The organism is Ornithinibacillus contaminans (genome assembly GCF_001038425.2).
Classification (GTDB): domain Bacteria; phylum Bacillota; class Bacilli; order Bacillales; family Amphibacillaceae; genus Ornithinibacillus; species Ornithinibacillus contaminans.
Genome location: NZ_LDPV02000036.1, coordinates 57,672 through 173,014 on the forward strand (window position 1 = coordinate 57,672; position 115,343 = coordinate 173,014).

Annotated in this window: 129 protein-coding genes, 2 pseudogenes and 3 riboswitches (1 of these 134 only partly in view); of the genes and pseudogenes, 24 read left to right on the plus strand and 107 right to left on the minus strand. The window is 37.0% G+C overall.

What is annotated here, in order from left to right; translation table 11 throughout:
- Nucleotides 1-29: 29 nt before the first annotated feature.
- From JF53_RS09005 to prsW, 12 genes are all read right to left on the minus strand, one after another.
- On the minus strand, nucleotides 30-290 hold the full coding sequence (locus JF53_RS09005) for a stage VI sporulation protein F (protein ID WP_047980037.1): 261 nt from the start codon (nucleotides 288-290) through the stop codon (nucleotides 30-32).
- A 63-nt stretch (nucleotides 291-353) separates the two neighbouring features.
- Nucleotides 354-1,391: an NAD(P)H-dependent glycerol-3-phosphate dehydrogenase gene (locus JF53_RS09010; protein ID WP_047980036.1), complete on the minus strand. Its 1,038-nt coding sequence runs from the start codon at nucleotides 1,389-1,391 to the stop codon at nucleotides 354-356.
- 14 nt (nucleotides 1,392-1,405) lie between these two features.
- Nucleotides 1,406-2,716: a ribosome biogenesis GTPase Der gene (der, locus tag JF53_RS09015; RefSeq protein WP_047980035.1), complete on the minus strand. Its 1,311-nt coding sequence runs from the start codon at nucleotides 2,714-2,716 to the stop codon at nucleotides 1,406-1,408.
- 119 nt (nucleotides 2,717-2,835) lie between these two features.
- The gene (locus JF53_RS09020; RefSeq protein ID WP_047980034.1) at nucleotides 2,836-3,021 is read right to left on the minus strand and encodes a capping complex subunit for YIEGIA; all 186 of its coding nucleotides are present in this window, start codon (nucleotides 3,019-3,021) and stop codon (nucleotides 2,836-2,838) included.
- A gap of 5 nt (nucleotides 3,022-3,026) precedes the next feature.
- Nucleotides 3,027-3,914, minus strand: coding sequence for a YIEGIA family protein (locus tag JF53_RS09025; protein WP_047980033.1), 888 nt, complete (start codon nucleotides 3,912-3,914; stop codon nucleotides 3,027-3,029).
- Nucleotides 3,907-4,512: a YphA family membrane protein gene (locus tag JF53_RS09030; protein ID WP_157052486.1), complete on the minus strand. Its 606-nt coding sequence runs from the start codon at nucleotides 4,510-4,512 to the stop codon at nucleotides 3,907-3,909. Before JF53_RS09030 ends, JF53_RS09025 begins: the two co-directional genes overlap by 8 nt.
- A 114-nt stretch (nucleotides 4,513-4,626) precedes the next feature.
- On the minus strand, nucleotides 4,627-5,760 hold the full coding sequence (gene rpsA / locus JF53_RS09035; protein ID WP_047980031.1) for a 30S ribosomal protein S1: 1,134 nt from the start codon (nucleotides 5,758-5,760) through the stop codon (nucleotides 4,627-4,629).
- A 139-nt stretch (nucleotides 5,761-5,899) separates the two neighbouring features.
- Nucleotides 5,900-6,571, minus strand: coding sequence for a (d)CMP kinase (gene cmk / locus JF53_RS09040; protein WP_047980030.1), 672 nt, complete (start codon nucleotides 6,569-6,571; stop codon nucleotides 5,900-5,902).
- Nucleotides 6,572-6,645: 74 nt separating this feature from the next.
- Entirely contained in the window at nucleotides 6,646-7,305 is a 660-nt protein-coding gene (locus JF53_RS09045) for a flagellar brake protein (protein ID WP_047980029.1), read from the minus strand.
- Nucleotides 7,306-7,427: 122 nt separating this feature from the next.
- Nucleotides 7,428-8,771, minus strand: a complete 1,344-nt coding sequence (ypeB, locus tag JF53_RS09050; RefSeq protein WP_047980028.1) for a germination protein YpeB — start codon at nucleotides 8,769-8,771, stop codon at nucleotides 7,428-7,430.
- A gap of 15 nt (nucleotides 8,772-8,786) precedes the next feature.
- A complete protein-coding gene (gene sleB, locus JF53_RS09055) occupies nucleotides 8,787-9,683 on the minus strand; it encodes a spore cortex-lytic enzyme (RefSeq protein WP_047980027.1) in 897 nt (298 codons plus the stop codon).
- Between the two features lie 198 nt (nucleotides 9,684-9,881).
- A complete protein-coding gene (prsW, locus tag JF53_RS09060) occupies nucleotides 9,882-10,514 on the minus strand; it encodes a glutamic-type intramembrane protease PrsW (RefSeq protein WP_047980026.1) in 633 nt (210 codons plus the stop codon).
- A gap of 102 nt (nucleotides 10,515-10,616) precedes the next feature.
- On the opposite strand from prsW, the gene JF53_RS09065 reads away from it, so the two are divergent.
- On the plus strand, nucleotides 10,617-11,588 hold the full coding sequence (locus tag JF53_RS09065; RefSeq protein WP_047980025.1) for an asparaginase: 972 nt from the start codon (nucleotides 10,617-10,619) through the stop codon (nucleotides 11,586-11,588).
- An 88-nt stretch (nucleotides 11,589-11,676) separates the two neighbouring features.
- Here the strand turns inward: JF53_RS09065 and JF53_RS09070 are convergent, their stop codons facing one another.
- From JF53_RS09070 to JF53_RS09100, 7 genes are all read right to left on the minus strand, one after another.
- Nucleotides 11,677-12,654, minus strand: coding sequence for a YpdA family putative bacillithiol disulfide reductase (locus JF53_RS09070; RefSeq protein ID WP_047980024.1), 978 nt, complete (start codon nucleotides 12,652-12,654; stop codon nucleotides 11,677-11,679).
- A 94-nt stretch (nucleotides 12,655-12,748) separates the two neighbouring features.
- Nucleotides 12,749-14,029 carry a Glu/Leu/Phe/Val family dehydrogenase gene (locus tag JF53_RS09075; protein WP_047980023.1) on the minus strand — a complete coding sequence of 427 codons (1,281 nt, stop codon included), beginning with the start codon at nucleotides 14,027-14,029 and terminating at the stop codon, nucleotides 12,749-12,751.
- Between the two features lie 194 nt (nucleotides 14,030-14,223).
- Nucleotides 14,224-14,802, minus strand: coding sequence for a genetic competence negative regulator (locus JF53_RS09080; RefSeq protein WP_047980022.1), 579 nt, complete (start codon nucleotides 14,800-14,802; stop codon nucleotides 14,224-14,226).
- Nucleotides 14,803-15,033: 231 nt separating this feature from the next.
- Nucleotides 15,034-15,351 (minus strand): hypothetical protein, encoded by a 318-nt coding sequence (locus tag JF53_RS09085; RefSeq protein WP_047980021.1) that lies wholly within the window; start codon nucleotides 15,349-15,351, stop codon nucleotides 15,034-15,036.
- Nucleotides 15,352-15,354: 3 nt separating this feature from the next.
- Nucleotides 15,355-15,924 (minus strand): CPBP family intramembrane glutamic endopeptidase, encoded by a 570-nt coding sequence (locus JF53_RS09090; protein WP_047980020.1) that lies wholly within the window; start codon nucleotides 15,922-15,924, stop codon nucleotides 15,355-15,357.
- A 1-nt stretch (nucleotide 15,925) separates the two neighbouring features.
- Nucleotides 15,926-17,461 (minus strand): RecQ family ATP-dependent DNA helicase, encoded by a 1,536-nt coding sequence (locus JF53_RS09095; RefSeq protein ID WP_047980019.1) that lies wholly within the window; start codon nucleotides 17,459-17,461, stop codon nucleotides 15,926-15,928.
- Nucleotides 17,454-18,524, minus strand: coding sequence for a helix-turn-helix domain-containing protein (locus JF53_RS09100; RefSeq protein ID WP_047980018.1), 1,071 nt, complete (start codon nucleotides 18,522-18,524; stop codon nucleotides 17,454-17,456). The genes JF53_RS09095 and JF53_RS09100 overlap by 8 nt, the downstream gene beginning before the upstream one ends.
- Nucleotides 18,525-18,659: 135 nt before the next feature.
- Between JF53_RS09100 and JF53_RS09105 the strand changes: the two genes are divergently transcribed.
- Complete coding sequence (locus JF53_RS09105) at nucleotides 18,660-18,914, plus strand: ferredoxin (protein ID WP_047980017.1); 255 nt, start codon at nucleotides 18,660-18,662, stop codon at nucleotides 18,912-18,914.
- Nucleotides 18,915-19,004: 90 nt separating this feature from the next.
- Here JF53_RS09105 and JF53_RS09110 read toward each other — a convergent pair whose 3' ends face one another.
- The 13 genes from JF53_RS09110 to JF53_RS09170 form a co-directional block, all read right to left on the minus strand.
- Complete coding sequence (locus tag JF53_RS09110; RefSeq protein WP_047980016.1) at nucleotides 19,005-19,529, minus strand: ECF transporter S component; 525 nt, start codon at nucleotides 19,527-19,529, stop codon at nucleotides 19,005-19,007.
- 5 nt (nucleotides 19,530-19,534) lie between these two features.
- Complete coding sequence (locus JF53_RS09115; protein ID WP_047980015.1) at nucleotides 19,535-19,960, minus strand: DUF4430 domain-containing protein; 426 nt, start codon at nucleotides 19,958-19,960, stop codon at nucleotides 19,535-19,537.
- A gap of 158 nt (nucleotides 19,961-20,118) precedes the next feature.
- Nucleotides 20,119-20,299: riboswitch (cobalamin riboswitch) on the minus strand.
- Between the two features lie 46 nt (nucleotides 20,300-20,345).
- Entirely contained in the window at nucleotides 20,346-22,115 is a 1,770-nt protein-coding gene (locus tag JF53_RS09120; protein WP_083443594.1) for an ATP-binding protein, read from the minus strand.
- Entirely contained in the window at nucleotides 22,115-22,831 is a 717-nt protein-coding gene (locus tag JF53_RS09125) for a response regulator transcription factor (protein ID WP_047980013.1), read from the minus strand. The genes JF53_RS09120 and JF53_RS09125 overlap by 1 nt, the downstream gene beginning before the upstream one ends.
- A gap of 138 nt (nucleotides 22,832-22,969) precedes the next feature.
- The gene (ccsB, locus tag JF53_RS09130; RefSeq protein WP_047980012.1) at nucleotides 22,970-24,163 is read right to left on the minus strand and encodes a c-type cytochrome biogenesis protein CcsB; all 1,194 of its coding nucleotides are present in this window, start codon (nucleotides 24,161-24,163) and stop codon (nucleotides 22,970-22,972) included.
- 20 nt (nucleotides 24,164-24,183) lie between these two features.
- Nucleotides 24,184-25,902, minus strand: coding sequence for a cytochrome c biogenesis protein ResB (resB, locus tag JF53_RS09135; RefSeq protein ID WP_047980011.1), 1,719 nt, complete (start codon nucleotides 25,900-25,902; stop codon nucleotides 24,184-24,186).
- A gap of 19 nt (nucleotides 25,903-25,921) precedes the next feature.
- Nucleotides 25,922-26,497, minus strand: coding sequence for a thiol-disulfide oxidoreductase ResA (gene resA / locus JF53_RS09140; RefSeq protein ID WP_047980010.1), 576 nt, complete (start codon nucleotides 26,495-26,497; stop codon nucleotides 25,922-25,924).
- A 50-nt stretch (nucleotides 26,498-26,547) separates the two neighbouring features.
- Nucleotides 26,548-27,291, minus strand: a complete 744-nt coding sequence (locus JF53_RS09145; protein ID WP_047980100.1) for a pseudouridine synthase — start codon at nucleotides 27,289-27,291, stop codon at nucleotides 26,548-26,550.
- Nucleotides 27,292-27,507: 216 nt separating this feature from the next.
- On the minus strand, nucleotides 27,508-28,038 hold the full coding sequence (locus JF53_RS09150) for a spore maturation protein (protein WP_047980009.1): 531 nt from the start codon (nucleotides 28,036-28,038) through the stop codon (nucleotides 27,508-27,510).
- A 1-nt stretch (nucleotide 28,039) separates the two neighbouring features.
- Nucleotides 28,040-28,624, minus strand: coding sequence for a nucleoside recognition domain-containing protein (locus JF53_RS09155; RefSeq protein WP_047980008.1), 585 nt, complete (start codon nucleotides 28,622-28,624; stop codon nucleotides 28,040-28,042).
- Nucleotide 28,625: 1 nt separating this feature from the next.
- Complete coding sequence (locus JF53_RS09160) at nucleotides 28,626-29,738, minus strand: D-alanyl-D-alanine carboxypeptidase family protein (protein WP_047980007.1); 1,113 nt, start codon at nucleotides 29,736-29,738, stop codon at nucleotides 28,626-28,628.
- 239 nt (nucleotides 29,739-29,977) lie between these two features.
- The gene (gene scpB / locus JF53_RS09165; protein ID WP_047980006.1) at nucleotides 29,978-30,577 is read right to left on the minus strand and encodes an SMC-Scp complex subunit ScpB; all 600 of its coding nucleotides are present in this window, start codon (nucleotides 30,575-30,577) and stop codon (nucleotides 29,978-29,980) included.
- The gene (locus tag JF53_RS09170) at nucleotides 30,567-31,310 is read right to left on the minus strand and encodes a segregation/condensation protein A (RefSeq protein ID WP_047980005.1); all 744 of its coding nucleotides are present in this window, start codon (nucleotides 31,308-31,310) and stop codon (nucleotides 30,567-30,569) included. The genes scpB and JF53_RS09170 overlap by 11 nt, the downstream gene beginning before the upstream one ends.
- A gap of 171 nt (nucleotides 31,311-31,481) precedes the next feature.
- On the opposite strand from JF53_RS09170, the gene JF53_RS09175 reads away from it, so the two are divergent.
- Nucleotides 31,482-31,571, plus strand: coding sequence for a YjcZ family sporulation protein (locus JF53_RS09175; protein ID WP_047980004.1), 90 nt, complete (start codon nucleotides 31,482-31,484; stop codon nucleotides 31,569-31,571).
- 134 nt (nucleotides 31,572-31,705) lie between these two features.
- Here JF53_RS09175 and JF53_RS09180 read toward each other — a convergent pair whose 3' ends face one another.
- The 20 genes from JF53_RS09180 to JF53_RS09275 form a co-directional block, all read right to left on the minus strand.
- Nucleotides 31,706-32,065: a GNAT family N-acetyltransferase gene (locus JF53_RS09180; RefSeq protein WP_047980003.1), complete on the minus strand. Its 360-nt coding sequence runs from the start codon at nucleotides 32,063-32,065 to the stop codon at nucleotides 31,706-31,708.
- A gap of 266 nt (nucleotides 32,066-32,331) precedes the next feature.
- Nucleotides 32,332-32,781 (minus strand): site-2 protease family protein, encoded by a 450-nt coding sequence (locus JF53_RS09185; protein WP_047980002.1) that lies wholly within the window; start codon nucleotides 32,779-32,781, stop codon nucleotides 32,332-32,334.
- Nucleotides 32,782-32,805: 24 nt separating this feature from the next.
- On the minus strand, nucleotides 32,806-33,243 hold the full coding sequence (locus tag JF53_RS09190; protein WP_047980001.1) for a peptidylprolyl isomerase: 438 nt from the start codon (nucleotides 33,241-33,243) through the stop codon (nucleotides 32,806-32,808).
- Nucleotides 33,244-33,320: 77 nt separating this feature from the next.
- On the minus strand, nucleotides 33,321-34,628 hold the full coding sequence (gene lysA / locus JF53_RS09195) for a diaminopimelate decarboxylase (protein ID WP_047980000.1): 1,308 nt from the start codon (nucleotides 34,626-34,628) through the stop codon (nucleotides 33,321-33,323).
- Nucleotides 34,629-34,743: 115 nt separating this feature from the next.
- Nucleotides 34,744-36,225: a spore germination protein gene (locus tag JF53_RS09200; RefSeq protein ID WP_047979999.1), complete on the minus strand. Its 1,482-nt coding sequence runs from the start codon at nucleotides 36,223-36,225 to the stop codon at nucleotides 34,744-34,746.
- A gap of 5 nt (nucleotides 36,226-36,230) precedes the next feature.
- The gene (locus tag JF53_RS09205) at nucleotides 36,231-36,659 is read right to left on the minus strand and encodes a stage V sporulation protein AB (RefSeq protein ID WP_047979998.1); all 429 of its coding nucleotides are present in this window, start codon (nucleotides 36,657-36,659) and stop codon (nucleotides 36,231-36,233) included.
- Entirely contained in the window at nucleotides 36,637-37,257 is a 621-nt protein-coding gene (locus JF53_RS09210; RefSeq protein ID WP_047979997.1) for a stage V sporulation protein AA, read from the minus strand. Before JF53_RS09210 ends, JF53_RS09205 begins: the two co-directional genes overlap by 23 nt.
- A 225-nt stretch (nucleotides 37,258-37,482) precedes the next feature.
- Nucleotides 37,483-38,238: an RNA polymerase sporulation sigma factor SigF gene (sigF, locus tag JF53_RS09215; protein ID WP_047979996.1), complete on the minus strand. Its 756-nt coding sequence runs from the start codon at nucleotides 38,236-38,238 to the stop codon at nucleotides 37,483-37,485.
- A gap of 12 nt (nucleotides 38,239-38,250) precedes the next feature.
- Nucleotides 38,251-38,694 carry an anti-sigma F factor gene (spoIIAB, locus tag JF53_RS09220; RefSeq protein WP_047979995.1) on the minus strand — a complete coding sequence of 148 codons (444 nt, stop codon included), beginning with the start codon at nucleotides 38,692-38,694 and terminating at the stop codon, nucleotides 38,251-38,253.
- A complete protein-coding gene (gene spoIIAA / locus JF53_RS09225; RefSeq protein ID WP_047979994.1) occupies nucleotides 38,691-39,044 on the minus strand; it encodes an anti-sigma F factor antagonist in 354 nt (117 codons plus the stop codon). Before spoIIAA ends, spoIIAB begins: the two co-directional genes overlap by 4 nt.
- A 103-nt stretch (nucleotides 39,045-39,147) precedes the next feature.
- Nucleotides 39,148-40,329, minus strand: a complete 1,182-nt coding sequence (locus tag JF53_RS09230) for a D-alanyl-D-alanine carboxypeptidase family protein (protein WP_047979993.1) — start codon at nucleotides 40,327-40,329, stop codon at nucleotides 39,148-39,150.
- Nucleotides 40,330-40,545: 216 nt separating this feature from the next.
- Nucleotides 40,546-41,850 carry a pyrimidine-nucleoside phosphorylase gene (locus JF53_RS09235; RefSeq protein WP_047979992.1) on the minus strand — a complete coding sequence of 435 codons (1,305 nt, stop codon included), beginning with the start codon at nucleotides 41,848-41,850 and terminating at the stop codon, nucleotides 40,546-40,548.
- Nucleotides 41,851-41,863: 13 nt separating this feature from the next.
- A complete protein-coding gene (locus JF53_RS09240; protein WP_047979991.1) occupies nucleotides 41,864-42,691 on the minus strand; it encodes a purine-nucleoside phosphorylase in 828 nt (275 codons plus the stop codon).
- A gap of 17 nt (nucleotides 42,692-42,708) precedes the next feature.
- Nucleotides 42,709-43,884, minus strand: coding sequence for a phosphopentomutase (gene deoB / locus JF53_RS09245; RefSeq protein ID WP_047979990.1), 1,176 nt, complete (start codon nucleotides 43,882-43,884; stop codon nucleotides 42,709-42,711).
- A 97-nt stretch (nucleotides 43,885-43,981) separates the two neighbouring features.
- Nucleotides 43,982-44,875, minus strand: coding sequence for a site-specific tyrosine recombinase XerD (gene xerD / locus JF53_RS09250; RefSeq protein ID WP_047979989.1), 894 nt, complete (start codon nucleotides 44,873-44,875; stop codon nucleotides 43,982-43,984).
- Nucleotides 44,876-44,879: 4 nt separating this feature from the next.
- Nucleotides 44,880-45,086 carry a DUF4227 family protein gene (locus JF53_RS09255; RefSeq protein ID WP_053071841.1) on the minus strand — a complete coding sequence of 69 codons (207 nt, stop codon included), beginning with the start codon at nucleotides 45,084-45,086 and terminating at the stop codon, nucleotides 44,880-44,882.
- Between the two features lie 196 nt (nucleotides 45,087-45,282).
- Entirely contained in the window at nucleotides 45,283-45,744 is a 462-nt protein-coding gene (gene fur, locus JF53_RS09260; RefSeq protein ID WP_047979987.1) for a ferric iron uptake transcriptional regulator, read from the minus strand.
- Between the two features lie 95 nt (nucleotides 45,745-45,839).
- Complete coding sequence (spoIIM, locus tag JF53_RS09265) at nucleotides 45,840-46,487, minus strand: stage II sporulation protein M (protein WP_047979986.1); 648 nt, start codon at nucleotides 46,485-46,487, stop codon at nucleotides 45,840-45,842.
- A gap of 92 nt (nucleotides 46,488-46,579) precedes the next feature.
- Nucleotides 46,580-47,752 (minus strand): endonuclease Q family protein, encoded by a 1,173-nt coding sequence (locus JF53_RS09270; protein WP_047979985.1) that lies wholly within the window; start codon nucleotides 47,750-47,752, stop codon nucleotides 46,580-46,582.
- Between the two features lies 1 nt (nucleotide 47,753).
- Complete coding sequence (locus JF53_RS09275; RefSeq protein ID WP_047980099.1) at nucleotides 47,754-48,299, minus strand: NUDIX domain-containing protein; 546 nt, start codon at nucleotides 48,297-48,299, stop codon at nucleotides 47,754-47,756.
- A gap of 131 nt (nucleotides 48,300-48,430) precedes the next feature.
- Here JF53_RS09275 and JF53_RS09280 point away from each other — a divergent pair, with 131 nt between their 5' ends.
- Nucleotides 48,431-49,342, plus strand: a complete 912-nt coding sequence (locus JF53_RS09280) for an aldo/keto reductase (protein ID WP_047979984.1) — start codon at nucleotides 48,431-48,433, stop codon at nucleotides 49,340-49,342.
- Between the two features lie 197 nt (nucleotides 49,343-49,539).
- Here JF53_RS09280 and JF53_RS09285 read toward each other — a convergent pair whose 3' ends face one another.
- Genes JF53_RS09285 through JF53_RS09295 form a run of 3 tightly spaced genes read right to left on the minus strand, consistent with a single transcriptional unit; the run spans nucleotide 49,540 to nucleotide 51,614 of the window.
- Nucleotides 49,540-49,857: an iron-sulfur cluster biosynthesis family protein gene (locus tag JF53_RS09285; RefSeq protein ID WP_047979983.1), complete on the minus strand. Its 318-nt coding sequence runs from the start codon at nucleotides 49,855-49,857 to the stop codon at nucleotides 49,540-49,542.
- 13 nt (nucleotides 49,858-49,870) lie between these two features.
- Complete coding sequence (locus JF53_RS09290; RefSeq protein ID WP_047979982.1) at nucleotides 49,871-50,665, minus strand: SDR family NAD(P)-dependent oxidoreductase; 795 nt, start codon at nucleotides 50,663-50,665, stop codon at nucleotides 49,871-49,873.
- Nucleotides 50,655-51,614, minus strand: a complete 960-nt coding sequence (locus JF53_RS09295) for an MBL fold metallo-hydrolase (protein WP_047979981.1) — start codon at nucleotides 51,612-51,614, stop codon at nucleotides 50,655-50,657. Before JF53_RS09295 ends, JF53_RS09290 begins: the two co-directional genes overlap by 11 nt.
- 161 nt (nucleotides 51,615-51,775) lie before the next feature.
- On the opposite strand from JF53_RS09295, the gene JF53_RS09300 reads away from it, so the two are divergent.
- The 4 genes from JF53_RS09300 to JF53_RS09315 are packed head-to-tail and all read left to right on the plus strand — an operon-like array spanning nucleotide 51,776 to nucleotide 55,876.
- Nucleotides 51,776-52,531: a glycerophosphodiester phosphodiesterase gene (locus JF53_RS09300; protein WP_330218283.1), complete on the plus strand. Its 756-nt coding sequence runs from the start codon at nucleotides 51,776-51,778 to the stop codon at nucleotides 52,529-52,531.
- Between the two features lie 11 nt (nucleotides 52,532-52,542).
- The gene (namA, locus tag JF53_RS09305) at nucleotides 52,543-53,559 is read left to right on the plus strand and encodes an NADPH dehydrogenase NamA (protein WP_047979979.1); all 1,017 of its coding nucleotides are present in this window, start codon (nucleotides 52,543-52,545) and stop codon (nucleotides 53,557-53,559) included.
- A gap of 9 nt (nucleotides 53,560-53,568) precedes the next feature.
- Nucleotides 53,569-54,501 carry a ribonuclease Z gene (gene rnz, locus JF53_RS09310; protein ID WP_047979978.1) on the plus strand — a complete coding sequence of 311 codons (933 nt, stop codon included), beginning with the start codon at nucleotides 53,569-53,571 and terminating at the stop codon, nucleotides 54,499-54,501.
- Nucleotides 54,502-54,505: 4 nt separating this feature from the next.
- Nucleotides 54,506-55,876: an aldehyde dehydrogenase gene (locus JF53_RS09315; RefSeq protein WP_047979977.1), complete on the plus strand. Its 1,371-nt coding sequence runs from the start codon at nucleotides 54,506-54,508 to the stop codon at nucleotides 55,874-55,876.
- A 44-nt stretch (nucleotides 55,877-55,920) separates the two neighbouring features.
- Here the strand turns inward: JF53_RS09315 and JF53_RS09320 are convergent, their stop codons facing one another.
- From JF53_RS09320 to JF53_RS09345, 6 genes are all read right to left on the minus strand, one after another.
- The gene (locus tag JF53_RS09320; protein ID WP_047979976.1) at nucleotides 55,921-57,168 is read right to left on the minus strand and encodes a DNA polymerase IV; all 1,248 of its coding nucleotides are present in this window, start codon (nucleotides 57,166-57,168) and stop codon (nucleotides 55,921-55,923) included.
- A 123-nt stretch (nucleotides 57,169-57,291) separates the two neighbouring features.
- Nucleotides 57,292-57,606: a putative quinol monooxygenase gene (locus tag JF53_RS09325; protein ID WP_047979975.1), complete on the minus strand. Its 315-nt coding sequence runs from the start codon at nucleotides 57,604-57,606 to the stop codon at nucleotides 57,292-57,294.
- Between the two features lie 198 nt (nucleotides 57,607-57,804).
- Nucleotides 57,805-58,929: a M20/M25/M40 family metallo-hydrolase gene (locus JF53_RS09330; protein WP_047979974.1), complete on the minus strand. Its 1,125-nt coding sequence runs from the start codon at nucleotides 58,927-58,929 to the stop codon at nucleotides 57,805-57,807.
- 24 nt (nucleotides 58,930-58,953) lie between these two features.
- Nucleotides 58,954-60,510, minus strand: a complete 1,557-nt coding sequence (locus tag JF53_RS09335) for an acyl-CoA carboxylase subunit beta (protein ID WP_047979973.1) — start codon at nucleotides 60,508-60,510, stop codon at nucleotides 58,954-58,956.
- Nucleotides 60,491-61,324 carry a methylmalonyl-CoA epimerase gene (mce, locus tag JF53_RS09340; protein ID WP_047979972.1) on the minus strand — a complete coding sequence of 278 codons (834 nt, stop codon included), beginning with the start codon at nucleotides 61,322-61,324 and terminating at the stop codon, nucleotides 60,491-60,493. Before mce ends, JF53_RS09335 begins: the two co-directional genes overlap by 20 nt.
- Nucleotides 61,325-61,347: 23 nt before the next feature.
- Complete coding sequence (locus JF53_RS09345; RefSeq protein WP_047979971.1) at nucleotides 61,348-63,000, minus strand: acyl-CoA mutase large subunit family protein; 1,653 nt, start codon at nucleotides 62,998-63,000, stop codon at nucleotides 61,348-61,350.
- A 176-nt stretch (nucleotides 63,001-63,176) separates the two neighbouring features.
- On the opposite strand from JF53_RS09345, the gene prli42 reads away from it, so the two are divergent.
- A complete protein-coding gene (prli42, locus tag JF53_RS17465) occupies nucleotides 63,177-63,320 on the plus strand; it encodes a stressosome-associated protein Prli42 (protein ID WP_157052488.1) in 144 nt (47 codons plus the stop codon).
- A gap of 52 nt (nucleotides 63,321-63,372) precedes the next feature.
- On the opposite strand, the gene JF53_RS09350 is transcribed toward prli42, so the two are convergent.
- From JF53_RS09350 to bcd, 7 genes are all read right to left on the minus strand, one after another.
- On the minus strand, nucleotides 63,373-64,353 hold the full coding sequence (locus JF53_RS09350) for an aromatic acid exporter family protein (protein WP_201777902.1): 981 nt from the start codon (nucleotides 64,351-64,353) through the stop codon (nucleotides 63,373-63,375).
- A 137-nt stretch (nucleotides 64,354-64,490) separates the two neighbouring features.
- Nucleotides 64,491-64,922, minus strand: coding sequence for a BrxA/BrxB family bacilliredoxin (locus JF53_RS09355; protein ID WP_047979969.1), 432 nt, complete (start codon nucleotides 64,920-64,922; stop codon nucleotides 64,491-64,493).
- Nucleotides 64,923-65,004: 82 nt separating this feature from the next.
- Nucleotides 65,005-66,273, minus strand: coding sequence for a dihydrolipoamide acetyltransferase family protein (locus JF53_RS09360; RefSeq protein ID WP_047979968.1), 1,269 nt, complete (start codon nucleotides 66,271-66,273; stop codon nucleotides 65,005-65,007).
- A gap of 20 nt (nucleotides 66,274-66,293) precedes the next feature.
- On the minus strand, nucleotides 66,294-67,277 hold the full coding sequence (locus JF53_RS09365) for an alpha-ketoacid dehydrogenase subunit beta (RefSeq protein ID WP_047979967.1): 984 nt from the start codon (nucleotides 67,275-67,277) through the stop codon (nucleotides 66,294-66,296).
- Nucleotides 67,278-67,289: 12 nt separating this feature from the next.
- Nucleotides 67,290-68,282, minus strand: coding sequence for a thiamine pyrophosphate-dependent dehydrogenase E1 component subunit alpha (locus JF53_RS09370; RefSeq protein WP_047979966.1), 993 nt, complete (start codon nucleotides 68,280-68,282; stop codon nucleotides 67,290-67,292).
- A 36-nt stretch (nucleotides 68,283-68,318) separates the two neighbouring features.
- On the minus strand, nucleotides 68,319-69,740 hold the full coding sequence (gene lpdA / locus JF53_RS09375) for a dihydrolipoyl dehydrogenase (RefSeq protein ID WP_047979965.1): 1,422 nt from the start codon (nucleotides 69,738-69,740) through the stop codon (nucleotides 68,319-68,321).
- Nucleotides 69,741-69,753: 13 nt separating this feature from the next.
- Nucleotides 69,754-70,848 (minus strand): branched-chain amino acid dehydrogenase, encoded by a 1,095-nt coding sequence (bcd, locus tag JF53_RS09380; protein ID WP_047979964.1) that lies wholly within the window; start codon nucleotides 70,846-70,848, stop codon nucleotides 69,754-69,756.
- A 368-nt stretch (nucleotides 70,849-71,216) separates the two neighbouring features.
- On the opposite strand from bcd, the gene JF53_RS09385 reads away from it, so the two are divergent.
- Together JF53_RS09385 and JF53_RS09390 are read left to right on the plus strand one after the other, a co-directional pair.
- Complete coding sequence (locus tag JF53_RS09385) at nucleotides 71,217-71,450, plus strand: DUF2627 domain-containing protein (protein ID WP_047979963.1); 234 nt, start codon at nucleotides 71,217-71,219, stop codon at nucleotides 71,448-71,450.
- Nucleotides 71,451-71,483: 33 nt separating this feature from the next.
- The gene (locus JF53_RS09390; RefSeq protein ID WP_047979962.1) at nucleotides 71,484-72,836 is read left to right on the plus strand and encodes an aspartate kinase; all 1,353 of its coding nucleotides are present in this window, start codon (nucleotides 71,484-71,486) and stop codon (nucleotides 72,834-72,836) included.
- A 53-nt stretch (nucleotides 72,837-72,889) separates the two neighbouring features.
- Here JF53_RS09390 and spo0A read toward each other — a convergent pair whose 3' ends face one another.
- From spo0A to JF53_RS09515, 25 genes are all read right to left on the minus strand, one after another.
- On the minus strand, nucleotides 72,890-73,672 hold the full coding sequence (spo0A, locus tag JF53_RS09395; protein WP_047979961.1) for a sporulation transcription factor Spo0A: 783 nt from the start codon (nucleotides 73,670-73,672) through the stop codon (nucleotides 72,890-72,892).
- Between the two features lie 370 nt (nucleotides 73,673-74,042).
- Nucleotides 74,043-75,332, minus strand: coding sequence for a SpoIVB peptidase (gene spoIVB, locus JF53_RS09400; RefSeq protein WP_047979960.1), 1,290 nt, complete (start codon nucleotides 75,330-75,332; stop codon nucleotides 74,043-74,045).
- 354 nt (nucleotides 75,333-75,686) lie between these two features.
- Nucleotides 75,687-77,402, minus strand: a complete 1,716-nt coding sequence (recN, locus tag JF53_RS09405; protein WP_047979959.1) for a DNA repair protein RecN — start codon at nucleotides 77,400-77,402, stop codon at nucleotides 75,687-75,689.
- A 19-nt stretch (nucleotides 77,403-77,421) separates the two neighbouring features.
- Entirely contained in the window at nucleotides 77,422-77,871 is a 450-nt protein-coding gene (gene ahrC / locus JF53_RS09410; protein WP_047979958.1) for a transcriptional regulator AhrC/ArgR, read from the minus strand.
- 112 nt (nucleotides 77,872-77,983) lie between these two features.
- Nucleotides 77,984-78,811, minus strand: a complete 828-nt coding sequence (locus JF53_RS09415) for a TlyA family RNA methyltransferase (RefSeq protein ID WP_047979957.1) — start codon at nucleotides 78,809-78,811, stop codon at nucleotides 77,984-77,986.
- Between the two features lie 28 nt (nucleotides 78,812-78,839).
- Entirely contained in the window at nucleotides 78,840-79,724 is an 885-nt protein-coding gene (locus tag JF53_RS09420) for a polyprenyl synthetase family protein (protein WP_083443596.1), read from the minus strand.
- Nucleotides 79,724-79,960 (minus strand): exodeoxyribonuclease VII small subunit, encoded by a 237-nt coding sequence (locus tag JF53_RS09425; RefSeq protein WP_047979956.1) that lies wholly within the window; start codon nucleotides 79,958-79,960, stop codon nucleotides 79,724-79,726. The genes JF53_RS09420 and JF53_RS09425 overlap by 1 nt, the downstream gene beginning before the upstream one ends.
- Entirely contained in the window at nucleotides 79,953-81,302 is a 1,350-nt protein-coding gene (xseA, locus tag JF53_RS09430; protein ID WP_047979955.1) for an exodeoxyribonuclease VII large subunit, read from the minus strand. The genes JF53_RS09425 and xseA overlap by 8 nt, the downstream gene beginning before the upstream one ends.
- Nucleotides 81,299-82,150, minus strand: a complete 852-nt coding sequence (folD, locus tag JF53_RS09435; protein ID WP_047979954.1) for a bifunctional methylenetetrahydrofolate dehydrogenase/methenyltetrahydrofolate cyclohydrolase FolD — start codon at nucleotides 82,148-82,150, stop codon at nucleotides 81,299-81,301. Before folD ends, xseA begins: the two co-directional genes overlap by 4 nt.
- 18 nt (nucleotides 82,151-82,168) lie before the next feature.
- Complete coding sequence (nusB, locus tag JF53_RS09440; protein ID WP_047979953.1) at nucleotides 82,169-82,549, minus strand: transcription antitermination factor NusB; 381 nt, start codon at nucleotides 82,547-82,549, stop codon at nucleotides 82,169-82,171.
- A 122-nt stretch (nucleotides 82,550-82,671) separates the two neighbouring features.
- A complete protein-coding gene (locus JF53_RS09445; protein ID WP_047979952.1) occupies nucleotides 82,672-83,067 on the minus strand; it encodes an Asp23/Gls24 family envelope stress response protein in 396 nt (131 codons plus the stop codon).
- A gap of 32 nt (nucleotides 83,068-83,099) precedes the next feature.
- On the minus strand, nucleotides 83,100-84,470 hold the full coding sequence (accC, locus tag JF53_RS09450; protein WP_047979951.1) for an acetyl-CoA carboxylase biotin carboxylase subunit: 1,371 nt from the start codon (nucleotides 84,468-84,470) through the stop codon (nucleotides 83,100-83,102).
- Nucleotides 84,471-84,484: 14 nt separating this feature from the next.
- A complete protein-coding gene (gene accB / locus JF53_RS09455) occupies nucleotides 84,485-84,979 on the minus strand; it encodes an acetyl-CoA carboxylase biotin carboxyl carrier protein (protein WP_047979950.1) in 495 nt (164 codons plus the stop codon).
- 224 nt (nucleotides 84,980-85,203) lie between these two features.
- Nucleotides 85,204-85,749: a SpoIIIAH-like family protein gene (locus tag JF53_RS09460; protein WP_047979949.1), complete on the minus strand. Its 546-nt coding sequence runs from the start codon at nucleotides 85,747-85,749 to the stop codon at nucleotides 85,204-85,206.
- 13 nt (nucleotides 85,750-85,762) lie between these two features.
- Nucleotides 85,763-86,386: a stage III sporulation protein AG gene (gene spoIIIAG, locus JF53_RS09465; protein ID WP_047979948.1), complete on the minus strand. Its 624-nt coding sequence runs from the start codon at nucleotides 86,384-86,386 to the stop codon at nucleotides 85,763-85,765.
- The gene (gene spoIIIAF / locus JF53_RS09470) at nucleotides 86,383-87,018 is read right to left on the minus strand and encodes a stage III sporulation protein AF (protein ID WP_047979947.1); all 636 of its coding nucleotides are present in this window, start codon (nucleotides 87,016-87,018) and stop codon (nucleotides 86,383-86,385) included. Before spoIIIAF ends, spoIIIAG begins: the two co-directional genes overlap by 4 nt.
- 10 nt (nucleotides 87,019-87,028) lie before the next feature.
- Complete coding sequence (gene spoIIIAE, locus JF53_RS09475) at nucleotides 87,029-88,204, minus strand: stage III sporulation protein AE (protein WP_053071840.1); 1,176 nt, start codon at nucleotides 88,202-88,204, stop codon at nucleotides 87,029-87,031.
- Nucleotides 88,205-88,243: 39 nt separating this feature from the next.
- Nucleotides 88,244-88,636, minus strand: a complete 393-nt coding sequence (gene spoIIIAD, locus JF53_RS09480) for a stage III sporulation protein AD (protein WP_047979946.1) — start codon at nucleotides 88,634-88,636, stop codon at nucleotides 88,244-88,246.
- 6 nt (nucleotides 88,637-88,642) lie between these two features.
- Entirely contained in the window at nucleotides 88,643-88,849 is a 207-nt protein-coding gene (gene spoIIIAC / locus JF53_RS09485; RefSeq protein ID WP_010093209.1) for a stage III sporulation protein AC, read from the minus strand.
- Nucleotides 88,850-88,867: 18 nt separating this feature from the next.
- Nucleotides 88,868-89,380, minus strand: coding sequence for a stage III sporulation protein SpoIIIAB (spoIIIAB, locus tag JF53_RS09490; protein WP_047979945.1), 513 nt, complete (start codon nucleotides 89,378-89,380; stop codon nucleotides 88,868-88,870).
- Nucleotides 89,316-90,302, minus strand: a complete 987-nt coding sequence (gene spoIIIAA, locus JF53_RS09495) for a stage III sporulation protein AA (protein ID WP_047979944.1) — start codon at nucleotides 90,300-90,302, stop codon at nucleotides 89,316-89,318. The genes spoIIIAB and spoIIIAA overlap by 65 nt, the downstream gene beginning before the upstream one ends.
- Before the next feature lie 164 nt (nucleotides 90,303-90,466).
- Entirely contained in the window at nucleotides 90,467-90,955 is a 489-nt protein-coding gene (locus tag JF53_RS09500; RefSeq protein ID WP_053071839.1) for a CBO0543 family protein, read from the minus strand.
- 271 nt (nucleotides 90,956-91,226) lie between these two features.
- Nucleotides 91,227-91,784, minus strand: a complete 558-nt coding sequence (gene efp, locus JF53_RS09505; protein ID WP_047979943.1) for an elongation factor P — start codon at nucleotides 91,782-91,784, stop codon at nucleotides 91,227-91,229.
- Between the two features lie 30 nt (nucleotides 91,785-91,814).
- On the minus strand, nucleotides 91,815-92,876 hold the full coding sequence (locus tag JF53_RS09510) for a M24 family metallopeptidase (RefSeq protein ID WP_047980095.1): 1,062 nt from the start codon (nucleotides 92,874-92,876) through the stop codon (nucleotides 91,815-91,817).
- Nucleotides 92,877-93,031: 155 nt separating this feature from the next.
- Nucleotides 93,032-93,553: a YqhR family membrane protein gene (locus tag JF53_RS09515; protein ID WP_047979942.1), complete on the minus strand. Its 522-nt coding sequence runs from the start codon at nucleotides 93,551-93,553 to the stop codon at nucleotides 93,032-93,034.
- Between the two features lie 234 nt (nucleotides 93,554-93,787).
- On the opposite strand from JF53_RS09515, the gene JF53_RS09520 reads away from it, so the two are divergent.
- Entirely contained in the window at nucleotides 93,788-94,162 is a 375-nt protein-coding gene (locus tag JF53_RS09520) for an SA1362 family protein (RefSeq protein WP_047979941.1), read from the plus strand.
- Between the two features lie 12 nt (nucleotides 94,163-94,174).
- Here JF53_RS09520 and JF53_RS09525 read toward each other — a convergent pair whose 3' ends face one another.
- The 7 genes and pseudogenes from JF53_RS09525 to JF53_RS09550 all read right to left on the minus strand — a co-directional run.
- Nucleotides 94,175-95,065: a patatin-like phospholipase family protein gene (locus JF53_RS09525; protein WP_047979940.1), complete on the minus strand. Its 891-nt coding sequence runs from the start codon at nucleotides 95,063-95,065 to the stop codon at nucleotides 94,175-94,177.
- Nucleotides 95,066-95,139: 74 nt separating this feature from the next.
- The gene (mntR, locus tag JF53_RS09530; protein ID WP_047979939.1) at nucleotides 95,140-95,556 is read right to left on the minus strand and encodes a transcriptional regulator MntR; all 417 of its coding nucleotides are present in this window, start codon (nucleotides 95,554-95,556) and stop codon (nucleotides 95,140-95,142) included.
- A gap of 121 nt (nucleotides 95,557-95,677) precedes the next feature.
- Entirely contained in the window at nucleotides 95,678-96,286 is a 609-nt protein-coding gene (locus tag JF53_RS09535; protein WP_047979938.1) for a YdcF family protein, read from the minus strand.
- A gap of 35 nt (nucleotides 96,287-96,321) precedes the next feature.
- Nucleotides 96,322-96,981, minus strand: coding sequence for an HAD family hydrolase (locus JF53_RS09540; protein WP_047979937.1), 660 nt, complete (start codon nucleotides 96,979-96,981; stop codon nucleotides 96,322-96,324).
- Between the two features lie 127 nt (nucleotides 96,982-97,108).
- Nucleotides 97,109-97,714 (minus strand): annotated as a pseudogene (locus JF53_RS09545) (vitamin B12-dependent ribonucleotide reductase); the annotation flags it as partial.
- Between the two features lie 67 nt (nucleotides 97,715-97,781).
- Complete coding sequence (locus JF53_RS18060; protein ID WP_083443600.1) at nucleotides 97,782-98,036, minus strand: HNH endonuclease; 255 nt, start codon at nucleotides 98,034-98,036, stop codon at nucleotides 97,782-97,784.
- A 416-nt stretch (nucleotides 98,037-98,452) separates the two neighbouring features.
- A pseudogene (locus JF53_RS09550) lies at nucleotides 98,453-100,402 on the minus strand (vitamin B12-dependent ribonucleotide reductase); the annotation flags it as partial.
- A gap of 384 nt (nucleotides 100,403-100,786) precedes the next feature.
- On the opposite strand from JF53_RS09550, the gene JF53_RS09555 reads away from it, so the two are divergent.
- Nucleotides 100,787-101,161: a rhodanese-like domain-containing protein gene (locus JF53_RS09555; RefSeq protein WP_047979935.1), complete on the plus strand. Its 375-nt coding sequence runs from the start codon at nucleotides 100,787-100,789 to the stop codon at nucleotides 101,159-101,161.
- A 42-nt stretch (nucleotides 101,162-101,203) separates the two neighbouring features.
- Here JF53_RS09555 and gcvPB read toward each other — a convergent pair whose 3' ends face one another.
- From gcvPB to gcvT, 3 genes are read right to left on the minus strand one after another with little or no spacing between them, the layout of a single operon-like run.
- On the minus strand, nucleotides 101,204-102,664 hold the full coding sequence (gene gcvPB, locus JF53_RS09560; protein ID WP_047979934.1) for an aminomethyl-transferring glycine dehydrogenase subunit GcvPB: 1,461 nt from the start codon (nucleotides 102,662-102,664) through the stop codon (nucleotides 101,204-101,206).
- On the minus strand, nucleotides 102,657-104,006 hold the full coding sequence (gene gcvPA, locus JF53_RS09565; protein WP_047979933.1) for an aminomethyl-transferring glycine dehydrogenase subunit GcvPA: 1,350 nt from the start codon (nucleotides 104,004-104,006) through the stop codon (nucleotides 102,657-102,659). The genes gcvPB and gcvPA overlap by 8 nt, the downstream gene beginning before the upstream one ends.
- An 11-nt stretch (nucleotides 104,007-104,017) precedes the next feature.
- On the minus strand, nucleotides 104,018-105,133 hold the full coding sequence (gene gcvT, locus JF53_RS09570; RefSeq protein ID WP_047979932.1) for a glycine cleavage system aminomethyltransferase GcvT: 1,116 nt from the start codon (nucleotides 105,131-105,133) through the stop codon (nucleotides 104,018-104,020).
- A 73-nt stretch (nucleotides 105,134-105,206) separates the two neighbouring features.
- A riboswitch (glycine riboswitch) is annotated at nucleotides 105,207-105,294 on the minus strand.
- A 3-nt stretch (nucleotides 105,295-105,297) separates the two neighbouring features.
- Nucleotides 105,298-105,399, minus strand: a riboswitch (glycine riboswitch).
- Between the two features lie 149 nt (nucleotides 105,400-105,548).
- On the opposite strand from gcvT, the gene JF53_RS09580 reads away from it, so the two are divergent.
- A complete protein-coding gene (locus JF53_RS09580) occupies nucleotides 105,549-107,216 on the plus strand; it encodes a DEAD/DEAH box helicase (RefSeq protein ID WP_047979930.1) in 1,668 nt (555 codons plus the stop codon).
- Nucleotides 107,203-107,982 carry a YqhG family protein gene (locus JF53_RS09585; protein ID WP_047979929.1) on the plus strand — a complete coding sequence of 260 codons (780 nt, stop codon included), beginning with the start codon at nucleotides 107,203-107,205 and terminating at the stop codon, nucleotides 107,980-107,982. Before JF53_RS09580 ends, JF53_RS09585 begins: the two co-directional genes overlap by 14 nt.
- Nucleotides 107,983-108,010: 28 nt before the next feature.
- Here JF53_RS09585 and JF53_RS17250 read toward each other — a convergent pair whose 3' ends face one another.
- Entirely contained in the window at nucleotides 108,011-108,196 is a 186-nt protein-coding gene (locus tag JF53_RS17250) for a YqzE family protein (RefSeq protein WP_047980093.1), read from the minus strand.
- Between the two features lie 20 nt (nucleotides 108,197-108,216).
- On the minus strand, nucleotides 108,217-108,747 hold the full coding sequence (locus tag JF53_RS09595; protein ID WP_047979928.1) for a shikimate kinase: 531 nt from the start codon (nucleotides 108,745-108,747) through the stop codon (nucleotides 108,217-108,219).
- Nucleotides 108,748-108,857: 110 nt separating this feature from the next.
- Here JF53_RS09595 and comGA point away from each other — a divergent pair, with 110 nt between their 5' ends.
- From comGA to JF53_RS09635, 8 genes are all read left to right on the plus strand, one after another.
- Entirely contained in the window at nucleotides 108,858-109,868 is a 1,011-nt protein-coding gene (gene comGA, locus JF53_RS09600; RefSeq protein WP_047979927.1) for a competence type IV pilus ATPase ComGA, read from the plus strand.
- Nucleotides 109,831-110,883 carry a competence type IV pilus assembly protein ComGB gene (gene comGB / locus JF53_RS09605; protein WP_047979926.1) on the plus strand — a complete coding sequence of 351 codons (1,053 nt, stop codon included), beginning with the start codon at nucleotides 109,831-109,833 and terminating at the stop codon, nucleotides 110,881-110,883. The genes comGA and comGB overlap by 38 nt, the downstream gene beginning before the upstream one ends.
- 15 nt (nucleotides 110,884-110,898) lie before the next feature.
- Complete coding sequence (gene comGC / locus JF53_RS09610; protein ID WP_047979925.1) at nucleotides 110,899-111,222, plus strand: competence type IV pilus major pilin ComGC; 324 nt, start codon at nucleotides 110,899-110,901, stop codon at nucleotides 111,220-111,222.
- Nucleotides 111,209-111,637: a competence type IV pilus minor pilin ComGD gene (gene comGD, locus JF53_RS09615; protein WP_047979924.1), complete on the plus strand. Its 429-nt coding sequence runs from the start codon at nucleotides 111,209-111,211 to the stop codon at nucleotides 111,635-111,637. Before comGC ends, comGD begins: the two co-directional genes overlap by 14 nt.
- Nucleotides 111,624-111,965 carry a type IV pilus modification PilV family protein gene (locus tag JF53_RS09620; RefSeq protein ID WP_047979923.1) on the plus strand — a complete coding sequence of 114 codons (342 nt, stop codon included), beginning with the start codon at nucleotides 111,624-111,626 and terminating at the stop codon, nucleotides 111,963-111,965. The genes comGD and JF53_RS09620 overlap by 14 nt, the downstream gene beginning before the upstream one ends.
- Nucleotides 111,949-112,362, plus strand: a complete 414-nt coding sequence (locus JF53_RS09625) for a competence type IV pilus minor pilin ComGF (protein WP_047979922.1) — start codon at nucleotides 111,949-111,951, stop codon at nucleotides 112,360-112,362. Before JF53_RS09620 ends, JF53_RS09625 begins: the two co-directional genes overlap by 17 nt.
- Nucleotides 112,334-112,729 (plus strand): hypothetical protein, encoded by a 396-nt coding sequence (locus tag JF53_RS09630; protein WP_047979921.1) that lies wholly within the window; start codon nucleotides 112,334-112,336, stop codon nucleotides 112,727-112,729. The genes JF53_RS09625 and JF53_RS09630 overlap by 29 nt, the downstream gene beginning before the upstream one ends.
- Before the next feature lie 123 nt (nucleotides 112,730-112,852).
- Nucleotides 112,853-113,095, plus strand: a complete 243-nt coding sequence (locus JF53_RS09635; RefSeq protein WP_047979920.1) for a DUF2626 domain-containing protein — start codon at nucleotides 112,853-112,855, stop codon at nucleotides 113,093-113,095.
- Nucleotides 113,096-113,158: 63 nt separating this feature from the next.
- On the opposite strand, the gene JF53_RS09640 is transcribed toward JF53_RS09635, so the two are convergent.
- Complete coding sequence (locus JF53_RS09640) at nucleotides 113,159-113,782, minus strand: MBL fold metallo-hydrolase (RefSeq protein ID WP_047979919.1); 624 nt, start codon at nucleotides 113,780-113,782, stop codon at nucleotides 113,159-113,161.
- Nucleotides 113,783-113,936: 154 nt separating this feature from the next.
- On the opposite strand from JF53_RS09640, the gene JF53_RS09645 reads away from it, so the two are divergent.
- On the plus strand, nucleotides 113,937-114,122 hold the full coding sequence (locus JF53_RS09645; RefSeq protein ID WP_047979918.1) for a DUF2759 family protein: 186 nt from the start codon (nucleotides 113,937-113,939) through the stop codon (nucleotides 114,120-114,122).
- A gap of 42 nt (nucleotides 114,123-114,164) precedes the next feature.
- Here JF53_RS09645 and JF53_RS09650 read toward each other — a convergent pair whose 3' ends face one another.
- Nucleotides 114,165-115,343: the 3' portion of an LTA synthase family protein gene (locus JF53_RS09650; protein WP_047979917.1), read on the minus strand. The gene runs 702 nt beyond the window's last position; only the last 1,179 of its 1,881 coding nucleotides appear in the window; its start codon lies beyond the right edge, outside the window; it ends in the stop codon at nucleotides 114,165-114,167.

Genomic DNA, 115,343 nt, shown 5'->3' on the forward strand with positions numbered 1-115,343 from the left:
GGTTGTATCCTCACCTGCCCAGCCTAAAGCTATTTTTTAAATAACTGATTCAGCGAGTTAAAATCTGCTGGAACTTTATTATTTGTGATAGACTTTACTATTTTGTCCTCTTTCTCTTTTGTGATAGGTTTATTAGCCATTTTTGCTAATTGCCGTACGAGCCTTCGAACGGTTTTTTCATCCGAAAAATCGGCATTTTTAACCGAATCAGCAACTTTATAAATATCGCTTGGACTAATACCTGCGTTTTGTTGAATTTTGTCAAAAGGATTATTGCTTTTATTGCTCACACGCTCGCCTCCTTGCTGCTATGTTAGTTCAACATAGTATATGCAAGGTTTTTTGGTAGTGTGTTACCGGGTATAACGGTTCTTCAATAAAGAGGCAAGATCATCCATTTCCTCACGCTTGTCACGGTTCATGAGTTGTTCAACTACCTCTTTTGGTTTCTTTACATGATGAATAATATCATATATACCAGAGGTAATCGGCATTTCTACTTGTTCTGCCTTGGCAAACTGATAAGCTGCTTCTGCTGTTCGTACCCCTTCAACAACCATGCCCATTTGCTCAAGAACTTCGTCTAAATTTTTACCCTTTCCTAGTAGATTGCCTGCCCGCCAGTTTCTACTGTGGACACTCGTACAAGTAACGATTAAATCGCCAACACCCGGTAACCCTAAAAAGCTAAGTGGGTTTGCACCTAGATGTGTTCCTAATCTAGTTATTTCAGCAAGTCCACGTGTAATTAAAGCGGCTTTTGCATTATCACCATAGCCTAGCCCATCCGAAATACCCGCACCAAGTGCAATAATATTTTTGAGTGCTCCACCCAATTCAATACCAATGACATCATTACTTGTATAGACTCGAAAAACCTCATTGAAGAAAAGATCTTGACTAATCTTTGCATTCACTTCATTTATCGATGCAACGGTAACGGTTGTTGGTTGTCGTTGAGCAACCTCTTCCGCATGACTTGGTCCAGATAAAACAACGATATCTTCATAGCTATAATTATCCATTTCTTCGGCAATCATTTGTGTCACCCGCTTAAGTGATCCGGGTTCAATTCCCTTTGTTGCATGAATAATTACTGGATGATGATTTAACAAAGCATTTAAATCTTGTGAAACCTCTCGAATCGCTTTTGTTGGGACGACAAGTACAATGACATCAACATCCGCAACAGCAGCCTTTAAATCGTGATAGGCTTTAATTTGTTCTGGAATCATTATTTCCAAATAACGCTCATTTTTATGGGTTGCATTGATGATATCTGCCTGTTCTTTTCGATGTGTCCAAAGCCTTACCTCATGTTTATTATCTGCAAGTACAATGCTTAACGCTGTTCCCCAGCTACCTGCACCTATAACAGCAACTTTACTCAACTTGTACTCCTCCCCTAATTCCGTCTACGTGCAAATATTTTAATTGGTGTACCTTCAAAACCAAATGCATCACGAATTTTATTCTCTAAAAATCGTTGATATGAAAAGTGCATTAATTCTGGCTCATTTACAAAAATAACAAAACTAGGTGGTTTCACGGCAACTTGTGTTGCATAAAGCACCTTCAAGCGTTTCCCTTTAACAGTAGGAGTTGGATTCATTGCAATTGCATCCATAATGACATCGTTTAGGACATTTGTTGGAATGCGTTTTGAATGATTTTCACTTGCTATTTGAACCATTGGTAGTAATGTATGCATCCGTTTTTTAGTTTTAGCAGACAAAAATACGATTGGTGCATAATCTAGAAATTGAAAATGCGCTCTAATCTTATCTTCATACTCTTTCATAGCCTTCTCATTCGTCTCGATTGTATCCCATTTATTCACTACGATTACAATCCCTCTACCGGCATCATGCGCATAACCAGCAATCTTCTTATCTTGTTCTCTTATACCCGTCTCAGCATCGATTAAAACGAGAACGACATCTGAACGTTCAATCGCTCTTAAGGCACGTAAAACACTATACTTTTCCGTTGTTTCATAAACCTTCCCGCGCTTTCTCATCCCAGCGGTATCAATAATAACATAGTCTTGTCCATCACGAGTTAAAGAAGTATCAATTGCATCACGTGTCGTTCCTTCGATATCGCTTACAATCACTCTTTCTTCATTTAATAAAGCATTTACTAAGGATGATTTACCAACATTAGGTCGGCCGATTAAACTAAAATAGATGGTGTCTTCGTCTGCTTCTTCTTGTTCAAACTGTGGAAAGTGTTTTACCACTTCATCCAATAGATCACCTAATCCAAGTCCATGTGCTCCTGAAATTGGAAATGGTTCACCGAATCCAAGGGAATAATATTCATATATTTCATCTCGCATTTCAGGATTATCAACTTTATTGACAGCAAGCACAACTGGTTTATTAGATTTAAATAATAATTTAGCTACTTCTTCATCCGCTGCAGTAATTCCTTCTTTAGCATTGACGATAAACACAATAACATCTGCTTCATCAATGGCAACCTCAGCTTGTTGGCGCATTTGTACTAATAATGGTTCATCCCCAATTTCAATTCCACCCGTATCAATTAAATTGAACGTAGTATTTAACCATTCTGCCTGTGAATAAATTCTATCCCTTGTCACTCCAGGAATATCTTCAACAATTGAAATTCTTTCGCCCACTAATCTATTAAAAATCGTTGATTTTCCTACATTTGGTCTGCCTACAATGGCAACTACAGATTTCCTCATCGAAAGGAACATCCTCTCTCTATTCGCTATTTTGGTCTATGTATAAAAGAACCCTACTCAATTTATTAGGATTCCATAACTTTATTCATTCTAGCAAAAGAAATCCAGATTAACAATGGTTAATGTTTTACGATGATAAAAACTTCATCACTTAATGCATGTGCAATTCCGTCCATGATAGCTTCTAAATTTGCGGCTGTTTTATGTAGCTCTTCCTGACTTTCACAAATAAATATTGGTGCGCCACCATCTACCTTCTCTTTATTTGTTGTAATGATGGCTAAAATAGACTTTTCAATAACCATGTTTTTTAACCCTCCTTGTGAAAGGCGTTAGAACGTGAAGGCATACGAATTGCCGTTTCAAGCACTGGAACGGCACCAATGATTGTTTTCGCTTTTTCAATATCTCTAATTTGTGGCAAAATAAAGACCCCGATTCGACCATCATCTAAATCACGCTTGATTAATGGCACAAGTGCGGGTGTGCCGGAGTCACGAAATACACCTAATGAGACAGACACATCATGTAAAATAGCTTGGCGCTGACCTAGGTGAGCAATTGTATTAACGACATTAATATTTTTCGGTGATAATACGAATCCCATTCCATATTTCAATATTTCTGCTTGTCTTTCTGGAAGTCCGATATTCATAATGTAAATATTATCGACATATAGACCAGCCCCTTCAAAATGTGGTTGAGCATACTCTATATTTACAATTTCCTTAATGGTTGAGCCGCTTTGCAATATTTTACTAATGATTAAACATAAGATGGCACCAGCCAGTGCCACATAGATATTCCAAATTAAATAAAATAACGTTCCAACAAATGATGTTAGGATTACTAAATAATTCCTACTCTCAAACGAAATAGCTATCCCTTCAATATAAGCCTTCCCTCGCGATACAAGCTCATAGCTATCAATTTCTGTTAGTGTATTTCTCTCCATATTTCGCACTTCACGAAACTGTGTAGCGGCTACAGTTAAAAAGGTAACAGCAGTAAACTCCATTTCCATAATAGCCGGGACTGCAACCGCACCAAGTGAAGCAGCGATAAAACCTAATGCAACATGAATAATTTTCCCATGTAAATAGGTTGGGTATTGGCGATAATCTGTTTTTAACATCATAATTCTTGCGATAGTACCAATGATAACACCGAATACAATTGGCATCGTATATTCATTCATTTTGCCACCTCAATTGTTGTTTGTATGCTTGTAAAGTTGAAACCATTTTCCCGCGTCCCTTTCGAAGTAATTCCATCAAAACTAACAGAAATAACATAACCAATAGCGTGTCTAAGAAAACAAATTCACCGATTGTCTGTTGAATAGAAAAATTTGCTAGTAAAACACTGTATAATAATTCGCCACCACATAGTCCTAGTGTGCTTATGATCAATCGGCTGATCATTGTTGATGAAATAATACTTACTAAAGCTACACAAATCATGGGAATTAGTAATAGTCTAGGCATAAATAGCCAAACTGGAGCATGAGTTTCCCAAATCAGAATACTCGTATATCCAATCATTATCGTAAATCCTGAAAAGATATGTAATCCCACTCGATTATGCCTAGCTAATGAAATAAACGCACCAGTAAAGATGATTAAGTAAGTAACCGAAAAGGCTAATGATCCAATCGTGACATAAAGATTGGAAAAGATTATTGCTACTAATAGCCACAGCGCTAAAATCGTTCGACGTTTTCCTTTGGGCATTAAAAATGTAACAATCACCCAAAACACCCAACTAAACCAATAAAAATAGATTCCATCCATCATGCTCTCACCCATCATTTATTATTGGTTTCCAATGGTTTTTTAAACCTTTAAAGGGGTTTAGGCATAAAAAAACTTCCTCCTATTCAAGGAAGAAGTTATTTAGAAAAAGATATGTTATTGTTTGAATTTATTTAATTTATCTCCGATTAGATCACCAAACTGGAAGCTTGATTGCTCTTCATCTTTTTCATATTGTTTAAATTCTTTTGCCTCTTGCTCCTGTTCTATTTCACGGATACTTAAGGATATTCGTTCATCAGATTTACTAACATCTAACACTTTGACAGTCACCTGTTGGCCAACTTCTAGCACTTCTTGTGGTGTACTAATATGTCTGTTGGCGATTTGAGAAATATGAACTAACCCTTCAATATTAGGTAAAACCTCTACAAACGCCCCGAAATTCACTAAACGCTTCACCGTACCTTCAACGACTTGACCGGGCTTGATTTGATCCTCAATATTTTCCCATGGTCCTGGTAATACTTTTTTTCGTGAAAGTGAAATTCTTTCATTATCACGGTCAACAGAAAGAACTTCTACCTTCACCTTATCACCTTCTGAAACGACTTCGGTAGCATTTGATACGTGCTCATGAGAAAGCTGGGAAATATGGACTAATCCATCCATTCCGCCAATATCCACAAATACACCAAAATCCGTAATACGTTGAACAGTTCCTTCTAATACTTGACCAACCTCAATTGATTGAAGGATTTGATTCTTCTTGCTTGCCTGTTCAGCTTCCACAACTGCTCGGTGTGATAAAATAACACGATGTTGTTCTTTGTCTAGCTCTGTAATCTTAACCGATAATGTACGATCTTGATAACTTGCAAAATCATCGACGAAATATGTTTCTACTAAAGATGCTGGAATGAATGCTCGTACGCCGATATCGACTACTAACCCACCTTTTACAACTTCTTTAACCTGTACGTCAAATACATCACCACGTTCGAATTTCTCTTCCAGCTCACCCCAAGCAAGCTCGCGATCTACTGTTTTTTTCGAAAGAACTACTTCATCATCTTCCACTTTCTTAATCGATAATGTTAATTCATCACCCACCTGAACAACTTCATGTGGGGTTTCAATATGTAAATTCGATAATTCACTAATCGGGATGATACCTTCTGTTTTAAAACCAAAATCAACTAGAACATGGTTATCCTCAATTTTAACAACTGTTCCTGTGACGGTATCTCCTACATTCACATTTAAATTCTCTTGATTTGTTTCGCTCATATCATTTCCTCCTTAACCAGAACAAGAAAGTAGCTTTTATAATTTCTGAAAAAACCTTCTTTTTAATAACTTCTAATATTTACATTTATTTGTCAAGTAAAGTAAATTGAAATTGTCGCGAATTACTGCTTTTTATTGTTTAAATAAAACGATTAACTTCTTCTAAAATACGATCAGCGACTTCCTCTATCGATAGAGATGTTGTATCAATTTCAATAGCATCGTCCGCCTTGACTAGTGGAGATGCCTCTCGCTCTGAATCAATTAGGTCACGCTTTTCGATTTCTTTCTTTAATTCTTCCAAGTCAGATTCGAAGCCTTTTTTGATATTTTCTATATGGCGTCTAGTGGCGCGTTCTTCAACCGACGCAATTAAAAATATCTTCACTTCTGCATCGGGAATTACCTTTGTTCCAATATCTCGTCCGTCCATAACAACACCACGTTTGGCGGCTAGGGACTGTTGTCTTGAAACCATTTCTTCTCGTATTAAACGATGCTGCGCAACGTATGATACGTTGTTTGTAACCTCATTGGTTCGAATTGCTAAGGTAACGTCACGACCATCTAAAAGCACGCGCTGGCCTTCATCCGTTTGAACTAATTCTATTTTGGTTGATGTTAACAATGAAACTAACGTATCCTCATTATTCACATCGGATTTCTCTTCTAACGCTTTTAACGTAATCGCCCGATACATTGCACCAGTATCGATGTAAATATAGGCTAGCTTGCTGGCAACGATTTTTGCCACCGTGCTTTTTCCAGCTGCTGCCGGTCCATCAATTGCAATTGCGATCTTGTTGTTCATAAAACTCTCATTCCTCTCATTTGTCCATCAATGTTGCACTATTATCATATCACTTACTAACTAATTGTTAAAATTTATTTCATTTCCTTTTGTCTTGCTTCTCGTTGTTTTTCGAAACAGTACCGAATTATTTCTTGTTGCTCTTGGGAGTCGATTGACAGTAATTTAACGGAAGCAGTCCGTGCTTTTCGCTCATCCTCGATAATTCGAACTACCTTTCCAGATAATGTTAAATATTGATAGTCGCCAGAATGCATATGCAATACAACATAAAGCGTAACATTCACATCTTCATTCAATTGCACACCTTTTGGTACAACAATTGATAGTCCACCACCACTGATGTCAACTGTCACAGTTGAAAATGGGGCAAACGCATCATCAGTACTATGGATCGCAACATCAACCGCCGTTTCTACCCGGACATATTGTCTGCGCTGAATTCGTTGAATCTGTTCCTTTTCTGGCAGTCTTAAAGCAAGTGCAGGTATTTTCCCCTTACGCTTTTCTTTAATAATTGTGTTAAAACGATAAATCGATTGATCCTTTTCTATGTACTCTGCAGATAGATAAGTTCCAATTGTAAAAACCTGTGTCCGCTTCGTTTTTACATGGACAGGATAATCGATGAACAAGTATTTCTTATTTTTATCGATTATCTTACAGCGATACATTTCATTTGCGCCACTTTCCGCATTAAATACTTCCAGTGTAAGAAAAGCACCTATTTTCATGTTTATCCCCCGTTTTAAGCCTCATTTGTCTGACACTTTCATTGACATCGAGATTTGTGCCAACCCTCTACTAGTTATTATCACAAAAAAAAAGAAAAAGGGAAAGGTCTAAAACCCTTCCCTTACGAAATTCCCGCGTAATTTATTTCTTTTCCGTTCAGTTTTTCTACTTTTTCCTCTGTACCATCCATCGCATTAATAAAGATACGGTATGTGTCATTTCCTAGTAATCCTAAATATTCATAGGTTAGCACTTCTTCCCCTAAATCATTATCGATTACCGCTAAAAATTCTTCTTGAATTTCTACATTAGGATTCACAAATTCTCTTGCATCTTCCATTGTAAGCTTTGGCTTCGGGAGTTCTCTTTCATGATGATTCATAAAATAATTATTGGCTGTTAGTCCTAGAATATCGCCATTATCAAGTGCTACTTTTACTTCTATCGCATCTGAGAATACCCGAACACCATCCTGGTCGTAAATAAACGAATACATGCCAACATTATCAAACTCACTACTATCTAATAAGATCATGCTTTCAAAGTCATGTTCCTGTATATATTTTTCCGCAATTTTGTAGCCATCGTTTAAGCTTAGTTTTTTCTCGCCAACAGGTCGGTCTACTAATAATGTTATCGGATGACCACCCTTTTCGGTTACATCAAGATAGGCGCTTTTGTTGCCCTCGTTATAAGATACGCTATAGAGCGGAATATCTGCTCCTTCACCAGTTTTCGTAACGGTTATGTTCTTATCATTTTTTATATTAAACAAATCCTGACTATACTGTACTACTTTTGATTCGGATAATTTATTACCGGAAACATTTTCGTATTTGTGATTTGCTGATGATGTGCCAATAATCGAGGAGTCAACATTACTCTCAGAAAATCCTTCTACTTTTTTCTCGACTGTTTTAAAGCCATCGATAATCGTATTGTCTGCTTGCTCATCCTCTGTTGCCAAAGCAAGCTGTACATCCATCCAGCGAAGGTTATTCTCCATTGCGGTATGCTGCACCTGTCTTAGTTCATCCTTTATATCACCTGCTTGTTGATATAGATTTTCTAACGTTTTTACTTCATCATCCGATAAAGGGTCCTTCTCTAAATCTCTAATGGCAGTTCGATAAGTAAAATCACCAATGTTTGAGAGAAATTCTTCAGTTTTATTAAATGGCAAAAGCGTTAATGGGAGTTGCCCTACATTTGATAAGGCTTCTGATGTCAATCGCCAAATCTCCGCAAGTTGTGGTGATAAGCGCTCTCTCGAATTCATCGCAATTGCTGTCCCGATTTTATCATGCATCAGATCTACATTGTATGTTAATTCGTGAAAGGAACGCTGATATGTGTTTTCCGCCTGAATTAGGATTGCGTTTTTTTCTTGATGCTCTTTATAGCCCCAAGCCGCAGTTCCTGCCACGCCTACTGCTAATACTGCTATTGCTATCCAACGAATCATAATTTCCTCACCTCTCTATTTACAGAAGATATGTTTACCGATTTGTTTAATTTGAGGTCTTCCCCAAATCCAGCTTGATGTCGCGGTATCTGGGTTAAAATAATAGATTGCTTCACCTGTAGGATCCCAGCCATTAATTGCATCTAATACCGCCTCTTTTGCTTTTTGATTTGGTGTTAACCAGATTTGACCATCTGCAACGGCAGTAAATGCTCGCGGTTCAAAAATAACACCAGCCACTGTATTTGGAAATGTCGCACTTTCTACACGATTTAAAATAACGGAAGCTACTGCTACTTGACCCTCATACGGTTCACCTCTTGCTTCACCATACACGGCATTTGCCATTAGATTAATATCGTTTTGTGAAAATCCTTGTGGAACGTTAACAGCTGCAGTTGTTCGTTCGGGAGCTGCTTGTTGTGTGTTATTTGCCGTATTCTGTGTATTTGTACTTGGCTGTTGTTTTGCTGGAGCTGTGTTTTTTGGTTGTTGATTTTTTGGTTGTTGATTTTTTGGTTTCGTTTGCTTAGTTAAATCCGTACCACCATAGTACGTAAAATCATTCCCTTTACGAATTTGCTCATGTACCCATTTCGCATCAAATTTTGACGCTTTATGCAACTTGTTTTTTGTTTTAACACCAGCTAAACCATCTATTTTTAGTCCAAAAGCTTTTTGAAAATTACGAAGTGCCCAGTATGTTTCCCATCCAAATACACCATCAATTTTACCTTTGTAATAGCCAACATATTGCAAACGCGCCTGTAACTCAATTACATCATCACCCATTGCACCTCGCTGAATCACTTGGTTTGTAAAGGCATCTACTTCTTTAGGATTATATGTTTCTTGAAGTCCTATCGTAAATAGACATATAATAATTAAAAAGAAGCTTTTTTTCCATGTCATGTTGAGTCCTCTCGCTTTCTTCATTATCTAGTAGTATCTATTTTTCGATGAAATGGTTTATTTATGCATGAAATTCACGATTAATTTTTAGAAAACAAGTTTCAAAAATCAAGCTTTCCATTACTACTAGAGAGGAAATTTAACATAAAAAAACCACTTATTGCGTTATAAGTGGTCTACAAATGATACAATATTAGTTTAATGTGTGGCTTTTCGCGTACGATGCAAACCGAACCACCAAAGGATAATCATGAACGGTATGATAACAAACGCCCATTTATCGGTGACGGATAGCATGAAATTATAACTACCATGTAGCGTAAGTGGAATCAGTAATGCAAGTATGATATTCCAGTAAACATATCGGTTATTCATTTTAGCTTTACCGAAATGGTAGCCCATAATGACCCCAAATAAAGCATGTGATGATACGGGGAATAACGCTCTCGTAAATGCGTATTCGATCCCATTTGCAAACAAATAAAGAATGTTTTCTACCGTTGCAAACCCTAAACTGATGGAGACCGCATAGACTATCCCGTCATAATGCGCATCAAATTCTGTGTGCTGATAGATTACATAGCGAAAAATAAACCATTTGAAAAACTCTTCTAAAAAAGCAACAACAAAAAAGGATTGGATAAATACATTCCCTAAATGGCCACTTTCATCTATTGCATATTGAATAAACATAATAGGAAATACGATTAAACTTCCATAGATAAATGTACGAACAATAAGTGTAATTGGCTCGGTGATTTTATCTTTTAAATAAAAAAATGACATAAGTGCTAACGCAGGAGCAACTCCAGCAGTAATAATTGCAAGCATAAAGATACCCTTTCATTTAAGAACTACCTTAATCGTAACACTTAACCCTATAGTTGAAAATAGAGAAATTTTTAAAGAAATTAATTGAATGCAGGTGACAATATGAAAAAAATAATCATTATTCATACCGGTGGAACAATCTCGATGCTCGAAAATAAAGAAACAGGCGAAGTAAATACGGTTACCGATCATCCGTTATCTAACATACCCTATCAATTTAAAGAGGACGTAGTAATTGATGAACATATTGAATTTTCACTACCATCTCCTCATATGACACCAAATCATATGTTAACATTAGCCAAAACCGTAACACGCTTTATTCAACAATATGATGGTATTGTCATAACACACGGGACAGATACACTAGAGGAAACGGCTTACTTTCTAAATAGTATATTAGATACCGAAAAGCCCGTCATTTTAACCGGTGCAATGCGTTCCAGTAACGAAATTGGATCTGATGCATTATACAATTTGATAAGTTCCATTCGGGTTGTTTTGTCTAAAGATGCTTATAAAAAAGGTGTATTAGTTGTAATGAATGATGAAATTCACAGTGCAACTAATGTAACAAAAACATCAACGAGTAATATTGCGACCTTCCAAAGTCCACAATATGGACCTATTGGAATTGTAACAAAGGAATCAATTATCTTTCATCACCAGCTAATTAGTAATATTACTTTGCCTATTGATACGATAACGAAGAACATATTTCTATTAAAAGCGTATGCAGGAATGGATAAACAAATAATTGAAGCAATTCATGCCGGAAAACCAGATGGGTTAGTTATTGAAGGACTTGGTCAAGGGAACCTGCCAAAAGAAACGATTGAACCAATCCAAAAGATGCTTGCTGATAATATTCCAATAGTCTTAGTATCTAGGTGTTTTAGAGGAACTGTACAACCAACTTATGCTTATGAAGGTGGAGGGAAACAGCTAAAAGAAATGGGTATCATTTTTACCAATGGACTTACAGGACCAAAAGCGCGCTTAAAGCTATTAATTGCTTTAGAATATACTTCCGATCTAGAACAAATACGGAACCTATTCGAGAATGATTATTAATCAATAAAATAGACAAGGATGGTGTAAGCTTAAATGACAAGCCGACACCATCCTTGTTTCCTATTCATCAATATGGTAACAAGAGGAATTACCTACTTGCAATGACTTTCGCAATTTTTTCCCCATGGAATCTTCCGTTTTCAATAAATATTTCATTATTATTATTTCCGGAAGCAACAACACCTGCAACGAAGACCCCTTTAACATTCGTTTCATAAGTATCTTCGTTATATACTGGTTTTCCATTCTCCGGAACAACCGAAACTCCTATTTCATTAATTAACGTATAATTAGGTCGGTAGCCTGTCATCGCAAATACAAAGTCACTGGCAATTTCTTTCTCATTGCCATCTACTGTATAATATAAAGCATCCTCAGTAATTTTTGACACTTCTGCTTGAAATTCCATCTTGATAATTTCTTTTCGAACTAGCGAATCAAAGTCAGGTAAAATCCAAGGCTTGATACTCTTAGAGTAAGTTTTACCTCGGTACAATACAGTAATTATTGCACCTGCCTTATGTAGCTCTAGTGCCGCATCAACAGCTGAGTTTTTTCCACCTATGACAACAACATTCTTCTTGTAATATGGATGGCCTTCTTTAAAGTAATGCATTACGTGCGGTAATTCTTCACCTGGTACATTCATCCTATTCGGTTGATCATAGTAACCGGTAGCGATAATTACATTTTCTGCTGAATACTGTACTTTTTCGCCCGAGAACTTTTCTGTTGAAATTAGAAAGGTGCCCTCTTCTGATTTTTTTACTGACATAACGTTTTCAAATGAATGAATCCTTAATTGCTTACGTTCAGCAACATTACGGTAGTAAGCTAGCGCCTGATTTCTAACTGGCTTCTGTCTTTCGGTTATAAATGGAATATCCCCAATCTCAAGCTTATCACTTGAGCTAAAAAAAGTTTGGTGTGTTGGATAATGATAAATCGCATTGGCAATATTACCCTTCTCAATAATTAATGCATCAATACCTTGTTCTTGAAGTGCTATACAACAGGCAAGTCCGCATGGACCAGCCCCAATAATAATTACTTTTTCTTTCTGCAATCTACGTACACATCCTTCATCAATCTATAACTAAAACCAAAAAACCCTTATCGTTTCGCGTGATAAGAGTTATAAGATTAGACCATAAGCAAAATTAAACCCAGCCACGGAAGCGTGATGCTTCTGCCATTTTTCTAACACCGACCATATAGGCGGCTAAACGCATATCGATTCTTCGCGTCTGTGCCGTGTCAAAGATGGTGTTAAACGACTTGGTCATGGTTGATAGAAGCTTCTCGTCAATTTCCTCTTCGGTCCAATAATACCCTTGATTGTTTTGTACCCACTCAAAGTAAGAAACAGTTACTCCTCCTGCAGAAGCTAATACATCAGGGACTAACAAGATTCCTCTGTCTGTTAATATTTTCGTTGCTTCCATTGTAGTTGGGCCATTGGCTGCTTCTACAACTATACTTGCTTTGATTTTATGCGCATTCTCTTCTGTTATTTGGTTTTCCACCGCAGCCGGAACGAGAATATCGCAATCCATTTCTAATAATTCTTTATTGGAAATTGTATTATTAAATAATTTCGTCACTGTACCAAAACTATCTCTTCGGTCCAGTAAATAGTCAATATCCAATCCTTCAGAGTCATAAAGCGCTCCATATGCATCTGAGATTCCAACCACTATTGCCCCAGCATCATGTAAGAACTTGGATAGAAAGCTACCCGCATTACCAAATCCTTGCACGATAATCTTAGCGCCTTTCACGTCAATATTTCGCTTTTTAGCTGCTTCATTGATACATATTGTAACACCTTTTGCCGTTGCAGATTCTCGACCATGGGAACCACCTAACACAATTGGTTTCCCGGTTATGAAACCTGGACTATTAAATTCATCAATTCTGCTATATTCATCCATCATCCATGCCATAATTTGTGAATTAGTAAATACATCCGGTGCAGGTATGTCTTTTGTCGGTCCAACAATTTGACTTATTGCTCGGACATAACCACGACTTAGTGCTTCTAATTCACGAAATGACATTTCACGAGGATCACAAATAATACCGCCTTTACCCCCACCATATGGTAAATCAACAATTCCAGCCTTTAAGCTCATCCACATGGATAATGCTTTTACCTCTGTTTCGGTAACGTCAGGGTGAAATCGTATCCCACCTTTTGTAGGACCAACCGCATCATTGTGTTGTGCACGATAACCAGTGAAGATTTTAGTTGAACCATCATCCATCCGAACAGGAATACGAACTGTCATCATACGGAGTGGCTCTTTTAACAACTCATAAACTTCATCAGGGTAACCCAACTTCTCCAGTGCATTTTTTACAACAGTTTGAGTGGAACTCAGTACGTCCAATTGCTTCTTCTTTTCTTTGGTAGAATCTGCTGCTTTATCGGCTACCATGAATTTACCTCCTAAAGATCTTATAAATATTTATAAATAGCTATTCTCAGAGATTAGTATACACGTTCAATATAAATATGCAATAAATAAACGTGTATTTTTACATTTAAATTAAGTTTCATGTAAGCGCTTTACTAGCATATCATTTTTTGTCGTATATTGTCATCTAGCAGTTAAAAAATAGTTAGAAATACTCATGAGAATTTTTCGTTTATCGTTTCAATTGCATTAGCGTGTATAATCACTTTGCCGTATTCTTTTAAACGATGTGACGTTACGATACTCGGGCTAGAAAACTCTGACATTAATGCAATAATATTTTCTTTGTGATTTCCATTTAATTCATTTCGGTTTAGTAGCATGTAATATCGATTTTCCATATAAAACACTTGCCCACCTAGTACTTGAAGCGAATTTAAATAGGCCGAAACCTGTATAATATTTTCGAAATCATTAAATGAAAAAATTAATTCTTTACTCTCATCAAGTGTCACTTTCATTTCAATGAAATCCTCATCCCAATCTATTTGATCACAATTCTGGGTAACAATTACATGCATTCCTTGTGCCTGCATTAAATAAACATGGACATAGAGTTTGCCTTCAAGCTCAAATCCAAGTTCTGAGCTTGCTTCATACATAACATCTGTAAAGAGATTTTGAATGCTGGTTGCATCGTACCATATGTCCTCTTTTGTGAATCCGCGCTCAACTAAATCATCAAATGTCAAAAATATCGTAAATTGACTACTGGACACCCTCTCAATACGCACATAGCATCCTCCTCAAAATAGCAATGACAATCCAATTACATGGAATCACTTCCATTTTCGACCATATACGATAGTTTCTTATTGATAGTATATGCCGATTTTAAAATTGTTGAACGGTATACAAGTTTAATCTTACCGTACCATTTTTATACAACATGTTTACGAAGTTCAACTGTGTGAGCTTGCAAAAGCATTGTAACCAATTTATGCCCTTACGAGACATCGTATAACTTAGAAAGAAACTAATCCAATATCAACTAAATAAATAAATAGCGCCACTACTAGCAAACAAATAGCAACCATCGATAGTCGAATGAACGGTTTCCTTATTTTTAGTCGCGTTCTCTTCTTCTTTATTCCATGAACTTCACTTCTCGGAGGGAGATTTAGTATGTTCATTGGATTAGCGGTGCTTGAATTGATGCTTTCAGAATAGATCTCCTGTGATTCGCTGCTAACCTTTTCTTCACTTTCATTCGATTGAAGCTCTTGTAATATTTCTCTAAGCTCTTTCGCTTGATCGTGATGAATATTTTTCTTTTCTTCCATTACCTATTCCCCCTTCAGTTTTATAAATAAGCCTAGTAAAAAATCAACTATGAAATGACAACTCATCGTCACGAATACGTTCTCTGTTACTTCAAATATATAGCCTAATAAAAAGCTTACTGCCATGATGGAAACGAATAAAACTGGCTTTTTCAAATAACGAAAATGGATTAGCCCAAATAGTAAGCTGGCAACAATATAACCGAAGGAGCTTTGTATGACACCTCGAAAGAATAACTCTTCTGAAACGGCAACTAGCAATGTCAGTAAAAACAGCTTACCAACACGTAAATTAGAAAATACTCTTCTGTTAATTCCGCCATCGTCATAATAGTCATTTGGTAGTAGCCTGGTTAGTAGTAGGTCAATCAGTACGATTGCTATTCCTGGAATAATCCCCCAAAATACGATTTGAGAAACGGAGAACTGGAAGAGCCGTGTCCAGCTATTCCAGTCTTCAAATAGTATTGAACCAGATATAATCGCTAGCGCAATAAACATAAGCTGTGTATAAATGACAGACATTCGCAGTTCCTCATCTGTTATACGTGCAAGTAGCTCTTCTTGTTTCATATTACTCCCCTATAGCAAGCAGTTGTTTTAATTTCTTTTCCCAATTTAATTCTTCTTTTTCTCTAATGGTACTTTCAGGAGTAAATTCTTGTAAATTAATACCGCAATTACTACAGCATACACTAGATGCCGTGTAATTTTCCTGAAATTTTGTATAGAGCTTTTCTCTTAAACAGGTTTCGGTGTGAATCCAAGTTAACATATCTTGTAACTTTGTTTGTTTAATATCCATCCGTTCATTCCTGATTTGTTTTAATTGCTCGATGATTTCATCCCATTTACCTTTGTCATAGTGTAAACCATTTTCTAGCTTCCCGCTATATTTTTCTATATTGGCAGTGATAAAGCGCCATTGTGTTTCACTTATTTCCAATGTCGTTTGAACCTGCGTGGCATTATTAGTTAATAACGCTTTAGGATCAGCATCACTTGCAAATAGTTGGCAAACACGCTCAATGTCATGATTAGATGGTAGCTCGCTTTGAATTAACTGCTTCGGTAAAAATTCATCCTGTTTTAAATAAAGTAATACACTAACACTTCTCCTGCCATCTCTACCCGCCCTGCCGATCTCTTGTATATACGATTCCAATTGACCTGGTAAATGATAATGAAAGACAAATCGAATATTTTCCTTATTAATTCCCATTCCAAATGCACTCGTACAACAAACAACATCTAGCTGATCATTCATAAACTGTTGCTGGATCGTAATTCGGTCCATTTGTTCCATACCACCATGATAAAAGGCAATTCGATGATTAGGAAGTCTTTCTCTAAGCTGGTGCGAGACTATTTCAGCAGCTGTTTTTGAAGAGAAATATACTAACGAAGGCACCTTATGATTAGCTAACATATTCTCGATAATTTCTAGCTTCTCCTCGTTATCCATTACTTCCTGTACCGATAGCACAATATTACTTCGGTCCATTGGGTAAATATGCTTTTGAATATTCGGTTTATGAAGTGATGTAAGAATATCTTCTTGCACATCTTTCGTAGCTGTAGCGCTTAACGCAAGCACTGTCGGGCTACCTAGTTGTTCGATTACAGTATGCAATCTCTGATAGTCAGGTCGAAATTCGTGTCCCCATTGCGATATACAATGTGCTTCATCAATTACAAATAAACGAATTGTTAATTTAGCTAAATAAAACTGTAATTCCTCTTGTTGTAATATTTCAGGAGAAACATAGATTAGTTTATAGTGATGCAGGTTCTTATAGACATCTTTTCTTCGCTCATAATCCATGAAGCTATTAAGCGCAACCACATCCTTGAATCCCGTTGCCTTCAGTTCCTTTACTTGGTCAATCATTAAGGAAATCAGAGGTGAAACGACAATGGTGGTCCCTTCCAATAGTCGCGCAGGTAATTGATAGCATATCGATTTACCCGAACCGGTTGGTAGAATTCCTAATACATCCTTACCCTGCAATACATCGGAGATAATTTCCTTTTGGCCAGTACGAAACGTTGCATAGCCAAAATGCCGCTTCAGCATATCTTCTAATGGTATTCGTTCTGATTTAGACATATATCTCATCCTCGAGTAAATAATCATTTAATTTTGCTATCACAAGTCTAATTTGAAAATAGTCAATGGACGGTGGGCAATTCGATTTAATCGTCTTTAACTTATACGTTTTATACGTACGTATCACATCTACTATGGTCTCTCTTGATTCCCTACTCACATACAAATCAATCTGAAATTCATCGTCATACAACGCGATTTCAACAATATGATCGTAAATGGTATTTAATTTTAGATTTCTCTTTTGCGCAATAGTAGCTGGTGTTAGGTTATGTTTGAGTAAGTGATACGTTTCATTTGCGGTTTTCGTAATAAATTTATTTTCATAATTTCCTATTGTGAGCAAATACAGTAATGGGTAGCTCGCCTGATCATGTTGTATTAATGTCAAGAAGCGATGTGTTATTCCTGTTAAATAGAAATAGACATCCAGCAATTCTAAGCCATGTTTTTCGGCTAATTGATTCAAGCTCATTCCATAATGCCTATAACCTGTTAGCCTGTTTACAAATAGTTCAGCCTCTAGATTAGGAAACTGTTTTAGAAGTTGACTTAATTCACCGTGTAGAGCAACTGCAGGATTGACTTCCTGCTTTATTTGTTTTAGAAATACCTTCTTTATCCAATCTGTTACAACTGGATTATCAACAATTGGAATAAACGAACGCTCGTTCATTTGTAAGTTCGATATTAGCTGAAATACTAAATAAAACCGCTCTTGAAACAAGCTATCTTTTCCGGTATACCGTAACCCATTAAAATACGATATGGGATAGCGTAAGGATAGCTTTGTCAAATAGCTTCTTCCATCCTCTGTCAGACGACAGAATCCATCTGAATCACTTATCAGATACCCGCTTTTCATTAACTGATCGATAAAGCTATTGTAATATGATTTTGATAAAGATGGACATATTCCGTAATACGTTTCAAGTTGAAAAATCCTTGCATCCTGAACGGATTGAATTGACTTTTTTCCCGTTATCATATGATAAATTCCTGCGATAGAACGATTTTCATTAATCCGACCGATACAATCTAGTAAAATCGCTTCAAAAAACACGATGAATCTCCTCTTTTCATTTACTATCTTAATGATACCATTGATTGCAAGAGTTGAATTATACTATTTTTCAAATTAAAATAGATTTAGGTCCATCTTTTAATCAGTATGGAGCAGTTAGGAGTAATTAAAATAATGCGAGTGAAATATACAATAGTGGATAAAGATACATGTATTGCTTGTGGAGCCTGTGGTGTTACGTGTCCCATTGTTTTTGATTATGATGATGAGGGACTTGCCTATGTGCAACTCGATGATAATTATGGTAGTAAGGAACTTCCACAAGAACTTGAAGATGATGTATTCGACGCTTATGAGGGTTGTCCTAGTGACTCAATAAAAATTGCTGAGCAACCATTTTACGGGAATCCGTTACGGTTTGAAGATTAATAGAGGGAAATTATTTTTCAAATGATCACTATAAAATTTTTTAAGGAGGAGTCTCCGACGTGTATTTATGTACATGTGGAGACTCCTTTATTACTTCTTTGGGCTACTCATATAGGCTAAATGATTTTTCCGATAGCGGTCAAACAAATAAGAAATTGTCGGGTATAAAATAACCATAAACACCGCATTACCGATTGCGTGATTCGTATCAAATGGTAATCCGATTAGATAATATGCCAAAAATCCTTGTCCGGTAATTTGATAATTCGTTAACGAAACAATAAATCCGTACAGGTAGCCACTAAGGATTGCAAGGATTATAACGACATAAAATGGCGGCTTTGGTCTATATTTCCCAACTATTCCGCTTAAACAGCCAATTATCGCCCAGGAGACAATTTGCCAAATTGTCCAAATACCTGTGCCTAACACCATATTGGATAAAAAAGTAACTAAGAATGCTAGAACAATTCCTGCAGTTGGTCCTAAAAATATACCACAAATAATTATAATCGACGTGACAGGCTGGAAATTAGGAATGAAATTAAACACTAACCTTCCAACGATCGCAAGGGTAGCAAGTAAGGCTAGTATTGTAACTTTATAGACACTCACTTACATCATTCCCATGATTGAAAATCAAATAAGACTTCATCACCATCTGAAAGTTCTGTTTCTGAAGCACCTTTTGAAGCAAACTCACCGTTTATATAAAACAACCAAGCTTTTTTAAGTTCTCCAGAATCATCATTAATTCCTTCAATTGACGTAATATAGCCATCTGTTTCCTCTATCTCAAAATTTTGCTTCATCACGTCTAATAGGATTGCACCTGATTCAACTTCAACTTGCTTATCCTCTACTACTTCCGATTCCTTATCAAGCGATACCTTTAGTTGAATTGTAATGGTTTCTTGCTGCTCTGTTTCTACTTCTTGATTTGGGCTATTTTCTTGCTTGTTTTCAGTTGCTTTCTCGTCTGTACAACCAACCAATAGAATAAGACCAACTACTAAAATCCCAATCAAATGTAAATACTTTCTCATTTCCTCATCCTCCATTTACAGTAATTCTGAGAACAGGAAGACAAAAAAGAGTTAACCTCCGATAAGGTTAACTCTTTAGACATCTTAATTAGCATAAATAAGCATATGGAATACTTTTTATGTACGAAAATGTCTCAATTGTCCTATCCTCGGGATCATTGATACAACTGATAATTGGCAGGTCTACTGACTTGTGATTACAAACCTACTTTAAGCCCTTCCCGTATTATTCATACAGTGGATATGCTTATTTCGTCATCACTTACAGTTGCGAGGACAGCTCTAGATTTTCACTAGATTCCCTATTAAGCGAAATGCACCAACATCAACTTTAATGTATTCAATTCTAATCACTATACTAACACACCATACAAGAAAAACAAGATTAACTTTCTTTATTCTGCGGAAGTTTAAAATGAAATGTCGTTCCAACTTGTAACTTACTTTTGACGGTAATCGTACCATTATGTGATGTTACGATATTTTTAGCAATCGATAGTCCAAGACCTGTTCCTTTTACATGCTTCTGCCTTGTACGTGATTTATCCGCCTTGTAAAATCGTTCAAATACAAATGGTAAATCATCTTCAGGTATTCCACTTCCACTATCTTCAATCGATACTTCAAATGCCGCTGGATCATTATGTACATGTACTTTTACAAATCCACCTTGATTCGTATGGCGGATTGCATTATCAATCAAGTTGGTAAATACTTGTTCCATTCGATCCGGGTCAAAACACGCATAGGATTCGGTAATGTTGTTCACCAACATAAATTCAATCTCATTTTCATCAGCAATCCCTTTAAATTTACGATAAATGCGTTCTACATATGGTGTGATCTCAACTTTTTCAAGTTTAAGTGACAAATGCCCTGCTTCCATACTAGCTAAATCAAGTAGTTCGTTTACAAGTCGACTTAAACGCAGTGATTCCTCGTAAATAATTTGTGCTAATTCATTTTTCTCTTCTTTTGATTCGGCGATATCATCAACGATAGCCTCACTATAGCCTTGTAGCATTGATATCGGTGTTCGTAATTCATGTGAAACATTGGCAATAAAATCTTTCCGCAACTTGTCTAATCGACGTTCTTCTGTCATATCACGCATTACGGCCACTGCACCACGAATATAAGCTTGATCATATAATGGTGTCATAATCATTACCCAGGTCCGACCCTGTATGCTTATTTCCTCTAATACTTCTTTTTCCCCATCAATTACGGCTTGCAGCAGCTCATAAAGTTCATTGGGAAGCTTTTGTTTGCCATCAGACTGAACAATATTCTTCTCAAAATACCAATCTTCAATAAATCGCTCGGCAGGTCCATTGGTCGCAATAATATCCCCGTTGCGACTTAATGTAATAACACCATCTGCCATGGAATTAACAATACTTGATAGTTGCTCCTTCTCCTGTCTTAAGGCGTTAATATGAAACTTAAGCTGTCTACCCATATGATTAAACGCCATAGCTAGTTCGCCAATTTCATCATGTGTTAAGATAGGTACCTTCGTATTAAACTCGCCTCTTGTTAAATCAAAGGCAGCCTCACGCATCTTAATTAATGGTGATGTAATACGAGTAGATAAAAAGAACGCAAATATCGTCGTTAATACTATTGCAACACCAGCAGCTCCTAAAATAATTTTCGTCGTTTCAGATTTTGTTTTATCTACTACCGACAGTGACTGGTAAACCAATACAGCTGCATCTGTGTTTGGTACTGAAATACCAACAAGCATTACCCCTAAGTCTTGATTAGGAATTTGAATTTGTTTTTTTACTGGCTCTGTATTTGTCAATACTTCAGAAATGGCCGAATTATCCATAAACCATTCTTCATTTAAATTGGATAATTCTACATCTTCCGTATCAGAAGCCCATGTTGTCCCATCAGAAAAAACAATCAGAACTTTACTTTGTGGGTCTTTTACTCGATCAGTTGTTTCGTAAATAAGTGAATTGTCTTCGTGATTTTCTACCATGACCGATAGCTTGATGGCAGTTTGTGCCAAATCTTCTTCTGCTTCTTGGATATGAAAGTTCTCGAAGAATTCTAATAGAAAAATTGTCAGTACAAATAATACAAAAGAAACTAGCAACATAATTGTCACTGCTAGTTTCCCAACAACACTACGCCAAAACATTATTCATCATCTACCTCAAACTTGTATCCAACTCCCCAAACCGTAACAATCATTTTTGCGGCTTCTTTGGAAACATTATTTAATTTTTCTCGTAAACGTTTAACATGTGTATCAACAGTGCGCAAATCACCAAAAAATTCATATTGCCAAACATCTTTTAGTAATTGTTCTCGGTTAAACACTTTATCTGGCGATTTAGCTAGATAGCATAATAATTCATATTCCTTAGGTGTTAAGCCTACCTCTTGCCCATCTGCTGTTACGCGATGTGCATCATAATCAATTGTAATATGTGGGAACACTAATAAGTCTTTCGTTTGTCCATTTACTTCACCATATCCTTTTGTAGCTGTTCTTCTTAACAATGCTTTCACACGAAGAACAACCTCGCGAGGGCTAAATGGCTTAACGATATAATCATCAGTGCCAACTTCAAATCCTTGTACTCGATTTGTCTCCTCACCCTTAGCGGTAAGCATAATAACAGGTGTGTTTTTTTCTTTTCGTAATTCCTGACAAACCTCAATACCATCCATTTCTGGCATCATAATGTCTAACAGTATGACATCATATTCATTGTGCAGTGCTAGTTCTAGTCCTTCAACACCATTTTCTGCTTCTTCAACTATAAATTCTTCACGTTCTAAATACATCCGAATTAAGCGGCGGATTCTTTCTTCATCATCAACTACAAGTACCTTTGCACTTTTATTCATTGATATGCTCCCCCTTCAAAAAATTCAACTATATATAATATAGGAATCTACATACTAGTTCCAAGTATATACCATGTAATTAAAAAAGCATAAGAAAACACAACAAAAAAGCGAGTATGTCATGTCTTCTTATACTTGTTATGCGTAGGAATGAAGTCCAGCTAATACAAGATTTACTACAATTAAATTAAACATAATAATAGCAAACCCAACAACAGCTAGCCATGCAGAACGCTCTCCATGCCATCCTCTAGAAAGTCTAAGGTGTAGGTATGCCGCATAAAAGAACCAAGTAATAAGTGCCCAAACTTCTTTTGGATCCCAACCCCAAAAGCGATCCCAGGCTATTTGTGCCCAGATAGAGGCAAAGATTAAGCCACCTAAGGTAAATACAGGGAATCCAATTGCAACAGCCCGGTAATTGATTTCGTCTACTAAATCAGGATTAACGTTCTTCAGTAATGGTTGAATCGCTGCTCCAACTCGCTTCCGAAGTAGTAAACGAACTAATCCATAAATGATACTACCAACTAAAAACGACCAAATAACGGTGTTGAATTTTTTACCGGCATCAGCACCATGCATCCATGCAGGAGTATCAAATAATGGCTGCATAACGTTTTCAGTTAACAATGTCCCATCATTAGGAGCAGCAATAGCTGGTAACGTATATTCACTCGTTAATGTTTTATTACTTAGTTCATACTCAAAGCTCGCACTATAACCCATCGCATTAAAGACTGAAGTACTTACGATAAAGCCAATGAATAAAAATAAAGAATAGATTACTATTTCTAATGATATCGTTCGTGCACTACGTACAGATTGATCAACCTGTCTTACCAGATAGATTAATCCTGCAACAAAACTTATAAATAATATACCTTGGCCTAATGCAACAGTAGAGACATGGATTGCTAACCAATGACTTTGTAGAGAAGGTACTAAAGGTGCTACCTCTCTAGAAAACATGCTAGCATAAGCAATAATAATCATTGCAATTGGTAAAGCAAACAGTCCCAATACACTTAGCTTATAGATAAAGTAAATAATGATAAAAGCAAAAACTAAACACATCCCCAGGAAGGTTGTAAATTCAAACAAATTACTAACAGGAGCATGTCCGGCTGCCATCCACCTGGTAATAAAATAGGTCAGCTGGGCGATAAACCCTATTATCGTAAGGGTTATCGCAATTTTACCAGCAAATCCTCTTTTCGATTTGTCGCTAGTCTTATCTTTTATCGTTGCACCAAAGAATAAAGTTGCAACTAAATATAAAATAAACGCAGTAAATAACGCCGTACTACTAGTACTTAATAAACTCTCCATGAGCTTCCTCCTTCAACACCTTACTTCTCTTCATTTTGATCTTCTACCATCACTATCGAAGTTCCAGCGATAGCTTTCTCAATATCTTTCTTTAACCCAAACCAGTTTTTATTAGTATGTCCTGCTAATAATACATTTCTACCTTTTGGATGAATCCATATTCTACGATGTTGCCAGTACATCCCCTGGATAACTCCTAGCATGAAGATAATTGCACCAATGGCAAAAATCGGAATTGTTAAATCTCGTCTTACAGTAAGACCACTTTTTCGGTCAAAATCAATTGAATCAATTAAAATACGATATTGGTTTTCGCCTGTTGGATCAACAGAAGGAGCAAATGAGCCAATCACATTTCCCATTGGTTGTAACTCAACTACAGAGGTATCAATACCTAAATCTTCTGCCGCACCAATTACATCACCAACAAAACTAATCTCGTAGTCTTCACTTTCTGGTGGAAAAAGATTAAACACAAATGCTGGATTGTTAGAATCCTTTGTAATGGATTTAACTCCGTCATCTGTTATTTGATAATCTGGATAGTACTCTGCCACATCAATTTTAAAGCCATTATCTAATTCATAGGTTGATTGCGGATCAAATAAATCAATGGTAAATTCACCAATTGCATCTGCTTCTGGGTCGTTCATTTCATAGACTCTAAAGGTCATCTTTGAGAATTCATTTAATTGATATCCTTGTTGATAAAGAGCATATCCATCGAGCTTCAGTGGTGCATTCATGCGAATTTCTGCTTCTGTAACTTTTTCCATTTCGGTTTCAGCACCAATAACTTCCGAATTCTTTGGCCGGTAGATAACGACATTACTTTGGAAATTACTCGGAACAATAACCCCTTCTTTTTCTAGAGCATCTTTAAACCGCTCATCATTTTGATCATAGGTCTCTAGGATAAACGCTTTGTTTTCGATGTAGTATTCTCCATCTGTACCTGGGATTACCTTAAGCTCCCCTTCACGTACCCAGACATAATCATCTAAATACATTAATGGTGTCGTTCGTAATAATGCAGCTAACAGAATGATAATTAGACCGATATGATTCACATACGGACCCCATCTAGAAAATCTACCCTTTTCTGCTACAACATGTCCATCTTCTTCTTTTATACGGTACCGTTGTTTTCGTAACCGTTCTTTAACGATATCTAAATCATTCACGTCAGCGTTTTCACTTTCACTGTAGTAACGCTGGCGGTTGATAAATGACTCATGACGCTTCGGCTTTTGTCTTCTTAATGCTTTATATAATGGAATAAATCGATCAAGACTACATACAACAAGTGAAATACCAATAAGGGCAATTACAATCAAGTACCACCAGGAAGCGTATAAATTATGAAAGCCTAATTGATAAAAGATTTTACCGAAAATACCATATGTCTCCGGATAAAATATTGCCGGATCCCTTGATATGGCCTCGGCTGGTATATATTGTTCCTGTGGTAGTAAAGTTCCTATACCTGACGCGATCAATGCAATCAGGATTAACCAAACACCTACCTTAACCGAAGAAAAGAAGTTCCATATTTTATCAACGATTGTTTTGTTGTATGTTTTTGACCTTCTTGCACTACCCTCATATCGCATATTCAGTAATTTCTTTGTATCATTACCGTCAATATGCTGATTCATTTCAATTGGCTTACCACACGCTTCACAGAGTACTGTTCCTTCTGGATTCACGTGTCCACATTCACATTTAATATGATTCATTACTATCCCTCACTGATAATTATGATTCTGGACGAATTTGCTCTAAATATCCTTCTAATCGTTCAAGCGTTAACGGTCCTTCCACTATTTCCACTATCTCTCCATCAGGATTAATAAAAAATGTACTCGGTATCGGCCCGATTTTATATAAATCACGAATTTGGTCCTTTGTGTCACGCGGTACTGGGAAAGTTAGTTCATATTTATCAATGAAACGATCAACAACTAATTCTGTTGTATCAAGATTCACTGCAACTATTTCTACCCCTTTTTGTTGATATTCTGGGTATACTTTTTGCATATATGGCATTTCTGCTTTACAAGGCTCACACCAAGTTCCCCAAAAGTTTAACATGACGCCTTTTCCACGAAAATCACTTAAACGTATGGTCTCTAAATCATTATTGTTATTTATTTGTGCTAATTGAAAATCTGGTGCTTGATCCCCTATGTCATAAATCGTTTTATCCTTCGATAAATTTACAACCAAGGCATAGACAACAGCTAATATTAGTAAACTTAAGATTATAGAACGGAAAATCAAACGGTTTTTCTTCTTTTTTGATTTGGTTACCTTTGCTTGCTCAACACGCACTAACACCACTCCCCGCCCAATTATACCATTTATTGGAGAAGAAAATTTGTCTAATCTTCAACAATTTTAGAAGCAAGATTACGCATTTGCTTTACTTCCTTTGGATTAAGCTTACGATACTCTCCTGCTCTCAACCCATCTAATGTGAGTAAGCCATACCGCTCTCGTTTCAATTTTAATACCGGAAATCCTACCTGTTCCATCATGCGTCTTACATGTCTGTTTTTCCCTTCCCGTAATGTTAGCTCGAGAATGGTCGTATTTTTCTTTTTGTCTGTAGAAATAACCTGGTAGTTAATAGCTTTAAGTAATTCACCTTTATCCTTTACACCTTTTCGCAATCGCGCTAAATCCATTTTTGAAGGAATACCTTTTATCTTCGCTACATATCCCTTTTCGACTCCGTATTTCGGATGCATCACTAAATTTGCAAACTCCCCATCATTCGTTAGGAGTAAAAGGCCTGATGAATCATAATCTAATCTACCAATTGGATAAATTCTCTCCTCTATTTCTGGAAAGAAGTCGGTTACAACTTTTCTTCCTTTATCATCCGATACACTGGATATAACGCCTCTTGGCTTGTAAAATGCATAATAAACCGGTGGCTCTTTGACTAGTTGAACACCATCCACCTCAATGATATCATCTGGGGAAACCTTGGTACCTAATTCGGTTACAACCTTACCATTTACTTTTACTTTCCCTGCTTCGATAAGTCCCTCTGCCTTTCTTCTTGATGTTATACCGCTTTGCGCAATAACCTTCTGCAGACGTTCGTATGTATTTGTCATATTATCACCATTAATCCCTATCTCTGTTATGTTTACTGCCATTAAAATAGCGATAACCTTACGTTACCTTAAAATAATGTCAGATTCCCATCAAGTTTGAAAAAATAAGTGTGGAACTTTTAAGTAACCCACAATCGTATACGTGCTTGATGATTGTTATTATAACACTTAAAGCCATATTTACAAAAATAAGAGAACAGATCGAAATCTGTTCTCTTAACCAAATACTAATGTAACAATAATGATTGCTGAAATAATTCCAATTAAGTCAGCCAGCAATCCGACCTTTAATGAATACCCCATTTTTCTAATACCAACTGCACCAAAGTATACCGTTAAGATATATAAGGTTGTGTCGGTACTTCCCTGCATCGTAGAGGCTAATCGACCAATAAACGAATCAGGTCCGTGGGTTGCGATTAATTCACTCGTTATTCCGAGTGCCGCAGAACCCGAAATCGGCTTGACAAGTGCTAACGGTACAATTTCTGGTGGAACACCGACATATAATAAGATTGGAGAAATCAAGCCAATAATTGCATCGAGTGCTCCTGAGCTTCGAAATATAGCAATAGCAACAATCATTCCTACTAAAAAAGGAAGTAAAGAAAATGCCATACTAACACCTTCTTTTCCTCCTTCAACAAACAATTCATATGTCGGTACTTTTCGCCAGGAGGCAACCAATAAAACAACTAGAATAAACACTGGTATTATCCATATACTTACTTGTGCAATTACCCCCATGTTATTTCCTCCATACACTCCGATAATAAAATATCCGGTCAATGATAATGGCACTTAAGGTAGAAGCTATAGTTGCTAGAATCGTAGTCCCTACTATCTCAGTAGGGGCAGCAGAATCATATTGCATTCGTATAGCAATTACTGTGGTAGGAATAATAGTTAAACTAGAGGTATTGATTGCTAGAAAAGTAATCATCGACCTTGATGCTGTATCAGAACCGCTTAGTTGCTTCATCTGCTCCATTGCCTTTATTCCCATCGGTGTAGCAGCGTTACCGAGCCCAAAAATGTTAGCTGTTATATTGGATAAAATATAACCTATTGCAGGATGATCCTTAGGAATATCTGGAAATAACCGTTCCACAATAGGTCGAAATAGTTTCGCAAGGACGGCTAAAATACCAGCTTCTTCTGCAATTCTCATGATTCCTAACCAAAAGACTAAGACACTAATTAACCCAATAGATAACGTAACAGCTTCGTCCGTACTTTCAAAGATCGCTTTATTCACTTCATCCATCGTGCCATTAAACATTGCATATATGATTCCAATAATCGCCATAAATGCCCAGATTAGATTAACCATATTAGCTCATCCTAAAAATTTGTTTAAAAACGGCTATGATGTCAGCGAAAAAATTGGATTTTTGCTCTGGCTTATCAGCTTGAAATATTGCAACTTCAGCTATTGGACTATCATCTAAAACATAAAACTGCTTTCCAACAATAGTTTTTTCAAATTCTTTGTGGAGCGGCTCAACAGGAACTACTTTACTAGTTACTTCTTCTTTTTCATTTTCAGTTAATGGATAAACAACATCTTCTGAGGTGAATCCCTTCACTTGTTCGCCAGAATGCAGAGGGACATTAATAATTCCTTTTTTTGATAACGAATGCATATCATAGTTTTCAAACCCCCACTCAAATAGATTCATATGATCACGCCAATCATCTGGGGCATCTAACGTGACGACAATTAAATCCATTCCGTCTTTGGAAGCAGTTGACACAAGCGTTCTACCCGTTTGTTTCGTAAAGCCTGTTTTACCACCGGTACAATATTTATAAAAAACAGTTAGTAATTTATTTTTATTACGCCAGCTATAGTCACGATTCTCCGATTTAAAGGATGTTGAACCAGTTATTTCAACAAACTGCTCATTATTCATGGCATAACGCATAAGGAGAGCCATATCATAAGCTGAAGAATAATGAGTCTCGGAATCTAGTCCATGTGGATTATCAAAATGGGTATTGGTCATGCCTAACCATTTTGCTTTTTCATTCATTAAAAACACAAATCCTTCTTCACTGCCCCCCACATGTTCAGCAATAGTTACTGCGGCATCATTACCTGAACGTAGCATTAGGCCATAAACTAGATCTTCCAATCGCATCTTTTCTCCCTGTTTTAAATAAATCGAAGAACCTTCCGTATAAACCGCTTCTTTACTCGCGGTAGCTAGTTCGCTCATCTTACCAGATTCTATCGCTATAATGGCCGTCATAATTTTCGTTATACTGGCGATGCTCTGTCTTTCATGTGCGCCCTTTTCAAACAAAATTCTACCAGTTGATTGTTCTAGTAATACCGCATTATTTGCTGATACAGATGGTGTAGACGTAGCAGCATGTCCAACTATTGGAAAAAATAAACTTACCAACACAACAGATAATACCATCAAAATACAAACCCGCATTGTGTGTCCTCCCATTATGAAAAACGATATTCTCGGCTAATACTAGCCGTTGGATTACTCGTTATCGCAGTAAAAATATAAAAATTTTACTATACATTTTATGTTTAGACGAGTTGATTATGCTAAAAAAACGTAGCATTATGTTAAATTCAAAAGTAGCCATAACCAAAAGAATAGCGAGTAACATCATCCGTTGATGACATTACTCACTATTCATGTAGGTGTTACATTCTATTCGTTTATTGTTTAGTCGATTCTTCTAGCTCACTAAATCGATCAAAGAATAAATCAGCCTCTTCCTCTAGTTCATGTGCTTCCATATTCTCTGGTAATGGTGGTAATTCCTCTAATGAGGTTAACCCAAAATAAGTTAAAAAGTCTTTTGTCGTACCGAATAATACCGGACGTCCAACTCCATCCTTCCGCCCGACTTCTTCTATTAGCGATCTAGCAAGAAGGGTTTGAACTGGTCGATCACTTTTCACACCACGAATATCATCAATTTCTGAGCGTGTAATCGGCTGTTGATAAGCAATTATCGCAAGCGTTTCTAAAGCTGCCTGTGACATTCTACTTGCATGTGGTGTTTCAAGTAGTTTTTTATAGTATTCACTATGCTCTGGTTTAGTTGTTAAATGGAACACATCATGTGATTGCATAATCATGATCCCACGACTAGTATGCTCGTAATCATATTTCAATTCTTCAATTAAGTGTTCAACAGACTTAACCGAAATATCCATAATTTTTGCAAGCTCTTTGATGGTGATTCCTTCATCACCACAAGCAAATAACAACCCTTCAACTATGGCTTTAACATTTTTCATGTTATTCTTCATCCCCCGAGTAAAATACATATAACGTATCGAAGTGTTTCGTTTGTTTACAGGTAACCTGATTAATCTTCATCAATTCGAGTATCGCCATAAAGGTAACAACAATATGGGATTTGGTTCGTTGTGTAAACATTTGATCAAATGAAATACCAGTTTTTCGTGAACGTTTTACAAGCTCTAATACCTCGTCCATTCGTTGTTCAATTGGTACTTCGGCTTTTTGTATTCTCGTTTCCAGTGGTTCCTTCCATTTCTTTCTTTCTAGCATTTTACCTAATGCACCAAGCATATCGTAAATGGAAATATCCCCTTGTACAATTGTTTTTTCAACGGTTAAGTCCTCAAAAATAACTGGTGGTCTTGTGAAAATTTGGTTTGCCTCCAGCTCTTTTTCTTTAAAGGTTTCTGCCGCCTCCTTAAATTTACGATATTCGATTAAGCGTTGCATCAATTCTTCTCTAGGATCTTCTATATATTCCTCATTTTCATCATCGAGTTCTTGATTAGGTAACAGCATTTGACTCTTGATTGCAAGTAGTGTAGCGGCCATTACTAGGTATTCACTTGCAATATTAAGCTCCAGATGCTGCATTGTGTGAATATAATTCATATATTGCTCCGTAATTTGGGCAACTGGGATATCGTAAATATCGATCTCATATTGATTAATAAGATGTAATAACAAATCAAGCGGACCTTCAAATGTAGCTAATTTTACTTGATATGCTTGATTCATATGGCTCGCCCTTTCTGAATTAGAGTTGATTTTTTCCTATAACACTCTAAAGATTTTTTATAGTTATCTTGTATAATCGCCTATACATCAAGATAGATATCTACATAAATTATTAGCGTAAGATAAATGTTACCCAAAACATTTATTTAAGTTTAAAAAGGAGGAATTATAATGGGTGCAGGATATAATTACGGTGGAGGATTTGCTTTAATCGTAGTATTATTTATTCTTCTAATTATTGTTGGTGCTGCTTGGTTCTAAACTAATAATTCTTAGCTACGATTAATATGATTCCACAACAACTGAATGATTTTGTAATAAAAACCAGCCCTAAGCTAATTTAGGGCTGGTTTTTTTCATGTAGAAATGGTAATTTCTAGCGTCAAATGCTTCCCTTATCCAAGCTCATCTTCCTGTATACAATGCTTGTAGTATTGTTCAATGGATTCTTCTGCGATAACTTCATACTTATTATCGTACAGTTTTTTTATTTCGTGAACCATTTTTTTACCGACACCAGAATTTCGATGAGATGGATTTACTGAAATATGCTGAATAGTTGCCTTATCACCACTTAGGCGAAGACCGATAGCACCAATCACATCCTCTTCTTTCCATAAGTAAAGATGCCAATCTGGATTGGTCTCATATTCTTTAATGGTATGCTGCAATTTTTTTATATCCTTTTCTTCTGGCATAAAAGATAATAAACCCATTGCAATTTTTTCGGAATTTTTTTTATAACGATTTAACATAGTTACCCCTCATTATGTGTATAACTTTAATACAGTTGATTAAAGCAATAAATAAAGATTAGTTTTTAATTGGAGTTATATATATTTATGACCTATTAAACTATATTTGTCAAATTCACTTAGTTACTGGCTAATGATGATCCAATAGATAAATCCCCACGTGATACTAACCAGACTTAAGATTACAAATAATAGAATATTTTTTGTGCGCTGTTTCAATTTGTTCCATCCTTTATTAGCATAGACAAAAGCTTGTTCTTTTAAAACTATTTACCAAATATTTCCTTGAGCACGATATAACCATCCGATGCTTGGTCTTTCATCTTAAACGGAATACAGTTCATCATAAATAGCCAACCATTATAAAGCATAATAAGTAAGAGAAACTCATTTCTAACTACTTCATACAAAAGGTAACAGATGAAAACAGCTATTGCATTAAACAAGGGTCCTAATAAGGTTATATAGATTACCTCATATGACTTGTATGTTCTATCTCGTCTGCTTTCGGTTACACCAGCGGAAATAAATACTATTCCAATAACAATCTCAATCTGGTTAATTGCAACTTGAAATACTTTTCTTCCCCTGCCAATATGTACTCTAATTGCATCTGCTTTGGCAAGCTTTGCACCAGTCAAATGCCCTAATTCATGAATTAGATTACTTATTGGGGCGACAATAAATACGAGAAACAGCAATAAAATGATATTCATAATACCTTCCTAGCTAAAATTAAATTACACTTCAAACACACGAACTTCCTTCATTACATCGCCATTTCGCATTTCTTTTACAAATTCCATCCCTGACGTAACTTGACCAAATACGGTATGAACACCATCCAAATGAGGCTGTGGCTCATGAACTATAAAGAATTGACAGCTTCCTGTATCACGACCTGCATGGGCCATCGATAAGGTTCCTTCTATATGTTTATGTGTATTTTGAGTAGCTTCACATTTGATCGTATATCCAGCATTACCTGTACCATTTCCTATTGGGCAACCACCTTGACTAACAAAACCATCGATTACGCGATGAAATGTTAAGCCATCATAGAAATTTTCGTTTGCTAATTTTTCAAAGTTAGCAACAGTACCAGGCGCCTCGCTCGGATAGAATTCAAGTTCTATTTTATTTCCATTTTCCATTAATATATAACCTTTTCTTGTCATTTGTTACATCTCCTATCATCTATCAATACTTGTAATAATACCATTTCTATCAGGTTATTAAAAGGGTTTGCACTCTATTATTCATAGGATAAATCATGACTTACAATATCTTCAGGGGTTTCCCGCCTAATAACTAATTTATCGATTCCATTTTCGACAAATACGACTGCTGCTTTTTGGATTCGATTATAATTGCTTGCCATTGAATAGCCATATGCTCCGGTAGAAAAAACTGCAAGAACATCACCACTCGATACATTCGGCAGCGGCAAGTCCCATATAAGCATATCACCCGATTCACAGCACTTACCCGCAATCGAAACGGTTGTTTCGACTGGTTGGTCTGCCTTATTTGCTAATACGCCGTGGTATTTCGCCTGATACAAGGCAGGACGAATATTATCTGACATACCACCATCAACCGAAACATAATCACGAATACCTGGAATATGTTTCGTTGAGCCAACTGAATATAGGGTAATACCTGCATCTCCTACAATCGAACGCCCTGGTTCAATCCAAATTTCAGGAATTGGTATTTGGAGGTTGCGACAGTGTTCCGATACGGTTTCAACTAATCGGACTACATAATCTTGAAGTGGGATTGGTCGATCAGAATCCGTATAGCGTATTCCAAATCCACCTCCTAAATTTAGGACCTCTGGTATGTAATTATATGTTGTCTTCCAATCGGAAATTTTCTCAAACAAAATATTAGTAGCTAAAACAAAACGGTCTGTATCAAAAATCTGTGATCCAATGTGGCAATGGAATCCTTTAAAACGAATCCATTCGTTATTCATTAACTGCGCAAACGCTTCTTCAGCCTGTCCGTTATGAAGATCAAAGCCAAATTTTGAATCCTCATTACCTGTCATAATATAATGGTGAGTATCTGACTTAATTCCAGGTGTGACCCGAATAATAACGTCCATTTTATACTGATGCTTCTTCAATAAGTCAGTTAAAAGAGTAATTTCATTAAAATTATCAACTACGATACAACCAATCTTATGCGTAATCGCCATTTCTAGCTCACGTTGGCTTTTGTTATTTCCATGCATATGAATCCGTTTCGGATCAATCCCAGCTTGTAGCGCGGTATATAATTCCCCTTCTGAAACGACATCCACTGATAATCCTTCTTGCTTTATTACTTGTAAAACAGCAATGGACGAGAAAGCTTTACTTGCGTAGGCTACTTGAGCCTTTACGCCCAGTTTCCCAAAGGTATCCACGAATGCTCTACAACGCTGTCTGATGATGGACACATCATACACATACAATGGTGTTCCGTATTTAGTTGCCAGCTCAATTGTATCGATACCACCAATTTCTAAATGCCCATTTGTGTTAATTTGATATGGAAAGTTATCCAATGCCATTTCCCCTCACCAACCTACAAATTTCGTTTTAACCTATACAAAATTTATCATAACCTGTCTAAAAACTAAAGAAATAATATCCTAGGCAGTAGCCCAGGATATTATTTATTACGGATTATCTATTCTTCACTGGTTGACGATACGTGTTCTTTGGATGAACAATACTTGGTCTTGTATTGGCTAAAGGTGTTGGAATACGTATCAATGTCGTTAACATTGCTTTCGCGTTAAATGGAATAAACGGCCATAAATATGGGGTTTGTAAAGAACGTAAACCAATTAGCGATAGCACAAATAACGTAACACTAATCAAATAGCCAATTAATCCGAAGAAAGCCGTAGAGAGTAACAGTACTAAACTTGCTACTTTATTCGCTACACTAAGCTCATAGCTAGGTGTAACATAAGAACCGATTGCACTAATAGATGTGTATAAAATCACTTCTGGACCTAACAAACCAACATCAATAGCAATTTGTCCGATTAAAACAGCAGCAATTAATCCCATAGCAGTTGAAAGGGCTGTTGGTGTATGAATGGCCGCCATACGTAAAAATTCAATTCCGATGACACCTAAGATTAATTGAACCACAACCGGGATATTCCCTTCTTCATTTGGTCCGATAAACGATAATGCCTTTGGTAACAATGTTGGATCCTGCACAAACAATAACCATGTTGGAAGTAGGAAAATCGAAGCAAAAATCGCCAGAAAGCGTATCCAACGGATAAATGTTCCAATTACTGGTGCTTGTCGATGTTCTTCCGCATGTTGGGAATGATGGAAGAATGTAGTAGGCACTATAATGACACTTGGCGATGTGTCTACGATAATTAAGACATGCCCTTCTAATAAATGATTTGCCGCAACATCAGGTCGCTCCGTATATCTGACCATTGGATACGGATTCCAATTTCGCTTTACAATAAACTCCTCAAGCGATTTTTCTGCCATTGTAATCCCGTCAATCTCAATTTCTTCAATTTTGTCGCGAAGTAATTTTACTAAGCCATCATCCGCTATATCCTTTATATACGCTAAACAAACATCTGTTTTTGAGCGTTCCCCCACTTTTAGCATCTCATGTCGTAATCGCTCATCACGTATTCTTCTTCTTGTTAAGGCTGTGTTTTCAATTATATTTTCAGTAAAACCGTCCCGCGAACCACGAATCACTCTTTCGGTATCAGGTTCTTGCGGTGACCTGCCTGGATAACTACGTACATCTACTACAAAAGCAGTCCGTTCACCGTCAATAAATAGTACAATTAATCCTGATAAAATCTGATCTACTGCTTCATCCATTGTTTTGACTGTATTAACTTGTTGATGGATTAAGCGATTCTGAATAATTTCTGCTACTTTTTTTCTTTCCTTCTCATGATCATTTAAATTAACTAGTTCCTCAATTATATCTTGTATAATCAAGCTATCGATTAGCCCTGTTACATAATATAGCTGAACATTTGTCTTTAGAATGACTATTTCACGAAAGCCAACATCAAAGGATGTACCGACCCCTACTCGTTCTTTCATATAGGCTGCATTTTCCTTCGTGCTGGATGAAATTCCTTGTGTCACTATTCGTTCCTCCATTCAACCTACTTAACCAAAATAATCCATTGAAATAATGAGCCGAAAATTTTACCAAAAACAATTGCCATCATCAGAATGATTAGTTTATTTTCTAGTCTGATTCGCTTCGACACCAACGGAAAGACGTTTAATACTTCCGTTAATGCAGCAGCAAGCATCCCATTAAAAATCCCATGCAACAGCCCCCATATTGCTAATAAAATATTCGGGTGATTCCAAGTAATAGCCGAAAACGACAAGTATGTGCCAAATAACGATCCAATTATTACACACGCTGTATATACTTTTACCAAATGTAGTGTTCTGCTTAATTGAATTAATCGAGGGATAATCCCAAGTACTGTCAAAAATGCTACCAATCCGCAACCAACAGCAAGTCCACCAGAAAAACCGATGATAACTTGTAAAAGATTAGTGACGATGGTCAGGATCATTTAATACATTCTCATGAAAAATAACGTAATCATCTAGTGACTGTTGGTAGTTGTAGATTTCCACCTCTAGTGGACTTGGTTCCTCATTAAATCGTTTATGAAACCAATGGTTAAAAAATAGAATCATGCCAATCCCCAGACCAAATGAGTATGGAATTTGAATCCATAACGGGTATTTATTCTCCTCACCTGTTAATAAATAATGTAATTTTTGATGAACTTCTTGCATGCTTACATCATAATGAAAATTCATTATTGTCATCGCAGTACCAACAAACAACAGCAACCAGACAAAAGCTACTACGAGGATATTCGGTTGTTTTCGATACTTACTTATTTGGATGATGGTTTGTTCTGGTCCTACTAGCTGAACCTCAATATCCGGGTACATTTTGTTCAAATGTTGGATTAGAATAAAGCTGTCTATTATTACGATTTCTTTATCCTTTTTTGTTATTTGGTAAATCTTTATTTCTTCTAATTCTTGGAGGAACGTATTAGTGTTGGATGATATATAAGCGACATCCTTTAATTTAATTACCATTGGATTATTAATTTCCAACCGCTTGCGCATTCGGAGATAAACGATGCCTTCCATTCGGAATCACCTCAAGAATTTAATTTGATACTCATTAGTATTGGTTTAAATAGAAATATTATAATTAAAAATCCAATCATTTCACTTCTGTAAGAACATAAAAAAACTGAGACATTTGTGATATTAGTAGGTATAAAATCTAACACACACATATTTCGCTTCGCCAATATGCTATCGTTAAGATTTTACCTAGTCTAAATCACTAATGTTCCAGTTTTTCTAACTTCATGGATCCATTTTATTTTTCATATCAAATAGAATTTTCTTTTCCAATCTGGACACTTGTACTTGTGAAATACCAAGTCTTTCGGCTACTTCAGATTGGGTTTTATCCTTATAGTATCGCAAATACAATATTAATCGTTCCCGTTCGTTTAGTCCCCGAATGGCTTCTTGCAAAGAAAGCTTATCAAACCAATTGGAATCTTGGTCGGCAATTTGATCCAAGAGTGTAATTGGATCCCCATCATTTTCAAACACCGTCTCATGAATCGAATGGGGTGCTTTAGAAGCTTCTTGTGCATGAACCACTTCTTCTGGTGAAATTTCAAGTGCATCTGCAATTTCATTCACCGTCGGGGAACGCCCATATTGCTTCGTTAACTCATCTTTTTTCTTACGGATTTTGTTTCCAATTTCTTTTAAAGAACGACTAACTTTGACACTTCCATCATCGCGTAGAAACCGCTGAATTTCTCCAATAATCATTGGAACGGCATACGTCGAAAAACGGACATCATACGATAAATCAAATTTATCAATCGACTTTATTAACCCAATGCTACCAATTTGAAACAAATCATCCGGATCATAGCCACGATTCATAAATCGTTGGACAACAGACCATACCAATCGAATATTTTTTTCTACTAATAAATCTCGAGCATCTTTATCGCCTTGCTGGCTTTTTAAAATATACGCTTTGACCTGTTCATCTGTTAACGGTTCACTTCGGTTATCATGCTTTACATTAACATCCATAGGCACGCATCCTTAATTATAAACCGTTTTGCTGTTAGTTAACTGCTTTTTCATGTGTACCGAGGTACCTTCACCAAATGACGAAATAACCTCAACAGAATCCATAAAATTTTCAATAATGGTAAAGCCCATCCCAGATCGTTCCAACTCTGGTTTTGACGTATAAAGCGGCTGTCTTGCCTCTTCTACGTCTTTAATGCCGATGCCAAAATCACGAATTGTCAGCTCAATCTCACCATCTTCATGCAATTTACACGTAATGGCAACCTTATGATCTGGCTCATTATTATAGCCATGAATAATCGCATTTGTAACAGCTTCTGAAACAACCGTTTTGATTTCGGTTAATTCATCCATCGTTGGATCAAGCTGTGCAACAAACGACGCCACAGTTACACGTGCAAACGATTCGTTTTCACTTACACTCGAAAATTCAACATGCATTTCATTTTTCATGAAGCCACCCCCAACATTTCTAACGCAAACTCTTCATTCTCCTCTAGGCGAATAATTTTAAACATACCAGACATTTCAAACAAACGTTTAATTGAATGTGGTATGGAACAAACAACCATTTGTCCTCCTAACTGAAGAACTTCCTTATACCTTCCAAGGACAACGCCAAGCCCAGAACTATCCATAAAGCTAACCTTCTCAAGGTTTAATATAACATGTTTCACCGGATTTAGATAAAGCATGTCCTTCCACTGATTGCGTAATTCTTCTGCTTCATGATGGTCAAGCTCGCCAGCTAAACGAACAATTAGCACATCCTCTTTTACTTCAAATGAAAACTCTAGCCCCATTTATAGTCCTCCTTACATTCCTTTGTAAGTACAATTCTTTATTAAATGGGAAAAATCCTGCTATAAGACAAAAGAAGAAATAATTCTTGCAAACTAGAAAAAATCAATCATTTTTCGACAGTTTTTGAATTGAACGTTTTAACAATGTAAAATAACTTGCTTTTTTTACGTCCTGCTCCACTACTACTGGCGTTTCTAATACTACCTTCTCACCATTTTTTACGAGCAATGTACCGACTTTTTCTCCTTTAGTTAACGGTAAATTTACCTCGTCTAACTGTACGGATGTTGTTAATTTATCCATCGATTCACCCTTTTTAAACACGGTGCTAACGGATTCGGATGCAACGACATTGACGTGATTGTTTTCTGCTTTTAACAGGTTCAGCGATGTAACTGCCTGCCCTTTATCAAATAATTTCTTCGTTTCATAGGTGTTAAATGCAAAATCTAGCATGTTTGACACTGTTGCATTACGTTGTTTAGGTGTTTCCGCACCCATAACAACTGCAACAACTCGCATATCGCCCTTTTTGGCAGTAGCGGTCAAACAATATTTAGCTTCATTTGTAAATCCTGTTTTTAATCCATCTACACCAGGATAAAACCGCACTAGTTTATTCGTGTTCACGAGCCAAAACTCATTATCTGTTCCCTTGCGTAGATAATCCTCATATACAGACGTATAATTCGTTATACTTTCATAGCTTAATAATTCTTTTGCAATCATCGCCATATCATATGCCGTACTATAGTGATCACTTGCAGGAAGGCCAGATGCATTTTGGAACTTTGTATCGGTCAGTCCCAATTCTTTTACTTTGGCATTCATTTTTTTCACAAATTCCGCTTCACTTCCCGCAATTCGTTCTGCCATAGCGACACTTGCGTCATTTGCGGAAGCGATAGCGATACCTTTTAGTAAATCATCTACTTTCATTTCCTCGCCAGCTTCTAGAAATATCTGTGAGCCACCCATGGAAGCTGCGTTTTCACTAACACGGACAACATCATCTTTGGTAAGTGTACCTTTTTCAAGCTCCTCCATAATTAAAAGCAATGTCATAATCTTGGTCATACTAGCAGGTGGTAATTTCTCATTTGCCTCTTTTTCAAATAAAACTTTACCTGTATCTCGTTCAATTAAAATGCCGGATTTTGCATCAGGTGCTAAATCATATGTATCCTCCTCTTGTGACTGCTCACTTTCTTGAGCGCTCACTGTATTCAACAAAACAGAGAATGTGAAAAATAGTAAACTAAACATTAGAACATATTTTTTCATTGTTTAACCTCCAGCAATCAATATAACTCTAGGATTGCCAAATTTAAACAAACTTATAACGTCTTTACATACTTACTTAAAAATTTACACAAAAAAAGGCATGGACTTAAATCTCTAGCACGTAATAGAGGAACATTACTGCTGACTACCTATTTCAGGGAGCCTGCATTGCTCATCTTTTTACTGCTAATTAACTTATGTCCTGCCTCGTTATCCTTATTCAGTTATTGTTTCGTAAATTAATTTTGGAGCTTTCACTTCATGTGTCGCAATTACAATACTATTTTCCAATAGTGCAATCACAGGATCCACATCATTAATATTGGTATGAATTGTGAGTAGCGGTTCTCCGGCTTTTACAGAATCGCCAACCTTCTTATGTAACATTATACCTGCTGCAAGATCGATTTCAGATTCCTTAGTTGCTCTTCCAGCACCGAGCATCATTGCAGCAGTACCAATATTATCGGCAATCATTGTTTCAACTGCCCCAGATTGTTTCGCAAGCACATCAATCTGTTTTGAGGCTTTTGGCATTAACTCTGGATTATCAACAACAGCCGCATCGCCACCTTGGGAGCTTAGGAATAATTTAAAATGCTCAAATGCTTTTCCATTCTCTAAGTTCTCTTCTAACATACTTCTTGCTTCAGCCATACTAGTTGCCTTTCCTGCTAGCAGAACCATTTGACTTCCTAGAACTAAGCATAATTCCGTTAAGTCTGTGGGTCCCTTACCTTTTAAGGTATCGATAGCTTCCTTAACCTCTAATGTATTTCCAATTGCGAATCCTAGCGGCTGACTCATATCTGAAATAACCGCCATCGTATTTCTGCCAACCTGTTTCCCAATAGAAACCATTGCTCGTGCTAATTCCTTTGCATCATGAAGTTCTTTCATGAATGCTCCAGCACCAGTTTTTACATCTAATACAATAGCATCTGCACCAGAGGCAATCTTCTTACTCATTATGGAGCTTGCAATTAACGGTATTGAATTTACCGTTGCGGTTACATCACGAAGACTGTAAAGCTTTTTATCGGCAGGGGTCAAATTCCCCGTTTGTCCGATAACAGAAACCTTATTTTTATTAACTAAATTAATAAACTCATCATTAGTAATTTCGGTATGAAAACCTGGAACTGATTCTAGTTTATCAATTGTTCCACCGGTATGTCCTAATCCACGACCACTCATTTTAGCGACTGGTACACCAACAGAAGCGACTAACGGGGCTAATACTAATGTTGTTGTATCACCTACACCACCAGTTGAATGCTTATCTACTTTTGTTCCTGTTATTCCCGATAGATCAATCTTATCGCCAGAATCAACCATAGCAGTCGTAAGTAGCGCACGTTCTGTCTCCGTCATATCCTGAAAGTAGATTGCCATCAATAATGCACTAACTTGATAGTCTGGAATTTGATTATTAGTATAGCCTTCTACGAAAAAACGAATTTCTTCTTCCGTCAATTCATTCCCATCACGTTTTTTTTCAATGATGTCATACATTCTCATGGATACTACCTCCTTATCTGTTCATTGGTAAGGAACTAATTATTTTTTTTACAAACTGTAAAAAGTTCTGCTTCACCATATCAGTTGTCTCCATTACTTCATCATGGGTCAATGGTTGATCTAATATTCCAGCAGCCATGTTTGATATACAAGAAATTCCTAACACTCGCATATTACCATGACTTGCAACGATGACTTCTGGAACAGTTGACATACCTACCGCATCACCACCCAGTGTACGAAGCATTCTTACTTCAGCTGGGGTTTCGTAAGCTGGCCCAGTATTCCCAACGTATACACCAGTTTGTACGGATAAGTTTAGCTCTTCCGCGCATTGTAAAGCGTGTTGGATGTAGGCTTTATCATAGCCTTGAGACATATCAGGGAATCGAGCACCTAACCGATCATCATTAGGTCCAATTAGTGGACTAGTTCCCATATTATTAATGTGGTCTGTAATAATCATCAAATCTCCAGGGTTAAATGTTTCATTTATTCCACCCGCTGCATTCGTCACAATTAAAGACTGGATGCCAAGCTGTTTCATCACACGCATTGGAAACGTAACTTGTTGCATCGTATAGCCTTCATAAAAATGGAAGCGTCCCTGCATTGCTAGTACCGTTTTACCCTCTAATGTTCCGATAACTAATTGTCCTTTATGACCCGAAACTGTTGATTCAGGAAAATAAGGGATTTCTTGATAAGAAATAATAGTAGGGTTTTCTATTTCCTCTGCTAATACACCTAATCCAGAACCAAGAACTAATGCTAGCTCAGGCTTTACGGTTAATTTACTTTCAATAAATTGACTAGCCTCTTTAATTTTTTGAAAATCCATATGTTATCTCTCCCCAATTAGATTTCAGTTAAAAAGCTTTTCCCATGCTTTGGTAATTCAACATCGAAATTGTCTGCAATCGTTGCACCAATATCAGCAAAGGTCTCACGGATTGCTAATTCTTTACCAGCTTCAATTGCTTTGTAATATACTAATAATGGCACATATTCACGTGTATGATCTGTACCGTGATGTACAGGGTCATTCCCGTGGTCTGCAGTAATAATTAATAAATCATTTGGCTTAAGCTTTTCTAAAACTTCAGGCATTTGTGCATCGAAAGTTTCTAATGCCACCCCATATCCTTGTGGGTCACGACGATGCCCGTATTTAGCATCAAAATCGACTAGATTTAAAAAGCTAATCCCGTTAAATTCCATATCCATGGATTCTACTAACTTCACCATGCCATCATCATTATCCTTTGTCCGAATTGCTTTTGTAACGCCTTCCCCATCATAAATATCAGATATCTTTCCAAGCGCAATTACATCATAGCCCTCATCCTTAAGTGTATTCATGACAGTTCTTCCAAATGGTTTTAATGCATAATCATGGCGGTTTGATGTACGCTCATAAGCTCCCGGCATGCCTACAAATGGTCTTGCGATAACTCGGCCAACCATATATTTTTCATCTAATGTAAGCTCACGTGCAATTTCACATATACGATATTGTTCTTCAATTGGAATAATCTCTTCATGTGCAGCAATTTGCAACACTGAATCAGCCGAAGTATAGACGATAAGAGCGCCTGTTTCCATATGCTCTTTCCCAAGTTCATCTAAAATTTCTGTTCCAGAAGCTGGTTTATTACCAATAACCTTGCGACCAGTTCTAGACTCTAGTTCAGCAATTAATTCAGGTGGGAATCCATCAGGAAATGTTTGAAACGGCTGTTTAATATGTAGCCCCATAATTTCCCAATGTCCAGTCATCGTGTCTTTCCCATTCGATGCTTCCTGCATTTTTGTATAATGTGCTTTTGGTGTAGCGGCTTTTTGAATACCCGCGATCTCACGAATATTACTTAAACCAAGTTCTCCAAGCGTTGGCATTTTCAGCCCGTCCATATGCTCAGCAATATGACCAAGTGTATCAGCACCTAAATCATTAAATTGCTCTGCATCTGGTGCTTCTCCAATCCCAACAGAATCCATTACAATTAAAAAAACTCGTTCAAATTTTGACAAGCGAATTACCTCCCAGTTGTTATGTTGTCTATTTTTTATTTTTCTATGTTCTAACATTTTGGTTGTAGGATGTCAGACAACTAGTTGATTAAGAAAATCACGCACGAGGATGAAAAGATTTATACATATCCTTTAATCTCGTTTTGGTAACATGTGTATAGATTTGCGTCGTAGAAATATCCGCATGCCCTAGCATTTCCTGTACTGCACGTAAATCTGCACCGTTTTCTAATAAATGAGTAGCAAAAGAATGTCTAAGTGTATGTGGTGTTATATCTTTTGTAATATTAGCTTCTCTAGCTAATGTTTTAAGAATCTTCCAAAACCCTTGTCTTGTCATTGGTCTACCATGCTGGTTTAGAAAGAGAACATGTTCTTCTCTATTCTTTTTTAATAGATTTTGTCTAGCAGATTGCAAGTATTGTTCAAGTGCTTGCTGTGCCACGTCACCTAACGGAACAATTCTTTCTTTGGATCCTTTTCCATAACAACGAACAAACCCCATCGTCAAATGTAAGTCATTTAGTTTTAAGGAAATAAGCTCACTAACTCGAAGCCCTGTTGCATAGATTAATTCTAGCATTGCTTTATTACGTATTGCTAAAGCAGAATTACCATCAATTTGAAGCAATTTATCTACTTCTGCAATCGATAAAACATCTGGTAGTTTTCGTTCCTTCTTCGGTGTTTCAATATGTAATGCCGCATCATGTTTGACTAGTTCTTCTCGCACCAAAAACTGATGAAATTGCCGGATTGCTGAAATAGTTCTCGCAATGGTAGCTGCTGATTTCCCACTATCCTTAAGCGCATACAAAAAAGTTATAATATCAGTTCTAGTCGTCTCATTCCATGTAGCATACTGACGATTATAGTTTACGTAATCCATATACGCTTTCAAGTCCCGCTTATACGACAAAAGAGTATTGTCAGATAATCCACGTTCGACTTGTAGATAATGAAAGTAATCATTATAAGCATCGTTTAGCATTCTACTACTCCCCTAATCGAAAAAATATGTTTAAACGATCCATAAAACTTTCTTCACTATTAAAAACTTTTACAGAAGGTCCTTCGGGTGTATCATACCGATGGAATTGCTCATACTCAGCGTGCATAACCTGTAGACCGAAATAAAACAAAAACGTACAAGCTATGAATATAATAAATACCTTTACTGTATCCCAAACCATTTTTCTCATTTCGGGCATACCTCCCTTACTAAATACGTAATAGTAAAAGATATGCCAAAAAAGATTTACTTTATACATACTAACTAGAAATCTAGTCCTATTTTTTACTAGACGGACAACTTATCTTTAGTTTACACCAAAATCGCACAATAAACAGATTTAACGTTAAAATAAATAATGCCTTCTCCAATATGAAAAGGCATTTTTATGATGATGTCGTCTCTACTGCAGCCTTTTGACAGACTTTGCATAATCCGTGAAAGGTTAACCGATGATCTTGAACCTTAAATCCCCAATCACTTTCAATCAGTTTTTCTACATCACCTAATAAATCTTCCATTATTTCCTCGACTGAACCACATTCTATACAAACGAGATGATGATGGAAGTGTTCAGCGCCCTCTTTACGTAGGTCGTATCTGGAGACACCATCGCCAAAGTTGATTTTATCGATTATTTTTAACTCTGATAATAATTCTAAGGTGCGATACACAGTAGCAAGACCTATTTCTGGTGCGATTTCTTTTACAAGTAAGTAAATATCCTCTGCACTCAAATGGTCTGCTTCACGCTCTAGTAACACGCGTACAGTTGCTTCACGTTGTGGTGTGAGCTTATAACTTTGTGCGTGAAGTTGCTTTTTTATGTGATCAATTCGATGTTCCACGGCGATCTCCTCCTCATATCCCATCTTTATTATATGCACACAGAAAAGGAGTGTCAAAGCATATATTTATTGAAATGGTCTAGATTATGTTCTGGTTATGATTCGAATAATGATTTAATGTACGAAACCATTGCTTCATTTGAAACATATGCCTCAATTAACGCAGGTACGACTGAGAATCCAACTAATAATGCAAAGATTGTACTGTATTTAAGAAAGGGTTGCAAAATTGGCTGTGTTAATGTTACTTTTCTTGCAAATAGCTTCCGCAACAACCCAATTGAGAATATCATTGATAAACTACCAGCAACAATATAAATTGGGATGACAAATAAATTTTGTGGTGCGATGGAAAAAGAAGCTAGTAAAAATCCATTTGTTCCTAGTTGATTTACCATAAAGCCCACCGAGAACCCAATTACCAATCCCTTTAAAAAAATCAATAACCAAGCAACTGGAAGACCAATTACCGATAAGCCCAATATAAATAACAAGAGTAAATACCTTGCGTGGTAATAGAAGCTGTCTTTTAAAATATCCTGATTATTAATAGTGCTTTCTGTTGAAACAAGTCCAAAAAACCGTTCTAAGTAAAAATATAGTCCTTGTTTTTGTTCAAAGCCCATACTATTAACAATTATTGCCCCAAAGACAATGCCTGTTAGGAATAAAATAATCATAAATACGTAGATGGTAGCGTGATCCTTAAAGTGATTTAATAGTTGTGTGCTAGATTTGTACATTGGAATCCTCCATTCACTCTCTCTTATACTAAAAGTTATGAAGCATTCACTATAAAAATACCTATGAAATCTAGCTTTTTTGCTATAATATTTTACTCTAAGGCTGAGACAGTTCCATATTTACCGCCACCACCAGCATTTATCGTTAGTTTCCCCTCTCTCATTTGAATAATAGATTTTGCGATTTGTTCTGGTACAATTTTTCTTAGACTATCATAGGATGCATGGTGAATAATAGCCATTTCTGTCTGAAAATGGTCCATTAATTTTTGAAACGTTTTTGGTCCGAGCTTCGGTAAATATTCTAGTGGCACTTGATATTGATAGCTAGGTCGAGTTTGGATTCGTTCTTTTTGATCGGCTATTTCGGCAATCCGGTCTGCCACACCCTTCACGATTTTCCGCGAACCACAATTTGCACAAGCTAAAGCATTTACTTCCATATAGGAATGACAGTCATCACAAACAGTTTTATGATACTTTCCGAGCTTTGGGTTCATACCAAAATTTCGGATGATTCTTCGACCGTCAATTTGATGTAATACATAAGTGAATTCCTTAAAAGAAGGTTCCTCCATTAAGACTTGCTGATATTCCCTACCGATTTTTGCTAAAGAATGGGCATCGGAATTCGTCAAATACGTAAACGTGTGTAACTCACTGATTTGATCCGCCATGAAGGTATCTGCACTAAGTCCCAATTCTATCCCATCAATTAAATCTGGATCGAACACTTCTTCCAGTGAATGATGGACACCTTTTCCATAAAGACTCTTATATGGTGTAAAGACATGTGCTGGTATAAAAATTCCAGATAGTTCTTTCACCTTATATTGAAGCTCCTTTGCTGAACCATAATATCGCTGTGAGCTAAGAGTAATGTTCTTCATTTTGGTTACGAGCCATTCAGAGAATTGTTCCATTTGAGCTAAACTAGGTAGGTAACAAAGCACATGTATTGGACCTTGGCAGTGTTCATCATATACTTCTATTTCAGAGCCAAGCAGCAGAGTAACATCCTCGAAACGAATACCACCATCAGCTAATTCAATCGCCTCACCCTTATCAATCAATTGTTTTAACTCTAGCTGAACAGCTGGTGATTGACAATCAATCACACCAATTAAGTGAATTCCTTTGTTGCGGCTTGCTTCTTTCAAAATCGTCGTGATTGTTAAATTTTTTGATGCAGTTATTTTTACTGGCTTATCAAATATATCTCTACCAATATGGATATGCATATCAGCAAAATAGTCTTGTAGCATATTAAAACATCTCCTGCATATCAAGATATAAAATCGCATAATTTGTTTTGGCGTCATGAATACGTTGAGACTGTACGAGTTGTTTGGCCTCTTCTAATGAAACTTCCATTATTTCAACGAATTCATCTGCATCCATAGCTGGCGGTTGCTCTAATTTTATTAAATCACGCGCTATATAAATATGCATTAATTCATCCGCAAAACCTGGTGAGGTATAAAAAGACGTAAGTAAAGTCAGATTGTTTGTTGTATAACCTGTTTCCTCCTCCAACTCACGTACTGCCGTTTGTGCAGGATCCTCACCATGCTCTAGTTTACCAGCAGGTAATTCGATAATGGATTTTTCTAATGGCTTTCGATACTGTTCCACTAACACAATTTTATTTTCGTTCGTAATTGCTAGTATTGCCACTGCCCCTGGATGCTTCACAAGCTCTCGCTTTGATGTCTTGCCATTTGACAATCGCACATCATCTACTTGTAACGTAACGACCTTTCCCTTGTAAATCATTTCCGTATTTATGGTTTTCTCTTCAAATTTTTTCATAACTGTCATCCTTTTTCATTTCCTACCCACTATTTTACCATACGATTCGGTCCAAGTTAATTACCTGTAGGTTCTTGCAGTTGTATTTGTCTACCCTTTTACCATAAAATTGTTTCGAGGAGGTTCATCGAATGAAAAAAAATAAATTAGGTAAATCAACGATTGAAATATCAGCATTAACGCTCGGTTGTATGTCACTTGGAACGGATAAACAAAAAGCAAAGGAAATCATTGATGCCGCACTCGATAAAGGCATCAACCATTTGGATACTGCGGATCTATATAATTTTGGATTAAATGAAGAAATTGTCGGTGAAGCCATTAAGCATAAACGTAATCAACTAATTGTCACCACAAAGGTTGGCAATCATTTTAATAAACAAACCCAAGATTGGTATTGGGATCCTTCAAAAGCATACATTCTCACCGAAGTAAAAGAAAGTTTGCGCCGTTTAGGAACAGATTATATTGATTTGTATATGCTACATGGGGGAACAATAGATGATCCAATCGATGAAACAATTGAAGCATTTGAAGTGCTAAAACAAGAAGGACTTATCCGTGCTTATGGCATATCCTCTATTAGACCAAATGTTATTCGAGAATTCACGAATAAGTCCAATATAGATGCTGTCATGACACAATACAGCTTGCTCGATCGCAGACCAGAAGAAAGTACCCTTGATTTATTACATGAACATGGGATAAGTGTATTAGCGCGTGGTCCCCTAGCAAATGGCATGCTAAGCAACCAGGCTTTACAGCAAATTGAGCGAAAAGGCAAAAATGGCTATTTGGATTATACGTACGAAGAGTTAATAGCTATCTATCAAAAATTGAAGACCTATCCTGATACGCTTAATGAGCTTGCCTTAAAGTATGTACAGCGTCATCCGGCTATTACTAGTGCTGTATTCGGTGCAAGCTCTATTGATCAGGTAAAAGAAAATACTAAACTCGGTACAGATGATGTACTAGACAGTAAACACTATAAAGAATTACAGTCGATTACGAAACCAATTACCTATCAACAGCATCGATAACGTCATACTTAATGTTTCATACGTTATTGATGTAATCAAATGAAGGCTGGATCAAAAGTTTTTCTATTATATCGTGTACAAATTATAGCGTTTTGTACTTACGTAATAGATTTACTTTTGTTTCCAGCCTTTATTCCAATTCACGGTCAGCCATCAATTAACTTCTCACTGAACACTATTTCAACCAATCATACTTTCTATTCCACAACATTGGTTACTGGGATAAAGGGATTTAAAATTCCTTCAGGTCCAGATAGCCGAAACTGCCCATTTGTAAAATCCAATTTCATATTTTCCGCAAAGAACACAGCTTTATTTGCTGGAATGACCGTCGGAAAACGATCACTATCTACATCAAGGTGATTGCTCAATTTTTCCGGAATAAGTTTAATCGTTGGAATACCATTTACGGCACACATGCCCATCGTGTCATAATGCAATAAAAGAAATTTATGTTTCATTTTATTCAAGTCATGAATTTTTAGTAAAGCAGTTTCTGTAATGCTTAATTTCATCGCGCAAGTCCCCTTACTTTTTGTTAAATTGCTTCTTTAGGATCATTTCCATTAGACTTGGAAATAATTGATAAAGCTTACTACCAACGTCCATCCACAATGGCATATTTAGTTCACGTTTGGACGTAAATAGACTTTTGGTTATTTGCGTAGCAACTACTTTTGGGTCAAGCATGTATTTAGCCACATTTTCTTGATAGCGACCTTCTGGATCTGCTTGTAAAAAGAAATTCGTCCGTACCGGCCCAAGATTAACTGCTGTCACTAAAATGTTATGCTGTGACAACTCTTGACGTATTGCATTCGTAAATCCAAGTACTGCGTGTTTGGTAGCGGCATATACAGCTGATTTCGGAGTAGAAATTTTACCAGCCTGTGAAGCAATGTTAATGATATGACCCTCCTGATTAGCAATAAAATGCGGAAGGAATAACTTTGTGATGCGGATGAGTGACAAGACATTCAGGTTAATCATCTGTTGGATACTATCCCAGTCTGTCTCATGCACATAATTAAACACCCCGACACCAGCATTGTTTACAAGAGCATGAATTTGACCGTGGTCATTGATAATCTGAGGCACGATGGTATCAATCGCTTGTTCATTCGTTAAATCGATCTGGTAATAAAATGCTTCTATAGCAAACTCTTCTGTTATTTGTTTTTGTAACTGGCGTAATTTATCGAGCGAACGTGCTAACATAATCGGTGTAACACCCTCCGAAGCTAATTGCTTGGAAAGGGCCTCTCCTATGCCGCTTGATGCACCAGTAATAACAACTTTTTTATTGTTGAGTCTAGATTGCATGATAATAGATTACCCCGTCTTCTATTGTTTTAGTAACTAAACCTTCTGCTTCCAAATAATCTAATTGACCAATAGTTTCAGACATCGTTAAATCGATTTGCTTAGCGAAATGTCTCGGGAATATTTTCTCACATAATCGATATGGAGTTTCCGCGTTTTCCTTCACAAGTTGAAGAACTTTTTCCGCACGGCTTTCTTGCTTGACCAACCGCTCCTGAATAATTTCATTTACAGATGTAAATTTCTCACCATGTCCAGGTAGCACTACGTTTATCGGCAAATCGAAACACTTTTCTAGGCTACTACGATATTGTAATAATGGCTTAGGGCGGTTTGTTTCGCCGAGTAATGGCGGTTCTATTAATGGATTAGGAGAAATATGTTTAAGCAAATGATCGCCACCAATAAAGGTTCCATCATCACCCAAAAATGACAGGTGACTTTGAGCATGCCCTTTTGTTTCAATCACTTGATATGCCTCGTGACCCGGCAAGCGATCTCCCTCTTTTAAAGTCGAGGTCAATTTTCCTCGACCTGCGAACCGTAATGGTGATCGAATATTCTCTAGAAAATCACTAAATTGATCTGGAACACCCGTCAACACGAAAAAATCACGGAAGAATTGTTCATAATGCAAAAAATATGCTTCTTCCCTCGTTAACCACACATCCACATTTTCATGTGCGCTGATACGTTCAGCACGACTAAATCTTTCTATTAAACCTGTATGATCAGGATGGTGATGGGTGAGAATAATTTGTTCGATATCATGTGGAGCATATCCGATTTTTGATAATTGTGCAACTAAAGCGTGCCATGCTTCATCCGTATTGACACCGGCATCGACCAGAGATAGTACATCGCCTTTTAACAAGTACACATGCACATCTCCTACCGCAAACGGTGTAGGGATGGTAAGTTGATGGATGGAATTATTTGTAACAATCATATCGTATTTTCCGCCTCCAATAAATGAATAGCCATTCATTATCCTATAATTATTGTAACGCTAAACGAAAAATAAGTCACTAATCAAAATCCTGCTCTTATATAAGTCAGTGTGTCTCACGGTTGACTTTCCCCTTTTATTCAAACAAAATCAAAGTAGAGGTGAAGAACTTGACTACGAAAATCATTGCCCATAGAGGCGCAAGTAAGTTGGCACCTGAAAATACAATGTTTGCCTTTGAACTTGCTTATAAGCTAGGTGCTGAAGGGTTAGAAACAGATGTTCAGTTAACGAAAGATCATATCCCTGTCTTAATCCATGACGAGACCTTAACACGCACCACAAACGGAAGAGGGTATGTAAAAGACTATACATACAAGGAACTACTCCGATTAGACGCAGGTTCGTGGTTTTCCCGTGAATTTAAACAAGCGAAGCTATTATCGCTAGAACAATTTTTAGTTTGGATAAAGCCCAAGGATTTGTCTCTAAATCTGGAACTAAAAAATAATAAAATTGATTATCACCAATTAGAATCTATTGTGTACAACATGCTTAAGGAACATAAGCTGATTAAACGGACAACTTTATCAACCTTTAATCCGAATAGTGTAAAGCGATTAAGTGAACTAGATAATGACATCGAGATTGCCTTTTTAACCTCGAAAAAAAATATTAATTTAATTGAATATGCAAGCAGTTTAGGTGCAAATGCAATACATATCAAGTATCGTTTATTAAATAGACAGCTCCAAGAACAAGCATTGGCTAATAATATGCCGATTCGTGTCTATACGATTAATAAGTATAAGCAAATGATGAATTGCTACGAGCATCAGGTAGCAGGAATTTTTACAGATGTACCACATAAAGCACTTACGTTTCGAAATGTTTATCAGTTTAAGAGAGAATTATAGGAGGTAGAATCATGACCAAACTTTTTTCACCAATTTCATTTAAAGGAATGACCTTAAAAAATAGAGTTGTAATGTCACCGATGTGTATGTATTCATCCATCAATAAAGATGGAAGCCTTACATCGTTTCATTATACACATTATATTTCACGTGCTGTTGGTCAAGTAGGCTTAATCATGGTAGAGGCAACAGCAGTTGAGCCTACAGGTAGAATCACCGAACAAGACTTAGGAATATGGAACGATGATCATCTAAATGGATTCAAAGGTCTAATTGAACAAATCCATTCCTATGGTACTAAGGTAGGGGTGCAATTAGCTCATGCTGGCCGTAAAGCACAGGATGAACCAGTCATTGTATCCCCTTCCCCAATTCCGTTTGATGACAAATCGAAAGTTCCATCAGAACTTGATAAAGTAGGTATAGAGTCAATCATAACTAAATTTAAAGAAGCGGCTAGCCGTGCTAATCTAGCGGGATTTGATATGATTGAAATCCATGCAGCTCATGGCTATTTAATAAACCAATTTCTGTCCCCGCTAACGAATCATCGCACAGATGAATTTGGCGGAACACGAGAAAACCGTTTCCGATTCTTACAAGAAATCATTAAACAAAGCAAGCAAGTATTTAGTGGTCCTATTTTTGTAAGAATTTCTACTGATGAATACCAAGACAACGGAAATACAATGGAAGACTTTCTTTATTATGCAAATAAATTAAAAGAACTAGGTGTTGATCTAATTGATTGCAGTTCAGGTGGTGTGGTTCCGGTTCGAATACAGGCATATCCTGGCTATCAGATAAAGCGGTGTGAACAAATTAAACAAGAAATCGGCATCCCGACTGGTGCGGTTGGCTTAATAACAACTGGAATCCAAGCTGAAGAAATTCTTCAAAATGATCGCGCAGACCTTATATTTATCGGTAGATCATTACTAAAAAACCCATATTGGGTAAAACAAGCGGCAGATGAACTAGCTCATTCATTAGAGGCTCCAAAGCAATACGAACGTGGCTGGAAGTAGGAGGAAATTATGGAATTATATTTTCTTGGTACTGGTTCTGGTGTACCGTCTAAAACAAGAAATGTATCGGCAATTGCCTTAATGCTCCTTCAAGAGGCTAATAGTGTTTGGCTTTTTGACTGTGGTGAAGCAACCCAACACCAAATACTTCATACGTCGATTAAGCCTAGAAAGATAACAAAGATTTTCATTACCCATTTGCATGGTGATCACATTTTCGGGCTCCCTGGATTAGTAAGCTCTCGTTCCTTCCAAGGAGGTACAGATGAACTGATCATTTATGGTCCAAAAGGTATTAAGGAATATGTGCAAACTAGCCTGCAATTAAGTGGAACACATGTTACCTATCCCCTCTCCTTTGTGGAATTTACAGAAGGATTGGTGTTCGAAGATGATCAATTTCGGGTACATTGTAAATTACTAGATCATGGAATTCCGAGCTATGGTTATCGAATTGAAGAAAAAGATAAACCTGGCGAATTGCAAGTAGATAAGTTGATTGCTATGGGTATTAAACCAGGTCCAATTTATCAACAAATTAAGCAAAATGAGCTTACCATTTTAGAAGATGGTCGAAAGCTTAAACGACAAGATTTTGTCGGCCCACAGAAAACCGGTAGACAGCTGGTTATTCTCGGTGATACAAGATCTACAGAACACAATCAACAATTTGTTCAAGGTGCAGATGTGTTAGTGCATGAAGCAACCTTTGACCAAACAAAACAGCAGCTGGCCAAGGAATATTACCATTCCACTACTGCCCAAGCAGCTAGACTTGCAAACGATGCAGCTGTTAAAAATTTGGTTCTAACTCATATTTCATCAAGATATCAACAAGAAGAAACGGAGCAGTTGTTAGCAGAAGCACGGACTATTTTTCCTAACACAGAAATTGCATATGATTTTTATAAATATAGCATTCCATCAAACGTAAAGGAGTGAGACGATGGTTAAAATTACTGAACTAGTGGAAGCTCAACGTAATTACTTTCGAACTGGCACTACCAGAGACTACCAATTTCGTGTGGAACAATTACGAAAATTACGTCGGATGTTAGAAACCTATGAAACGGAGATATATCTTGCCTTAAAACAGGATCTGAATAAATCAACGTTTGAAACCTTTACGACAGAATTAGGATTTATCTATAACGAGATCAAGCATACCGAGCGACACTTAAAGGATTGGATGCGAGATCAATCCGTTGATGCCCCTATTACACATAAAGGAACAAAAAGCTTTATTCGCAAAGAACCTTATGGTGTCACATTAGTAATTTCACCGTGGAATTATCCATTACAGCTCGCTTTAGCACCAGCAATTGGTGCAATTGCGGCGGGTAACACCGTTATAATCAAGCCATCAGAATTTAGCCAATCCACCTCTTCCCTCCTAGCTAAAATGATTGGCGAAACATTCGATTCAGTTTATTATACTGTTGTAGAAGGAGCACAGGAAGTAAGTGAACAACTCCTACAACAAAAATTCGATTATATCTTTTTTACCGGAAGTACTAAGGTCGGAAAAATTATTATGCGGGAAGCGAGTAACCATCTAACGCCTGTTACATTAGAGCTTGGTGGTAAAAGTCCTGTCATTGTGGATGACGATGCTAATATTGCAATTGCTGCCAAACGAATCGTCTGGGGAAAATTCACGAATGCTGGTCAAACCTGTGTTGCTCCCGATTATATGTACGCACATGCTAGCATAAAAGACAAGCTTGTACAGGAAATGAAGAAGCAGCTTACCCTACTCTACACTGAAAACGCTTTGAAACATGACGATTACGTACGAATCATTAACAAAAATCAATTTGATCGATTAGTTACTTACCTTAATCGCGGTACTATTCTCCATGGTGGAAACATAGATTCTAGTGAATTAAAAATAGAACCGACACTACTTGACGACATTTCTTGGGAAGATCCTGTCATGCAGGAAGAAATCTTTGGGCCAATTTTACCAATCTTTTCTTTCGAGGAGGTTGAGGATGTAATAAAAGTCGTTACAAATCATGAAAAACCATTAGCATTATATTATTTTGGCGAGAATTCTAAAACACAGAAGCAAATGATTAACGCTATTTCCTTTGGTGGTGGTTGTATAAACGATACATTATATCACCTTGCAAACCCAAATATGCCGTTTGGTGGAGTTGGTAATAGTGGTATCGGAGGTTATCATGGAAAATATAGCTTTGACACATTCTCCCATCAAAAGAGTGTCTTAAAACAGACTACAAAATTTGATATACCACTTCGTTATCCTGGTGGTAAGCTCGCCTTTACCATTATTCGAAAACTAATGAAATAACAATAGGCTCTGTGGGTACGTCTTAATTACATATCCCGCAGAGCCTATTGTTTAAAATCATCAAGAAAATCTTTTTGAAAACTCGTTCTTGGCTGTTGCTTCGTTTCTTCCTTTATTTCTACAAAGGGATTCCACCCTAGCTTTTGTGTTAATTCATCAATAGCGACAATAAGCTTCTCTTTTTCTGCCGCTTTTTTATACGTAAATAAATCGAGCTGTTCTACAATATTTTGCTTTTCTTCGATGTCTTGAACCGTAATGCCTAGTAATCGAATAGCTTCCTTCGTCCAGTGGGTATCGAATAGCTCAAGCGCCACATTCAATATATCTGTTTTCTTTTCAATAAAATTAGCTAATTTTTTACTTCTAGTAACGGTCTTACGGTCATGATACCGGATTGTAAGCTGTACTGAACCACCCGCTACTTGCTTGCGCTTCATTCGCATTTCCACATTTTCAGCAAGTGCTGATAATAAACTTCGAATTTCCGATTCATCTGTCGTATCCATTGGTAATGTTTCAGAGCTTCCGATACTCTTAAATTCATTGACCGCATCTGGATCAACAGACCTTAAGTCAATGCCATTAGCTCTATTTTTTAACCGCTCACCATTAATTCCTAGTATCTGCTTTAGTGCATATACATCCGCTTTAGCAAGATCAGCTATTGTTACGATATCAATTGCATTTAACTTATCAGCTGTTTTTTTGCCTACTCCGTACATTTCCTCTACCGGTAATGGCCAAAGCTTTTCTGTAATATCGCGTTTCCTTAGAATGGTTATTCCCATTGGCTTTTTCATGTCAGATGCCATTTTTGCTAAAAACTTATTCGGTGCAATACCAATACTACATGGTAAATCTAATTCATCCATAATTTTATTTTGGAGAGCTTCAGCTAACTGTACCGTATTTTGGGCGTGTGTTACATCAGTCACATCCATATAGCCTTCATCAATTGATACCGGTTCAACAAATGGTGTAATCTCATGCAGAATTTTAAATATTTCACGCGATGCGACCCGATATCGTTCAAAATTTGGTCGCATCACAAATAAATCTGGACATAATTTCCGCGCTTGCCAAATAGGCATAGTTGTCCTAACACCTTTAGCACGTGCCTCATAATTACTCGTAATGATAATCCCTTTTCGCTCCTCAGGATTCCCAGCAACTGCTAACGGTTTCCCTTTCAGCTTAGGGTTATGAGCCATTTCTACGGATGCGTAGAAACAATTCATATCAATATGAAAAATAATTCGAGCTTTATTATTATTGCTTGATTCAGCCATGTTAGCCACCCTTTGCGAACGGTTGTTTCTATTTATATTATACCATAAAAAAATAAAGAAAGAGCTTCACTGAGGTGAAAGCTCTCAAGACGATGAATATAGGTTTTTTGATTAATTTAGTAACTAACCTTGGATAATACCTTTTCCCCCAATTACCTCCAAAGTATTAATTCTTTCAATTCCAGTAATAATGGACTTTGCCTGCTTAATTAACTGCTGGGAAGCTTCTAATGTTAGTGAAGCCTGATGGGCATTTTGATCCCGCCACACTTCGTATACATATACACTATTTGCTTCATCTTCTGTAGTGCTGACAAGATAAATTTCACATTCTCTTAGTTTTTTTATTGATTCTGCTGCTTCTAGTAAAATAGCTACAAACGTGTCTCGTTCTCCGTCCTTTACACTAAATTTATTGAATAAACTAAACATGCTCATACTTCTCCTCCTAATCTAATAAGTACTTGTATATCGGAATGAATGACGACTAACTAATTGCTTTGGTTCTTTTAAACTTCGTATTAGATTGTTATTTCGCAGCAAATCACTATAATAACAATATTTCGAATACTATACATGGAAAAAAGTGACTAACAAGAGCATCAAAGTGTTAGTCACTAAAATCTTTATCAAGTCTTACTTAGCAACCTCTTGAATAATTGCGGTCACTAATTCAGAGATTTTTACTAATTCCGCTACTGGAATTCGTTCGTTCGTTGTATGAATTTCTTCATAGCCAACAGCAAGGTTAACAGTTGGAATACCAAATCCTGCAATTACATTGGCATCACTTCCACCACCACTTTTGAGTAGCTTGCTTTCTCTTCCAATAGTTTTAGCAGCTCTTCTTGCTACTTCCACCACTTCGTCACCCGCTTCTTGTTTAAAGCCTGGGTACATAACTTTTACATCAACGATTGCTTCCCCGCCAAGTTCCTTTGCAGTTGATTCAAATGCTTCCTTCATTTTTGCCACCTGTGCCTCCATTTTTTCTGGCACCAATGAACGTGCTTCCGCTAATATTTCTACATGGTCTACAACGATGTTTGTTTGCTTACCACCTTCAAATCTACCGATATTAGCAGTTGTCTCTTCATCAATTCGACCTAAAGGCATTCTAGAGATTGCCTTAGCAGCAAGTGTAATAGCAGATACTCCTTTTTCTGGTGCAACTCCAGCATGTGCGGTCTTGCCTTTTATGATAGTGTGAATTTTTGCTTGTGTTGGTGCAGCAACAATAATATCACCAACCGTTCCATTACTATCAATTGCATAACCAAATTTAGCATTCAATAGTGATGCGTCTAATGCTTTTGCACCAACTAATCCTGATTCCTCACCAACGGTAATGACAAATTGTACGTCACCATGCGTTACATTCGATTCCTTAAGGGTACGAATAGCTTCTAGAATAGCAGCTAATCCAGCTTTATCATCTGATCCTAATATAGTAGTTCCATCAGAAACAATATAGCCATCTTTTATAGAAGGCTGAATACCCTGTCCAGGAACTACCGTATCCATATGTGATGTGAAATATATTGGTTCCACATTTTCTTTCGTTCCTTTTAACGTACAAATTAAGTTATTTGCACCGTGACCAGTTTTTTCCTTCGCCTGGTCTTCCACTACCTCTAACCCGAGGCTTGTAAATTTTTCTTTTAATACCGCTGCAATTTCGGCTTCGTTACCTGTCTCAGAATCTACCTGAACAAGCTCCATAAATTCATTTACTACTCTATCTTTGTTAATGGTAATCATTATAGTATTGCCTCCTATGTACAATTAAAGTGGAATGTTGCCATGCTTCTTAACTGGGCGTTCCTCTTTTTTAGTCTTTAACATTTCTAATCCTTGAATAAGCTTAATTCTAGTCTCTCTTGGATCAATTACATCATCTACCATCCCTAGCTTAGCTGCAATATACGGATTAGCAAACCGCTCCCGATACATTTGTATTTTCTCTTGTCGTGTTTTGTCTGGGTTCTCACTCATTGCAATTTCTTTCGCAAAAATGACCGATGCAGCACCCTCTGGACCCATCACGGCAATTTCGGCATTTGGCCATGCATAAACCAAATCCGCTCCAATCGATTTACTATTGAGCGCGACATAGGCCCCACCATATGCTTTTCGGACAATAACTGTTAGTTTGGGAACAGTTGCCTCCGAGTATGCGTATAAAATTTTAGCTCCATGTCGTATGATACCACCATGTTCTTGCTTTATGCCAGGAAAGAAGCCTGTAACATCCTCAAAGGTGATAATTGGTATATGAAAACAATCGCAAAAGCGGATAAAGCGAGCCGCCTTATCACTAGAATCAATATCTAGGCCACCTGCAAGATGTTTAGGCTGATTACAAACCAATCCCACTGTATTACCATTGATTCGACCAAATCCAACCACAACATTTTTAGCAAACGCTGAATGAATCTCATAAAAACTATCCTGATCAACTACTTGAAGGATGACCTGTTTCATATCATAGGGCTTAGTAGAATCAAATGGCACTATATCAGCTAATGAAGGACGATAATCTTCCAAATCATCCGCTTCCGTTTTTGCAATTGGTGGGGTCTCCCAATTATTATTCGGTAGGTACGATAAGATTGTTTTCACATGCTCTAAAGCTCCCTCCTCATTTTTTGCTTTGATATGAGCATTACCACTTTTCGAATTGTGAACGAATGCCCCACCAAGATCTTCAGCAGAAATCCGCTCTCCTGTCACTGTTTCAATTACCTTTGGACCGGTGATAAACATTTGTGATGTATGTTCTACCATAATGACAAAATCGGTAATGGCAGGTGAATATACCGCTCCGCCTGCACTCGGTCCCATAATGACAGATATTTGTGGAATATAACCCGAATAGATGGCATTCCGATAGAACACCTGTCCATACCCATCAAGTGATGATACCCCTTCTTGAATTCTTGCACCACCAGAATCATTTAATCCGATAAAGGGTACCCCTGTTTTTGCCGCTAAATCCATAACTGCTGCGATTTTCTTGCCATGCATTTCACCTAACGCACCGCCATACAGTGTAAAATCTTGTGCAAACAAATAGACTGGTCTTTTATTTATTTTTCCGTATCCAGTTACAACACCATCGCCAGCTGCGCTCGAACCGTTATGTTCAAAGTCCGTAGCGCGTTGTTCTATAAACGGATTTAGTTCCACAAAGCTTCCTTTGTCGAGTAAGTAATCAATTCTTTCACGTGCCGTCCACTTACCCTTTGCATGCTGTTTGTCAATCCGTTCATCACCACCGCCAAGCTCGGCAATTCGGCGTTTATCATAAAGTTCATTAATTTTATCGAACATGTCCTTCATCGTTAGGTCCTCCGACTTCTTCGCATAATTCAACAAGTACTCCGTGTGCTGATCTTGGATGAATAAACGTAATTTGTGTTTGATTCGCCCCTTGTTTTGGATCTGAATTGAGAAAGTGAATCCCGTGCTTTGTCATTTCTCGAATTCTAGCTGTAATATCATCAACCTCAAGAGCGATGTGATGAATACCTTCCCCGTTGCGCAAAATAAACTTGTGGATTGGTGAACTATCATGAAGTGCTTCCAACAGCTCTAATCGACTCTCACCAATTTTTAAAAAAGCAATTTTAACTTGTTCAGATTGTACCTCTTCAATTCCTTCTAGTTCTAGCCCCAACGTTTTTGTATAAAATGGTAGCGTGCTTTCAATTGATTTTACAGCGATGCCAATGTGAGAGATTTTCTTAGGAGAAACACTAGGCTTTGTACCGACATGCTGTTTAATATAAGCCGCCATCTCATCGATAGTGGAACCACTAGTAAATATTTTATTAATGCCTTCAGCGACAAGGAACGGTATATCAGAAGCAGGAATAACACCACCTGCTATGACCGTTATATCAGAAGCGTTCTCTTCTTTTAATGCTTCGATTATTTTCGGAAAAAGTGTCCGATGTGCTCCTGACAAGGAAGATAACCCTATAATGTCTACATCTTCTTGCACCGCCGTCTTAGCAATTTGTACGGGAGACTGTCTTAAGCCAGTATAAATAACTTCCATCCCATGATCTCGTAATCCCTGTGCAATTACTAGGGCACCTCTATCATGTCCATCTAATCCTGGCTTTGCGATTAGTACTCTTATTTTGTTCATTGCACATTCTCCTCTTTATTAATCTAGTTATTACTTCTATATTCACCAAATGATTTACGAAGAACAGTACAAATTTCACCAATAGATGCATATGCTTTTACAGCATTTAGTATATAAGGCATTAAATTCTCATCAGGCTGGTTTGCTGCCCAGCTAAGCTGTTGGAGTGAACTTTGAACTAGCTCGTTATTTCGCTTACTTTTCACCTCTGTTAAGGCAGCTATTTGTTCTTGTTCAAGTTGTTCATCTACTTTTAAAAGCTCCGGATTTACTTCTTCATCTAATTTAAATTGATTCAAACCGACGATGATGTCTTCACCTTTTTCCAATCGTTTATGAGATTCATAGGCTGTTCGGTGGATTTCTCGTTGCATAAATCCTTCTTCTATTGCGTTCACAGCACCACCTAAATCATCAATTTGTTTTAGGTAAGATTCTATCTCTAATTCAATCCTATCGGTCAAATCCTCGATAAAATAAGATCCGCCTAATGGATCAATCGTGTCAGCTATTCCACTCTCATGTGCTAAAATTTGTTGGGTTCGTAGGGCAATTCGTGCGGATTCTTCAGTAGGTAATGCTAATGCTTCGTCTCGTGAATTCGTGTGAAGACTTTGGGTACCACCTAACACTGCTGCCAAGGCTTGTAATGTGACTCGAACAATATTATTATCAGGCTGTTGTGCAGTTAATGTAGAACCTCCTGTTTGGGTGTGGAAGCGTAACTTCCAACTATTAGGGTCTTTCGCATGATAATGTTCTCGCATAATTCTTGCCCATGTTCTTCTAGCAGCCCGAAATTTAGCAATTTCCTCAAAAAAATTATTGTGGGCATTAAAAAAGAATGCTAGCCTAGGAGCAAAACTGTCCACATTCAAGCCTGCTTCGATAGCGGCATCAACATAAGCCTTTCCGTTTGCTAGAGTAAACGCTGCTTCTTGTACAGCTGTTGATCCTGCTTCTCGAATGTGGTACCCAGAAATACTAATGGTATTGAATTTCGGTACGTACTGTTGACAATATTCCATTATATTTGTAATCAACCGTATCGAAGGTTTTGGCGGAAAAATATAGGTACCTCTAGCGATATATTCCTTTAAAATATCATTTTGTATGGTTCCAGTTAATTTCTCTTTTGGAACACCTTGTTTCTCACCAACTGCAATGTACATACACAATAAAATCGAAGCAGGGGCATTAATTGTCATCGATGTACTTACGGAGTCAAGTGGTATTTGGTCAAGTAATTGCTCCATATCTGCTAAAGTGTCAATCGCCACTCCAACTTTACCCACCTCTCCTTCTGCCATGACATCATCAGAGTCATAGCCAATTTGCGTTGGTAAATCAAAAGCAACGGATAAGCCAGTCTGTCCTTGGTTCAGTAAATAACGGAATCGTTTATTCGTTTCCTTTGCAGACCCATAGCCAGCGTATTGCCGCATAGTCCAATATTTGCTTCGATACATTGTAGGTTGAATCCCACGTGTAAATGGATATTCACCTGGGAATCCTAGCTTTTCATTGTATTCGGGATGGTTTTTTTGATAGTAAAGTCGTTCAATTTCTATTTCCGAACTTGTTTCGAATCGTTGTTTACGCTCGGGAAAGCGCTTTAATTTCTGGTCAACCGCATCCTTCCACTTCTTTTCAATATCTTGGGAATCTATATGCATCGTTCTACCTCCATTCGTTAAAAGCTAATCTACTATATATATTTTAATAAGGTGAATAATTAGAAATTTTACTCTAAAAAAAAATTACAGCACAATTTTTCTTGTCCTCTACTTCATTTAACGGTAAAATAAAAACAAGTAACTTATGGCATATGGGATTTAAGGAGGACTAATTAATGTCTGCAAAGAAAACTACTAAACCAGTTGTTAGACGAAAGTCAAAACGCGAAAAACGTATGAAATTAATTATCTATATTATGATATTTGCAATGGTAATATCTACCCTAACATACGGTTTAGCATTTATTATTAATTATTAAACGAAACTATTTAGAAGACTGGATTACAACTAAATTGTAATCCCAGTCTTTTTTAATGCTTACTTTTACGATGTTTTAACAAGCTTACATCACTATCTTTATAGCGTTTTTTAATTAGTAAATAGTCCTCAATTTCATGTAATAACCGGAATAAATTAGCTCTTGTTTCAAATTCTTCCTGGGTTGATGGTAATTCTACTTTGGAAAACTCTTCACGTAATAGTCTTAACTGTTCTAAAAAGACAATTGCAGTATTCCCTGGATGAACAGACTCTGCCAAGCCTTCAAAAAAAGCCGCAATTTTAAAGGATAAATCATCACGATTTGGTAGTTTCGTAACAAGTGGTAGCATATTTCGAAATAATTCAAGTTGCTTATTACGCATTTTGAAATAATCATAATAGGAATGCTCTGCCCGTAACAAATGATTTTCACGATCAATTTCCACGAGTCTGATTGCTTCTTGTAATAATTCTTCAGATTCTCGTAGTTCCTTCCCATCCCACACCGTATTTTTATCACGAATATATAAGGCGATTTCTGCTAATATTCGCTGAAAGTGTCGTTCCAATTTCGTTTGACTTTGTTTCAATTTATGCTCGTATCCAGGCATATAAAGATTAACCAGTAATCCAGTACCGATCCCTACTAAAATCAGAATTGCTTGTTGAAGTAATAAAGATACTGTAATGTTACCAGACATGTATAAGTTGAGAATAATGACAGAACTAGTCGCAATACCAGGCGAAGCCTTTAGCCATACTGTTATTGGAATAAATACCGCCAGCATCACACCTAGAACAATTGGGTAAAAGCCGATTAGTTCAAAGAACGCAAATGAAAATATACTCGCAACAACACACGCTAATAATCGCTGCCATGCACTTAGCACAGATTGTTTCCGTGATGGTTTAATCGTTAAAATGGTAAGAATACCAGCTGATGTAAAGTTCGTTAGTCCAAACAATTGAGCAATCGTAATTGCTATTGGTGTGCCAATGGCTGTTTTAATTGTTCGATACCCAATTTTCACCTTGTTGTCTCCTTTGATGTATAGAAAACTATCTGCTTTCATATGTCGTAGTTCGTGTTATTTTTATAATATTCAATACTTTAAATTTGAAAAATAAGGCTGACCCAATATGAGACAGCCTTATATTCAAACTATAGTTATACTTCTTCACAATATTCATCGAAGAGATGCTGCAATTTACCAAGTACATCCATCGCGCTATGCCCTTCAATGTCATGTCGCTCAACCATCGTAACGATTTTACCATCTTTTAAAAGCGCAAAAGATGGTGATGAAGGTGGATACCCTTCAAAATATGAACGCGCTTTTTCTGTCGCCTCGCGATCCTGTCCTGCAAATACAGTAACAAGATGATCTGGTCGCTTATCAAAATGAATCGCATTAACTGCAGCAGGACGTGCTACCCCTCCAGCACAGCCACAAGTAGAGTTCACCATCACAAGTGTTGTACCTTCGCGATTTAACGCTGCATCTACTTCATCTGGCGTTCTTAATTCTTCATATCCTGCTTCTGTAATATCTTTACGTGCTGCATCCACAACATCATTCATAAATAAGTTGAAATCCATTTCATTCACCCCTCACTTTAAGAATACGTATCTTAACATCTAGGTTATCAAGTTTAAAGGTAAAATTCAATCTAAAAAGCTTCTAGTAAACCTCAACAGTACCTTCACTCATATTCTCGAGTGTCTCTTTTACATAAGCAAGGAACTGGCCACAAATCAGTCCATCTAAGATGCGATGATCTAAAGATAGACATAAATTCACCATATCACGTGCTGCAAACATATTATCAATAATGACCGGTCTTTTGACAATAGATTCAACCTGTAGAATCGCAGCCTGCGGATAGTTAATGACGCCCATTGAATGAACAGAACCGAAGGAACCCGTATTATTCACTGTAAAGGTCCCACCCTGCATATCATTCGCAGTAAGCTTATTCGAACGGGCTTTTTGGGCAAGTTCATGGATCTCCCTTGCTATACCTTTTATGCTTTTTTCATCCGCATTCTTAATGACTGGAACAAATAACTCTTGATCTTTGGCAACAGCAATTGAAAGGTTAATATCTTTACGTTGAATAATTTTATCCCCCGCCCACATACTATTGAGCTGTGGGAATTTCTTTAAGCCCTGTGCAACTGCCTTCACAAAGAATGCAAAGTATGTCAAGTTATAACCTTCATTTTGTTTAAATTCCGTCTTAATCTTATTTCGATAATTTACTAAATTGGTTACATCTACTTCAACAGTCATCCATGCATGTGGTATTTCCGTCTTCGATCGCACCATATTTTGTGCAATTACTTTACGAACACCTGCTACAGGTATCTCTATATCGCCAGCTTGTGTTGGTTGCGTAGAGGATACAGAAGTATTTGGTTGGCTTGGTTTTGTTGATTCCAAGCTTGCAGCAGATATCGGGAGATTTGGTGTAGTAGAAGCACTGCCACTTGCTAGTACCTTCTCTATATCTTTTCTAGTAATTCTTCCGCCACGTCCACTTCCGTTAATCTGCGCTAAATCTACATCATTTTCCTGTGCCAATCGTAACACAGCAGGTGAATAACGCTGCTTCATCTTTTTCTCACCTGTTGTTATTTGATTAGTTGTCTCAGGATTTTCAATTTCACCCATCGATTCATTCTCTGGATTAGTCGGCGAGTCGGTGGAGTCAGTTTCTATATGGCAAATAAGCTCGCCCACAGAGACTGTATCTCCTTCTTGTACAGAAAGCTCTTTTATCGTACCTGTAAATGAAGAAGGTACCTCAGCATTTACTTTGTCGGTCATGACCTCAGCTATCGGATCATATTTGTTAACCTGGTCACCTACTTTGACTAGCCAACTACTAATCGTTCCTTCTGTTACACTTTCACCTAGCTGAGGCATCGTAATTTTTTCAATAGCCATTTAAGATTACCTCCTATCGTCTAAAATGCAGCTAAATCACGCATTGCTTGTTCAATTTTATCTGGGTTCATCATAAAGAATTTCTCCATGGTTGGTGCATAAGGCATTGCGGGAACATCCGGTCCGGCAAGTCGTTGAACAGGAGCATCTAAGTCAAACAAACAGTTCTCTGCAATGATAGCCGCTACTTCACTAATGATACTTCCTTCTTTTGTATCCTCTGTTACTAAAAGCACTTTACCAGTCTTTTTAGCTGCCTCAATAATCGCCTCTTTATCCAATGGGTATACTGTACGCAAATCTAGAATATGGGCATCGATTCCTTCATCTGCTAACTTCTCAGCAGCTTGAAGCGCAAAATGTACACAAAGACCATACGTAATAATCGTTATATCTGAACCTTCACGTTTTACATCTGCTTTTCCGATTGGAAGGACATAATCTTCTTCAGGTACTTCTCCTTTTAACAAGCGATACGCACGCTTATGCTCAAAGAATAACACGGGATCATTGTCCCTGATCGCTGCTTTTAATAGCCCTTTTGCTTCGTACGGAGTGGAAGGCATGACAATTTTAAGTCCTGGCTGATTAGCAAAAATAGCTTCCACTGATTGGGAATGGTACAGAGCACCATGTACCCCTCCACCATACGGAGCTCGAATGGTAATCGGACAATTCCAATCATTATTGGAACGATAACGGATTTTGGCCGCCTCAGAAATGATTTGATTAACAGCAGGCATAATAAAATCTGCGAATTGCATTTCAGCAATAGGTCGCATTCCATACATTGCTGCACCAATACCTACACCAGCGATTGCGGATTCAGCAAGCGGTGTATCAAGAACACGATACTCCCCGAATTCATCATATAGTCCATCAGTAGCTTTAAATACGCCACCTTTTTTTCCAACGTCTTCTCCTAAAACAAATACTTTTTCATCGCGTTGCATTTCTTCACGCATCGCTGCTGTAATAGCTTGTATATATGACATTACAGGCATTATTTTCCCTCCCTACTCTTCGTACACGAAATCAAGCGCAGATTCCGGTTCAGCATATGGAGCATTTTCTGCATAATCCGTTGCTTCATTTACGATTTGGTTTATTTCATCCGTAAGTTCTGCTTCTATTTTATCTGTAAGGATCTCTAAATCCTTTAGGTATGTGGCAAATGTAAAAATAGAATCCAGCTTCTTCGCTTCATCAACTTCATCACGATTACGATATGATCGGTCATCATCATCACTCGAGTGTGCTGTTAATCGATACGATACTGCTTCAATTAAAGTAGGTCCTTCCCCATTAATAGCACGTTCGCGAGCTTCTTTTACGACTTTGTAAATTTCTAATGGATCATTTCCATCCACAGTAAATCCTGGCATCCCATAACCTAAAGCACGGTCCGATACCTTTTGATTTCCTAATTGTTTTTCAACTGGTACAGAGATTGCGTATTTATTATTCTCAACCATTGTAATGACAGGTAGCTTATGTACGCCAGCAAAATTTAAACCCTCATGAAAATCACCTTGGTTAGATGAACCTTCACCAAGCGTTACAAAGGATACAAACTCTTTTTTCTCCATTTTCGCTGCAAGTGCAAATCCAACAGCATGTGGGACTTGGGTTGTTACTGGAGAAGAACCAGTAATAATTCGATTTTCCTTTTGACCAAAGTGACTTGGCATCTGTCTTCCACCTGAATTAGGATCTTCAGCCTTTGCAAACGCTGAAAGCATTAAGTCCTTAGCAGTCATACCAAATGCTAAAACAACTCCCATATCACGATAATATGGTGCTACATAATCCTGAGTTCGATCTAATGCAAAAGCCGCTCCTACCTGTGCCGCTTCTTGTCCTTGACAAGAAATAACGAAAGGAATTTTACCTGCGCGGTTAAGCAACCACATTCTTTCATCAAGCTTTCTTGCAAGAAGCATTGTTTTATACATATCTAGAACTTGTTCATCCGAAAGTCCTAATGCCTCGTGGCGATTTGTTGACATTATAGTCCCTCCCTCATAAATTTCAATAAACCGATGTTAACCATGTATTTGCAAGCCATCTACTGCAAGTGCTGCTTCCCCAACTATTTCCGATAAGGTTGGGTGTGGGTGAATCGTATGAGCAATTTCCCAAGGAGTAGCATCTAATACTTTAGCAAGGGCAGCCTCTGAAATCATATCCGTCACATGCGGTCCTACCATATGAACACCAAGTAAATCTTCAGTTTCCTCATTCATAATGACCTTTACAAATCCTTCAGTTTCTCCGTAAACTAAAGCTTTACCAATGGCTTTAAAGGGAAACTTTCCTACTTTAATTGCATAACCCTTTTCTTTTGCTTGTTTTTCTGTCAGTCCCACACTAGCAACCTCTGGATTAGAATAAATACAAGCCGGAACATGGTTATAGTTAATTGGATCTGGGTTTTGACCATTCATATGCTCAACTGCAATGATACCTTCATGTGAAGCCACATGTGCTAATTGCATACCACCAATCACGTCACCAATGGCATAAATATGAGCTTCTTTCGTCTGATAAAATTCATTCGTTTTTATAGTGCCATTCTCCACTTGAATATCGGTATTTTCTAACCCTATATTCGAAGTATTTGCTTTGCGTCCAACAGATACTAAAATCTTTTCGGCAGAATACGTTTGATTCTTTCCAGCGATGTCCGCCTCAATTGTTACCCCTTGATTCTTAACCACAGAATCAGGTAATACTTTTGCACCTGTTACGATGTTTATTCCCTTTTTCTTTAATTGCTTTTCTACTTCTCTAGCAATTTCCACGTCTTCTGTCGGTAGAATTTGATTGAAATATTCTAAAACAGTAACCTCAACACCGAAATCAGCAAGCATAGATGCCCATTCAATCCCAATGACACCACCACCGATAATAATGATGGAATTAGGCAAACTTTCTAATTGCAATGCTTCATCAGATGTAATGATAGATTCTCCGTCAATTTCTAAATTTGCAAGTGTATTTGGTGATGATCCTGTTGCAATTAACACATTCTTCGGAACAAGCATAGTATTTTCATCACCGTTAGCATATTCAATCGAAATTGTACCGGGTAGTGGTGAAAAAATACTTGGTCCAAGAATTCTTCCATAGCCATTATAAACGCTTATCTTATTTTTTTTCATGAGACCAGAAACACCATTATGTAACGTACTAACGATTGTTTCTTTTCTTTGTTGGACTTGGTTGAAATCAAGTTCTATAGACCCCGTGTTCACACCAAACTCACTGGCACTTTGCGTTTGTCTAAAAACCTCAGCACTTCTAAGCAGTGATTTGGAAGGTATACAACCTCGGTGTAAACAGGTTCCCCCTAATTCAGCCTTTTCTACTATTGCAACCTTCATACCAAGTTGTGAGGCACGAATGGCAGCTACATAACCACCAGTTCCGCCTCCAAGCACTACTAAATCAAAATCTTCAGCCATACGAATCACCTCACTATCTTCTACTTAATGTATGCAACCCATTTAATAGAAATTGTCCTCTTGATTTTCGAGCGGACTCAATGCGTTCCTCTGCCATTCTATCTGCTGCTACATATGTTGGTATATTATCTCGCTTCGAAATTTCAAACACACGAAGTAAACTATCGTAAATACCTTCTACTTTTTTCATCGCACGTGATTGATTATAACCATTTAATTCATCGGCAACATTAATAACACCACCAGCATTAATCAGATAGTCAGGTGCGTATACGATTCCCTTTTCATATAAAATATCGCCATGTTCTTTCGTTTTTAATTGATTATTTGCCGATCCTGCTATTACTTTTGCCTTAATTCGCGAAATCGTATCATCATTAATCGTTGCACCTAGTGCACACGGTGCATAAATATCACATTCAACATCATAAAAATCGTTAGGATCAACTGCTTTTGCACCAAAGGCTTCAACTGCTCTTTCTGCTGCTGCTTTGTTAATGTCCGTTACGATTAATTTTGCTCCTTCTTTATGTAGATACTCACATAAATCATATGCAACATTACCAACACCTTGTACCGCTACTGTTTTCCCTTCCAAAGAATCATCACCGAAGGCTTCTAGTGCAGTAGCTTTCATACCTTTATACACACCATAGGCTGTAACAGGAGATGGATTTCCTGATGAACCAAATTCAGGTGAAATACCTGTTACAAAATCCGTTTCCATATGGATGATATCCATATCCTCCACAGTTGTTCCTACATCCTCAGCAGTTATGTATCTACCGTTTAAACTTTGTATATATCTTCCGAATGCACGGAATAATTCTGGGTTTTTATCTTTTCTTGGATCACCGATAATTACGGTTTTTCCACCACCTAAATTTAATCCCGCAGCAGCATTTTTATACGTCATACCTCTAGCTAAACGCATGGCATCAATTATCGCTTCTTCCTCTGATTCGTAAGTCCACATTCTTGTTCCTCCAAGTGCTGGACCTAACGTCGTGTCATGAATTGCAATAATTGCCTTCAACCCAGAATTCTTATCTTGGCAGAACACAATCTGCTCATAATCATAGACTTCCATATTTTTAAATATTTCCATAGCGTTTTCCTCCTCCATAGTAAATACCACTTATATAATAAACTCTTACTATATGAAGCTTGAGCTATTAGTGAGTGCAAAACAAGCTTTAGCTGACGCTAAGTTATCTTCTATTTTAACACTACATTCCCTATTATAATACAAAAACGCCGTTAAAAGGAAATGTAAGCGCTTTAATTTTGGTTTAAATAAAAAATATTTTTTAAATATTAAAAAATATTGCGGTTTAAATGTTAAATAAGGCTAGTAGTTTCAATCACATTACATTATTATCATACGTTATCACATACAGATTGGCAAATTAAAAATTTCATCTATTTTTTATCTTTTGATATACTTATGAAAGTTACCACAAAAAGGAGAAAGTTATGAAAAGAATAGTTGCAGCACTAAGTCTATTTCTACCAGGGATTATCGCCGCAATCGGGATTAAGCTGATGCGTGACACATTATTTGATGAGTTTCACCCTATTTTTGTCCATACCGGCATTCAATTTTCAATTGGTCTTCTATTATTTATTGCTGGCTTAGCTTTTTTGGCTGGTTTTATTGTCTATCGTGACAGAAAACGTCAGGCACAGAAAAAACAACATACTAATTAAACGAAATTCATCTAACAACGGGGAGTTGGGAATATGAAAGTAGCAAAATTCGGGGGCAGTTCTGTTGCAAATGCAACGCAAATAAAAAAAGTATGTTCCATCATTAAAGAGGACATAGAGCGAAAGTTTGTCGTTGTTTCCGCTCCTGGGAAACGCTATAAGGAAGATACTAAAATGACCGATTTGCTCATAAAGCTTGGGGAAGCTTATTACGATAATGCTGATTATGAAATCATTTTATATCAAATAGTAGAACGATTTAAAGAGATTATTCAGGAACTTGCTTTACCGAACAGCTTACTAGAAGAAATTCAGCAAACCCTTCTGAATGTACTTCACCAAAAGGAAAATGATGCAATCAAAATGGACGCACTTAAGTCAATTGGTGAGGATAGCTCAGCTAAAATTGTAAGTGCATATTTAACAAATCTAGGTCTACATGCACGCTATATGAATCCAAGAGATGCTGGTATTCTGGTTTCCGATGAACCAGGAAATGCACAAATCTTACCTGAAAGCTTTGAAAACTTGTTCTTGTTGCGAAATACGGATGAAATAATTGTTATACCTGGATTTTTTGGCTATACGAATGATGGAAAGCTTGTTACGTTTTCTCGTGGTGGTTCCGATATTACCGGGTCAATTGTAGCTGCTGGAATTCGAGCTGATCTATATGAAAATTTCACTGATGTAGATTCTGTATATACAGTGAATCCTTCTATTGTCGACCATCCGAAAGAAATACGAACCCTAACCTATAAAGAAATGCGGGAATTATCGTATGCCGGCTTTTCAGTATTCCATGATGAAGCATTAATACCAGCGTTTAAACAACGGATTCCAGTAGCAGTAAAGAATACAAATAATCCACATCTACCAGGTACATATATCATCGCTCAAAAAGAAGAAAAGGATAAGTGTGTTGTTGGAATTGCTAGTGATACAGGCTTTAGCACATTATATGTTAGTAAATATTTAATGAACCGGGAACTTGGTTTTGGTCGAAAATTATTGGAAATTTTAGAGGATGAAGCAATTTCGTTTGAACATGTCCCTTCTGGTATTGACGATTTATCCGTCATTATTCGCGAAAGACAATTCACCCCTGAAAAAGAGGTAAAAGTCATTAACCGAATAAAACAAGAACTACATCCTGATACCGTGACACTTCAACATGGTTTAGCTTTAATTATGATTGTTGGAGAAGGAATGATGAATACGATTGGCATTGCCCAAAAAGCAACCTCTGCCCTTACTGCTGCGAATGTGAACATAAAAATGATTAATCAAGGATCATCCGATGTATCCATGATGTTTGGCATTGACGCAAATGATTTAAACCAAGCAATACAATCATTGTATGGTATTTTTTTTGAAGAAAAGTAAATAATAAAACTAAAAAAAATTACTGTACCAATGTACAGTAATTTTTTTATGGATTAGCTCGCTTTATGCTCCAGGCGGAGACGATCAGCAACCATCGCAATAAACTCTGAATTAGTCGGCTTTGCCTTTGAAATACTAACAGTATATCCAAATAATGCGGATATCGAATCAATATTCCCTCTACTCCATGCCACTTCAATTGCATGACGAATCGCACGCTCAACTCTAGAAGAGGTTGTATTGAATTTCTTAGCAATATCAGGATACAGTACTTTAGTAATTGACCCTAATAATTCAATATCATTATAAACCATTGTAATTGCTTCTCGTAAATACATATAACCTTTTATATGAGCTGGCACACCAATCTCATGAATGATATTAGTAATGCTCGCTTCTAAATCCTTTTTCTTTCTTTCCTTTTTAATTCCATTATTAGTCCGGTTTGATAACACCATTCGCCCATTTACTTGGCGTATTTGATCAGCTAAATGTTCTAAATCAAATGGCTTCAAGATAAAGTAAGACGCACCTAAATCAACCGCTTTTTTCATAACTTCTTCTTGTCCAAAAGCAGTTAGCATAATAACATTTGGATCGTTATTTGCTTTGCCTTTTTCACGTAACATGTTCAAAACAGCTAAACCGTCAACATGTGGCATAATGATGTCTAAAATTAGTACATCAGGCTTCTTCTCTTCAACTAAATTCAGACAATCTCTCCCATTGTATGCCGTTCCAACAACTTCTATGTCGTCCTGCTCCTCAAAAAATTCTTCCATTAAATGTATTAAATCTCGATTGTCATCCACTAAACATACGGATATTTTATCCATAAAAAGTTCCTCCTTTAAGGTTATCGGGTAAATGTCCACTCTATGTATTCGACAAAAGTTCGAAATATCCTTCTTTTAATTGAAAAACTTTGTATTTTTTTGATATTACATTAATTTGCTTTATTTTTCTTTTGATTTCGCAGTTATTCGATAATATATGACAATGAAATTATCCTTTTGTCGAAAAATATTTAAATCATTATTTTAGTATCGAATTACTCCTCTATAGTTCAAAAAAAAAACAAGGAGCTTGAGACAAAAGTATTGAAGGTAGATAAATCTGAACGTTGTGCACGATAAATATACTTAATTAGTGCATAGTTCGTCTTTATACCTACCATTTCACTTATGTTCCATGCTCCTTGCTATGTTAACTAGCCTTCTTATTTTCTTCGTAAATTTCTACACCCGCATCTTGAAGCATCCATTCGATATGAACCCCATATCCACTTGTAGGATCATTTACGAACACGTGGGTAACAGCTCCAACTATTTTTCCGTTTTGAATAATCGGGCTTCCACTCATCCCCTGCACAATTCCACCTGTAGCTTCTAACAATTTGGGATCTGTGATTTGAATAACCATCCCTTTTGTAGCTGGTGATTTCTGTGGCACACTACTAACAATCTCGACGTCAAACTCCTCGACTTTTTCTCCATCAATTACCGTTAATATCTTCGCTGGTCCCTCTTTTACCTCATGAGATAAGGCAATTGGTAATGGTTTATCATAGCTACCATTTTCTATTGGATCATCTAGCTTACCAAAAATTCCAAACGGACTATTTTTAGTTATCGTCCCAATTTTATTTTCTCTTATAGAAAACTTAGCTTGTTTTTCGCCAGGAGTACCATTATTCCCTTTTTGTATTGACGTAACGGTTGATTTTACTATTGTCCCATTGTGTATTTCGATAGGTTTTTTGGTATCCATATCAGAAATAACATGACCAAGCGCACCATATTTTTTGGAATTTGGTTCGTAGAAGGTCATCGTTCCAATACCTGCAGCTGAATCGCGGATATACAAGCCAATTCGATATTCATTTTCTTTTGCATCTAATACTGGCTGTAGTTTAGTTGTAAACGTTTCTTTTCCACGCTTTACCTTTACTTTGAGTGCTTCTGAATCTTTTCCTGCTTGCTCTACAATTGGTTTAACATCTTTCATTTCCTTAATTTCTTCACCATTTATTTCGATGATGATGTCACCAACTTGGATGTCTGCATCCTCTCCAGGAGAATGAGTACCAGATTGCCCGTTAACCAGATGATGACCAACTACTAGTACGCCTAATGTTTGTAGCTGAACACCGATTGATTGACCACCCGGTATAACTTTCACATCCTTTAATACAGATACATCAACCTTTTTAATGGGTAACCCCGCAAGCGAATAGATTAATTCACTTTCACCAGGTTCGTTGACGTGAAAATTCGAAGCATCAATTGCTTCATTACGATCATGATTTTGAGCTGCTGCATGAACGGAAACGGCATTACCAAGACTGGGAATCTCGATGGGGAATTGATTTTGAAACGTAACGATTTTATTGGGAATAGTAACGTAATTTTGTATAGGGGGCGTAAAAGGAACAATTAGCAATGCGAGTAAGAGGATTACTCCAGTTACGATACGAATTCTGTCCTTTTGTTTCACAAATATCCACTCTCCTTGTTCCTAAACCCATACCATGTTTTTATATCTGTACTTCTAATGTGACCTTTAATGGCTATTTTTAAACTGGGAAAAGTTAAGAAAAGCTGTGTATGATTTCCTTCAAATTTGATGTATAAATAGAAAAAACCAATCGCTCATAATGAGCTAATGCGTTCGTTTTCTTATAGTTGCAAAGGAAAAACACATGTCTTCTAACGCAAAAGAGCCTTGGGACATAAGTGTTTACAGTTAGTTAAAATCCCGAACAACTTAGCTGCACTTTTCCCAATTCAGGATTTGGTGCATTATTCGTCTTGTAACTAATCACTTTACGTATGTCTCAAGCCTCTACTATTAACCATTTGGAATGGTGATTTTTTTAAAACTAGTTGCTAATTCAAGTAGTTCTTTGGCATGCTCTTTTGCCGTTTCTGTTAATTTTGTACCAGTAATCATCCGACTCAACTCATTAATTTGTTCCTGTTCCGTAAGCTCAAGTACCTGTGTAGCCGTCCGATTTTCGACTTCAATTTTTTCAATAAGCATATGAGTATCTGCCATCGCCGCTACTTGAGGTAGATGGGTGATACATAATACTTGTGAGTCATTAGATATTTGAAAAATTTTCTCAGCGATTGCTTGTGCGACACGACCACTGACACCAGTATCAACCTCATCAAAGATGACACTTGTAACTCCTTGGTGTTTTGCAAAGATCTTCTTTAGTACGAGCATGATTCTAGAAAGCTCTCCACCAGAGGCAACTTTACTAATTTCTTTTAATGGTTCCCCTTTATTGGTCGAGATTAAGAAACGAATTTGATCATAACCATTTTTATGTAACAATGTCTCACTTGCAGTGGAATCCAATTTAAAATGAATTGAAAAGGATGCTTTTTCTAAATATAAATCCTTTAATTCCTCATGTACCTCCAACGTAAGTGCATCTGCTGCTTTTTTACGCAGATCATGCAATTGTTTGGCCTCTAAGTATGCATCCTGTTTTACTTCTTCTATTTCATCTGCTAATTTCTTTAAATGAGAGTCTTTATTTTTAATTTGCTCAATCTCTTCTTCAAGAGTGGCCATATATTCCAGTATTTCAGACACAGAAGTACCATACTTTTTCTTTAAACGACCAATTTCAGATAGACGACCTTCAATTTCATTTAACCGATTTGGATCATATTCTAATGATTCGAGATAATGGCTAAGCTCGAAGGATAAATCCTCCAGCAAATAATAATGATTCGAAAGCTCTTCTGATTTCTTCGCCACAAATTCATCAAAGGAACTATTCTCCTCTAATGCTTTTACAGCTTGGTTTAACCATTCTAGCCCTCTTTGTTCGCCATATAAGGCATTATAGGCACTATGTATGCTAGTATAAATTTTTTCATAATTCACTAATTGATTACGTTCTTTTTCTAATTCAATATCTTCGTCCGGTTGCAGATTTGCTTTTTCTAACTCTTGTAATTGAAATTCTAAAAGATCCAGACGTTGTGCCATTTCTTGTTCGTTTTCATTTAAGGCTTTATAACGTTGTTTTAATGCTTGAAGCTTGTTAAATAAATCACTATATTCTTCTTTTACCTGATCAATTTCAGCGCGATTATATAAATCCAACAATTCTATATGATTTTCTGGAACCATTAAGGATTGGGTTTCGTGTTGACTATGAATATCAATCAGCGTCTTACCGAATTCACGTAAGATTGCGAGGGTAACTAACTTCCCATTAACCCGACAAATGCTTTTGCCAGATATAGTTATGACACGATGGAGAACCACTTCATCATCTTGAATTTCTACACCGTATTGTTCGCCAACCTTATGAATTGGGTGGGACTTGGAATCAATTAAAAATAAGCCTTCAATTTCTGCCTTTTCTTCTCCATGACGAACAAATTCAACAGAGGCTCTGCCGCCCGCTAACAATTGTATTGCGTCAATAATGATGGATTTCCCTGCACCAGTTTCTCCTGATAACACCGTTAATCCTTCATGAAAGGTGATAGCAATTTGATCGATTATAGCAAAATTTCGTATCGAAAGTTCGGTTAACATTTGGTCACCTCATTTTTTACTATAGCATATTTAAAAAACGATCTTTTATCGTTGTGGTGTCTTCTTCAGTACGGCAAATAATTAAACAAGTATCATCACCGCAAATCGTTCCCATGATTTCGTTCCAATCTAGATTATCAATTAACACACCAACCGCATGGGCATTTCCGGGAAGCGTTTTTAACACAATAAAGTGGCTCGTATGATCGATTTTCACAAAGGCATCCATAATCAATCTTCTTAGTTTATCATGTGGGTTAAAACGTTGATCTGCTGGCAGACTATACTTATACTTTCCATCACCTGTTGGAACCTTGACGAGATGAAGTTCTTTAATATCCCGTGATACAGTTGCCTGGGTAACGTTATACCCTAAATTTTTTAAACGATCAACGAGTTCATCCTGTGTATCAATTTCATTTTCGGTAATTAATTCTCTTATTTTAATATGACGTTGAATTTTACTCATATTGCCCCCCCTTGTTTAGAAACATTTGCATCGTATATTCGTTGGTGTGGAAAAATGTTCTATGTGCTCTAGCGAATAAATAGAAAAGACCACATTTCTGCAGTCCCTCCACTCATGTATTCTTCGCTGATGTTAAGTCTGAATGAGCTTCATTGACCACTGCTTCTGGATTTAACTCCTCTATCGTAAAACTGGATATTTCCTTTTGCCAGCCTAAATGTACTAAGAATTCTACATTACCGTCTCCACCAGTTATCGGTGAGTATGTCAATCCATATAAACCAAATCCCTCTGATTGTGCAAATGTAAGAATATGATTTAGTACATCAAGATGTACCTTCTTATCGCGAACAATACCCTTTTTACCAACTTGTTCTCGTCCTGCTTCAAATTGTGGTTTAATAAGAGCGATGGTATCAGACCCTGGCAACAATAGTTTTTTTAACACTGGCAAAATTAACCGAAGTGAGATAAAGGATACATCAATCGTTGCAAAATTCGGTAACCCTTTTGTTAGCATGTCCTCGGTTACATATCGAAAATTCGTACGTTCCATCACTTCCACACGCGGATCATTTCGAAGCTTCCAATCCAATTGATTGTAACCAACATCAATGCAATAGCATTGCTTCGCTCCAGATTGTAAGGCACAATCGGTAAATCCACCTGTGGAAGAACCAATATCCATCATAATTTTATCACGAACATCAACTGAAAACACTTGCAATGCCTTTTCGAGCTTTAAACCACCACGTCCTACATAAGGGATTACCTTACCTTTGATGGTCAACGGAATATCAGCATCAACCTTCATGCCAGGCTTATCTAGTCGTTCCTGCTCCGAATAGACCAATCCCGCCATCACAGCACGCTTAGCTTTCTCTCGTGTTTCAATCAAATTTCGTTCTACTAATAATATATCGAGGCGTTTTTTGCTCATGGTTGCTTAATCCTTTTCTTTCCCATCATTAATGGTCTCGTTGACTAACATAGTCTGTTAATTCACTTAATCTGGATGTATCCGCATTTGCTTGTTTTAGCAATTCTTTTGCTTGTTCTGTATAGTGCTTTTTCTTAGCAATAGCACCTTCTAATCCTAATAACTTAGGATAGGTACTCTTGTTATTCGATTCATCACTACCGACAGTTTTCCCTAACTTCGCTGTATCACCCATGACATCTAATATATCATCCTGAACTTGAAAAATCAGGCCTAAATAATAAGAAAACTTTTCTAAATGGGTTATCTGCTCTTTGGTTGCATTTCCTAAATAGGCGCCAGCAGTGACAGCGAATCGAAGTAACTCACCGGTTTTAAGCTTATGTATTCTTTCTAGTTGTTCTAAGGATACCTGTTTATTTTCTGCTTCCATGTCTAATAGTTGACCGGCTACCATACCACTTGGTCCACTTGCACGAGAAAGTAGCTGGACAATCCATACCTTTTCTTTATCGGTTAACAATGGATCATTCGTAATAATTTCAAAACTGTAGGTCAATAATGCATCACCTGCTAAAATTGCAGTTGCTTCATCAAAAGCCCTGTGGTTTGTTGGTAGTCCACGACGAAAATCATCGTCATCCATTGCTGGAAGATCATCATGAATCAGGGAATACGTATGAATCATCTCTAGTGCAACAGCTGAACTGAAGATTTTTTCTACTTGAGAAGAATAAGCCTCAAAACTAGCGAGCATTAGAATTGGACGTAATCGTTTACCACCTGCTTCTAGAGAATAGAGCATCGATTTTTTTAAATTTTCTGGGATGTCAATTTGGTGAAAGTGTTTTGTGATTTCTGCCTGAATCAAGTGTAACTTCGATTCAATATAAGCTTTTAACTTCCCTTCCACTACTTTTCATCCTCCTGTAAATCAAACGGAACAAGTTCTCCCTGTTCATTCATAATTTGCACCATTTTCTCTTGAACATGATTTAATTTATCACTACATAATTTCGAGAGAAGCATTCCATCCTGATAATAAGAAATTGCTTTCTCTAAAGGCACATCGCCTTCCTCTAGCTTCTCAATAATTTTCTCTAATTGATCCATTGCTTCTTCAAAGCTCAATTCTTTTACATTATCCATCACTATTCTCCTTTACATCCATGACTTCACAATCCAAAATACCATCGGTTAACTTAATCTGGACGATATCTTTCTCTTTTACTTGATTGGCTGATTTTATAATATCGCCTGAGGTCGTGTATGGAAGAGCAAAACCACGTTTCATAATTTCTAATGGGTTTAATAAGGTTAATTTATCCAAAGCACCTTTAATTTGCGAAGATTTTCGCTCAACCAATTGGTTCATTGCTTGATTTTGTTGTTTGATATAGTGCGCTAATTGCTTAGCTGCTTGATCTAATTGACGTTTAGGATGTTGCGTTAGCAACCTAGTATAATGATTAGCAAATCGATCTGTTTTTTGTTGAATACTAACTTGTATGGTACGATCTAATCGCTCTCGCTGCTTGTCAAGTTCCTGTTCCTTCTGTTTTAGCATTTGTTCTGGATATTTAAATGCATATGATTGTAGCATGCGATGTAATGTATTCCGCTCATGTTTGATTGTAATCGATACGGTTCGACTTAACTGTTGTCTCATCTTCATTATTTTTTCAATTAATTCAAGCTGAGATGGAACTGCAATCTCGGCGGCACCAGTTGGAGTCGGCGCTCGTAAATCTGCTACATAATCACTTATCGTTACATCTGTCTCATGACCAACTGCAGAAATGATTGGAATTTTAGAACGAAAGATTGCATCTGCTACAGCTTCTTCATTAAAACTCCATAATTCCTCAATCGAACCCCCGCCACGTCCTAAAATGATCACATCACAAAGCTTCAATTCATTAACCCGCTCAATTGCTCGGACTATTGAATCCGCAGCATTGATACCTTGAACAAGAACCGGTACAACCGTTGTTTGGACGATTGGATAACGCCTTTTTATAGTTGTGATAATATCTCGTACTGCAGCACCGGTTGGCGAAGTAATGACGCCAATATGCTCGGGGAATCGAGGAAGCTTTTGTTTATATTGTTCTTCAAAATAGCCTTGTTTACGAAGCTTTTCCTTTAATTGTTCAAAGGCTAAATATAATGAACCAACACCATCAGGCTCCATTTGCTGAATATATAACTGGTATTGGCCGTGTGCTTCAAATACGCTTATTTCACCTCGGATGAGCACCTTCATGCCATCCTCTGGTTTGAACTTTAAAAAGCGATTGTTTCCAGCAAACATTACCGCGTTAATTCGTGCTTGATCATCCTTAATCGTGAGGTACATATGACCTCTACTATGTAATTTAAAATTAGAAATTTCACCCTTCAACCAAATATTTCGTAAGTGTGGGTCGGTTTCGATTTTCCGCTTCATATATTTGGTCAGTGCTGTTACTGTTAAATAGTTCTCACTCATGTTACCAAACCCTTACTTGCCTTAATCGTATTATGTAAAAGCATTGTTATTGTCATTGGTCCAACACCACGCGGAACAGGGGTTACATAGGATGCCTTTTCTAGAACACTGTCAAAATCAACATCTCCTGTTAAAGTACCGTTTTCTAAACGGTTAATTCCGACATCAATAACAACAGCACCATCTTTAATATAATCGCTATCAATTACATTTGGTTTTCCAATCGCGACGATTACAATATCTGCAAGTCTAGTAATTTCCTTCATACCTTTTGTCTTCGAGTGGCAATAGGTGACAGTTGCATCTTCCTGTAACATTAGCTGCCCTACAGGCTTACCAACAATATTACTTCTTCCTATAATAACGACGTGCTTTCCTGCAATTGTAATATTTTTAGAACGCAGCATTGTTAGGATGCCATAAGGTGTACATGGATAAAAAGTATCCTGACCGGTCATCATTTTTCCAATATTAATTGGATGGAATCCATCTACATCTTTTTTCGGGTCGATGGCTTCAATGACATGATCTACATCGATATGGTTTGGTAGTGGCAATTGGACAAGAATTCCGTGAACAAGCTCATTCTGATTTAATTGTTGAATGGTAGCCAGAAGCTCTTGTTCTGAAACAGATTCTGGAAGCTCAATAATGTCAGAACTAATCCCTACTTCTTCAGATGCGCGTTTTTTTCCGTTCACATACGATCTCGATGCTGGATTATCACCAATTAAAATTACCGTTAAATGTGGTACGATAGATTGCTGCCGTAACACCGCAACTTCATCCTTCATTGCTTCTTTTATTTCTACCGATAAATCCTTACCATTTATAATCTCAGCTACCAAACTAACTCCCCCTTTAGATTACTTCATGATTTTGGACAAAACGCCATTGACAAATTTGCCTGATTTTTCATCACCATAGCGATGTGCTAATTCAACCGCCTCATTAATGGAAACATTTGTCGGGACATCCTCTACGAAGTTAAATTCAAATGTAGCGATACGTAAGATTGTTTTTTCCACTGCTGGTAATCTATTTAATGACCAGTTTTCTAAGTTCGCCGATATTGCATCATCAATTGCTTGTTTGTTCAGGACTACACCCGTAACTAACGAATGAAGGAACTCGTCCTTGTCTTCTTCATCTAATCGCTCCTGAATCTCCTGCTCTATATCCTCTTCTATCATATCTAATTGAAATAATAATTGAAATGCTTTCTCTCTTGCTGCATGTCGCTTCATATGCATTGCTCCTTTAATAATCTCTTCACAAATCATAACATGATTACGGGTTTAGCGCCACAAACACCATAAGTATACAAAAAGGCCAAAGGATATGAGGATATCATTTGGCCTTTTAAATATTATTCTGTAATTTCCTCTGTCACTTCTTTTTCCATTTGAACCCCAACCACATGAATATTAACCTCTGCAATTTCAAGTGCCGTCATGTTTTTTAAGGTTTGACGAATGTTTGCTTGAATCTTTTGTGCTACTTCAGGAATCGATACTCCGAAATTCAACACAACAAACAAATCAATCAAAATGCCGTTATCGGTTAACTCAACTTTAACACCTTTACTATGTGATTTTTTCCCGAATTTTTCAACAACCCCCGTAGCAAAATTGCCACGCATTGTTGATAAACCTTTAACCTCAGAAGCAGCGATTCCCGCAATTACCTCGATTACCTCCGGTGCAATTTCCACTTTACCAAGACCTGTATGATCACTAACATTTACTAACGATTGCTCTGCCATCTTATCACTCCTTTATTCAAATACACGTAGGGTTAATCATGTGAATCAGTAACTGGTTCAACAATCGGATTTTCTTCTAAAAAGTTCGTATTAAAATCACCTGAAACAAATACCTCATGATCTAATATTAAACGATGAAATGGAATAGTAGTATGTACTCCTTCTATTAGAAACTCATCTAGTGCCCGTTTCATTCGCGAGATCGCTTCTTCACGAGTAGAGCCATACGTAATTAGTTTTGCAATCATTGAATCATAATATGGCGGAATTGAGTAGCTTGGATAAGCAGCTGAATCAACCCTTACACCTAATCCACCAGGTGGTAGGTACATATTAATTTTCCCAGGAGATGGCATGAAATTTTTAAATGGATGTTCTGCATTAATACGACATTCCATCGCCCAACCATCAAATAAGACGTCTTCTTGCTTAAACGATAATGGTTCTCCATTTGCTATTTTGATTTGCTCTTTAATCAAGTCAATCCCGGTGACCATCTCAGTAACAGGATGCTCTACTTGGATTCTCGTATTCATTTCCATAAAATAAAAATCTTTTGATTTCCGATCAAAAATGAACTCGATTGTTCCAGCCCCAACATAATTAACAGCGTGCGCAGCTTTCACTGCTGCTTCTCCCATTTTAGCACGAATTTGTTCATTTAGGGCAGGTGAAGGTGTTTCTTCAATTAATTTTTGTAATCTACGTTGAATACTACAATCACGTTCACCTAGATGTACAACATTTCCATGTGTATCACCAAGAACTTGAATTTCGACATGACGAAAATCTTCAATGAATTTTTCGATATATACGCCAGGATTACCAAAGGCAGTTTCCGCTTCTTTTTGCGTTATTCGAATTCCCTTGATTAGCTCTTCTTCCGTACGAGCAACACGAATTCCTTTACCGCCACCACCAGCTGTTGCTTTAATGATTACTGGATAAGCAATTTTATTAGCTAGCTCGATTGCCTGTTCTTCGCTTTCAATAATCCCATCAGATCCCGGAACGATTGGCACATTAGCTTCTTTCATCGTTTCACGCGCAACATCTTTAATCCCCATTTTTTGGATAGCTTCTGGTGTTGGACCTACGAAAGTAATGTTACAAGCTCGGCATATCTCTGCAAAATCAGCATTCTCTGCCAAAAATCCGTAACCAGGATGAATCGCATCAACGCTTGTTGACGTCGCTACGCTCATAATATTAGTGAAATTCAAATAACTATCCTTACTTGCATTTGGACCTATACAATAGGCTTCATCTGCCAACTGTACATGTAATGCTTCTTTATCAGCCTCTGAATAAACAGCTACTGTTTCGATTCCCATTTCTTTACACGCACGAATAATGCGGACCGCTATTTCCCCTCTGTTAGCAACTAGCAGTTTCTTTATCATTTTAGCTCGTCCCCTTATTTCGTTTTTACTCTAAATAATGGCTGTCCATACTCTACTAATTCGCCATTCTCAACTAAAACTTCAACTATTTCACCTGCAACCTCTGCTTCAATTTCATTGAAAAGCTTCATTGCTTCTACGATACAAACAACGGTATCCTTTGTGACAGTACTTCCGACTGAAACAAACGGGTCACTTTCTGGATTTGGTGAACTGTAAAAAGTTCCGACCATTGGAGATGTGATTTCTTTATCATAAGAAACTGAGCTGGCTTGTGGCGCCTCAGCAGCTTCTAGTGTTTCTTGTTTAACTGGTTCAACAGCTGCTTGTACTGGAACAGATGATGTCACTTCTTTTTCAATATGAACACGAGGCTCCGCTGAAATAGCAACCCCCTCGGTTAATTTCTTCATTGATACCTTTGTACCTTCCACTTCATACGAAAATTCATTAATGGAAGATTGATCAACTAATTTAATTATTTCACGAAGTTCTTGTATTTTTAACATGCTCTGGCACTCCTTCACCCTTTTTTTAATATTAGGTACTAATAACTCCTCTTAATATTTTAGATAAAAACATAGGAAACTTCAACACCTAACTCAAATGCCTTTTCTCTTAACGACTAATATAAAGCGTTTACATCATTGATATAATACCATTATATAGGTTAAATTGCGAGAATAAAAAAACACCAAGCCTATACGACTTGATGCTAAAACCTTTTGATTAGTTAGCTTTCTGTCGGTGGTTGATAATTAACATCCACCGGAATATCACCAAATTCATCGCGTACAAGCTGCATGATATTTACTACTTCTGTTTTAGATAAATCATCCACCATAATGACATGAACATGTACAATATCGTCATCATGACGTACTAAAACATCCTGGTATTCTGCAGATGCTAGAATCGATTCTTCTAGTATCGTTTCTTTTGTGGTAATCTCATCAATCGTATCCATTTCAGCTAGTGCTTGTTTTTTCTCTTCTGCTGATGCCGTGCTCGACGCAACTACAGTCTCTAAACGTTCTTTTTTCTTCCCTCTTTCATCTTGCAATTCCATTCGAAGTGTTGCAAATACCTCATCCCCTCCAGGTGTTACATTCACATCTACATCTGTGTTAGTGGTGTCACCTGAAGCAGGCTCTGTTTCATTATTATCTCCTAAATCTCCATAAGCAAAATCATTTGGATTGGATGTCATATAGTATACACTCAACACAATCATTAAGCTTAGCATTGTTAATAACCATACTGTTTGTTTTTTCAACATTTGTTCATCCTCCTTATTTTTTAGGCATTACAGAAACTCTATGTGTTGGAACATCAAGCACTCTCGAAATAGCCTCCACTACCCACTGTTTGACAGTTGGGTTATTAACGCCTTTTGCGACTACAAATACCCCTCTAACATCAGGCTTTTTCGTTTGAACAAGTAATGGTGTTTCCTGATCACCTTGTCTTACCAGCACGGTTTGTGTTTCTTCCGTGTTTTCCTCAATCTGCCTAGTGCCACCGCTTTGGTCATTTTCTTCTGTATGCTGCTGCCCTTTAATTAAATTTTGTTCAAATACCTTAACATTGGTTGAATCGAGATTTACCATGATTTCTACTTCTGATACACCATCAATCTTTTCCACCATTTCTTCTAGCTGTTTCTTATAACTACTTTCCAGTTCACTAACATCAGACGTCGCATTGGATTCTTGGGAACTAGCTTCTTCGGATTCCGTTTCCGCTTGTAATTCCATCTTCGGTAATTCTTGTCCCAAGTTTTCCTGGGATGAGGAAGAAAATATGTTTCCAACTAAGATTACGAGCAGACCAATAAGCCCAATCATAATGATGTATGACGTTTTTTTGGACCCATTTATTTTTTCCTTTAAGAATTCTTGTATTTTCGTTATCAAGATGCCCCTCCCTCCCATATAACCGTTATTTTCTTATCCGTAATTTCCCAGACATCGCGCAACAGAGATTGCATTCCCTCAAGATCAACTTCCTTATCCGAGTTTACTACTTGTCCCTTCGTATCAATGACGACATCCTCAACTGCATGTACTGTTCCCTCCCCTGCCTGCGATTCTCTAAGATACACAATGACCTCTTCTAGCTTTTCATATAGCTCCTCGTCGGTATACACTGTCCCGTCTACAAACTCAAACGTTATATCCTGTATTTCGGTTTGGTATTCATCCGATAGAGGAGCACTCGCTATATCTTTCATTTGGACAGCCATTTGTTCTAAAATATATGCGCTACTAGATGATTCTATTTCATTTTTTTGCAATTCAATTAAATTTTCTAAATTAGCTGCTTGCGGATTATCTTCAAATAGCTCAGAAAACGAAGAACTTACCGCCTCTTCGATATCGAAATTAACGAGATGAAAAATTGGCTGTAAGAATAATAGAATTAAAACTAAACCGACTACAAATTTGATATATTTCTTCATACTTCCAGCTGGAATAAGTAAATCTATAATTGTCGCAACTAATATAAAAACGATAATTTGGGAGACCCATTGTATCAGTAAATCCATATCCATCACCCTAACGAAGTAGTAACGTAATATTACTTGCAGTAACAATAATTACAATGGCTAGAAAAAACATAAGTGAAACCGCTAATAGACAGGCTAATATATATACAATATATTTACTGATTGTATTTAAAGTCGTAATAATCGGCCCGTCAGCAATCGGTTGTAGCACAGCAGCAGCTAATTTATATATCAATGCTATGGCCATTATTTTGATTGCCGGAAATATGGCGATAAAGATAACAATTGCTACACCGACTATACCAACCGCGTTTTTTAATAAAAGAGAAGCACTAAGCACCGTGTCTGCAGCATCTGTAAACGTTCGTCCTACAACTGGTATGAAATTCCCAGTAATGAATTTAGCCGTTTTCATCGCAACCCCGTCTTGTATAGCGCTGGCTGCTCCTTGAACAGACAACACTCCTAGAAAAATGGTTAGAAAAACACCGAGGGTTCCTAATGCTACCGAACGTAGTAAATCTGCTAAATGTGTCACTTTATGATGTTCACTTAAACTGCTGACAATCACTAATAGTGCTGATAAGAATAGTAATGGCATGATAAAGTTGGACACTAATACCCCACTTAAATTAATTAAAAATATTATAATCGGATGAAAAAAGGAGACCGAAACAATACTCCCAAAGGAAGCCATTAGTCCAAGCACAATTGGTATTAAGGCAATCATAAAGCTACTCATCATGTTGATTGCCTCCTTAGCATAGGAGACGGCCAAATAAAAGCTATTTAAAGCAATAAAGATAAGAACGATGTAGACAACAAAATATGCAATTTTGCTAACCGTCGTTCGCTCAAATGCAGTGTGCATCGTTTGTAATAGTACCGAAAATAAGGTCAAAAGCATTAACGATCCAAGTAGTTTCCCATTTAAAATGATTTCATGAAGCATATATTCTAAAGCGCCAACGAGTACATTTTTTATTGAAAAGTCTTCATTTCCCTTCATATAATCATACAAACTCGTTTTCTCTAATTCTGGTATATAGCCACCATACTCATGAACCAGCATGTTCCAGTAATTTTGCATACCGTCAAAGGATAATTCCTCCAATAACACGTCATCAACAGGAGCATCAGATTGTTCATTTGCAAACACAACAGTTTGTCCAATCGCCAACAGAACTATTAGTAGAAACATGACTCGATTAATTAGGATCTTCATGTGTTACGTCTACTCCCTTCTATACACAAGCTTGTCCATTTACGTAGAAGGTAAGAAATTCAAAATTGCTTCCACAACTGCTGTAATAATGGGAATTGCTAATAGCAAAATAAATATCTTTCCCGCTAATTCGATTTTTGATGCAACGGCAGCAAGACCGGCATCCTTCGTAATACTTGCACCCAATTCCGTAATATAAGCAATACCGATGATTTTTAAAATGGTTTCCAAGTACATTCCATTTATAGATGCCTTTTGACCTAATGATTCTATTAGCGATATAACAGCACCAATTTGATTTACAATGGCAAGAAAGACAGCAATTCCAGTTATGAGTACGATAAGAAAGGCGAAGGGACCACGCATATCTTTTAAAACAATATATAAAATACTCGCAATAATACCGAGTGTTACAATTTGTACGATATCCATAAGTTCCTACCCTTGAAAGAGGAATACTGATCGTATTTGCTGGAACAAATCAGATAAGCCATTTATCACGACGACTAGTACAATGATAAACCCAACAAGTGTCACAAATTGTGCAATCTCTTCCTTTCCCATCTGCTTCAATATCGTATGAATTAATGCAACAATAATGCCGATACCAGCAATTTGAAATAAAATAGATGCATCTGATAGCATAGCTTAGCCCCTTCCTTCTTATATGAGCAATAACACAATGAATAGTCCCATTAAAAACCCTAGATTTCTTGCCATTTTTCCATAACGTTCTTGATCATCTCTTGCATCCTCTAGCTCTCTTTCTAAATGTTTAATCGTTAGTTGAATATGTTTTTGCTGTTGGGTAAAGTCATGCTGCCCTAAAGTTCTACCAAACTGCAGCAAGATTTCCTGCTCACTTGCTGATAAGCTCGATTGCTCAATATAATCGTTAACACACGCTACCCATAATTGATCAAAATCACTTGATTCGAGTTGCATCTTATCAGATACGGATTGAAAAAAATGAGCGCAAGGACTTGGCAGTTGTCTTGCGATTGAAGCAAATGCATCGGGAAGCGGTAACTGGCTATAGACAATTTCTGCTTCCAGTACCTGTAATGCATTTATTAACTGTCGAATATGTTTTGGTCTTTTCGTTAGCTTATTACTCCACTCGAACCCTAACCATGTCGTTGTGATGATGAATAGAAGTGCCCCGATCCACTTCATTTGGCAAGCACCTCGATTTCGGATAAATAGTTGTTTCATTTTCATCAAAAATTTCCTTCATTTTACCTGGAGATGATTGTCCTTGTAACAAAATAATTCGTTGAAATACTTGCTTCTCTAGTAATGATTTAATAGCTGGTCGTCTCTTTATTTCCTCTAACGATTGCCCGTGTATCGTGCAGATAACGGTAACCCCAGCATTTATTGCATTGGTTAAGGCTTGTGCGTCTTTATCACTACCGATTTCATCTACAACTAGAATGTCAGGAGACATCGAACGAATCATCATCATCATCCCCTCCGCCTTTGGACAAGCATCTAGGACATCTGTTCGCTTTCCCAAATCATGCTGTGGAACACCTTTTAAACAAGCTGCTATTTCAGAGCGCTCGTCCACTACGCCAACCTTTTTAGCTGGTACATGATTCCAACCGGAGGATATGATGCGAATTACGTCTCGTATTAATGTTGTTTTTCCGGATTGCGGGGAACCAACAATTAATGTATGAAGAAATCTCCCGTCATAGAGAAAAGGAACGACTGGTGTTGCCACACCAATTTTTTCCTTTGCAATCCGAATATTTAAAAAGGTAATGTATTGAATCGCTTTTACAGCACCACTGATGGTATTTACTTTTCCAGCTATTCCTACTCGATGGCCGCCATCAATAGTGATATAGCCCTCCCTTAATTCATCTTCCATTCGATATAAGGAGAATTCACTTAGCTGATTCATGATAAAGCTAATATGTTTCTTCGTTGGCTTTATAAGTGCTATCCATTCAACACCTTGATCAAATATTAATTCAACTGGTTGGTTCAACCTAATACGTATCTCTTGAAGTGTTCCCCATCGATTATGAATTGTTCGATTCAATTCTGTTTGAATTTCTGTTGGAAATAATCGTACTATCTCCTGCATAGCTTGTCCTCACTTCATTCTTTGTTTTTCTTTCGTTCTTACTAGAGAGAATCACTTTCTATAAGTAAATGTATGTCCAATGGAAGAAAATATGACTAGCAGAAGGAATCACGCCAATAAACAATCAGAGCTACTATAAAAAAGAAATTAAAAAACAGCCCGCATTACACATTAGGCTGTTTTACTACTTTAGAATCTTTTTTACGTAACCATTTAATAAAGATGATATTTATTAATAAGATGATATAGATTAGGGAATATGCTATAGCAGAATAGACTAGTGTCCAGTTATTGAAATATAGCAATTTTGCTTGAATTGCTAGCCAATCATAGAATACCGCAATGACAGTCCAAACAGCGATATAGCCAATTTTCAATCGTAATCTTTTCATGAAGGGAAATCCATTTAAATAGAGATAATTAAAAAAAGGAAATATCCCTATTAGGACGAGTATCATTTCATAATCGGCGCCTTTTTTAAAATAGCCATATAAATCAAGCTTAAGATCTAGATAAACATCTACTAGTGCATTAAATAAAATGGCAAATACGGTTGTACTATAAATTTCGATAAGGGTAAGTCTTTTCGGTAGCAAATAAATGATGAATGACAGCATTACTGCTGTCACGATGATTAGCAGATAGGGCATCATAAAGTTCATCCTTTTTTAGGTAGGTAATTCACACATTCTGTATGTGTGTCATGACACTGCATCTTTCCATAACAATTGTAGGAACTGGCCCCTATTTTTATAGTTCTTTACCTATTCTACCTTTCCGCGTAAAAAATTATTTATTATTTTTCAAACAATCTAATCATAATTATGTATTGTTACTTAACATTTTCTCATGATGAGTATATACTAAAAAAACGACCACTAACTTGTTGCAAATTAGTGGTCGTTCATTATATCCTATTTCATATTATGCTCTTGAAACATATTTCCCATCAGCTGTGTTGATGATCAATTTATCGCCAGGGTTAATAAAGAATGGTACTTGTACAACAAGACCAGTTTCCAGTGTTGCTGGTTTAGATCCGCCGCTTGCTGTATCCCCTTTAATACCCGGTTCTGTTTCTACTACTTCAAGTTCAACGTTATTTGGTAAATCTATCCCTAACATTTCATCATTATACGTAATAATAGAAACTTCCATGTTTTCTTTGATGAACTTTAATTCATGTTGAATTTGAGATTCAGTTAGTTCTATTTGTTCATAGGTTGCTGTATCCATAAACGCATGCGCATCACCAGAAGCATATAAATATTGCATCTTCTTATGTTCAACATGTGCCTTACTTACTTTTTCACCTGCGCGGAAAGTTCTCTCTTGAATACTACCGTTCTTTAGGTTACGAAGTTTAGATCGTACAAAAGCAGCACCTTTTCCTGGCTTTACGTGCTGGAAGTCTACAACTTGCCAAACATCATTATCTAATTCAATTGTTAAACCTGTCTTAAAATCGTTAACTGAAATCATTAAAATTATCCTCCTCTAAAAAAACAAACCTTATAGTTGTACTAGCTCTTTTGATGATGTTGTTAAACGCTCATTACCGTTTTCGGTTATGACAATATCGTCTTCAATTCGGCAGCCGCCTACATTTGGAATATAAATACCCGGTTCAACGGTAACAACCATGCCTGGCACTAGCTTTATGGAGCTACGAAACGATAATCCAGGACCTTCATGTACTTCTAAGCCAATTCCATGTCCAGTAGAATGTCCAAAGTACGAACCATAACCTTGCTCTGTAATGTAATCTCTCGTGAGCGCATCTGCTTCAATTCCAGTCATTCCAGGTTTAATACCATTAACCCCTCGAAGCTGTGCTTCTAGTACCGTATCATAAATTTTTCTTAGTTCATCACTAATTTCACCAACAGCGACAGTACGAGTAATATCAGAAATATAGCCTTCATATAGTGCGCCGTAATCAAGTGTCACAAGCTCTCCTGCCTGAATTTCTTTCGTTGACGCTACACCATGTGGCATTGCGGAACGAAAACCTGAAGCCACGATTGTATCAAAGCTAGAAGCGGTGGCGCCTTGTCTGCGCATGAAAAATTCAAGTTCATTGGAAATCTCAATTTCTTTTACACCTGGTTTAATATAGCCTTGAATATGTTCAAATGCAGCATCAGCAATTTGTGCTGCTTTTTTAAGGGTAGTTAGTTCTTCCGGTGTTTTAATCATACGAATTGTCTCGATGATTTCACTCGTAGGAACTAATTCAACATCAAATAGATTATTGTATTGATCATAAGTAGCATATGTAAGATGATTTTTTTCAAACCCTAATCGCTTGACACGTAAACGTGTTAGCTGTGTATTTACTTCTTGTTCGATTAGCTGCTTGTGTTCTACCACCGTAAAGCCTTTTGCCTGTTCTGTTGCTTGCTCTGTATAGCGGAAGTCTGTTATAAAGATTGCTTCTTCTAAGCTCACTAGAACAACACCTGCACTCCCAGTGAAACCTGTCACATAACGGCGGTTAAACGGACTTGTAATCAATAAAGCATCAAGATTTAATTCCTGAAGCGATTTTCTAATCTTATCAAGCTTTTCCATCATCTCTTCATCCCTTTCCCTTTTTATCCAGCCAACTAGTTTAGCCTACGCATACTTTTGCACTAATTACTGTATTTCTATTTATTAGGACTTTATCAGTTTATCATAAATAGACAAATTTGAATATTGATTTTGATGATGGATTGCCCTTTCGTTTAATTTGAAACTTCTTCATCTTCCTTCTCTTGACTTAATTTTACGGAGTCATAATAATCGAATGAGATTGAATAGCCAATAAACGTTCCATATAAAATATATAAACAAAGTGAGGATATTATCGACGTTAATTCCATTTCCATCACAGAAGGCACGTTTGGAAATATCGGTTCCAGTATAAGAAACACAATCACCCATAATAAAATACCATAAACTATACCTACCCAAATGGAATTTAGCTTTTTTAATGCCCCGTAATAAATTAATGCTACAAAAATGGATAACAATCCTATCAGCACTGACGTTACCAGATCACCAAGCCAAGTATTTGTCCAGGCGGCCGTTGTCCAGGGCCGTATAACATAGGATGTTGCCGATACTTCGATAAAATTAAAATAATACATGAAAATGCCAAATAAGCTTGCCACAATTCCACCTACAAATCCAGTAAATAAAGACCGTCCTAATAAGGAAGACGAATCCTCCTGTTTGTTTTGTTCCAGTTTTTTATTTTTCAACATATCCACCTCCATCAGTAGTATTACCCATTGGTTATCATGCCATTACAGAAAGTTTATTTGATAACTATCCATGAATAATCTTTCTTTCTAGGAGTTGAATATTTTCAGGTGAAACGGAAACAATTATAATAGTATAAACAGAACATTTTTCTAGTAATTTAACGGAACTAGGTTACCTGAATTAGCTAGGGTAACAGAATGTGAATAGGATGTAAGACGAAAGGATGAATACACATGAAACGAGATTCGAAGCTAAGGTTTCTTATATATGGTGTCATTGGATTAGCAGTAATTGGTCTACTTACACAATTATTTACAAATACCTCTTCTTTTCTTGCAAATTTGTTGATGACGGCCATTATTGGGCTAGTACTCTTCGGAATCTTTTATTACTTTTTTCATAAAAGAAACCAATCATCTGATGCAAAAAAATACAAACAGGCTGTTAGACAGTCCAAGTCAAAATACACGCAGTACCGCCAATCAGCTACTAGTACAAATAAATCGATTTCTCCTAACCGTATAAAACCAAAAACCAAAAAACGACCCACGCATTTACGTGTTATTGACGGCAATAAGCCAAAACGAAATAAGCGAGCTTCTAATTAAAGGAGCTCGCTTTTAGGTTGACCAATGATTTAAAAACTGTTCCGCTTCTTCCCGACCACACGCGATTAATTTCTCTTTTACCGCTTTATCAATTGAAAAATCAACAGTCTGTACGTGTTCTACAGGAATAAAGATAATATTTGCTGTTTGAGATTTAGCAATATACCGCGCATCATGGGCTTGCTTCATGGTAGAAAATAAGGCATGAAGCATATCAAGTGCGTTGTTTATCTTCGAAGGCTGGGCATGTTGGAGCGACTCGCTTAGTTTAATTCCGAGTAATGGTCGTAATCGTTTCTTAGAATCACTATCAAATACCCACATCGGAAAATTACTCAGTAATCCCCCATCAACTATGATGCTTTTTTGATTATTTTTTCCAGCTAATTTTTGGGGCATAAAGAAATACGGAAAGCCAGCACTCATTCTTACAGCTTTTGCAACGGGGAATTGGTTGGGGTTAATACCATATACACGTTCTAAATCGTCTGGAATCACTACAAGTTTGCCTAATGTAAGATCACTAACGACTACCTTTAAATAATCTTTTTTCAAATCACCGAATGTCACAATATTACGCGTGGCAAGCTGCTGATATATCCAATTCTCAAATTTGTCACCTTTATAAATTCCCATTTGGAAATATAAAAAGAACCACTTGCTACCAGGTAGTAATCGACTAAGGTAGGGTGTATCTAAAAACGAACGTAAATCTAAGTCATCTAATAATGCTCGTAATTCATCTGGTTTATAGCCAGCCGCAAGAAATGCAGCGACGATAGCCCCTGCTGATGTTCCTGCTACTCGCTCGAACCGAAGCTTTTTCTTCTCAATGCTCTCTAGTGCACCGATAAATGCATACGCCTTTACGCCACCACCAGAAAAGACACCATCGATTTTCATTTCTTATCCCCTTATCACTTTTTTATATGTGTAAGCGGAATGAAGCGAAAATAGAACAGTGTCCATCATTGCTATTATTTATTATTTTTTTGTGTTTCTCGTAGATCATCGACTCTTTTTTGGTCATCTTGAAAATACTTTACCAAATCTCCCAATCGATCGATCGAATTCCAACTTAAATGATGCTCAATTCCTTCAACATCATTATAAATATTTTCTTCGTCGACTCCGATAATTTCTAAAAAGTTCTCCAGTAACTCATGACGAAATACAAGTCTTTCTCCAACTTTTTTTCCCTTTTCCGTTAAAATAAACCCTCGGTACTTCTCATATAATAAATAGTCATCCTTATCTAGCTTTTGAACCATTTTGGTTACAGAGGATGGATGAACATTTAGGGCTTCAGCAATATCAGATACACGGGCATATCCCTTTGTATCAATCAAATTATATATTTGTTCTATATAGTCCTCCATACTCGGTGTAGGCATACTGATTTCCTCTTTTCATAGAATATTTTTTATCATAGGCAAAATTGTTTCTATACCTTGAGGATACAGGAAATATTGATGTTCGACAAGTCTGCACATAAAAATAGGATGCAAGCATTGGTTAATCTATCGGAATATCCTCATCCTGTAATGCACCGAGCTGTACATAACGAATCAGTTTCTCACATTCTGCTTTTACACGGGCGCGTCCTGCATCTGTTAAATACCAATTCGTTTCTGTTGTTATCGTGTCGTTTGCTGGACAAAGTGTATAGTTTATCCAATTAGGGAAGTATGTTTTTAGTGTTAAATAGAGCCTTCTCATATGGTAGTGACTACTAACCACCACTAATCTGCTAATTGTATGCAAATAGAATTCCCGCTCTAGCACTAATAATGACGCGAGTACATTTTCCTTCGTATGCAGGGATTGATTTTCTACTAAAATCGCTGACTCCGGTATGCCCATGGAAATAGCTGTATTTTTTAACATGATTGCTTCTGGATATGGTTGCCCCTCCCACGTAACGCCACCAGAAACTAGTAATTTGTTTGCTCTCCCTTGCTTATACAATTGAACGGCAGTAGGTAATCGGTACTTGACTGCCTTGCTACTTCCTGGAACAAATATACAATCACCATTTTTGTTATCATCTCTGATTCCAGCATATAATAGCTTTGTCATTTGTTCAGTTGAAAGATTTTCGATTTTCATATCAGATATAAGCATATGGGTCCTCTTTTCGTGTATCCATAGTTATTTACTTATAAGTTCAAAAGCAGATTTGGCAATCCGGATAAATCACCAATACTATATTCCGTTGAATAGCCGTGATGCTGTTTGGATTGTTTCCAAATACCTGTCATTCCAATAGTATATGCAGCCTGAATATCATTTACTGGATTATCGCCCACGTAGACAGCTTCAGAAGGTGATAGATTTAACGTGTGTAACGCTTTTTGGAAGATGTCAGGGTTCGGTTTTGCGATGCCTTCTCGTTCTGAAATTAGGAGGGTTGCAAAATATGGTTTTATTCCTAACGCCTGTATTGTAGAATCTTGAAAATCACCGATACCATTTGTAATAATTCCAAGTGTATATCTTGCTTCTTTTAATTCTTCTAGCGTGGCAATTAGATTAGGAAAGCCAATGCAATAATTTTTAAAGTTATGGAAGTAGTCTTGGAACAAGGCTTGCCAAGAAATATCCGAGATAGCATATTCTAGGACTAGTTGTTGATATACCTTATCTTTCCATCTATAACCGTGATTATCTAATTCTAAAAATCGCTTTACATAGTTTTCTTTTGGAATATGGGATAGATAGGGTAAAAATCGCTGATACTGATCTTCTATAAAAGCTTTTACAGATGCGTCTCGATCTAACAGTGTACCATCAAGATCGAATAAGACAGCTTTTATCATGTATATATCCTCCATTGGGCTAGTTCTTCTTGTACTTCGAGAAGTATTTTTTACTTCCTCTCAAAACTACCAATATACAACGAAAAGGCTATCGTAGCGAATAGCCTTTTCTGTTTGTTATTCTATTTTACAAGCCACATTTTAACTGTGCGCCACAGCTTGTACAAGTATTACAACCACCTATGTCCTCAACACTTCCCTCACGACATACAGGGCAAGTATCACCTACTTCTGAACCAATGGTTACATCGGTAGACTTAAGTTCTTGAATGGTATCCATCAAGACCACTTTTTTCGGTTCATTACTCTCTTCAAATAACTCTGTTTGTTCAAAGCTATTTTCTTCTGCTTTTAAGGTTAGAACTTGTGTATCACGACTTCCATCAACATATACTGTTCCACCTTTTGCGCCACCACGATATAGTCTTCTATAGACGCCTTCAACCTGGTTAACTGTGTAACCTTTTGGCGCATTTACAGTTTTAGAGATGGAGCTATCTACCCAGCGTTGAATAACACATTGTGTATCTGCATGTGCTTCTGGTGATAATTCCATTGCCGTCACAAACCAGCTAGGAAGATTTTCTGGATCTGCATCTGAATGGCTATCTAAATATTCTTGAACAATATCTGCTTTTACTTCAATAAATTTACCTAGTCTTCCGCTTCTGAAATATGAGAAGGAGAAGTAAGGTTCTAAACCAGTTGAGACGCCTACCATTGTACCAGTGCTCACTTTTGTTACTCTCTATTATAGAGGGCGGGATTATTAGTACCCGCTCCATATGTCGCCATATGGGTCAGACTATATCATCAACCATTTTTGAATGTCTTTTTCCATGATAAGGTTGTTCACATAACGTAACCAAGATTGAAAGTTCATTTGCTTTTTTCCAATCACCATTACATTTTCTAAAAGGAATTATATGATGAACAGAAAGCTGACTTCCATACTCTTCTTCAGTAATACCACAGTCTTGGCAAGTATAGTTATCTCTCTTTCTTACTTTGAAATTCAGCTTTACAAGAATGGCCGCAAAATGAATGCTTAGTATTTTTCAGCTCGGAAGGCATTCTTAGGATTTTCTTACTACAATTATCACATTGAACAACTAATTTTGTTTTCAAGTGTTCGAATGCTTCCGGATTCTTAGATTGAAATTGCCCTTTACACATGAATTTCCTTACCACAATTAAGACAATTCTTTTTCATTCAAACCATCCTCAACTTGTTTAACTTTACAATAAAACAAGAACGGATGTTCGTCAGGTGAATGGTTGCTCGGCATGTAGTCGTTGAGGGGTCAGCCACGACTTCCCTGCGGATTGTCTGGTAGAATTTTATATTCAACACTTTTGTATTTTTACCTGTGTTTAGCTGGCAAAGCTAGGTAACAAAAGAAACGCCAGAGTTTCCCGCATATAGCCAAGTTTACGCTACATTTTCACAAATGTAGGGGGCAACTTGTTTACCCGTTGGTGCAACTGTGAGTAGATGAGAATTACGAATTCCATATTTTAAAATGTTATTACGTATATCTTCAGGCATTTTTTTCATATAACCTGTATTAATAAATGCTTCTCGTAATGCTTTCGTATCTTCCTCTGTTTCGCCAACTAAGAATGGAAAGCTTCCTTTTTCTTTTGCTAGTTCAACGGATTCACGATAAGCAGTTGTTGCGATTGTTTCGAAAATGCGATCTACTAACTCGTTACCTTCTTTAGAACCATATACAGTCTCACAATAGATTAGTAAGTCATGAAGTCCCATTACACCTAAACCTACACGACGTTCACCTAATGCTTGTTTTTTGTTTTCAGCAAGGAAGTACGGTGTTGCGTCAATAACATTGTCCTGCATACGTACTCCTGTTTTTACAGTCTGCTTTAACTTTTCAAAATTCACCGTTTTACTATCTTTATTAGCCATTTCAGCTAGATTTACTGCAGCTAAATTACAGACAGAAAATGGTGCGAGCGGTTGCTCTCCACAAGGGTTTGTAGCTACTACTTGTTGACCATATGCTTTCGCATTAGTCATGTCATTTGCATTATCAATGAAGAAAATTCCAGGCTCTGCAGAGTATGTTGCACATATGTTGATTAGGTTCCATAATTCCTTCGCTTTAATTCGGCGATAGACACGAACACCATAGCCCATTTCTTCCCAATTACGAACATCACCTACATTGTGCCACTCTTCATTATAAGCTTTCATCTCTTCTTCATTGTAATTCTCTACATCTGGGAATTTAAGTTCATACCACGTATCGTTTTCAACTGCTTCCATGAATTCTTTTGTGATACAAACAGATATATTCGCACCAGTTAAGAATTCCGAGTTATGAACAGAGTATGTTCCACCCGTTCTTAGCTTTTCTTCCGCTTCTTTAACCACAGAATTCGGAAACCCACCTTGTCCAGGAATACTCTTATAGTTTAATACCCCTTGATAAAGATCTGTTTCAGTTTCCGTTAGCGGTGTGAATTTAAGTTTTTCTTGTGCTAACTTTTTGATTTGTTCATCAGATGTATTTTCGATTAAATAACGCAGTATTCTCGGATTTTGCATTTTAGAAATAATGAATTCAATGATATCCGGGTGAGAATCTACCAGCATTATCATTTGTGCCCCACGTCTTGATCCACCTTGCTCAACTAAATGCGTTAATTTAGCAATATCATCTAACCATGAAACAGAACCAGATGATTTTCCGTTAACACCTCTAGCAAGTGCGTTTCGTGGGCGTAATGTTGAACCATTCGTTCCAACACCACCACCCCTACTCATAATTTCCATTACTTGCTTACGATGTTCGGAAATCCCATCACGAGAGTCCCTTACAAACGGCATTACATAGCAGTTAAAATAAGTTACATCTGTATCTGCACCTGCGCCATATAAGACCCTACCAGCAGGCACAAAATTCATAGCCGCTAATTCTTGGTAGTATTTGTCTCCCCATTCATTTTGTAGCTCTTCGGTTGTTTCTACACTTGCCAACCCAGTCGCATTACGCTTGGCTATTTGTTCATAATAAACCTCAAGTGGTTTATCAATAACATCCATTCCACGCTTCACGACACCAGTTTCAGCTTCCTCCCCATCCAAGACAGATAAGAATTCAGGCTCAACTTGAACATCCGCTTCATTCGTTTCCCAATTAATAGCCTTAACAAACCCAAGACCTCTAGCTGGAAATTTCGGATCAGCCTTTACAGTAAGAACGACAAAATCCCCTTCCTTTAATGTCTTCTTCTCTGTATCCTTAAACGAATAACGATCTAACATGACAAGTCGAGATACACCTTTATGTAACAACTTCATATCAGGGGTTATTGGGTGTACCTGTGGGAATCGCTTGATGTCATCATTTAGCGCCTCCACATTTAGGCTTCTTGATTCGACAACCGTTGACATTGTTTCACTCCTCATTTGACATATTTCTTATTCTATTAAACTAGAATTAATTGTTATAACCATATCACATATGCGGACATGTTTACAATATATTGTATTAAAATTAATTAAAAACTACTATATATAGGTGCGATTCACAACGGTCTATATTTGTCAATTAATGAAAATAGATAAAAAACAAAGAAAATCAAAGAATTAACAAGCTAAACCTGGCTAAAATGACTATAAAGAAAAAATATAAAAATTGACTAATATGGACAAGGCTAAAAGTTTCTATCGATTCGACAAAATCTGCTAACCCTTGTCCAAAGAAATCCTTTGAAAAAAAGCCGTTTTCAGCCTATAATAAGAAAGTACAAATGTAATGACGGGGGAAATTAAGAAATGAAATATCTTTTAGTAGCACTTGTAGTCATCATCGTTATCTCAGTATTTCGCTATTTAAGACAACGTACGTACCTAAAAACGTTGACTGAAACACAATTCCGTGAAGGGTATCGGAAAGCCCAATTGATTGATGTAAGAGAACCACAGGAATTTAAAAACGGTCATATTCTAGGTGCTAGAAATATTCCAGTGACACAAATGAAGCAACGACTAATTGAAATCAGAAAGGATCAACCAGTTTATTTCTATTGCCAAAGTGGAACACGTTCTGCTAGAGCTGCACAGATCCTTCACAAAAAAGGCTATAGTGATATCTACCAATTAAAAGGTGGATTCAAAAAGTGGACCGGAAAAGTAAAAAATGGATTATAATAGCAATAACGCCTTAGGTAATTTGACCTAAGGCGTTATTTATTAATTGGATTTTTTATAACGTAGGATTGGATTTCTTGCTGCTGTTGTTTCGTCCATTCGCTTCACAATCGTATGATGTGGTGCCTCTTGTACGATCTCCGGATTATTCTCTGCCTCTTCAGCAATGGTTAGCATTGTTTCAATAAAACCATCCAAAGTTTCCTTTGATTCTGTTTCAGTTGGTTCCACCATTAATGCTTCCTCCACATTTAATGGGAAATAAATAGTTGGTGGATGGTATCCAAAGTCTAGCAAGCGTTTAGCAATATCTAGTGTCCGCACTCCGAGTTTCTTCTGTTTTCTACCAGAAAGTACGAATTCATGCTTACAATGCTGTTGATATGGAAGATCATATACTTTTTCTAATTTACGCATCATATAGTTTGCATTGAGTACTGCATATTCACTAACTTTCTTCAAGCCTTCTGCTCCCATTGTTCGAATATACGTGTAAGCACGTAAATTAATACCGAAGTTACCATAATAAGGTTTCACACGACCAATCGACTGTGGGCGGTCGTAATCAAATGTATAGGACGTATCCTGTTTCACAATCAATGGTTTTGGTAAAAAGGGTTCTAATTCCTGTGATACTCCAACAGGACCTGAACCTGGACCCCCACCACCATGTGGACCAGTGAATGTTTTGTGTAAATTAAGGTGCACAACATCAAAGCCCATGTCACCTGGTCTTGCATAGCCCATAATCGCATTTAGATTTGCACCATCATAATAAAGCTTACCACCAGCATCGTGAACAATATCCGCCATTTCTAATATTTCGGTTTCGAAAAGTCCTAATGTATTAGGATTCGTTAGCATTAAGGCAGCCGTATCTTGGCCAACCACTCGTTTTAAATCCGCTAAGTCAACTAACCCATTTTCATTTGATTTTACCGTTACCGCTTCAAAACCTGCTACTGTTGCGGATGCAGGATTTGTTCCGTGTGCAGAGTCTGGTACGATTACCTTCGTACGATGAAAATCTCCGTTTGATTCATGAAAAGCGCGAATCATCATAAGTCCAGTCCATTCACCATGTGCCCCTGCAGCAGATTGTAGGGATACACTAGCCATCCCTGTAATTTCTTTTAGAGCTTGTTGCAAATCAAACATCATCTCTAGAGCACCTTGAACAGTTTTCGGATCTTGATAAGGATGAATGTGGGTAAAGCCATCTAATCGTGCGACATCTTCATTAATTTTTGGATTATATTTCATCGTACAGGAACCTAACGGGTAGAAACCAGAATCCACACCATAATTTCGATTTGATAGTCCTGTATAGTGACGAATGATATCTAACTCACTTACCTCTGGTAGCTCAGGAGCTTCTTGTCTCACATAGGCATCTGTTAATTCTGCTGCTAAATCTACTTCCGGTACATCAAGTTCAGGTAAGCTATAACTTACTCTACCTTCTTTACTTCGTTCAAAAATTAATGGAAAATCATTATTCATGGATATCCCCCAATTCTTTGACAAACGTATCGATTTCTTCTTTCGTCCGAATTTCAGTTACAGCAACTAACATTGCCCCATCCATTTCGGGGTATGCTTGGCACAAATCATAGCCTCCTATGATACCCTTTTGGATTAATGTGTCATTCACAGATGTAACATTATTTCCAAGCTGCACTACAAACTCATTGAAAAATGCTCCGTTTGTTACTACCTCAAATCCTGCTTCAGTAAATTTACGCATCGCATACCGTGCTTTTTGCATATTTAATTCTGCCATTTTTTTCAGGCCGTGTTTTCCAATTGAACTCATAGCAACTGCGCTAGCTAGTGCATTTAATGCTTGGTTCGAGCAAATATTTGATGTAGCTTTATCTCGACGAATATGCTGTTCACGTGCTTGCAAGGTTAAAACAAATCCACGTAGTCCATTTTCATCCGTTGTTTGACCTACTAGTCTACCAGGAATTTTACGCATTAATTTTTCTGTTGTTGCAAAATAACCACAGTGTGGCCCACCAAATTGTGCTGGGATTCCAAACACTTGCGTATCTCCTACCACAATATCTGCTCCGAATTCTCCTGGTGGTGTTAAATAGCCTAGTGCAAGCGGATTACTAGAAACGATGAACATTGCCTTTGGTTGGTCATTTAGTAATTCTCTAATTTCAGCTAATGGTTCTATTTGTCCGAAAAAGTTCGGATACTGAATAACCACACTTGCTGTATTCTCATCTAATTCAGCTGCTAATTGCTCTAAATTAGTACGACCATTTACATGATCAATTTCAACTATTTCAAGACCTGGCCCTTTTCCGTAAGTCTCAATTACAGCACGTGATTCTGGATGGACTGCCTTGGAAACAAGAATTTTTTTCTTTCGTGTTTGTCCGGCACTTAAATTAACTGCCTCTGCTAAAGAAGTTCCCCCGTCATACATAGAAGAATTCGCTACTGGCATGCCCGTTAACTCAGAAATCATCGTTTGAAATTCAAAAATAGCCTGTAATTCCCCCTGCGAAATTTCTGGCTGATAGGGTGTATAAGCTGTGTAGAATTCTGACCTTGATATCACATGATCTACAACTGATGGAATAAAATGATCATACACTCCTGCACCTAAAAATGAGGTATATTCCTTTGTGTTGACGTTCTTACCAGCCATTTCAATTAACTCTTTCTTTAGCGCAAATTCATTGACTGGCGCTTTTAAGTGTAATGCTGATCGTAACCGAACCTTCTCGGGGATATCCGAGAACAATTCATCAGTGGAGCTTACAGCTATCGATGCCAACATCTCTTCCTTATCTGTCTCAGTCATCGGTAAATAACGAAATTCCATTTTCTTTCCCCCTATTTTTCACGTTTTAGAAATGGTCTTGCAATTACTTGTGCACGAAGTCTTCGCTTTCTAACTTGTATTTCTACTTCAGTACCAACAGTTGTATGATCTGATTTCACTAAAGCTAATCCGATGTTTTTTTGTAAGGTAGGAGATTGCGTGCCTGACGTAACAACCCCAATTTCCTCTTCTCCAGAAAATACCTCGTATCCATGTCGTGGAATTCCTTTATCAATCATTTCAATTCCAATAAGTTTTCGTTCTGGTCCGTTTTCTACTTGTTCCTTTAAAACTGATTTCCCAATGAAATCAGCTTCTTTCGTTACTTTTACAGCAAAATTCAAGCCTGCTTCAATCGGTGTAATCGAAGCGGATATTTCTTGACCATAAAGTGGGAGATTTGCTTCAAAACGAAGCGTATCTCTAGCACCAAGTCCAACAGGCAGAAGCCCCTTCTCAGTGCCTGCTTCAAGTAAAAGATTCCAAAGAATTGGTCCCGCTTTAGGGGCGATATAAATTTCAAAGCCATCTTCACCCGTGTACCCAGTTCGAGACACAAGTGCCGGTTCAGCAATACCTGAAAAATACACTTCTTTATCGAATCTAAAGAACGTAATCTGACTTAAATCTTTACTTGTCACGGCTTGAAGGATTTCCTCCGCTTTTGGACCTTGTAAAGCTAATTGAACATAATGAGAAGAAACATTTTCAATGGTAACGTCATCATTCGAATACGGATTATTTTTTACCATCCATTCATAGTCTTTATCGGTATTAGCAGCATTTACAACTACCAAATAGTCGTTTTCAGCTAACATATAAATTAGAAAATCATCCACAGTACCACCATTCTCATAACACATCAAGCCATATTGTGCTTTATTCGGTACGAGTTTAGCTACATCATTTGTGGTAAGGTATTGCAGGAAGTCTAGGCTCTTTGGACCGGATACTGCTATTTCACCCATATGTGAAACATCAAATAATCCGGCTATAGTTCTCGTATTTTCATGCTCGGCTTTAATACTTGAAAACTGTACTGGTAGATCCCAGCCACCAAAATCAATTGTTTTTGCCCCTAGCTTTTCATACTCTGGATAAATGGGCGTTCGTTTCAGCTCACTCACAATTACCACTCCTTTTTAAATTTTCTAATTTTTAATCATAAAAAATAGAGATTTCTCTTATGTAAAGGGAAATCTCTGTCCTTGAACCAGAAAGTTTAACATTTTCATCATACGAAAATGCGTGCTTCGTGGGTGGTTTACTAGGTAAACACTCTCCAGAGGTGCGTCCTACAAGAGTACTTTTGCCTGAGAGATTCACAATTTTTGCTTGCTCCTTCGGCGTTACTTTATGACAAGTCATAAGTAAACTCTCCCCTTGTAATCATTCGCTTTTATGAAATTGGTTCTTTGTGGTTATACTATGTACGAAATAGTGTGTTTATTGTCCTATTTCGGATTCATTATACCACACAACAATTAAAATGTATCCTTTATATTTACTCGATTAGGAAATTACTGAAAAAGGAAGTATTGGATGAGAAATATCAATATCGAATTTGATTCAAATTTTATCGGAGAATTAGAAGAGCGAATGGATCAGGATGGACCATTTTCATCGTGGGAATTATTCAACATGGCGTACGATGCTGAATTAACTACCATCACAAAAGAGTTTCATGGATTGCGAGCATTAGAGTTCTTACCACAAATGGAATTCCTACCACATCAAATCGAGACTGCAAAACAGGCAATTGAAGAGATGAATGGTCGCGCAATTTTAGCAGATGAGGTTGGGTTAGGTAAAACCATTGAGGCTGGTTTGATTTTAAAAGAGTATATGATTCGTGGATTAGTAAAAAAAGTATTAATACTTGTTCCAGCTTCCCTTGTCAATCAATGGGTAAAAGAGTTGAATGAGAAGTTTTTCATTTCAGCAGCAGCCCATCGAAAAGCTCCTGCATGGGATCAATACGATGTTCTTGTGACTTCTATTGATACAGCAAAACGTTCCCCTCATCGCGAGGCTATCCTGGATATAAATTATGATTTCATTTTAATTGATGAAGCACATAAATTAAAAAATCACAAAACGAAGAATTATGCTTTTGTTCGTGCTTTAAAAAAGAAGTATTGCCTACTTTTAACGGCAACGCCAGTTCAAAATCAGCTCATTGAAATATTTAATTTAGTTTCCATTTTAAAACCTGGGCATTTAGGAAACTACGAATCATTTTTAGAGCAATATGGGCGAGATCGCAAAAGAATAAATCAAGATGTCTACTTAAAACAGCTTGTACAGAAAGTAATGGTTCGTAACACTAGGAAAGATACTGCATTAGACAATTCTAAACGTCATATTGAAACCATATGGGTTGATTTTACCGCAGAGGAATATGAGGTATATAACGAATTAGACAGAATGATTCAGCCTTTTTCATCTTTTTCAAAGATTACCTTCTTACGTGAGCTCTGTTCCTCTCGAGAGGCTTGCTTTTTATCCTTACAAAAGTTGGCAAGTGATGAAGCCAAAAACAACCAGCCTTATATTGAACCATTACTGAAAAAGATTGAACAGCTTCCTCATCACGCTAAAGCACAAAAAGTGGTGGAACTTATTCAACAAATCGGTGAAGAGAAAGTCATTATTTTTACTGAATATCGTGCTTCCCAATTTTACTTACAATGGTACTTACAACAGCATGACATTTCTTCCGTCCCTTTTCGAGGTGGATTTAAGCGTGGGAAAAAGGATTGGATGAAGCAGCTATTTAAAGATAAAGCACAAGTGTTAATTGCCACTGAAGCTGGTGGTGAAGGGATTAATCTACAATTCTGTAACTACATGATAAATTACGATTTACCTTGGAACCCAATGCGACTAGAACAACGAATTGGAAGGATTCATCGCTATGGTCAGGAAAAAGACGTTCAAATCTACAACTTTGCAATACGGCATACAGTTGAAGAGCATATTATGAAGCTATTATATGAAAAAATCGCACTGTTCGAGAAAGTAATCGGTCACTTAGACGATATTTTAGCAGAATTAAATATTGACAGTTTTGAATCAGAAGTTACTTCTATTTTTCAGGATTCGTCATCAACGGGTGAAGTGAAAATTAAATTAGATAACCTCGCTTCCATTATCCAAATGGCAAATAAGAATACTCAACAAGAGGAGACGAAATATGGCAATTCATAATTTAACGACATTTCTTGCGGATTATTTCACTGCACATCACTGTGAAATACTATCTAGTCAAGAAGGAATGCTAACCATACAATTAACAGAAGAAATGGATCGTGCCTTAATGAACCGGCCATTTTACTGGCATTATGTCAAGAAGATGGGAAGAGATGGTGATCCGATGCAATTAACCTTAATCACCAATCAAAATCACCAGGAGCAAAAAGGAGAAAGAATTCATTTTGGAAGTCCACGTCTTCAACAAATATTGACACATCTACGAGAAAATGAGCGATTTACTAGGCTCTTTCAAGTTGTTCAAACAGAAACAAACACTCCCCTACACCCCTGGTTGCTTGCCAATATAAAAATTAGTTATATTGGTAAGCAAAATAAAGATGAACTATTTTCTATCGGACTAAACTTAGTGAATGGCTTAATGAAAACGGGTATGATGGACATGCTAAAACGACAACAATTTCACATGCAAATATCCGATTACTGTTACACGATTGCCCCGTTAATCAAGCTGAAAAGTGGGTATAAACGAATTGAATCGGTGATTAATCAATATATTCATGATCAAAATCATGCCTGGGCAGAAGAATCCCTACAGGAACAAAGACAAGAAGTTGATTTGTTAACGCATTTTTATCAAGGAGATCGTGATCATGAGGTAGAACAAATGGAAAAAGAATTACAAGCTATAAAAGAGCGGTATCAGCCAAAAATTCATGTATCGGTTGTCAACGGTGGGTTAGTCTATTTAGAAGCAACATAAATATAGCAGGTCTACATCTGTAAACCTGCTACTGTGCCCGTTTAAAAATGGATTTAATGGCGACTGGCAATACACCAAACCACCTATTTCCAAGCATCGGTTGATTTTTCTGTGCTTTACTATCTGATTTTCTTTTTTGCCGTTGCTCTTTTGGTAAATCAATATACGATACAACTTGTTCAGTCATAAACTTAACATAATCGTTCCCTTTTATAGGTATCACCTCTCTTCTGCTTAATTATTACTAGTCTTTACCCCATTACTACCCTTTATACCCGAGAGATTCAATAGTTGTATAGCCTGCTTTTCTAACGAAAGATGTGTGCCATCAATTACAATATCGGCACAACTTGCATACATGCTCTTTCTTCGGTTATATAATGCCTCACGCTCATGATTTGCACCGTTTTTCCATAACGGTCTCGTTGTATCATCCATTAAACGTCTGCTTATTTCTGATAATGACGTTTTGATATAAATGATTATACCTGTCTGCTTCATCCACTGAATATTCGCTTCCTTTTCCACCACACCGCCGCCTGTGGCGATAATTGTTTCATTAGCGATTTCCTTCAAAGCAGAAGTTTCATACTTGCGAAATGCCGCTTCACCCTCCTCATGAAAAATAACACTAATTTTCTTTCCTTGTCTTTTTTCAATTGCTTCATCAAGATCTATATATGGAATAGCAAAATTTTCACTAATGTGCTTTGCAAGTGTTGTTTTTCCACTTCCCATAAATCCAATTAAATAGAGCTTTGTCATGTTCCAAACATCCTCATAAATTTTTTTTCAAAAAAAAGAAGGAATTATGCATTGTTTGTCGAATGTAAGTAGGTGACCAGCAAATTCTACTAATCATGAGGTGATGTTTATTGAACCCTGCTGAAGCATTATCCACCCAAATTTTAACCACTGCCATTCAACGTAATGCCACTGATATTCACTTCTATCCCTTCACCAGCTATACCAAGCTTTATGTACGAATAGATGGTAAACGCAGCTTACTAAATTCCTTAACGACGTCACAATATGACTTATTGCTTACCTACTATAAGTTTACATCAGGAATGGACATTGGGGAAATACGAAAACCTCAAAACGGAACAATTACACACCACTTTAATGCCAAAAACTTCTCCCTGCGTTTATCTACCTTACCTGTGAACCAACACGAAAGCCTTGCAATACGGATTCTCCCCCAGGATAATTACCTTTCACTTGAAAAGCATTTCTTATTTAAACACCAATACACTATAATCAAGCGTTGGATGAAGCATAAATCTGGATTAATCCTTTTCTCTGGTCCGACTGGAAGTGGTAAAACGTCTACCTTGTATGGATTATTAGAAGCTGTCTTGAAGGAACACTCCTATCAAACCATTACGCTTGAGGATCCGATCGAAAAGAAACTCCAAGACATCTTACAAGTTCAAGTAAACGAAAAAGCAGGTATTACCTATCAAACAGGACTAAAGGCAGCGTTACGGCATGATCCAGACATCATTATGGTAGGTGAAATTCGGGATAGGGAAACCGCTCAATTTGCATTTGAGGCATCGCTTACTGGGCATTTAGTGCTTAGTACGATTCATGCAAAAGACACGATAGGAACGATATATCGCCTGCTTGACATGGGAATAACACCGATTGAATTGGAACAATCTCTTATTGCTATTGCTTCCATAGAATTAGTGCCGATTTTCCCCAACACCAGTAACCGCACAAGGGCAGCTCTTGTTGAATTACTCGAAGACCGTTTACTAATCCAAGCGATTCACGGGAAGTTAATGACCCTAGAGCAAACGAAACAATCATTCCATCACTTACGAAAGAAGGCTTATTTGTATGGGTTTATTTCCAAAGATACGTATGAAAATTCCTGATCCACGCCTACCATCCAGTATCCAACTTCACTTTCTAAAACGACTTGCTAGCGTCTTATCAAGTGGTTATATGTTATTAGATGCACTGGAAACATTAACATGGGATAAAGCTACCCGATCAATTGCGGATGAAATTAGTCATCATTTGAAAAACGGCGTAACAATTGATCAAGCGTTTGAGCTTGTTCGTTTTAACCCATTAATAACATCCTATTTATTTTTCGCTAAAGAATACGGTGATTTAGAAGAAAGCATAACAAAGTGCTTTGAAATTTATGAAGAACGAATCAAGCATATGAAAAAATTCACCCAAGTAATCCGGTACCCAGTTATTTTACTTGTTATCTTTTCCATTATGTTCTTTTTCATTGAACACACCGTATTACCTAATCTGTTAAATGTTTTTCAGCAATCGGCACAAGACCCTTCCAATTTAACTATTTTCATCCATTTAATCTCCGTATTCTACTACTTATGTGCAGGATTTCTCCTCTTAGTATTACTCATTCGACTGTTTTGGTCTGCCTATAAAGCAAAAATACCTATTCCACAACAGCTCAAGCTTTTTGATGTAATACCACTCTTCCGAAATTATATAAGACTCAATACATCCTATCAGTTCGCGACACATGTAAGTTCTCTTCTTAAAACTGGAATGCCTATAAAAGAAGTATTAGCTATTTTGTCTAAACAAAATAAACTACCGATTCTATCCTATTATGCCACCATGTTAACAAATGGCTTAAATCAAGGTGCTCCTATTTCTCACATCCTTACAGACTTTTCTTTCATTAACCCTCAACTTGCAGCTATCTTTCAAAAAAACAACCACGTGGATTCCTTAGTAAAAGATCTTGCTGTCTATGCTGCTTTTACAATGGAGGAGTTAAATCAAAAAATCATCAAAAGTCTCACCTATCTTCAACCTATATTTTTCATCATCTTAGGGGTTGTAATCGTCATGGTTTACTTATCAATCATGTGGCCAATGTATCAAATGATCGACACACTATAAAAGGAGTGGTTGTCCATGTTTAAAAATAAAAAAGGGTTCACCTTAGTTGAAATGCTAATCGTACTAATGATTATCTCCATTCTAATGATACTCATCATCCCTAACCTAGGTGACAAAAGTAAAAATGCCCAAGAAAAAGGCTGTGAGGCGCTAATTAGCGTTGTACAAACGCAAGTTGATGCCTATTACTTGGAAAACTATTCCTATCCGTCAAGTCTTGATACCTTAGTAAGGGATAATTACATTCGGGAAAATCAAAAAACGTGCGCCAACAATAGCGAATTAACCGTAAACCAAGAAACAGGAAAGGTATCTGTATCCACGAATGGAAACTCTTAAGCATAATGGTTTTTCACTTATCGAGTTACTAATTACATTGTCTATCTGGATTCTGCTTTTGTCACTTAGTGTCCCTGTCTTAATTTCATTACAGGAAAAGAAAACAGAAGATAATTTCCTGCTTACCCTACAAAACGATATTATCTATATCCAGAATGTGTCTTTAGGATCGAAGACGTATAACCGGATTATTTTGGATAGATATAGCTACCGAATCGTGGATAACAAAAACGCCTCTATTGTTCGAAATCTTCCAGATGGCTGGGAAATTGACCGCCGTACGCTGGAAGAAATATCGTTCAATCGGAATGGGACAATACGTAAGGCGGGCACCATCCAAATACGGACAAAACAAAATAAATTTAATATGATATTTCCAATTGGCAAAGGACGTGGCTATCTTGAAAAACAATAGTGGCATGACATTTATGGAGGTACTAATTGCATTAAGTATTTTGCTTACGCTATCCATGACACTTATCCCTTTATATAGTTTCATCTCCTTCGAAAAAAAATCGTTCCATGACAAACGAATTATTGCCTACCAGCTACATGATGCACTACAAGCGATAATTTGGGATACAGATACTGATTTACCACTTCGTTATCAACAACATATAGAAGCAAAGCAGGTTGATTTTTCATTCCAGTTTTCAGATGACATGATTATTCACGCTTGTGCGTCTTGGCAAAGTGTCACCAATCGTTTGGAAGAGGTATGCTTCGATGGCATTAAAAACTAACGAATTTGGCTATACCCTATATAAGTTACTTTTCATCTTGGCTATTATCGCAATTTGCCTTCCCCTTCAGATTGCTATTCTAAAATCGCTTCAATTGCCTGCAAGCTATGAAGAAATTTCTATTCAACAATTTTTTCATTTTATCCAGCAGGACGTTATAAAGGCAGAAGGTGTTCAACTAGCTAATGACAAAATAATCCTTGAGCTAGATGGAGATCTCGTTACGATCGAAGAATACGGTCGTTTGATACGCAGACAGGTTAATCGGCAAGGACATGAGATCTACTTACGTGACATTGGCAACATGACAATCAGCCCACTTCCATACGGATTTACAATTGGCATTTCATCATTACAAGGAGAAATATATGAAAAAGATATCGTCTTTTATCCATAAGGAATCCGGCTTTATCCTTCCTGCGGTAATGCTATTATCGACGTTAGTGTTCCTGTATGTGGCAACGAATATTATTTCCTATAGCCACGATAGGAATATGACAGAGAATAATTTAGAACAACTAAAAGCACAAACACTTTTCCAGATGGGATATGCTCAATTGCAGAAACAATTAATGGTAGAGGAGGATCTAACTCAGCAAACCTATACCTTTCCTCAAGGAACCACCAAAATCACCTTACAACTGATTGACGTGGATAGACTGCAGTTGTTTTTCGAAATCACAACCGATACAAATTATCAGTTTTCCATGACAAAAACAGTGACAATTCCTATTACGACACATAGTTTGCATACTTTAGAGTAAACTAATTTCGTAGCCTATTCATTATTCCTTGAAAAATTTCACAATTAATTGTTGTATCGTTTACATTATTCTTTTCCTCGTATATAATAACAGTGATGAAGTCATCGAAAAGGAGGGGAAACAATGGATCGAATGTTTCGAGTCCTTGCCTTTTGGACTGGTATTTTTACAGTAATGTTCTATGTTGGTGGTATGACGAACACAGCATTGCTCTTCCTAGTTCAGACGGTATTTTTCCTTACAGTAAGTTACTTAAAATTATCTGAGCGTATGTATATGTACTTGTTCGGAGCTTATTGTACTGTTTTCTTTATAGGTTTCACTTGGTATTCAGAATTTATTTTAGTGCCTGGTTTCGGGCATTAAAAGCAAAAAAACCCTGCTTACATATTTTGTTTCCTGCAGGGTTTTTTTGTTGCCATTCTTTTATTAGATCGTTATAAACGGATTATTGCGCTTTTCCTCACCAATAGTCGTCGAGTTTCCATGGCCAGAATATACAATAACCTCTTCCGGTAGTACGTACAGCTTCTGTCTAATAGTAGCTTCTAGCTGTTGATAATCTCCTCCAACTAAATCCGTACGTCCTATTCCACGATAAAATAAAACATCACCACTTATGATAGCTTGGTCCTCCGCAAAATAAAAACTAACACTCCCAGGTGAATGCCCTGGTGTACGAATTACCTCAAATTCAAATGCTCCAAGCTGCATAGGACCTTGTTTTAAAAAGTGATCTGCTGTGTTTATTTGAATAGGTGCGCCGATAAGTCGTGCAGAACCGTTTAAGTTAGGATTGCTTAACCACGTTTTCTCATCGTCATGAATATATAATGGGATATCATACGATTTTCGTAACTGGTCAACTGCTCCGATATGGTCAAAATGTGCATGTGTTAACAGAATAGCAATTGGTTTGATTGCTTCTCTTGTTAAAAACGCTTGAACAACCTCCCCTTCTGCACCAGGATCAATTATAATTCCTTCACCACTATCGTATACGATGTAACAATTAGTCCCAATTGGGCCGAGTGGTATTTGTTTTAGTTCCATTGTAAACCTCCTTATTGGAAAGATATTCGTAATTTTCTCGACAAAATCATGTTTTTATACTAGAATAAATGTGTTAGTAAGATACATATTAATATAAAATGTTTGACTAGACAAAAAAAGAATGATTGCTTTATACGTAAGGAGGGTTTTGTACATGTCACCACATATTGTATTAGGTATCCTATTTTTAATTGTCGCTATCGTATCACTAGTGTCGGTATTTCGCCAATTAAAATATAGAAACTTTTTTGCGCTTGTCATGTCCGCATTATCAGTTCTTGTGTTTGGATTTTTCTCCATTAGTACCATTATTTCTGTCATAAAAGATTCATTACAATAACAATAGAAAAAAGCTGCCAGATGGCAGCTTTTTTCTATTGCATTAATTTGCCTGTTTAAAATTCACAAAACGGAAAAGGTCACCATAAATGATATCATCGGAATACCCTAATTCTTTTTCCACGGTCTCTATCGTCCCCTGGCATGCATCTGCATCCGATTCTCCAACAGGCTCCCCAGTTGCAAATTGATAGCACGTATCATTCGTGTAGATATAATCCTTTGTAATAAAATCACCATTTCGTAAGGCGATATAGTCTTTTCTATTCTCATGGAACATATCATTTCCAAAGTAGATATCGTCCTCAACCTCCATTCCAAGTAAACTTAATATTGTAGGCTTAATATCGATTTGGCCAGTGATAGTTGACTTAATTTCGCCCTTCCCATGTCCTGGAATATGAATAAATAATGGGACACGTTGTAATTGGATGTGATCATATGGCGTAATTTCCTCTTTATTCAAATATTGACTCATCGCTTTATTATGGTTTGAGCTGATTCCATAATGATCCCCCATAATAATGATGATGGAATCTTCGTAAAGTCCAGCTGCTTTAAGTTGTTCGAAAAATTGCTCGATTGATTCATCCATATAGCGAACAGTAGGAAAGAAATTGTTTAAGGTATTAGAATTTGAATCGTATCGTTCAATCGATTTATCTTCCTCATCTAATTCAAAAGGAAAATGGTTTGTCAACGTAATAAACTTCGTATAGAACGGTTCTTCTAATGTTTGTAAATATTTGATTGATTGATCAAAAAACGGTTTATCCTTCAATCCCCAACCAATGGAATTATCCTCGGTTACTTCATAAGCTTCCACGTCATAGAAATAGTCATAGCCTAGATTCGGATACATTTGATCGCGGTTATAGAAGCTTTTATTATTGGCATGAAATACAGCAGAATAATACCCTTCTTCTCCTAATAATTCAGGTAATGCATGGTATTCATTCTGACCGTGTGTGAAGAAAACAGCCCCTCTTGACAAAGGATACAATGAATTCTCCACTAAAAACTCTGAATCAGACGTCTTCCCTTGTTCTGTCTGATGGTAGAAGTTTTCAAAATAATACGTATCCTCATCAGCTAGTAAACTATTTAAAAATGGTGTCACTTCTTGCCCATTTACTGTATTACCAATAACAAAGCTTTGCAGGGATTCAGCCGAAATAAAAATCACATTTTTATCTTTGGCAACACCATATAAATCGGACTG

Coding starts and splice junctions, on each gene's coding strand:
- der (WP_047980035.1), bottom strand. CDS start 2,716: ATGAGGAAATCTGTAGTTGCCATTGTAGGCAGACCAAATGTAGGAAAA.
- JF53_RS09020 (WP_047980034.1), bottom strand. CDS start 3,021: ATGGTTATTGAAAAGTCTATTTTAGCCATCATTACAACAAATAAAGAG.
- JF53_RS09025 (WP_047980033.1), bottom strand. CDS start 3,914: ATGAATGAATATACGATGCCAATTGTATTCGGTGTTATCATTGGTACT.
- JF53_RS09030 (WP_157052486.1), bottom strand. CDS start 4,512: ATGATGGATGGAATCTATTTTTATTGGTTTAGTTGGGTGTTTTGGGTG.
- rpsA (WP_047980031.1), bottom strand. CDS start 5,760: ATGAGCGAAACAAATCAAGAGAATTTAAATGTGAATGTAGGAGATACC.
- cmk (WP_047980030.1), bottom strand. CDS start 6,571: ATGAACAACAAGATCGCAATTGCAATTGATGGACCGGCAGCAGCTGGA.
- JF53_RS09045 (WP_047980029.1), bottom strand. CDS start 7,305: ATGAAAATAGGTGCTTTTCTTACACTGGAAGTATTTAATGCGGAAAGT.
- ypeB (WP_047980028.1), bottom strand. CDS start 8,771: ATGATTCGTTGGATAGCAATAGCAGTATTAGCAGTAGGCGTGGCAGGA.
- sleB (WP_047980027.1), bottom strand. CDS start 9,683: ATGACATGGAAAAAAAGCTTCTTTTTAATTATTATATGTCTATTTACG.
- prsW (WP_047980026.1), bottom strand. CDS start 10,514: ATGCTTGCAATTATTACTGCTGGAGTTGCTCCTGCGTTAGCACTTATG.
- JF53_RS09065 (WP_047980025.1), top strand. CDS start 10,617: ATGAAAAAAATAATCATTATTCATACCGGTGGAACAATCTCGATGCTC.
- JF53_RS09075 (WP_047980023.1), bottom strand. CDS start 14,029: ATGGTAGCCGATAAAGCAGCAGATTCTACCAAAGAAAAGAAGAAGCAA.
- JF53_RS09085 (WP_047980021.1), bottom strand. CDS start 15,351: ATGGAAGAAAAGAAAAATATTCATCACGATCAAGCGAAAGAGCTTAGA.
- JF53_RS09090 (WP_047980020.1), bottom strand. CDS start 15,924: ATGAAACAAGAAGAGCTACTTGCACGTATAACAGATGAGGAACTGCGA.
- JF53_RS09095 (WP_047980019.1), bottom strand. CDS start 17,461: ATGTCTAAATCAGAACGAATACCATTAGAAGATATGCTGAAGCGGCAT.
- JF53_RS09105 (WP_047980017.1), top strand. CDS start 18,660: ATGCGAGTGAAATATACAATAGTGGATAAAGATACATGTATTGCTTGT.
- JF53_RS09115 (WP_047980015.1), bottom strand. CDS start 19,960: ATGAGAAAGTATTTACATTTGATTGGGATTTTAGTAGTTGGTCTTATT.
- JF53_RS09120 (WP_083443594.1), bottom strand. CDS start 22,115: ATGTTTTGGCGTAGTGTTGTTGGGAAACTAGCAGTGACAATTATGTTG.
- JF53_RS09125 (WP_047980013.1), bottom strand. CDS start 22,831: ATGAATAAAAGTGCAAAGGTACTTGTAGTTGATGATGAAGAAAGAATC.
- ccsB (WP_047980012.1), bottom strand. CDS start 24,163: ATGGAGAGTTTATTAAGTACTAGTAGTACGGCGTTATTTACTGCGTTT.
- resB (WP_047980011.1), bottom strand. CDS start 25,902: ATGAATCATATTAAATGTGAATGTGGACACGTGAATCCAGAAGGAACA.
- JF53_RS09145 (WP_047980100.1), bottom strand. CDS start 27,291: ATGACAAATACATACGAACGTCTGCAGAAGGTTATTGCGCAAAGCGGT.
- JF53_RS09150 (WP_047980009.1), bottom strand. CDS start 28,038: ATGGGGGTAATTGCACAAGTAAGTATATGGATAATACCAGTGTTTATT.
- JF53_RS09155 (WP_047980008.1), bottom strand. CDS start 28,624: ATGGTTAATCTAATCTGGGCATTTATGGCGATTATTGGAATCATATAT.
- JF53_RS09160 (WP_047980007.1), bottom strand. CDS start 29,738: ATGCGGGTTTGTATTTTGATGGTATTATCTGTTGTGTTGGTAAGTTTA.
- scpB (WP_047980006.1), bottom strand. CDS start 30,577: ATGAAGAATAACATGAAAAATGTTAAAGCCATAGTTGAAGGGTTGTTA.
- JF53_RS09170 (WP_047980005.1), bottom strand. CDS start 31,310: ATGAATCAAGCATATCAAGTAAAATTAGCTACATTTGAAGGTCCGCTT.
- JF53_RS09175 (WP_047980004.1), top strand. CDS start 31,482: ATGGGTGCAGGATATAATTACGGTGGAGGATTTGCTTTAATCGTAGTA.
- JF53_RS09180 (WP_047980003.1), bottom strand. CDS start 32,065: ATGTTAAATCGTTATAAAAAAAATTCCGAAAAAATTGCAATGGGTTTA.
- JF53_RS09185 (WP_047980002.1), bottom strand. CDS start 32,781: ATGAATATCATTTTATTGCTGTTTCTCGTATTTATTGTCGCCCCAATA.
- JF53_RS09190 (WP_047980001.1), bottom strand. CDS start 33,243: ATGACAAGAAAAGGTTATATATTAATGGAAAATGGAAATAAAATAGAA.
- lysA (WP_047980000.1), bottom strand. CDS start 34,628: ATGGCATTGGATAACTTTCCATATCAAATTAACACAAATGGGCATTTA.
- JF53_RS09200 (WP_047979999.1), bottom strand. CDS start 36,225: ATGGAGGAACGAATAGTGACACAAGGAATTTCATCCAGCACGAAGGAA.
- JF53_RS09205 (WP_047979998.1), bottom strand. CDS start 36,659: ATGATCCTGACCATCGTCACTAATCTTTTACAAGTTATCATCGGTTTT.
- JF53_RS09210 (WP_047979997.1), bottom strand. CDS start 37,257: ATGGAAGGCATCGTTTATCTCCGAATGCGCAAGCGGTTGGAAATTAAT.
- sigF (WP_047979996.1), bottom strand. CDS start 38,238: ATGGATGTTAATGTAAAGCATGATAACCGAAGTGAACCGTTAACAGAT.
- spoIIAB (WP_047979995.1), bottom strand. CDS start 38,694: ATGAAAAATGAAATGCATGTTGAATTTTCGAGTGTAAGTGAAAACGAA.
- spoIIAA (WP_047979994.1), bottom strand. CDS start 39,044: ATGGGGCTAGAGTTTTCATTTGAAGTAAAAGAGGATGTGCTAATTGTT.
- JF53_RS09230 (WP_047979993.1), bottom strand. CDS start 40,329: ATGAAAAAATATGTTCTAATGTTTAGTTTACTATTTTTCACATTCTCT.
- JF53_RS09235 (WP_047979992.1), bottom strand. CDS start 41,850: ATGAGAATGTATGACATCATTGAAAAAAAACGTGATGGGAATGAATTG.
- JF53_RS09240 (WP_047979991.1), bottom strand. CDS start 42,691: ATGGATTTTCAAAAAATTAAAGAGGCTAGTCAATTTATTGAAAGTAAA.
- xerD (WP_047979989.1), bottom strand. CDS start 44,875: ATGCTAAACGATGCTTATAATGATTACTTTCATTATCTACAAGTCGAA.
- JF53_RS09255 (WP_053071841.1), bottom strand. CDS start 45,086: ATGAGAAAAATGGTTTGGGATACAGTAAAGGTATTTATTATATTCATA.
- spoIIM (WP_047979986.1), bottom strand. CDS start 46,487: ATGTACAAATCTAGCACACAACTATTAAATCACTTTAAGGATCACGCT.
- JF53_RS09270 (WP_047979985.1), bottom strand. CDS start 47,752: ATGCTACAAGACTATTTTGCTGATATGCATATCCATATTGGTAGAGAT.
- JF53_RS09275 (WP_047980099.1), bottom strand. CDS start 48,299: ATGAAAAAATTTGAAGAGAAAACCATAAATACGGAAATGATTTACAAG.
- JF53_RS09280 (WP_047979984.1), top strand. CDS start 48,431: ATGAAAAAAAATAAATTAGGTAAATCAACGATTGAAATATCAGCATTA.
- JF53_RS09285 (WP_047979983.1), bottom strand. CDS start 49,857: ATGAAATTAAGCATTACAGAAACTGCTTTACTAAAAATTCATGACTTG.
- JF53_RS09290 (WP_047979982.1), bottom strand. CDS start 50,665: ATGCAATCTAGACTCAACAATAAAAAAGTTGTTATTACTGGTGCATCA.
- JF53_RS09295 (WP_047979981.1), bottom strand. CDS start 51,614: ATGATTGTTACAAATAATTCCATCCATCAACTTACCATCCCTACACCG.
- namA (WP_047979979.1), top strand. CDS start 52,543: ATGACCAAACTTTTTTCACCAATTTCATTTAAAGGAATGACCTTAAAA.
- rnz (WP_047979978.1), top strand. CDS start 53,569: ATGGAATTATATTTTCTTGGTACTGGTTCTGGTGTACCGTCTAAAACA.
- JF53_RS09315 (WP_047979977.1), top strand. CDS start 54,506: ATGGTTAAAATTACTGAACTAGTGGAAGCTCAACGTAATTACTTTCGA.
- JF53_RS09320 (WP_047979976.1), bottom strand. CDS start 57,168: ATGGCTGAATCAAGCAATAATAATAAAGCTCGAATTATTTTTCATATT.
- JF53_RS09325 (WP_047979975.1), bottom strand. CDS start 57,606: ATGAGCATGTTTAGTTTATTCAATAAATTTAGTGTAAAGGACGGAGAA.
- JF53_RS09330 (WP_047979974.1), bottom strand. CDS start 58,929: ATGATTACCATTAACAAAGATAGAGTAGTAAATGAATTTATGGAGCTT.
- JF53_RS09335 (WP_047979973.1), bottom strand. CDS start 60,510: ATGAAGGACATGTTCGATAAAATTAATGAACTTTATGATAAACGCCGA.
- mce (WP_047979972.1), bottom strand. CDS start 61,324: ATGAACAAAATAAGAGTACTAATCGCAAAGCCAGGATTAGATGGACAT.
- JF53_RS09345 (WP_047979971.1), bottom strand. CDS start 63,000: ATGCATATAGATTCCCAAGATATTGAAAAGAAGTGGAAGGATGCGGTT.
- prli42 (WP_157052488.1), top strand. CDS start 63,177: ATGTCTGCAAAGAAAACTACTAAACCAGTTGTTAGACGAAAGTCAAAA.
- JF53_RS09355 (WP_047979969.1), bottom strand. CDS start 64,922: ATGGATTTCAACTTATTTATGAATGATGTTGTGGATGCAGCACGTAAA.
- JF53_RS09360 (WP_047979968.1), bottom strand. CDS start 66,273: ATGGCTATTGAAAAAATTACGATGCCTCAGCTAGGTGAAAGTGTAACA.
- JF53_RS09365 (WP_047979967.1), bottom strand. CDS start 67,277: ATGCCTGTAATGTCATATATACAAGCTATTACAGCAGCGATGCGTGAA.
- JF53_RS09370 (WP_047979966.1), bottom strand. CDS start 68,282: ATGTCAACAAATCGCCACGAGGCATTAGGACTTTCGGATGAACAAGTT.
- lpdA (WP_047979965.1), bottom strand. CDS start 69,740: ATGGCTGAAGATTTTGATTTAGTAGTGCTTGGAGGCGGAACTGGTGGT.
- bcd (WP_047979964.1), bottom strand. CDS start 70,848: ATGGAAATATTTAAAAATATGGAAGTCTATGATTATGAGCAGATTGTG.
- JF53_RS09385 (WP_047979963.1), top strand. CDS start 71,217: ATGAAAAGAATAGTTGCAGCACTAAGTCTATTTCTACCAGGGATTATC.
- JF53_RS09390 (WP_047979962.1), top strand. CDS start 71,484: ATGAAAGTAGCAAAATTCGGGGGCAGTTCTGTTGCAAATGCAACGCAA.
- spo0A (WP_047979961.1), bottom strand. CDS start 73,672: ATGGATAAAATATCCGTATGTTTAGTGGATGACAATCGAGATTTAATA.
- recN (WP_047979959.1), bottom strand. CDS start 77,402: ATGTTAACCGAACTTTCGATACGAAATTTTGCTATAATCGATCAAATT.
- ahrC (WP_047979958.1), bottom strand. CDS start 77,871: ATGAGTAAAATTCAACGTCATATTAAAATAAGAGAATTAATTACCGAA.
- JF53_RS09415 (WP_047979957.1), bottom strand. CDS start 78,811: ATGAGCAAAAAACGCCTCGATATATTATTAGTAGAACGAAATTTGATT.
- JF53_RS09425 (WP_047979956.1), bottom strand. CDS start 79,960: ATGGATAATGTAAAAGAATTGAGCTTTGAAGAAGCAATGGATCAATTA.
- xseA (WP_047979955.1), bottom strand. CDS start 81,302: ATGAGTGAGAACTATTTAACAGTAACAGCACTGACCAAATATATGAAG.
- nusB (WP_047979953.1), bottom strand. CDS start 82,549: ATGAAGCGACATGCAGCAAGAGAGAAAGCATTTCAATTATTATTTCAA.
- JF53_RS09445 (WP_047979952.1), bottom strand. CDS start 83,067: ATGGCAGAGCAATCGTTAGTAAATGTTAGTGATCATACAGGTCTTGGT.
- accC (WP_047979951.1), bottom strand. CDS start 84,470: ATGATAAAGAAACTGCTAGTTGCTAACAGAGGGGAAATAGCGGTCCGC.
- accB (WP_047979950.1), bottom strand. CDS start 84,979: ATGTTAAAAATACAAGAACTTCGTGAAATAATTAAATTAGTTGATCAA.
- JF53_RS09460 (WP_047979949.1), bottom strand. CDS start 85,749: ATGTTGAAAAAACAAACAGTATGGTTATTAACAATGCTAAGCTTAATG.
- spoIIIAF (WP_047979947.1), bottom strand. CDS start 87,018: ATGGATTTACTGATACAATGGGTCTCCCAAATTATCGTTTTTATATTA.
- spoIIIAE (WP_053071840.1), bottom strand. CDS start 88,204: ATGAAGATCCTAATTAATCGAGTCATGTTTCTACTAATAGTTCTGTTG.
- spoIIIAD (WP_047979946.1), bottom strand. CDS start 88,636: ATGGATATCGTACAAATTGTAACACTCGGTATTATTGCGAGTATTTTA.
- spoIIIAC (WP_010093209.1), bottom strand. CDS start 88,849: ATGCTATCAGATGCATCTATTTTATTTCAAATTGCTGGTATCGGCATT.
- spoIIIAB (WP_047979945.1), bottom strand. CDS start 89,380: ATGAAGTGGATCGGGGCACTTCTATTCATCATCACAACGACATGGTTA.
- spoIIIAA (WP_047979944.1), bottom strand. CDS start 90,302: ATGCAGGAGATAGTACGATTATTTCCAACAGAAATTCAAACAGAATTG.
- JF53_RS09500 (WP_053071839.1), bottom strand. CDS start 90,955: ATGATGCCCTATCTGCTAATCATCGTGACAGCAGTAATGCTGTCATTC.
- efp (WP_047979943.1), bottom strand. CDS start 91,784: ATGATTTCAGTTAACGATTTTAAGACAGGTTTAACAATTGAATTAGAT.
- JF53_RS09510 (WP_047980095.1), bottom strand. CDS start 92,876: ATGGAAAAGCTTGATAAGATTAGAAAATCGCTTCAGGAATTAAATCTT.
- JF53_RS09515 (WP_047979942.1), bottom strand. CDS start 93,553: ATGTTGAAAAATAAAAAACTGGAACAAAACAAACAGGAGGATTCGTCT.
- JF53_RS09520 (WP_047979941.1), top strand. CDS start 93,788: ATGAAACGAGATTCGAAGCTAAGGTTTCTTATATATGGTGTCATTGGA.
- JF53_RS09525 (WP_047979940.1), bottom strand. CDS start 95,065: ATGAAAATCGATGGTGTCTTTTCTGGTGGTGGCGTAAAGGCGTATGCA.
- mntR (WP_047979939.1), bottom strand. CDS start 95,556: ATGCCTACACCGAGTATGGAGGACTATATAGAACAAATATATAATTTG.
- JF53_RS09535 (WP_047979938.1), bottom strand. CDS start 96,286: ATGCTTATATCTGATATGAAAATCGAAAATCTTTCAACTGAACAAATG.
- JF53_RS09540 (WP_047979937.1), bottom strand. CDS start 96,981: ATGATAAAAGCTGTCTTATTCGATCTTGATGGTACACTGTTAGATCGA.
- JF53_RS09555 (WP_047979935.1), top strand. CDS start 100,787: ATGAAATATCTTTTAGTAGCACTTGTAGTCATCATCGTTATCTCAGTA.
- gcvPB (WP_047979934.1), bottom strand. CDS start 102,664: ATGAATAATGATTTTCCATTAATTTTTGAACGAAGTAAAGAAGGTAGA.
- gcvPA (WP_047979933.1), bottom strand. CDS start 104,006: ATGGAATTTCGTTATTTACCGATGACTGAGACAGATAAGGAAGAGATG.
- JF53_RS09580 (WP_047979930.1), top strand. CDS start 105,549: ATGAGAAATATCAATATCGAATTTGATTCAAATTTTATCGGAGAATTA.
- JF53_RS09585 (WP_047979929.1), top strand. CDS start 107,203: ATGGCAATTCATAATTTAACGACATTTCTTGCGGATTATTTCACTGCA.
- JF53_RS09595 (WP_047979928.1), bottom strand. CDS start 108,747: ATGACAAAGCTCTATTTAATTGGATTTATGGGAAGTGGAAAAACAACA.
- comGB (WP_047979926.1), top strand. CDS start 109,831: ATGGGTTTATTTCCAAAGATACGTATGAAAATTCCTGATCCACGCCTA.
- comGC (WP_047979925.1), top strand. CDS start 110,899: ATGTTTAAAAATAAAAAAGGGTTCACCTTAGTTGAAATGCTAATCGTA.
- comGD (WP_047979924.1), top strand. CDS start 111,209: ATGGAAACTCTTAAGCATAATGGTTTTTCACTTATCGAGTTACTAATT.
- JF53_RS09625 (WP_047979922.1), top strand. CDS start 111,949: ATGGCATTAAAAACTAACGAATTTGGCTATACCCTATATAAGTTACTT.
- JF53_RS09630 (WP_047979921.1), top strand. CDS start 112,334: ATGAAAAAGATATCGTCTTTTATCCATAAGGAATCCGGCTTTATCCTT.
- JF53_RS09635 (WP_047979920.1), top strand. CDS start 112,853: ATGGATCGAATGTTTCGAGTCCTTGCCTTTTGGACTGGTATTTTTACA.
- JF53_RS09640 (WP_047979919.1), bottom strand. CDS start 113,782: ATGGAACTAAAACAAATACCACTCGGCCCAATTGGGACTAATTGTTAC.
- JF53_RS09645 (WP_047979918.1), top strand. CDS start 113,937: ATGTCACCACATATTGTATTAGGTATCCTATTTTTAATTGTCGCTATC.